This is a genomic window from Yeguia hominis (genome assembly GCF_014384705.1).
Classification (GTDB): Bacteria; Bacillota; Clostridia; order Oscillospirales; family Acutalibacteraceae; genus Yeguia; species Yeguia hominis.
Window position 1 is genome coordinate 115,344 of sequence record NZ_JACRSN010000002.1, and the last position, 115,343, is coordinate 230,686.

Annotated in this window: 101 protein-coding genes, 2 pseudogenes and 1 other annotated feature (2 of these 104 cut by a window edge); of the genes and pseudogenes, 64 read left to right on the forward strand and 39 right to left on the reverse strand. The window is 55.1% G+C overall.

Annotated features, from left to right (window positions below; all coding sequences use genetic code 11):
* Positions 1 to 597: the 5' portion of an ABC transporter substrate-binding protein gene (locus IAG03_RS01890; protein ID WP_249318000.1), read on the reverse strand. The gene continues 798 nt to the left of window position 1, outside the view; 597 of the gene's 1,395 nt are visible here — the first part of the coding sequence; it begins with the start codon at positions 595 to 597; its stop codon lies off the left edge, out of view.
* Positions 598 to 1,268: 671 nt separating this feature from the next.
* Here IAG03_RS01890 and tsaE point away from each other — a divergent pair.
* The 4 genes from tsaE to upp are packed head-to-tail and all read left to right on the forward strand — an operon-like array spanning position 1,269 to position 3,543.
* Complete coding sequence (gene tsaE / locus IAG03_RS01895) at positions 1,269 to 1,727, forward strand: tRNA (adenosine(37)-N6)-threonylcarbamoyltransferase complex ATPase subunit type 1 TsaE (protein ID WP_249318001.1); 459 nt, start codon at positions 1,269 to 1,271, stop codon at positions 1,725 to 1,727.
* Positions 1,724 to 2,416, forward strand: coding sequence for a tRNA (adenosine(37)-N6)-threonylcarbamoyltransferase complex dimerization subunit type 1 TsaB (gene tsaB, locus IAG03_RS01900; RefSeq protein ID WP_249318002.1), 693 nt, complete (start codon positions 1,724 to 1,726; stop codon positions 2,414 to 2,416). Before tsaE ends, tsaB begins: the two co-directional genes overlap by 4 nt.
* Before the next feature lie 15 nt (positions 2,417 to 2,431).
* Positions 2,432 to 2,875, forward strand: a complete 444-nt coding sequence (gene rpiB / locus IAG03_RS01905) for a ribose 5-phosphate isomerase B (RefSeq protein WP_283242930.1) — start codon at positions 2,432 to 2,434, stop codon at positions 2,873 to 2,875.
* A gap of 35 nt (positions 2,876 to 2,910) precedes the next feature.
* Positions 2,911 to 3,543: a uracil phosphoribosyltransferase gene (gene upp, locus IAG03_RS01910; RefSeq protein WP_249318003.1), complete on the forward strand. Its 633-nt coding sequence runs from the start codon at positions 2,911 to 2,913 to the stop codon at positions 3,541 to 3,543.
* A gap of 413 nt (positions 3,544 to 3,956) precedes the next feature.
* On the opposite strand, the gene IAG03_RS01915 is transcribed toward upp, so the two are convergent.
* Positions 3,957 to 4,976, reverse strand: a complete 1,020-nt coding sequence (locus IAG03_RS01915) for a zinc-dependent alcohol dehydrogenase (RefSeq protein WP_249318005.1) — start codon at positions 4,974 to 4,976, stop codon at positions 3,957 to 3,959.
* Between the two features lie 340 nt (positions 4,977 to 5,316).
* On the opposite strand from IAG03_RS01915, the gene IAG03_RS14335 reads away from it, so the two are divergent.
* The 13 genes and pseudogenes from IAG03_RS14335 to IAG03_RS01980 all read left to right on the forward strand — a co-directional run bounded on the left by IAG03_RS14335 (position 5,317) and on the right by IAG03_RS01980 (position 21,611).
* Positions 5,317 to 6,192, forward strand: a complete 876-nt coding sequence (locus IAG03_RS14335) for a 2-oxo acid dehydrogenase subunit E2 (protein WP_249318006.1) — start codon at positions 5,317 to 5,319, stop codon at positions 6,190 to 6,192.
* Positions 6,185 to 7,900: a class I adenylate-forming enzyme family protein gene (locus tag IAG03_RS01925; RefSeq protein WP_249318007.1), complete on the forward strand. Its 1,716-nt coding sequence runs from the start codon at positions 6,185 to 6,187 to the stop codon at positions 7,898 to 7,900. The genes IAG03_RS14335 and IAG03_RS01925 overlap by 8 nt, the downstream gene beginning before the upstream one ends.
* A 317-nt stretch (positions 7,901 to 8,217) precedes the next feature.
* Complete coding sequence (locus tag IAG03_RS01930; protein ID WP_249318008.1) at positions 8,218 to 8,892, forward strand: response regulator transcription factor; 675 nt, start codon at positions 8,218 to 8,220, stop codon at positions 8,890 to 8,892.
* Positions 8,885 to 9,865 (forward strand): sensor histidine kinase, encoded by a 981-nt coding sequence (locus tag IAG03_RS01935; protein ID WP_249318010.1) that lies wholly within the window; start codon positions 8,885 to 8,887, stop codon positions 9,863 to 9,865. Before IAG03_RS01930 ends, IAG03_RS01935 begins: the two co-directional genes overlap by 8 nt.
* 116 nt (positions 9,866 to 9,981) lie before the next feature.
* A complete protein-coding gene (locus IAG03_RS01940; protein WP_249318011.1) occupies positions 9,982 to 10,749 on the forward strand; it encodes an ABC transporter ATP-binding protein in 768 nt (255 codons plus the stop codon).
* A complete protein-coding gene (locus IAG03_RS01945) occupies positions 10,742 to 12,709 on the forward strand; it encodes an ABC transporter permease (RefSeq protein ID WP_249318012.1) in 1,968 nt (655 codons plus the stop codon). The genes IAG03_RS01940 and IAG03_RS01945 overlap by 8 nt, the downstream gene beginning before the upstream one ends.
* A gap of 81 nt (positions 12,710 to 12,790) precedes the next feature.
* On the forward strand, positions 12,791 to 14,002 hold the full coding sequence (locus IAG03_RS01950) for a DUF975 family protein (protein WP_249318014.1): 1,212 nt from the start codon (positions 12,791 to 12,793) through the stop codon (positions 14,000 to 14,002).
* Positions 14,003 to 14,237: 235 nt separating this feature from the next.
* Positions 14,238 to 14,336: pseudogene (locus tag IAG03_RS01955) on the forward strand (IS200/IS605 family transposase); the annotation flags it as partial.
* A 114-nt stretch (positions 14,337 to 14,450) separates the two neighbouring features.
* Positions 14,451 to 15,059: a TetR/AcrR family transcriptional regulator gene (locus tag IAG03_RS01960; RefSeq protein WP_249318015.1), complete on the forward strand. Its 609-nt coding sequence runs from the start codon at positions 14,451 to 14,453 to the stop codon at positions 15,057 to 15,059.
* Between the two features lie 82 nt (positions 15,060 to 15,141).
* Entirely contained in the window at positions 15,142 to 17,304 is a 2,163-nt protein-coding gene (locus IAG03_RS01965) for an ATP-binding cassette domain-containing protein (protein WP_249318016.1), read from the forward strand.
* A gap of 216 nt (positions 17,305 to 17,520) precedes the next feature.
* Positions 17,521 to 18,096, forward strand: coding sequence for an MptD family putative ECF transporter S component (locus IAG03_RS01970; protein ID WP_249318017.1), 576 nt, complete (start codon positions 17,521 to 17,523; stop codon positions 18,094 to 18,096).
* Between the two features lie 21 nt (positions 18,097 to 18,117).
* The gene (locus IAG03_RS01975) at positions 18,118 to 19,878 is read left to right on the forward strand and encodes an ABC transporter ATP-binding protein (protein WP_249318019.1); all 1,761 of its coding nucleotides are present in this window, start codon (positions 18,118 to 18,120) and stop codon (positions 19,876 to 19,878) included.
* Positions 19,878 to 21,611 carry an ABC transporter ATP-binding protein gene (locus tag IAG03_RS01980; RefSeq protein WP_249318020.1) on the forward strand — a complete coding sequence of 578 codons (1,734 nt, stop codon included), beginning with the start codon at positions 19,878 to 19,880 and terminating at the stop codon, positions 21,609 to 21,611. The genes IAG03_RS01975 and IAG03_RS01980 overlap by 1 nt, the downstream gene beginning before the upstream one ends.
* A 177-nt stretch (positions 21,612 to 21,788) precedes the next feature.
* Here the strand turns inward: IAG03_RS01980 and IAG03_RS01985 are convergent, their stop codons facing one another.
* Complete coding sequence (locus IAG03_RS01985) at positions 21,789 to 21,977, reverse strand: hypothetical protein (protein WP_249318022.1); 189 nt, start codon at positions 21,975 to 21,977, stop codon at positions 21,789 to 21,791.
* Positions 21,978 to 22,049: 72 nt separating this feature from the next.
* On the opposite strand from IAG03_RS01985, the gene IAG03_RS01990 reads away from it, so the two are divergent.
* Entirely contained in the window at positions 22,050 to 22,862 is an 813-nt protein-coding gene (locus tag IAG03_RS01990; RefSeq protein WP_249318023.1) for an AraC family transcriptional regulator, read from the forward strand.
* A 193-nt stretch (positions 22,863 to 23,055) separates the two neighbouring features.
* Here the strand turns inward: IAG03_RS01990 and IAG03_RS01995 are convergent, their stop codons facing one another.
* The 21 genes and pseudogenes from IAG03_RS01995 to IAG03_RS02090 all read right to left on the reverse strand — a co-directional run bounded on the left by IAG03_RS01995 (position 23,056) and on the right by IAG03_RS02090 (position 39,191).
* The gene (locus IAG03_RS01995; RefSeq protein WP_249318025.1) at positions 23,056 to 23,355 is read right to left on the reverse strand and encodes a hypothetical protein; all 300 of its coding nucleotides are present in this window, start codon (positions 23,353 to 23,355) and stop codon (positions 23,056 to 23,058) included.
* Positions 23,352 to 24,014 (reverse strand): L-2-amino-thiazoline-4-carboxylic acid hydrolase, encoded by a 663-nt coding sequence (locus IAG03_RS02000; protein ID WP_249318026.1) that lies wholly within the window; start codon positions 24,012 to 24,014, stop codon positions 23,352 to 23,354. The genes IAG03_RS01995 and IAG03_RS02000 overlap by 4 nt, the downstream gene beginning before the upstream one ends.
* Positions 24,011 to 24,943 carry an acyl-CoA thioester hydrolase/BAAT C-terminal domain-containing protein gene (locus tag IAG03_RS02005; RefSeq protein WP_249318027.1) on the reverse strand — a complete coding sequence of 311 codons (933 nt, stop codon included), beginning with the start codon at positions 24,941 to 24,943 and terminating at the stop codon, positions 24,011 to 24,013. The genes IAG03_RS02000 and IAG03_RS02005 overlap by 4 nt, the downstream gene beginning before the upstream one ends.
* A gap of 14 nt (positions 24,944 to 24,957) precedes the next feature.
* Positions 24,958 to 25,788: a class I SAM-dependent methyltransferase gene (locus IAG03_RS02010; RefSeq protein ID WP_249318028.1), complete on the reverse strand. Its 831-nt coding sequence runs from the start codon at positions 25,786 to 25,788 to the stop codon at positions 24,958 to 24,960.
* A gap of 9 nt (positions 25,789 to 25,797) precedes the next feature.
* A complete protein-coding gene (locus IAG03_RS02015) occupies positions 25,798 to 26,571 on the reverse strand; it encodes an alpha/beta hydrolase (RefSeq protein ID WP_249318029.1) in 774 nt (257 codons plus the stop codon).
* Between the two features lie 10 nt (positions 26,572 to 26,581).
* A complete protein-coding gene (locus IAG03_RS02020) occupies positions 26,582 to 27,079 on the reverse strand; it encodes a hypothetical protein (protein WP_249318031.1) in 498 nt (165 codons plus the stop codon).
* 8 nt (positions 27,080 to 27,087) lie between these two features.
* A complete protein-coding gene (locus IAG03_RS02025; protein WP_249318032.1) occupies positions 27,088 to 27,864 on the reverse strand; it encodes a ZIP family metal transporter in 777 nt (258 codons plus the stop codon).
* Between the two features lie 27 nt (positions 27,865 to 27,891).
* Entirely contained in the window at positions 27,892 to 28,593 is a 702-nt protein-coding gene (locus tag IAG03_RS02030; protein WP_249318034.1) for an L-2-amino-thiazoline-4-carboxylic acid hydrolase, read from the reverse strand.
* A 51-nt stretch (positions 28,594 to 28,644) separates the two neighbouring features.
* Positions 28,645 to 29,328: a class I SAM-dependent methyltransferase gene (locus IAG03_RS02035; RefSeq protein WP_249318036.1), complete on the reverse strand. Its 684-nt coding sequence runs from the start codon at positions 29,326 to 29,328 to the stop codon at positions 28,645 to 28,647.
* A 44-nt stretch (positions 29,329 to 29,372) separates the two neighbouring features.
* Positions 29,373 to 30,278, reverse strand: coding sequence for an alpha/beta hydrolase (locus IAG03_RS02040; RefSeq protein WP_249318037.1), 906 nt, complete (start codon positions 30,276 to 30,278; stop codon positions 29,373 to 29,375).
* Positions 30,279 to 30,290: 12 nt separating this feature from the next.
* On the reverse strand, positions 30,291 to 30,896 hold the full coding sequence (locus IAG03_RS02045) for a class I SAM-dependent methyltransferase (RefSeq protein ID WP_249318038.1): 606 nt from the start codon (positions 30,894 to 30,896) through the stop codon (positions 30,291 to 30,293).
* A 4-nt stretch (positions 30,897 to 30,900) separates the two neighbouring features.
* The gene (locus IAG03_RS02050) at positions 30,901 to 31,515 is read right to left on the reverse strand and encodes a class I SAM-dependent methyltransferase (protein WP_249318039.1); all 615 of its coding nucleotides are present in this window, start codon (positions 31,513 to 31,515) and stop codon (positions 30,901 to 30,903) included.
* Between the two features lie 111 nt (positions 31,516 to 31,626).
* Complete coding sequence (locus IAG03_RS02055) at positions 31,627 to 32,205, reverse strand: TetR/AcrR family transcriptional regulator (protein WP_249318041.1); 579 nt, start codon at positions 32,203 to 32,205, stop codon at positions 31,627 to 31,629.
* 323 nt (positions 32,206 to 32,528) lie between these two features.
* Positions 32,529 to 33,041, reverse strand: coding sequence for a hypothetical protein (locus tag IAG03_RS14480; RefSeq protein ID WP_430472426.1), 513 nt, complete (start codon positions 33,039 to 33,041; stop codon positions 32,529 to 32,531).
* Between the two features lie 105 nt (positions 33,042 to 33,146).
* Positions 33,147 to 34,232 (reverse strand): MobQ family relaxase, encoded by a 1,086-nt coding sequence (mobQ, locus tag IAG03_RS14485; protein WP_430472427.1) that lies wholly within the window; start codon positions 34,230 to 34,232, stop codon positions 33,147 to 33,149.
* Positions 34,233 to 34,818: 586 nt separating this feature from the next.
* Positions 34,819 to 35,559, reverse strand: coding sequence for a DUF6017 domain-containing protein (locus tag IAG03_RS02065; RefSeq protein WP_346726090.1), 741 nt, complete (start codon positions 35,557 to 35,559; stop codon positions 34,819 to 34,821).
* A 175-nt stretch (positions 35,560 to 35,734) separates the two neighbouring features.
* Positions 35,735 to 36,046 (reverse strand): annotated as a pseudogene (locus IAG03_RS14490) (DUF5720 family protein); the annotation flags it as partial.
* 485 nt (positions 36,047 to 36,531) lie between these two features.
* The gene (locus IAG03_RS02075; RefSeq protein ID WP_249318042.1) at positions 36,532 to 36,690 is read right to left on the reverse strand and encodes a hypothetical protein; all 159 of its coding nucleotides are present in this window, start codon (positions 36,688 to 36,690) and stop codon (positions 36,532 to 36,534) included.
* A 17-nt stretch (positions 36,691 to 36,707) separates the two neighbouring features.
* Positions 36,708 to 37,769: an NAD(P)-dependent alcohol dehydrogenase gene (locus tag IAG03_RS02080; RefSeq protein WP_249318043.1), complete on the reverse strand. Its 1,062-nt coding sequence runs from the start codon at positions 37,767 to 37,769 to the stop codon at positions 36,708 to 36,710.
* A gap of 236 nt (positions 37,770 to 38,005) precedes the next feature.
* Positions 38,006 to 38,164: a hypothetical protein gene (locus IAG03_RS02085; RefSeq protein WP_249318045.1), complete on the reverse strand. Its 159-nt coding sequence runs from the start codon at positions 38,162 to 38,164 to the stop codon at positions 38,006 to 38,008.
* Between the two features lie 328 nt (positions 38,165 to 38,492).
* The gene (locus tag IAG03_RS02090; RefSeq protein ID WP_249318046.1) at positions 38,493 to 39,191 is read right to left on the reverse strand and encodes an SGNH/GDSL hydrolase family protein; all 699 of its coding nucleotides are present in this window, start codon (positions 39,189 to 39,191) and stop codon (positions 38,493 to 38,495) included.
* 195 nt (positions 39,192 to 39,386) lie between these two features.
* On the opposite strand from IAG03_RS02090, the gene IAG03_RS02095 reads away from it, so the two are divergent.
* The 7 genes from IAG03_RS02095 to IAG03_RS02125 all read left to right on the forward strand — a co-directional run bounded on the left by IAG03_RS02095 (position 39,387) and on the right by IAG03_RS02125 (position 47,889).
* A complete protein-coding gene (locus IAG03_RS02095) occupies positions 39,387 to 39,926 on the forward strand; it encodes a DUF1836 domain-containing protein (protein ID WP_249318047.1) in 540 nt (179 codons plus the stop codon).
* Between the two features lie 111 nt (positions 39,927 to 40,037).
* Entirely contained in the window at positions 40,038 to 40,580 is a 543-nt protein-coding gene (locus IAG03_RS02100) for a chromate transporter (protein ID WP_249318151.1), read from the forward strand.
* Positions 40,577 to 41,155, forward strand: coding sequence for a chromate transporter (locus IAG03_RS02105; RefSeq protein WP_249318049.1), 579 nt, complete (start codon positions 40,577 to 40,579; stop codon positions 41,153 to 41,155). The genes IAG03_RS02100 and IAG03_RS02105 overlap by 4 nt, the downstream gene beginning before the upstream one ends.
* A gap of 155 nt (positions 41,156 to 41,310) precedes the next feature.
* Positions 41,311 to 42,318 carry an aldose 1-epimerase family protein gene (locus IAG03_RS02110; protein ID WP_249318050.1) on the forward strand — a complete coding sequence of 336 codons (1,008 nt, stop codon included), beginning with the start codon at positions 41,311 to 41,313 and terminating at the stop codon, positions 42,316 to 42,318.
* Positions 42,319 to 43,093: 775 nt separating this feature from the next.
* Positions 43,094 to 45,346, forward strand: coding sequence for a hydratase (locus IAG03_RS02115; RefSeq protein ID WP_430472428.1), 2,253 nt, complete (start codon positions 43,094 to 43,096; stop codon positions 45,344 to 45,346).
* Positions 45,347 to 45,368: 22 nt separating this feature from the next.
* Positions 45,369 to 46,580 (forward strand): NADP-dependent isocitrate dehydrogenase, encoded by a 1,212-nt coding sequence (locus IAG03_RS02120; protein WP_249318053.1) that lies wholly within the window; start codon positions 45,369 to 45,371, stop codon positions 46,578 to 46,580.
* A gap of 289 nt (positions 46,581 to 46,869) precedes the next feature.
* The gene (locus tag IAG03_RS02125) at positions 46,870 to 47,889 is read left to right on the forward strand and encodes an energy-coupling factor ABC transporter permease (RefSeq protein WP_249318055.1); all 1,020 of its coding nucleotides are present in this window, start codon (positions 46,870 to 46,872) and stop codon (positions 47,887 to 47,889) included.
* Positions 47,890 to 48,468: 579 nt separating this feature from the next.
* On the opposite strand, the gene IAG03_RS02130 is transcribed toward IAG03_RS02125, so the two are convergent.
* On the reverse strand, positions 48,469 to 49,095 hold the full coding sequence (locus IAG03_RS02130) for a TetR/AcrR family transcriptional regulator (RefSeq protein ID WP_249318056.1): 627 nt from the start codon (positions 49,093 to 49,095) through the stop codon (positions 48,469 to 48,471).
* Between the two features lie 159 nt (positions 49,096 to 49,254).
* Here IAG03_RS02130 and cbiQ point away from each other — a divergent pair, with 159 nt between their 5' ends.
* From cbiQ to xylB, 9 genes are all read left to right on the forward strand, one after another.
* Positions 49,255 to 50,058 (forward strand): cobalt ECF transporter T component CbiQ, encoded by an 804-nt coding sequence (gene cbiQ, locus IAG03_RS02135; protein WP_249318058.1) that lies wholly within the window; start codon positions 49,255 to 49,257, stop codon positions 50,056 to 50,058.
* Between the two features lie 11 nt (positions 50,059 to 50,069).
* Positions 50,070 to 50,801 (forward strand): energy-coupling factor ABC transporter ATP-binding protein, encoded by a 732-nt coding sequence (locus tag IAG03_RS02140; protein WP_249318059.1) that lies wholly within the window; start codon positions 50,070 to 50,072, stop codon positions 50,799 to 50,801.
* Entirely contained in the window at positions 50,798 to 51,556 is a 759-nt protein-coding gene (gene larE / locus IAG03_RS02145) for an ATP-dependent sacrificial sulfur transferase LarE (RefSeq protein ID WP_249318060.1), read from the forward strand. Before IAG03_RS02140 ends, larE begins: the two co-directional genes overlap by 4 nt.
* Positions 51,549 to 52,313: a nickel pincer cofactor biosynthesis protein LarB gene (gene larB / locus IAG03_RS02150; protein WP_249318061.1), complete on the forward strand. Its 765-nt coding sequence runs from the start codon at positions 51,549 to 51,551 to the stop codon at positions 52,311 to 52,313. Before larE ends, larB begins: the two co-directional genes overlap by 8 nt.
* 10 nt (positions 52,314 to 52,323) lie before the next feature.
* Complete coding sequence (gene larC / locus IAG03_RS02155; RefSeq protein WP_249318063.1) at positions 52,324 to 53,661, forward strand: nickel pincer cofactor biosynthesis protein LarC; 1,338 nt, start codon at positions 52,324 to 52,326, stop codon at positions 53,659 to 53,661.
* Positions 53,662 to 53,879: 218 nt separating this feature from the next.
* Positions 53,880 to 56,303 (forward strand): glycoside hydrolase family 3 C-terminal domain-containing protein, encoded by a 2,424-nt coding sequence (locus IAG03_RS02160; RefSeq protein WP_249318065.1) that lies wholly within the window; start codon positions 53,880 to 53,882, stop codon positions 56,301 to 56,303.
* Complete coding sequence (locus tag IAG03_RS02165; protein WP_249318067.1) at positions 56,281 to 56,934, forward strand: HAD hydrolase-like protein; 654 nt, start codon at positions 56,281 to 56,283, stop codon at positions 56,932 to 56,934. The genes IAG03_RS02160 and IAG03_RS02165 overlap by 23 nt, the downstream gene beginning before the upstream one ends.
* Before the next feature lie 78 nt (positions 56,935 to 57,012).
* Positions 57,013 to 57,627, forward strand: a complete 615-nt coding sequence (locus IAG03_RS02170; RefSeq protein WP_249318069.1) for a hypothetical protein — start codon at positions 57,013 to 57,015, stop codon at positions 57,625 to 57,627.
* 127 nt (positions 57,628 to 57,754) lie between these two features.
* Complete coding sequence (gene xylB, locus IAG03_RS02175) at positions 57,755 to 59,278, forward strand: xylulokinase (protein WP_249318070.1); 1,524 nt, start codon at positions 57,755 to 57,757, stop codon at positions 59,276 to 59,278.
* Positions 59,279 to 59,643: 365 nt separating this feature from the next.
* On the opposite strand, the gene IAG03_RS02180 is transcribed toward xylB, so the two are convergent.
* The 3 genes from IAG03_RS02180 to IAG03_RS02190 all read right to left on the reverse strand — a co-directional run bounded on the left by IAG03_RS02180 (position 59,644) and on the right by IAG03_RS02190 (position 62,173).
* Entirely contained in the window at positions 59,644 to 60,549 is a 906-nt protein-coding gene (locus tag IAG03_RS02180; protein WP_249318071.1) for an EamA family transporter, read from the reverse strand.
* Positions 60,546 to 61,217, reverse strand: a complete 672-nt coding sequence (locus tag IAG03_RS02185) for a 4'-phosphopantetheinyl transferase family protein (RefSeq protein ID WP_249318073.1) — start codon at positions 61,215 to 61,217, stop codon at positions 60,546 to 60,548. Before IAG03_RS02185 ends, IAG03_RS02180 begins: the two co-directional genes overlap by 4 nt.
* A gap of 371 nt (positions 61,218 to 61,588) precedes the next feature.
* The gene (locus IAG03_RS02190; protein ID WP_249318074.1) at positions 61,589 to 62,173 is read right to left on the reverse strand and encodes a manganese efflux pump MntP; all 585 of its coding nucleotides are present in this window, start codon (positions 62,171 to 62,173) and stop codon (positions 61,589 to 61,591) included.
* A gap of 163 nt (positions 62,174 to 62,336) precedes the next feature.
* Between IAG03_RS02190 and glpK the strand changes: the two genes are divergently transcribed.
* The 5 genes from glpK (at position 62,337) to IAG03_RS02215 (ending at position 67,025) form a co-directional block, all read left to right on the forward strand.
* Positions 62,337 to 63,836: a glycerol kinase GlpK gene (glpK, locus tag IAG03_RS02195; RefSeq protein ID WP_249318075.1), complete on the forward strand. Its 1,500-nt coding sequence runs from the start codon at positions 62,337 to 62,339 to the stop codon at positions 63,834 to 63,836.
* A 283-nt stretch (positions 63,837 to 64,119) separates the two neighbouring features.
* Positions 64,120 to 64,734: an imidazole glycerol phosphate synthase subunit HisH gene (gene hisH, locus IAG03_RS02200; RefSeq protein ID WP_249318076.1), complete on the forward strand. Its 615-nt coding sequence runs from the start codon at positions 64,120 to 64,122 to the stop codon at positions 64,732 to 64,734.
* A 12-nt stretch (positions 64,735 to 64,746) separates the two neighbouring features.
* Positions 64,747 to 65,553 (forward strand): imidazole glycerol phosphate synthase subunit HisF, encoded by an 807-nt coding sequence (gene hisF, locus IAG03_RS02205; protein ID WP_249318077.1) that lies wholly within the window; start codon positions 64,747 to 64,749, stop codon positions 65,551 to 65,553.
* 426 nt (positions 65,554 to 65,979) lie between these two features.
* Entirely contained in the window at positions 65,980 to 66,279 is a 300-nt protein-coding gene (locus tag IAG03_RS14340) for a hypothetical protein (RefSeq protein ID WP_249318154.1), read from the forward strand.
* Positions 66,201 to 67,025, forward strand: coding sequence for a lactonase family protein (locus IAG03_RS02215; RefSeq protein WP_249318152.1), 825 nt, complete (start codon positions 66,201 to 66,203; stop codon positions 67,023 to 67,025). The genes IAG03_RS14340 and IAG03_RS02215 overlap by 79 nt, the downstream gene beginning before the upstream one ends.
* 535 nt (positions 67,026 to 67,560) lie before the next feature.
* Here the strand turns inward: IAG03_RS02215 and IAG03_RS02220 are convergent.
* From IAG03_RS02220 to IAG03_RS02235, 4 genes are all read right to left on the reverse strand, one after another.
* Complete coding sequence (locus IAG03_RS02220) at positions 67,561 to 68,304, reverse strand: amino acid ABC transporter ATP-binding protein (RefSeq protein WP_346726092.1); 744 nt, start codon at positions 68,302 to 68,304, stop codon at positions 67,561 to 67,563.
* The gene (locus IAG03_RS02225) at positions 68,294 to 69,016 is read right to left on the reverse strand and encodes an amino acid ABC transporter permease (protein WP_249318079.1); all 723 of its coding nucleotides are present in this window, start codon (positions 69,014 to 69,016) and stop codon (positions 68,294 to 68,296) included. The genes IAG03_RS02220 and IAG03_RS02225 overlap by 11 nt, the downstream gene beginning before the upstream one ends.
* 97 nt (positions 69,017 to 69,113) lie before the next feature.
* Positions 69,114 to 69,866, reverse strand: a complete 753-nt coding sequence (locus tag IAG03_RS02230; protein WP_249318080.1) for a basic amino acid ABC transporter substrate-binding protein — start codon at positions 69,864 to 69,866, stop codon at positions 69,114 to 69,116.
* 357 nt (positions 69,867 to 70,223) lie between these two features.
* Positions 70,224 to 70,751 (reverse strand): DUF2179 domain-containing protein, encoded by a 528-nt coding sequence (locus tag IAG03_RS02235; RefSeq protein ID WP_249318081.1) that lies wholly within the window; start codon positions 70,749 to 70,751, stop codon positions 70,224 to 70,226.
* A 222-nt stretch (positions 70,752 to 70,973) separates the two neighbouring features.
* Between IAG03_RS02235 and IAG03_RS02240 the strand changes: the two genes are divergently transcribed.
* The gene (locus IAG03_RS02240; protein ID WP_249318082.1) at positions 70,974 to 71,447 is read left to right on the forward strand and encodes an ureidoglycolate lyase; all 474 of its coding nucleotides are present in this window, start codon (positions 70,974 to 70,976) and stop codon (positions 71,445 to 71,447) included.
* 442 nt (positions 71,448 to 71,889) lie between these two features.
* Here the strand turns inward: IAG03_RS02240 and IAG03_RS02245 are convergent, their stop codons facing one another.
* From IAG03_RS02245 to IAG03_RS02255, 3 genes are all read right to left on the reverse strand, one after another.
* On the reverse strand, positions 71,890 to 72,732 hold the full coding sequence (locus tag IAG03_RS02245) for an AraC family transcriptional regulator (RefSeq protein WP_249318084.1): 843 nt from the start codon (positions 72,730 to 72,732) through the stop codon (positions 71,890 to 71,892).
* Positions 72,733 to 73,225: 493 nt separating this feature from the next.
* Positions 73,226 to 74,953, reverse strand: a complete 1,728-nt coding sequence (locus IAG03_RS02250; protein ID WP_249318085.1) for an ammonium transporter — start codon at positions 74,951 to 74,953, stop codon at positions 73,226 to 73,228.
* A gap of 115 nt (positions 74,954 to 75,068) precedes the next feature.
* Positions 75,069 to 77,162 (reverse strand): glutamine synthetase III family protein, encoded by a 2,094-nt coding sequence (locus IAG03_RS02255; protein ID WP_249318086.1) that lies wholly within the window; start codon positions 77,160 to 77,162, stop codon positions 75,069 to 75,071.
* Between the two features lie 391 nt (positions 77,163 to 77,553).
* On the opposite strand from IAG03_RS02255, the gene IAG03_RS02260 reads away from it, so the two are divergent.
* The 18 genes from IAG03_RS02260 (at position 77,554) to IAG03_RS02350 (ending at position 101,593) form a co-directional block, all read left to right on the forward strand.
* Entirely contained in the window at positions 77,554 to 78,651 is a 1,098-nt protein-coding gene (locus IAG03_RS02260) for a class II glutamine amidotransferase (RefSeq protein ID WP_249318088.1), read from the forward strand.
* The gene (locus IAG03_RS02265) at positions 78,651 to 80,156 is read left to right on the forward strand and encodes a glutamate synthase-related protein (RefSeq protein WP_249318089.1); all 1,506 of its coding nucleotides are present in this window, start codon (positions 78,651 to 78,653) and stop codon (positions 80,154 to 80,156) included. The genes IAG03_RS02260 and IAG03_RS02265 overlap by 1 nt, the downstream gene beginning before the upstream one ends.
* A 50-nt stretch (positions 80,157 to 80,206) precedes the next feature.
* Complete coding sequence (locus IAG03_RS02270; protein ID WP_249318090.1) at positions 80,207 to 81,478, forward strand: adenylosuccinate synthase; 1,272 nt, start codon at positions 80,207 to 80,209, stop codon at positions 81,476 to 81,478.
* Positions 81,479 to 81,586: 108 nt separating this feature from the next.
* Positions 81,587 to 82,024, forward strand: coding sequence for a 4Fe-4S dicluster domain-containing protein (locus IAG03_RS02275; RefSeq protein WP_249318091.1), 438 nt, complete (start codon positions 81,587 to 81,589; stop codon positions 82,022 to 82,024).
* A complete protein-coding gene (locus IAG03_RS02280) occupies positions 82,021 to 83,244 on the forward strand; it encodes an NAD(P)/FAD-dependent oxidoreductase (RefSeq protein ID WP_249318093.1) in 1,224 nt (407 codons plus the stop codon). The genes IAG03_RS02275 and IAG03_RS02280 overlap by 4 nt, the downstream gene beginning before the upstream one ends.
* Before the next feature lie 23 nt (positions 83,245 to 83,267).
* Positions 83,268 to 83,918: a GltB/FmdC/FwdC-like GXGXG domain-containing protein gene (locus tag IAG03_RS02285; RefSeq protein ID WP_249318094.1), complete on the forward strand. Its 651-nt coding sequence runs from the start codon at positions 83,268 to 83,270 to the stop codon at positions 83,916 to 83,918.
* A gap of 1,128 nt (positions 83,919 to 85,046) precedes the next feature.
* Positions 85,047 to 86,276: a glutamine synthetase family protein gene (locus tag IAG03_RS02290; protein ID WP_249318095.1), complete on the forward strand. Its 1,230-nt coding sequence runs from the start codon at positions 85,047 to 85,049 to the stop codon at positions 86,274 to 86,276.
* A 14-nt stretch (positions 86,277 to 86,290) separates the two neighbouring features.
* Positions 86,291 to 86,878 (forward strand): ANTAR domain-containing response regulator, encoded by a 588-nt coding sequence (locus tag IAG03_RS02295; RefSeq protein WP_249318097.1) that lies wholly within the window; start codon positions 86,291 to 86,293, stop codon positions 86,876 to 86,878.
* 10 nt (positions 86,879 to 86,888) lie between these two features.
* Positions 86,889 to 88,307 (forward strand): amidophosphoribosyltransferase, encoded by a 1,419-nt coding sequence (purF, locus tag IAG03_RS02300; RefSeq protein WP_249318099.1) that lies wholly within the window; start codon positions 86,889 to 86,891, stop codon positions 88,305 to 88,307.
* A gap of 43 nt (positions 88,308 to 88,350) precedes the next feature.
* Positions 88,351 to 89,430, forward strand: coding sequence for a carbamoyl phosphate synthase small subunit (locus tag IAG03_RS02305; protein ID WP_249318101.1), 1,080 nt, complete (start codon positions 88,351 to 88,353; stop codon positions 89,428 to 89,430).
* Positions 89,421 to 93,470 carry a carbamoyl-phosphate synthase large subunit gene (gene carB / locus IAG03_RS02310; protein ID WP_249318102.1) on the forward strand — a complete coding sequence of 1,350 codons (4,050 nt, stop codon included), beginning with the start codon at positions 89,421 to 89,423 and terminating at the stop codon, positions 93,468 to 93,470. The genes IAG03_RS02305 and carB overlap by 10 nt, the downstream gene beginning before the upstream one ends.
* Entirely contained in the window at positions 93,467 to 94,993 is a 1,527-nt protein-coding gene (guaA, locus tag IAG03_RS02315) for a glutamine-hydrolyzing GMP synthase (protein ID WP_249318103.1), read from the forward strand. Before carB ends, guaA begins: the two co-directional genes overlap by 4 nt.
* A 176-nt stretch (positions 94,994 to 95,169) precedes the next feature.
* Entirely contained in the window at positions 95,170 to 96,060 is an 891-nt protein-coding gene (locus IAG03_RS14200; protein WP_283242948.1) for a DapH/DapD/GlmU-related protein, read from the forward strand.
* A gap of 234 nt (positions 96,061 to 96,294) precedes the next feature.
* Entirely contained in the window at positions 96,295 to 97,071 is a 777-nt protein-coding gene (locus tag IAG03_RS02330; RefSeq protein WP_249318105.1) for a YoaK family protein, read from the forward strand.
* A gap of 184 nt (positions 97,072 to 97,255) precedes the next feature.
* Positions 97,256 to 98,890 (forward strand): CTP synthase, encoded by a 1,635-nt coding sequence (gene pyrG / locus IAG03_RS02335; RefSeq protein WP_249318106.1) that lies wholly within the window; start codon positions 97,256 to 97,258, stop codon positions 98,888 to 98,890.
* 23 nt (positions 98,891 to 98,913) lie between these two features.
* Entirely contained in the window at positions 98,914 to 100,095 is a 1,182-nt protein-coding gene (locus IAG03_RS02340; RefSeq protein ID WP_249318107.1) for an LL-diaminopimelate aminotransferase, read from the forward strand.
* A gap of 161 nt (positions 100,096 to 100,256) precedes the next feature.
* A complete protein-coding gene (locus IAG03_RS02345; RefSeq protein WP_249318108.1) occupies positions 100,257 to 100,496 on the forward strand; it encodes a hypothetical protein in 240 nt (79 codons plus the stop codon).
* Positions 100,497 to 100,666: 170 nt separating this feature from the next.
* The gene (locus IAG03_RS02350; protein WP_249318109.1) at positions 100,667 to 101,593 is read left to right on the forward strand and encodes an AEC family transporter; all 927 of its coding nucleotides are present in this window, start codon (positions 100,667 to 100,669) and stop codon (positions 101,591 to 101,593) included.
* Between the two features lie 136 nt (positions 101,594 to 101,729).
* Here IAG03_RS02350 and IAG03_RS02355 read toward each other — a convergent pair whose 3' ends face one another.
* Positions 101,730 to 102,530: an IclR family transcriptional regulator gene (locus tag IAG03_RS02355; RefSeq protein ID WP_249318110.1), complete on the reverse strand. Its 801-nt coding sequence runs from the start codon at positions 102,528 to 102,530 to the stop codon at positions 101,730 to 101,732.
* A gap of 240 nt (positions 102,531 to 102,770) precedes the next feature.
* Between IAG03_RS02355 and IAG03_RS02360 the strand changes: the two genes are divergently transcribed.
* From IAG03_RS02360 to IAG03_RS02370, 3 genes are all read left to right on the forward strand, one after another.
* A complete protein-coding gene (locus IAG03_RS02360) occupies positions 102,771 to 103,799 on the forward strand; it encodes a zinc-dependent alcohol dehydrogenase (protein ID WP_249318112.1) in 1,029 nt (342 codons plus the stop codon).
* 42 nt (positions 103,800 to 103,841) lie between these two features.
* A complete protein-coding gene (locus IAG03_RS02365) occupies positions 103,842 to 104,828 on the forward strand; it encodes an SMP-30/gluconolactonase/LRE family protein (RefSeq protein ID WP_249318114.1) in 987 nt (328 codons plus the stop codon).
* 275 nt (positions 104,829 to 105,103) lie between these two features.
* A complete protein-coding gene (locus tag IAG03_RS02370) occupies positions 105,104 to 106,063 on the forward strand; it encodes a glycoside hydrolase family 88 protein (RefSeq protein ID WP_249318115.1) in 960 nt (319 codons plus the stop codon).
* Positions 106,064 to 106,621: 558 nt separating this feature from the next.
* On the opposite strand, the gene galT is transcribed toward IAG03_RS02370, so the two are convergent.
* A complete protein-coding gene (gene galT / locus IAG03_RS02375; RefSeq protein WP_249318117.1) occupies positions 106,622 to 107,599 on the reverse strand; it encodes a galactose-1-phosphate uridylyltransferase in 978 nt (325 codons plus the stop codon).
* Positions 107,600 to 107,733: 134 nt separating this feature from the next.
* On the opposite strand from galT, the gene IAG03_RS02380 reads away from it, so the two are divergent.
* Positions 107,734 to 108,606, forward strand: coding sequence for an AraC family transcriptional regulator (locus tag IAG03_RS02380; protein ID WP_249318118.1), 873 nt, complete (start codon positions 107,734 to 107,736; stop codon positions 108,604 to 108,606).
* 623 nt (positions 108,607 to 109,229) lie between these two features.
* Positions 109,230 to 109,482, forward strand: a binding site (T-box leader).
* A gap of 102 nt (positions 109,483 to 109,584) precedes the next feature.
* The gene (locus IAG03_RS02385; protein ID WP_249318120.1) at positions 109,585 to 110,964 is read left to right on the forward strand and encodes a TrpB-like pyridoxal phosphate-dependent enzyme; all 1,380 of its coding nucleotides are present in this window, start codon (positions 109,585 to 109,587) and stop codon (positions 110,962 to 110,964) included.
* Between the two features lie 537 nt (positions 110,965 to 111,501).
* Here IAG03_RS02385 and IAG03_RS02390 read toward each other — a convergent pair.
* Together IAG03_RS02390 and IAG03_RS02395 are read right to left on the reverse strand one after the other, a co-directional pair.
* Positions 111,502 to 112,581 carry a glycoside hydrolase family 88/105 protein gene (locus IAG03_RS02390; protein WP_249318122.1) on the reverse strand — a complete coding sequence of 360 codons (1,080 nt, stop codon included), beginning with the start codon at positions 112,579 to 112,581 and terminating at the stop codon, positions 111,502 to 111,504.
* Between the two features lie 59 nt (positions 112,582 to 112,640).
* Entirely contained in the window at positions 112,641 to 113,624 is a 984-nt protein-coding gene (locus IAG03_RS02395) for a Gfo/Idh/MocA family protein (protein ID WP_249318123.1), read from the reverse strand.
* 789 nt (positions 113,625 to 114,413) lie between these two features.
* Here IAG03_RS02395 and IAG03_RS02400 point away from each other — a divergent pair.
* Positions 114,414 to 115,343, forward strand: the 5' portion of a protein-coding gene (locus IAG03_RS02400) for an ABC transporter substrate-binding protein (RefSeq protein ID WP_249318125.1). 480 nt of this gene lie beyond the right edge of the window; only the first 930 of its 1,410 coding nucleotides appear in the window; its start codon is at positions 114,414 to 114,416; its stop codon lies off the right edge, out of view.

Here is a 115,343-nt window from a genome sequence, read left to right on the forward strand (position 1 = left end):
CGTAATTCCGGCCTCTTCAAAATAATCTGTCCGGTAGTTGATCGTTTTGGGATCCAGGCCGAAGGCGATTCCGTACTGTTTGCCTTCATACTGGAAAAATTCCCAGAGATCGTCCGAAATTTCCGTCAGAACAGAACTGCCTTCGGCCTTCCACTGCTCCATGATCGGGTCGAGATCGAGACTTTCGCCCATCACGGCGTACTGGATCGGCTGCGGTGTTGCGCCGGTTGCGACGTCAGGCGCGGCGCCGCTCGTGACGGCGGTCAGGAACGTCTGGTAGTAGCCTTCCCAGGGGATCATTTGCACGTCGACCGTGATGCCGTACTCGTTTTCGGCATTGAATTGATCGACAACCTTTTTTGTCGCGGCTTCGTGCGATTCCGCGGGTCCCCAGAGCATTTCCCAGTAGGTGATGGTGCAGGGATCGATGCTCGGCGTCTCAGCTGCAGAAGAATCCTCTGCGGGAGTGCTGCTTTGTGCTTCTGAAGATGCGCTCTCTGAAACGGATGCGTCTGTGCCGGTTCCGCCGGAGCAGCCCGCGAGAGCGGTCATCAGGAGCAGCAGGGCGAGTAGGAGAGAAAGGGTTTGTTTTTTCATGAATGAATACCTCCTTTTTATTGAAAAGCAGCTTCTCTCGTGCTGCTTTTTATGCTTGTTTCCTATTTATATTAAAAAAGTATAGGTAAAAGAACACGCAAAAAAGGCACTTACACCGGGTGTAAGTGCCCAAAAAAGGCTGTTCCAAAAGGTATACCTTTTGGAACAGCGCAAAGAAAGCAGAGCCTTATAAAATTTTGGAGGGAAAATCGAAAATTGTAAAAGAAAAATCGTTTTGTGACATACAGGCTTACTTTTATAGAACGCCTTTCGAAATTTATAACAACAATAAAAGCAAATGCATCTAAATTTTGCAAAAATCAAAAATGATTTTTTGTTGTTTATGTTGTCACGCGAGTGCTTTTTGACTACGAGGCCTAATATAGCATAATTTGGATCTAGTGTCAAGCAAATGCGATGAATTTTTTAAAAAGATTGTTTTTGAATTAACAGAGTTCATAAATTGAGTGCTTGGCGTGTATTGCTCTAAACTGCACAGCATGGAGGTTAATCCCTTGTGTAGCAATTTTTCTGTCACATGTGAGTTCGGTTTTCAGAATCTGTATAGGGTTCTGTAAAAAATCATTCTTTTTATGAAAAGGCTCTTTTCGCTGGCGCCGGTTTGTGGTAAAATAAAATATTAGACAGGAAGGAACAGGAGGCGCCGATGCGTGGCACAATGGATAACACATTCTCCGCAGGAAACAGAACAGCTTGGGAAACGAGTTGCCGCCCTGCTTTCAGGCGGAGAGGTTCTCGCGTTTTCCGGCGGAATGGGAATGGGAAAGACCGTTTTTACCCGCGGACTTGCGCGCGGACTGGGCGCTTCTTCAGCAGTGTCGAGCCCCACGTTTACGATTGTCCGGGAATATGCCGGACGGGTCCCGATCTATCATTTTGATATGTATCGGATCACGGGCTGGGACGATCTGTATTCCTGCGGCTTTTTTGATTATCTGGACGGGGACGGCGTTCTCGTGGTGGAATGGAGCGAAAACGTCGAAGACGCCTTGCCGGCGGAGACGATCCGAATCGCGGTTTCCCGCGGAGAAGCAGAAAACGACCGGGTTTTTGAAATCAGCGGGCTGCCGGGGCTTGACTCGCAAACAAAGGAGGAATCGGCACAATGAAAATTCTTGCGGTGGATTCTTCCGCAGTAACAGCGTCGGTTTGTCTTTCGGAAGACCGAAAAATTTGCGGGGAATTCTTTGTGAACACCCGGCAAAAACACAGCCGGACGCTGATGCCGATGCTTGAAAACCTCTTGCAGTGCACAGGCGTTTCGCTCGCAGAGATCGATTTGTTCGCAGTATCCGAAGGGCCGGGATCCTTTACCGGCGTGCGGATTGGCGTTTCCTGTGTCAAGGGACTTGCGATGCCGTTTGACAAGCCTTGCGTCGGGATTTCCTCACTAGAAGCCATGGCGCGGAATTTGACGGCGACGGAGGGGATCCTCTGCGCGGTAATGGATGCGCGCTGCGGACAGGTTTATAACGCGCTGTTTTCCTGTGAGGGCGGTGTGCTCCGGCGATTGACACCCGATCGCGCGATTGCCATGGAGGATCTTGCAGCGGAATGCAGTACCTATCAAAAACCGATTTATCTTGTCGGAGACGGAGCCGAACTATGCGCTGCCAAGGAACAGCGCTTTTCAGAGATCAAAGCCGCTTTGGTGCCGGAAGCAATTCGGTATCAGCGGGCGTCCGGTGTTGCAGCCGCAGCTTACGACGCGTTCTTGCGCGGGGAGGTCATCTCCGCGGACCGGCTTGCACCGGTTTATTTGCGTCCGCCGCAGGCACAACGTGCACGAAAATCATAACTCGGAGGGAATATCATGCTTGCATTGGGAGCTGACCACGGAGGGTTTCGTTTAAAAGAAGCGGTTAAGGCCTATCTCGATTCGGCCGGAATTGCCTATGAGGATTTCGGTACGGACAGTGAGGCGTCTGTTGACTATGCACCGTTTGCGGTTGCAGTCGCACGGGCGGTAACCTCCGGAAAAGCAGAAAAGGGGATCCTTTGCTGCGGAACCGGAATCGGGATTTCCATCGCGGCCAATAAAGTCAAGGGAATCCGGGCGGCAGTCTGTACAAATGCGTTTTGTGCAGAAATGACCAGACGCCACAATGATTCGAATATTCTCTGCATGGGCGGCCGGGTTATTTCAGAAGAGACCGCAGTGGAGCTTGCAAAAATATTTCTGGAAACACCGTTTGAGGGCGGACGCCATGCCCGCCGGATTGCGCAGATTGCAGAGATTGAAAACGGAGAACGATAACATTTAGAAATCAAAATAAAAGGAGAAGAACACACATGGACAGCAATGTATTTGTCATGGATCATCCGCTGATTCAGCACAAGCTGACGCATCTGCGGGACAAAAAAACCGGCTCGAAGGAGTTCCGGGAACTGGTCAGCGAGATCGCGACGCTGATGTGCTATGAGGCAACGCGCGACCTGCCGCTGGAGGATATTGAAATTGAGACACCGATGGGCAAGGCGGTTACCAAAGTGATTGCCGGACGGAAGCTTGCGTTTGTTCCGATCCTGCGCGCCGGCCTGGGTATGGTGGACGGCGTTTTGAATCTGGTGCCGGCTGCAAAAGTCGGTCATATCGGCCTTTACCGTGACGAGACGACCTTAAAGCCGGTCGAGTATTACAACAAACTGCCGAGCGATATTCCGGAACGCGACGTGATCGTCCTCGATCCGATGCTGGCAACCGGCGGTTCCGCAATTGATGCAATTACCATCATCAAGCGCAGCTGCCCGAAGAGCATCAAATTCATGTGCATCATCGCTGCGCCGGAAGGCATCGAGGCGCTGACTGCAGCACATCCGGATGTCCATGTGTACTGCGCTTCTGTGGACAGCCATCTCAATGATATTGGCTATATTGTTCCGGGCCTTGGCGATGCCGGCGACCGGATTTTTGGAACCAAATAATTGGGATATCGTTCCCGTACAGGTAAAGAACGCCCGGTCTGTGCGCGGTGCGCACGGACTTCTGGCTTTTAGCCTGCGATCATGCAGTGCAAAGAGCGTCTGTGGTACGAGTGAATCACAGACGCTCTTTTTTGCAGCCGTATTTTCCTAATGTTGCTGGCGAAAACGCCGCGCAACCGCAAAAAAACAAATGACCGGGGGAATCGCGCGCTGAATTGGCGTTTACAACGCGCACCGATGCGGATGTCGGAACACAGAGCAGGATGTCCGCCGTTTTGCGGAATTTGGCAAAACAAAACCGGCATGCTGCGCGAAAACAACCCTCCATCCCACAAATTCGTGCAGATGGAGGGGAACTGCTTCTCAGGCGCGCCATGCCGGTTTGAATAGAAATTTTTAAATAGGCGATGCGCTTAGACGGTCAGAATGACTTTCTGCGCTTCGTCTTTATTGTTCTCGATGTAATGATAGGCGTCGGAAATCTGATCGAGAGGGAACTCTCTCGTGATGAGCGCTTTGAGGTCTACTTTTTTGTTTGCAAGCAGCTCAATTGCAGTCACGTAATCCTCGTGCAGATACATGAGCGTGCCGATCAGGTTGTATTCGCGATCCTGAACGTTTGCCATGTTGATGTTGGCCAGGCCGCCGTATACGCCGACGATGACCATCGTGATCCCCTTGCGGCCGATGTCGAGCAGCTGATTGAGCGCGTTCGGGTTGGCGCTGCACTCAAAGACGACGTCTACGCCGTCTTCTCCGTAGGTGTTGCGGATGACTTCGGCAAGATCCTCTTTTGCGACATTGACGATATGATCCACGCCGCACGCCTTTGCCATGTTGAGCTTGAACTCAGAAACGTCAGAGACCATGACGCTGCCTGCGCCAAGCGCCTTCGCACTCTGGGCAACCACATTGCCGATGGTTCCGGCGCCGATGACCAGAACGTTCATGCCGGTGATATCGCCTACGCGGCGGACCGCGTGAACGCCGACGGCAAGCGGCTCAATGACGGTGCCGACGTCGTAATCGGCATCGTCCGGAATCTGATAGAGCAGGTCTGCATCGACGGCATAAAAATCAGAGCAGGCGCCCGCACACTGGCATCCGAGAACCTCAAGGCTCTTACAGATGTTGTAGCGGCCGGATTTGCACAGCGAGCAGGTTTTGCAGATTTTCTGCGGACGCATGACCACACGGTCGCCGATTTTGACGTTTTTAACGTCTGCGCCGATTTCTACAACATCGCCGCTGGCCTCGTGGCCGAGCGTGATGGGGCAGCTCATGAAGGGATGTTTTCCATAATATGCATGAATGTCGGAGCCGCAAATTCCAACGGCACGAACCTTAATCAGGGCCTGATTCGGGGCAATCTGCGGAACAGGAACTTCGCTGATTTCAAATGTTTTGGGCGCAACAAGTGTTGCCTGCTTCATAAGTAAGGCTCCTTTCCTCTTCCATAAGAGAGAAAAAATATGATAGGATTTTGGTGGAAAAGTCCCACCTTTTTGTATTATAGCATCCCAAAGTTTTGTGTCAATGCATTTTTTCGAAAACTTTCTGAATTTTTCGTTGAAAATCCCAGAAACTTCAGACTAGTTCCTTGACACATTTTGTCGGAACCGATATAATGAAAATCAACAGTTTTTGGCCTGAGTGACCGAAAATAAACAAAAACAGCTTCCTTTGACCGTGCGGAAAGTTTGCGGGCCTTTTTGCGCGGAGAATTTGTGTGCGCCGATGCGGAATCGGTGCAGAAAGTGAGGGGAACACAGGGTGGAGGAACCAAAACGCCGCTTCGGCGACCGGCGGGATGGCCGGCGGATTCGCGGGCTTGACCCGATGCATATTTTTATGCCGTATCTGCTGCCAAACCGGGCGGACTGCGAGGCGTTTATCAGCGAACAGATTGATCTGACAGAAATGATGCGGTATCTGGAGGAAAAGAACGCGGCGAATCCGGATGAGAAATATACATTTTTCCATGTGATTGCGGCAGCCATGGTGCGTACGCTTGCGCTGCGGCCCCGGATGAACCGGTTTATTGCAGGTCGCCGGATCTATGAGCGCGACCGGATCAGCGTCGCCTTTGTTGCCAAAAAGAAATTCAGCGACGACGGACACGAATCGCTGATTTTCCTGGATTTTGGAAAGGATGCCACGCTCGAAACGGTTCATAACCGAATCCTGGAAGAGGTTGGAGGCGCCCGGCGTGGAAAAGTCGACAATTCCACCAATTTTATGGGCATCCTCGGCAAGCTGCCGCGTTTTCTGCTGCGGTTTGTCATGTGGCTGTTGCGGACTCTGGACTTTTACGGCAAGGCGCCGTACTTCCTGATTAAGGAAGATCCGGATTTTGCCAGTGTGTTCATTTCCAATCTTGGCAGCATTAAGCTCAATGCTGCGTATCATCATCTGAACAACTGGGGCACCAATTCTGTGTTCGTGGTGATTGGAGAGCGGCACAAAGCGCCGGTCTATGATGAAACCGGACATGCGCAGATCCGGGATGTGCTGGATATCGGCATTACGCTTGACGAGCGGATTGCGGACGGATATTATTATGCGAAAACGATCAAATTATTAAAGCGCCTGCTGCAGGACCCAAGCCTGCTGGAAAGGCCGGTAGAGGAGTTGTCAGCAGATGAATAAGCAAGCGCCATGGCTAAAGTATTATCACGGTGTCCCCCATACCATTGATTACCCGGATGTTTCCATGTCGGCGCTGGTTGCGCGCGCAGCGGAGCAGTATCCCGACAATGCGGCGTATACCTTTATGGGGAGAACGACCAATTATACGCAGATGATGCAGGAAATTCATGCGTGCGCCAAAGCGTTCCAGGCGATCGGTATCCGCCGCGGGGATCGCGTCACGATCTGCATGCCGAACCTTCCGCAGACCGTCGTGAGTTTTTACGCGCTCAATCAGATCGGCGCGATTGCCAATATGATCCATCCGCTTTCCAGCGAAGGGGAAATTGCATTTTTCCTGCGGGAATCCGACAGTGTTGCCGCGGTGATCCTCGATCAATTCTACGATAAATTTGCGCCGCTTCTCGGAACAGGCCGGTTCCGGCAGATGGTGGTCGCGAACGTCGGCGATGCGCTTGGAACCATCAAAAAGATCGGCTATCGGATCCTGCAGCGGAAGAATTCCGGTTCGGTTGTCTACAGCGACCGCGTCCTATCCTGGAAAAAATTTCTTTCCGGAGGCGGAAATGCATCCGGTGGCTGCGAAGAGCCGCTTCGCGGAAAAGATCCGGCCGCAATTCTCTACAGCGGCGGGACAACCGGGACGACCAAGGGAATTCTCCTCTCGAACCTCAATTTTAACGCACTTGCGCTGCAGACCGGCGCAATGGCGCACTGCCTGATTCCGGGCAATTCCATGCTGGCTGTCATGCCAATGTTCCACGGTTTTGGACTGGGCGTCTGCATCCATCTGATGCTGACCGGCGGATGCCGCTGTATTCTGGTTCCGCGCTTCAACGCGAAAAGCTACGCGGAGCTGCTGCGTACCCAGAAACCGAACTACATTGCCGGTGTTCCGACGCTTTACGAGGCCATCCTGCATAATCCCGACATGGAAGGCGTCGATTTGAGCTGCCTGTTCGGCGTTTTTTCCGGCGGAGATTCGCTTTCCATTGAGCTGAAAAAGAATTTTGACCGTTTTCTGAAAGAGCACAATGCTTCTGTGCAGATCCGCGAAGGCTACGGCACGACAGAGTGCGTAACGGCAAGCTGTCTGACGCCGTACGATACGTCGCGGGTTGGCAGCATCGGACTGCCGTTCCCGGATACCTTCTATCAGATTGTAGAACCCGGTACAACCGAAGAGGTCCCGTTCGGTGAGGAAGGCGAAATTTGCATCAGCGGTCCATCGGTGATGATGGAATATATCAATCAGCCGAAAGAAACGGCAGATACGCTGCGGATTCATGCGGACGGCAAACGCTGGCTGCACACCGGAGACCTCGGCGTCATCGATGAGGACGGATTTGTCTACTATAAGCAGCGGATCAAACGGATGATTATATCTTCCGGATATTCGATTTATCCTTCCCAGCTGGAGAGCATTATCGACGGATGCCCGCTTGTACAGGCGAGCTGTGTGATCGGGGTTCCGGATCCGTACAAGATGCAGAAGGTCAAGGCGTTCGTGATTTTGGAAAAGGGCATTTTGCCGACGGATGCAATTCGAGAAGAAATTTTGGCCTATTGCCGGAAGAATATCGCAAAATATTCCATGCCGTATGAAATTGAGTTCCGGGAAGAATTTCCTAAAACGCGTGTCGGAAAAATTGCCTATACGGTTCTCGAGGCAGAAGAGGCAGACCGGCTGCGCCTGAAAGCAGAATAATCGCAACCTGCATCCCTTATGCGCTGTTTTCCGGGGCCCCGGCGGACAGCGTGTTTTGCTGTACTGAAATTTCAGCAAAGCCGCCGCATGCTGGCCGCCGGCACTTTTCACAGATCTGCTTTTGTGATAGAATGATGGTAAATTTCCGGCGGGGATTTTGTAAAAATGGCGTCTGCCGAATAGAGACCGCCGAATGAAACGGTTTGGCGGTTCACCCGAAAACGGAAGGAATTCGGTTGCCGGAAAATTCGCGTGAAATCCGCAAGCCGGCGCCATTTCAAAAATACCAATCCGCAAGCAAAGAGAGGAACAGCAGGATGTATCGGATTTTGATCGTGGAGGATGACCGCACCATTGCACAGCTGCTTGCCGAATATCTGCAGCGTTGGGGCTTTGACGCGGAATACGCAGAGGATTTTTCCGATGTGACCGGGACGTTTTTAACGTTCCAGCCGCACCTTGTGCTGCTCGATATTTCTTTGCCGTTTTACGACGGATATTATTGGTGTGCTGAAATTCGGAAACGCTCCAAAGTTCCGGTTTTGTTCCTTTCTTCCCGTACGGAAAATATGGATATCGTGATGGCGATGAACATGGGCGGAGACGACTATATTGTCAAGCCGTTTTCCATGGAGGTCGTCGTGGCAAAAATTCATGCCCTGCTCCGGCGTGCATACAGCTACCAGGGGGAAACGACCGTCCTGACGGCGCAGGGTGCGGTGCTGGAGCTCGGCGCCGGTGTTTTGAACGTTGGCGGGGCGCAGATCGAACTGACGAAAAATGAGCTGAAAATTTTGCGGATACTGATGGAACATAAAAACAGTGTGGTGACACGGGAAGAGATTATGCAGAATCTCTGGGACAGTGAAAGTTTCGTTGACGACAACACGCTGACTGTCAACATCAACCGGCTGCGGAAGAAGCTCAGCAAAGCGGGCCTGCACGACTTTATCGCGACCAAAAAGGGAGTGGGGTATTGGATCCATGATTAAAGAATACATCCGATATCGGCGGGCTGTTTTTTGTTTTTATCTGTTTGCGGCCGCGGCGGTATCGCTCATTTGTTTTGCTTATGCTGCCAAGGCGGAGCTGACCCTCTATCTTCTGGGGGTGCTGACCTATGGAATGCTGGTATTTGCGTTTGTGGATGGTATGCGGTTTCGCCGGAAATGCAGGCGCCTTACGGAAATTTGCCGCAGCCTTACGGAATACAGGCCGGAACTGCCGCAAGCGTCTAATCAGATCGAACAGCTTTACGGCGCGATCGTCGAGCAGCTCTACCAGATGCTGCTCGAAAACACGAACGCACTCAAGCAGGTGCATTTTGAACAGCTGGAATATTATACCCGCTGGCTGCATCAGATCAAAACGCCGATTGCGGCGATCCGGCTGCGCCTGCAGGGGGAAACGCACCGTGACCCGGTGCTGGAACAGGAACTGTTTAAAATGGAACAGTATGTTGAAATGGCGCTGCAATATGCGAAAATGGGGGACTTTTCCAGCGATCTGGTGATCCGCGATTATCCGTTGCGGGACATCATCAACAGCTGTGTCAAAAAATATTCCGTGCTGTTTATTTACAAGAAGCTGGCGGTTTCCATCACGGATCCGGGTGTGGTGGTGTCGACCGACAGCAAATGGCTTGCCTTTATCATTGAGCAGCTGCTTTCCAATGCCGTTAAATATACCCCGCGCGGGACAATCCGGATTTTTGCAGCCGAAAACACCCTTACGGTTGCCGATGAGGGAATCGGCATCCGTGCAGAGGATACGGCGCGAATATTTGAAAAGGGCTTTACAGGATACAACGGCCGGCAGGACCGCCGGGCAAGCGGCATCGGTCTCTATATGGCAAAAAAAGCTGCGGATCGGCTTTCCATCCGGATTTCTGCAGATTCCCAGGTCGGCAAAGGCACGCGGGTCACGCTTCGGTTTCCGGAGCGCAAGCAGGAATCCGACCTGTAAACGGCAATCTTACAAAACTGTAAGACTAGGGCAGGAAAATGTAAGGAAAAGCGATGGCAGAGGTTCGGCGGATCCGGTACAATAAAGACATGCTCAGCAAAATGGAGGAATCTATCATGGAATTATTACAGGTGCAGCATGTCAGAAAGGTGTATAATACCCGCCTGGGCGGGCAGCAGTGCACCGCGCTTTCCGATATCAGCTTTTCTGTCTCGGACCGGGAATACGTTGCCATTATGGGCGCGTCCGGTTCGGGAAAGACCACGCTGCTCAATATGATCGCGTCGCTGGATAAACCGACTGCCGGAGAGATCTTTTTGGACGGCAGAAACTTTAAAACAATCAAAGACCGGGAATTCTCCGCGTTTCGGCGCGATAACCTCGGCTTTGTCTTTCAGGATTTCAACCTGTTGGATACCTTTACGCTCAAGGATAATATCCTGTTGCCGCTGGTGCTTTCGGGTACGAAGCTGGAGCAGATGGAAGCACGCCTGCGTCCCATTGCGGAACAGCTCGGCCTGACTGCGCTGCTGCAGAAATTCCCCTATGAGGTGTCCGGCGGAGAAAAGCAGCGCGCTGCAGTAGCGCGTGCGGTCATTACAAATCCGAAGCTTCTGCTTGCCGACGAACCGACCGGCGCGCTCGATTCCAAAAGCTCTACGAAGCTGCTTTCCATCTTTTCGGAGCTCAATCATTCCGGGCAGACGATCCTGATGGTGACCCACAGCGCGATGGCGGCAAGCTATGCGTCCCGCGTGCTGTTTATCAAGGACGGAGAATTGTTCAGCCAGGTGTACCGCGGAGACAGCACACGCCGGGAATTCTTTGATAAAATTGTCTCGATGCTTTCTGTGCTTTCAGACGGGGGTGCAGACATTGGCTAAGTGTTTTTATCTTCGTCTGGCGGCTTCCAATTTGAAACGCAACAGGCGGCTGTATGTTCCGTATCTGATTGCGTCTGTGATTATGTCGGCAATGTATTTTATCATTACCAATCTGGTTGCGTCGAAAAGTATTGCAAATTTGAGCAACGGCATGACCACACAGACCATTCTGGCAGTGGGACTTGCGGTTATGAGTCTGTTTACTGTGGGATATATGCTCTATATCAACAGCTTTCTGATCAAGCGCCGGAAAAAGGAATTCGGTCTTTATGGTGTGTTGGGGCTTGAAAAGCGCCATGTCGGAAGAGTGATTTTCTGGGAGAACCTGATGCTCAGCGCAACTTCGCTTGTGCTTGGAATCGCGAACGGATGCGTATTCGGTCGGCTGATTTTCAGACTTCTGATGCTGGTGCTCGATACCGCACAGGGCAGTGCCTATGCCCTTGCACCGCGGGCATTTTTTTCGACAGCCGGAATGTTTGCCATTCTGTTTTTATTGACCACGCTTTATAACCTGTTTCAAGTGCGTCTTTCCAGCCCGATCAATCTGCTGAAGGGCGAAAAACGCGGAGAGAAGAAACTGCGCGGGGTGTTGCCGCTGTCGATCCTGGGACTTCTGCTGCTTGGGTTGGCATATGGGGCGTCGATCGTCGTGGCCGATCCGGTGTTTGTGTTTTTGCTGTTTTGGCCGGCGGTTATCCTTGTCATTCTGGCAACCTGGCTTTTGTTTACAGCAGGCAGTGCAGTGGTTCTCCGCGGCCTGCAGAAAAAGAAGCGGTTTTACTATCAGCCACAGAATTTTATTGCGGTTTCCGGGCTTTTGCACCGGATGAGACAAAACGCCGCAGGGCTTGCCAACATCTGCATTCTGTCCACGATGGTGATGTTCACGGTTGCGGCGTGCACCTCGCTCTTTTTGGGACAGGAGGACATCCTGAAACGGCAGAATCCGGACGATTTTGTCCTGCGTTATGAGGCGGAACAAAGTGACGAGATGATGCAGCGGGTGGCGGACGCGCTTCCGGCGCTTGCAGAGCAGAATCATGTAAAAATTACCGAAGAAAAGCGCTATCATGCGATATCCTTCCATCGCCTTGTGAATTTCGACGGCGTGAATGAGGCGCTCGGTGTGCGGATTGTACCGCTTGCAGACCTGAACCGCCTGGAGGGCACGAACCGAACCTTAAACGATGGGGAAGTGCTGCTTGTCGCCGAATTTTCCGGGGAGAATCTTTCGTACCTTGAAACCCAGCTGCTGCAGGAGGTTTCGATCCAGGCCGTTTTGCCGGGCACCGCTTTGACGAACGGGAAAAACGGACAGGATTCAGACGCGGTTTATCTGATTGTAAAAGATGAGGCGGCCGGGATTGCGCTTGCACAGGATGTGTTTTCTGTGGAAGGAAACTACGTGTCGGTGATGTGCCTGAATACAGAAGCCGCGAACGAGGACGGCCTTGCGTTTAGCGACGCACTTGACCAGAAAATGATTCAGGAAGTCAAAAATGTGCAGACAGATGGTATTGTTACGAGTTTCAGCTCCATTTACTGCAGCCGGATCGAGGGCTATGCACTTTACGGCGGGCTGGTGTTCCTCGGGGCATTCTTTGCGATTCTCTTCTTGACCAATACCGTTTTGATTATTTACTTTAAACAGGTTTCAGAGGGAATGGAGGACTGCGAACGCTTTGCCATCCTCCAGAAGGTCGGTATGGACGACCGCGAGGTCCGCGCGACGATCAACCGTCAGATTCTCATCGTCTTTTTCCTGCCGCTCGGGATGGCGCTGCTGCACATGCTGGCGGTTACGCCGATGGTCATTCATATGCTGCAGGCGTTCATGCTGACGAATACCGGTGTGACGCTCGTCTGTTTGGGCATTACCTGCACAGTATTTGCCGCAGTATATGCGGTTGTATACCGAATTACAGCCAAAACGTATTACAATATTGTGAAAAAGTAAGGAAAAGCTTTTCAAACAGACACTGGTGTGGTATGATAAAACCAACATTTTTTTGCGATTTTATCATGCGGAGGTATTTTTATGCGATACTATGCGGCAGATTACCGAAAATACGCGCGGAATGCGCTTACGGGTAATTGGGGAACCGCGCTCGGTGTGGCGTTGGTTGCGGCGTTGCTGGGCGGCGGTGATGGAATTTCCCTGCCGTCGCCGTCGGTTCAGTTTAAGTTCTCGCCTTCGGATTTTGGATCCGGGCAGGGAAGTCCAGAATATAGCTTAGGATATGAGCTGGGGCGTTATTTCGGCGAGTTTTTCCGCAGTCCGGTCTTTTGGGTCTTTCTGTCCATCGCGGCGGTCATTTCCCTGGTGTACCTGCTGATCGGCGGTGCAGTTGAGCTTGGACTTTGTCTCTATAACACGAAGCTGATCCGCGGAGAACGCCCGCAGTTTTCGGTGCTGTTTTCCCGGTTCCAGATTTTTGGAAAAGCACTCGGTCTCTACCTGCTGACAGGCCTCTTCGTCTTTTTGTGGTCGCTGCTGTTTATCGTTCCGGGGATCATTGCATCATACCGGTATGCGATGGCGCCGTATCTTCTGGCGGAATATCCGGAGATGGGCGTGATGGAAGCCATTACGCGTTCCAAAGAGATGATGTCCGGTTATAAGGGCCGTCTGTTTTGCCTGAACCTGAGCTTTATCGGGTGGTCGCTGCTCTGCGCGTTTACTTTCGGCATCGGGTATTTGTGGCTGAACCCCTATATGCGCGCAGCTGAAGCCGCTTTCTATTACGAGCGGATGTATGGATTCCCGGCGCCGCCGGAGAGCGGTTATCCGGGGCAGCCGCAGTATTATCAGCCATATCCGCCGCAGTACGGCCAGCCGGGCGCATATCCGCCGCCGTATGGAACCGGTACGCCGCAGGCAGGCCAGCCGTATGGAACCGGTACGCCGCAGGCAGGCCAGCCGTATCAGGCGTATCCGCCGCAATACGGACAGCCGGGCGCATACCCACCGCCGTATGGAACGGGCGCACCGCAGGCAGGTCAGCCGTATCAGCCATATCCGCCGCAGTACGGACAGCCGGGCGCATATCCGTCGCCGTATGGAACCGGCACGCCGCCGCAGGCCGGCCAGTCAGATCAGACGGATCCGCAGTCCTGCCCGCCGCAGAACAACCAGACTGGTTCGCCGGCCGAACAGGCGCCGGATACGGAGCAGCCGGTGAATCCGGAAAAGACGACAGAGCCGGCGCAGCCAGAGGCGCAGGAGCTGCCGCACGAATCTGAAGAATAACCACAATTTTTCCGTCCTGGACCGTTTCGGTGCAGGACGAATTTTTTGTTGTCTTTAGACGTGGAAAAAAACCTCGGTACTACTGAGGGAAGAAAAAAGAGCGGAGCGACAAAAAACAAGGCGAGCTTGGTGCGAGCGGAAAGACTTTGAAAAAAGAAGAACCTCTTGTAAAAAAGTAGTGGTTTGGCGACCGCATTACTAAAAAACAGGAGGTTTTTCAAAAGTAAGAAATGAGATAAAAAGCACAGCCCACAGCAAATATAGGTGTCAGTACATATAGTTTTTGCTCCAAAGTATAGGAGAAAAGAAATATATGGTAAGCTGAGACGAGATTTGTCAAGGAGTGTTTTTGCGAAGCAATCGCAATACGCATTGACAAGTTGCAAGACTGACGCTATAATAATGTTGTTATCAATAATGCCGTTATTGCGAAATATGAGGTGAAGACATGGCAAATAGAGATCACTCCCTGGATGACGGAATCGTTCAGGCTGCATACTCGGAGTTTCTTACTCACGGCTTTCAGAAAGCCTCGCTTCACAAGATTGCGGAAAAAGCCGGTGTCACAACGGGGGCGATCTACACAAGATACAAAAACAAAGACACACTCTTTGTAAGCCTTTTACAGGATTTTTTTGCGGTGATGGATGAGGCGTTTTCCCCGGCGGTGGAGGAGTACGCCCAAGCGAAGGAAAGCGGTCGGGCGGAGGATATCATTTGTGCTATCCGCACCGAGGAGAAGGTCTATTTTCGTCTTCTGACCGAGCACTATGACGACTGCACTTTATTTTTCTGCCGCAGCGATGGCAGCTCTGTAGAAGAAATGCTCAAGGAACTTATGAATCGTAAAACAAATGAAACTGTTAAATTCTTCTCCGATGTCTACGCCAAAGTGCCCAACGAGGATGCGATTCGCCTGCTGATGGGTTCTCAATTTTGGTATTTCAGGCAGCTGCTCAATGAGCACCTGGACGAGAAGGAAATGTTCGCCTGCCTTCGGTCGATTTTGGACTTCTTCAATGCCGGCTGGCGGCAGTTATGTGACAGCCTGAATTAAATTGGCAAAGGAAATGGGCGGTGCGGACGCCCATTTCTTACGGACGTCAGTTAGAGATGGCTAACCAGGAGAAGAGTTTACGATGATAGATTTTGAATTTGAATTTCAATATGCAGAAGAAAAACATCCTGCTTTGCAAAAGCTCGGCGGCAGCATCCCGGCGGGACGCTGTGTAGTGCTTTGCGGAGGCAGCGGATGCGGAAAATCCACGCTGCTGCGGTGCATCAACGGACTGATACCGCAGTTTTACGAGGGAGAGCTGAAGGGCTTTTGCCGCCTGAACGGGCAGGACACCGCTGGGATGCGTATCGGCGAGATCGGCGAGCTGGCCGCCTCGGTTTTTCAGGATCCGCGAAGTCAGTTTTTTACCGTGAACAGCTCAAGCGAGGTTGCTTTTGGACTTGAAAACCATGGCTTGCCGCAAGAGAAAATACGGCAGAAAGTGGACGAGGCGTTCCGTGTGTTTCATCTGGAGCGGCTGAAGGACCGCAACGTCTACGAGCTGTCCAGCGGTGAGCGGCAGCTGATCTCCATCCTCTCGGCATGGGCGATGGATACGGATATTTTCCTGCTGGATGAGCCGACGGCCAACCTCGACTTTGCAGCCACGCAGCAGTTAAAAGAGATTCTGCTGGCGCTGAAAAGGCAGGGCAAAACGCTGCTGCTCAGTGAGCACCGGCTCTATTATCTTACGGATATTGCCGATGAATATTGGGTCATGGTAGACGGCGAGATCAAAGGAAAATACACTGCCGCAGAGGCAAAGGCGTTCTCGGCGGAGCAGAGACAAACACTTTCTCTGCGCACGCTCGACCTTACGGAGATCGCTGTGCCGAAGAAAGAGCCGCTGCCGAAAACCGCGCCGACGGCACTTGCCGTCTCAGATGTCCGCTATACATACGGCTGGAAGGCCGGAGATACCCTCTCCAGTGTCAGTTTTTCCGTCCGTGAGCATGAGATCATCGGCCTTGTGGGCGCAAACGGCTGCGGTAAAACGACCATCGGCAAGCTGATTGCAGGGCTTTACCGCCCCTCCGGCGGCAGGATAATGCTTTTCGGAAAGCCGCAAAATCCAAAGCAGCTGCAAAAGCAAGTGCTGTTCATCCTTCAGGAGGCGGAGTTCCAGTTCTTCACAGGCTCCGTCCTGCACGAACTGCAATACGGCCATGCGGTGACACCGGAGTTTGAAGCAAAAACGGAAGCGCTGCTGAAAAGTATGGATCTATGGGACTGCCGCGACCGGCATCCCTTTTCCCTCTCCGGCGGGCAGATGCAGCGTCTGACGCTGATGATGGCGTATTTATCCGACAAGCCAATCGTCATACTGGATGAGCCAACGGCAGGGCAGGATGCGGAAAGTCTGGAGCGGTGCGCGGAACTGATCCGGGAGATGCGGAAGGAAAAGACTGTTCTCATCATCACCCACGACCCTGAGCTAATTGCAGGTGCGTGTGACCGCTGCATTGGGCTGTCGGATGGGCATGCAGAAATAGAATTACCCGTTCATTCGGAACGAGATTTGCAAGCAGCCCAGCGATATATGGAGGGCTTTCATCCTTCCGATGCTCCGGCGAAAAAACAGCATAAAGAACGATTCCACCCGGCAACGAAGTTGCTTTACTGGCTGGCCCTGCTGGTCGTGATCTCCACATCCAACAACCACTTGGTTTATGCCGTATATACGGCACTGATCCTGCTGACCGCAGCGGACGGCTGGTTCGGAACGGCGCTGGCAGGCGGGATGAGCTTTGGGGTCCTGTGGACGGCAAACGTCCTGCTGCCGGGCACGGTGTTTTCCTTTATGTTCGTGCTGTTCCCGCGCATCATCGCCGTCGGTATTTCCATGCGGACGCTGATTGGACGAAATGAGGCCAGCCGCACCTTGGCGGCGCTGCGTAATCTGCACCTGCCGGAGCGGCTGATCATGATTGTCGCGGTGATCTTCCGCTTTTTCCCGGTGCTGTCCGGGGATATGAAGCTGCTGCGGCAATCCATCCGCACCCGGAGCGCGTTCACAGCGCCGCTTCAGAAGCTGCGGGCGCTGCCGTCCTATATCGAAATACTGACCGTGCCGATGGCTTTGCGCGTTATCCGCATCGCCGAGACGCTGTCCGCCTCCGCCGAAACACGGGGCATTGACTTAACCCGCCGCAAGAGCAACTATCTGTTGCTCCGGTTCTCTGCGTGGGATGCTGTGTTCTGCGTCCTGCTGGCAGCATCGGTCGCCGCCGGCCTTATCCTGTGATCGCCGTCCTTTGGGTAACCGCTGGTCCAGTCGTCTGCGGTTATCAACGGATTTTTTGTCCCAACTGTGCAGTTTGAAAAACTTGAAATACAAAGAGTATTCCTACGTTTTCAAACTTTCATTTGTGCCAAAATCTCTCGCCGATAACTTTTGCCGATTGAACCATCGGTTACCCGCGACGTTCAACCATATTTCATTCAAAAAGGAGTCTTTACCATGAGTACTGCAAACCCCAATAAACTGAAAGTCAAGGACATCATCACCGTTGTCCTGCTGGCCCTTATCAATGTGGTCATTTTCTTCGCCAGCTCCGTCCTGTACGCAACGCCCATTACCATCATTCTGATGCCGGTATTTTTCGCCCTGCTGGAGGGCATCGTCTACTTCATCATCGGCACGAAGGTGAAAAAGCCCGGTGCGATCCTGATTTACAGTATCGTCCGTGCCATTATGGGCGGATATCTGCCGTACATCATCCTCTTTGTTCTCTCCGGTGTCATTGCCGAGCTGCTGCTACGGAAGATGGGCTACGGCAATGCGAAGGCTCTGACCGTCAGCTATGTCATCAATCAGGTGCTGGCCGCATTCGGCAGCACTATCATTCCCTACGCGATTGCTGCGAAAGCGATGGCAGATCATATGGTCACCGATGGCCGTCAGGACGCCATCCTTGCCGCGTCCCAGATGCTGCAGTCCTGGGTATCCGTGGCGCTGGTGGCCGGTGTGATCGTGGCGGCCTTTATCGGCGCAATGATCGGCAAGCGGATCGTGAAAAAGCATCTTGCTGCGTAATGCAGTCGAAAGGAGTTCACCATGAAAAAAATTGAGCCAAAGCGCTCCGCCGCCTCGTGGCTGGCAGAGCTGGCAAAAGGGCGGTACGGCGAGTACGCTTTGAGCGTCCTTACGGCGCTGCTGGGCGTCGCCTGCTCGCTTATTCCGTATTTCATCATCATCCGGCTCATCACCGCACTGGTAAACGGCACGGCGGAGCTGACGTACTGCCTGACGCTCTGCGCGTGGATGGCGGGCTGCTGGGTGCTGCGCTATGTGCTGCACAGCGTGTCCACGTCCCTCTCCCATCACGCCACCTTCCATGTGCTGGCGAGTATCCGCACACGGCTGCTGGATAAGCTGGCGACGCTGCCCCTGGGTGCGGTGCTGGACCGTTCCTCCGGATCGTATAAAAACATTATCGTGGAGCGGGTGGACTCCATTGAAACCACGCTGGCCCATCTTCTGCCGGAGATGACCGCCAACATTGTGGGTGCTTTGGCGGTGCTGGTGCTGCTGTTCCTCGAGGACTGGCGCATGGGCCTTTCCATGCTGATCGTCGTTCCGCTGGGAACTCTCTGCTTCGCGTCCATGTTCAGCGGCTATCACGAGAAGTTTCAGCGCACGGTCACCGCGACAAAGGCACTGAACGACACGGCTGTGGAATACATCAGCGGCATTGAGGTCATCAAGGTCTTCGGTCAGTCCAAAACCAGCTACGCAAAGTTTGTCTCCGCCGCAAAGGAAGGCGCGGACTGCTTCATTGACTGGATGCGCGGAAGTCTCTTCGGGCAGGTAGCCGGAATGGTGATATTCCCCTCAACACTTCTCGGCATTTTGCCGGTGGGCTGCCTTCTTTATATGCACGGCACACTGTCGGCAGAAACATTTCTGGCTGTCATCGTGCTTTCGTTCGGTGTTATGCAGCCGCTGATCACCGCCTTCTCCTACACCGACGACATTGTACAGGTCAAGACCATCGTCGGCGAGGTAGCAGAGGTGCTGTCCGGCGAGGATATGCAGCGCCCGGAACGTCCGGAAAAGCTGCCTGCGGACAACTCCATCGAGCTGAAAAATGTCCGCTTCGCCTACCATGACAAGGAGGTGCTGCACGGAATCAACCTGCACATTGTCCCGGGGACAGTCAATGCCCTTGTAGGCCCCTCCGGCAGCGGAAAGTCCACCATTGCCCGGCGGCTTATCGCCTCCCTGTGGGATGTAAAGGACGGTGCCATTGAACTGGGCGGCGTGGACATCCGTACACTTCCGCTGGCGGAGTGCACGAAGCGCATCGCCTATGTGTCGCAGGATAATTACCTTTTTGAACTTTCGGTTATAGACAACATCCGCATGGGCAGAAAGGGTGCGACCGATGCGGAGATCATTGACGCCGCGAAGAAATGCGGCTGCCACGCGTTCATCATGGGGCTGGAGAACGGCTATCAGACCGTATGCGGTGCATCCGGCGGACACCTCTCCGGCGGCGAACGGCAGCGCATCTCCATTGCCCGGGCCATGCTGAAGGACGCGCCAATCGTCATTCTGGACGAGGCTACTTCCTACACCGACCCAGAGAACGAGGCGGTCATCCAGTCGGCACTGGCAAGGCTGGTGCGGGGCAAGACGCTGCTGGTCATTGCCCACCGCCTGTCTACCATCGCCGATGCAGACCAGATCATTGTCGTGAATCACGGCAGGATCGAAGCTGCCGGCACACAGGCGGAGCTGCTTGCTTCCTGCCCGCTTTATCAAACCATGTGGGAAGCCCACATCAGCGTCAAAGACGACGGGGAGGTGGCGTAATGCTCAAGACACTGAAAAAATTTTTTGCCTTCTGCGGGGTGGACAACCGCAGGCTGTTTATGGCATCCATCTGGCTGGGCGTGGTCAGCGCCATCTGCTCCGCCATGCGTATTCCTGCCGCTGCCATTGTCATTCAGGCGCTGCTGCAAAAGAATGTCACCATGGCGACACTCTGGACGAGCCTTGGAATCATCGTCGCTTCTCTGATTGTGACCATCGCCATCAATAGGAAGGCCACCATGCTCCAGACCCGTGCAGGCTACCGCGCCTGCGCCAACAAGCGGATTGAGATTGCGGAGCATCTGCGGTATCTGCCTATGGGCTGGTTCAACGACAACAGTCTCGGCGAGGTCACCTCTGTCACCACCAACACCATGGAAAATATGGCGAATGTCGCCACACGCGTGGTTATGGTCACGACCCGGGGTTTCCTGACCTCCGGCATTATTGCGGTGATGATGTTCCTCTTTGACTGGCGCATGGGGCTTATCACGCTGGCGGGACTGGTGCTGTTCTTCGCCGTCAACGCCGCCATGCAGCGGGCGGAGCAGACCCTTTCCCAGCGGAAGTTCAACGCCGACGAACGGCTTGTGTCCAAGGTGCTGGAATATGTGCAGGGCATTGCCGAGGTCAAGAATTTTGACCTGACTCACGATTCCGCAACGCAGGTACACGGCGCTGTGGAGGAAGCCCGCAGGGCGTCCTTTGCTATGGAGATCCCGTCGGTGCTTTATATGCTGGCGCAGTTTGTTGTCAACAAGCTCACCGGCGTTGCCGTCTGCGCTGCCGCCATCGTCTTTTACTTCGGCGGAACGATGGAGCTGACAAACTGCCTTTTGATGCTGATCTGCTCCTTTATCCTTTTTGAACAGCTGGATTCTGCCGGGAGCTTTTCGGCTCTGTTCCGCTCCATCGACATCGGCGTGGACAAGGCAAACGCGATTCTGCGTGTAGAGCCCATGGATATTGACGGCGAAGAGCTGTCGCCGGAGCGGGAGGACATTGCTCTCTCCCATGTGGATTTCTCCTACGACAGCAAGCCCATTCTGCACGACGTGTCCCTGACCATCCCGGAAAAAGCCACGGTCGCTATCGTCGGTCCCTCCGGCTCCGGCAAGACCACTCTCTGCAATCTTATGGCGCGGTTCTGGGACGTGCAGTCCGGCAGTGTGCGCCTTGGCGGACGGGATGTGCGGGAATACAGCTACGACAGCCTCATCCGCAATTTCTCCTTCGTGTTCCAGCGGGTCTATCTGTTCTCCGACACCATCGCCAATAACATCCGCTTCGGAAAGCCCGATGCCTCCATGGAGGAGGTGCAGGCCGCTGCAAAGAAGGCGCGGTGCTACGACTTTATCATGGCACTGCCGGACGGCTTTGACTCCGTCATCGGCGAGGCAGGCAGCTCGCTTTCCGGCGGCGAGCGCCAGCGCATCTCTATCGCCCGGGCGATTATGAAGGAAGCACCCATCATCATTCTGGACGAGGCAACCGCCAATGTTGACCCCGAAAATGAAAAGGAGCTCATGGAGGCCATTGCAGAATTGACCCACGATAAGACGGTCATCATGATCGCCCACCGGCTGAAAACCGTGCGCAACGCCGACAGAATATTCGTGGTCGATCACGGCGAGATCGTCCAGCAGGGCACCCACGAGGATCTGGTGGCCGTGGACGGGCTTTACCGCCGCTTTGTGGTGGAGCGCAAGCAAGCCGCCGGGTGGAAGGTCTGAAGCGGCGCAATCTGAAAAAAACTATGAGAAGCTCATATCAGCCATTGGCCGATACGAGCTTCTCCGTTTTCTGTTTCACGTAATGTAGTAGTCGCAGTATTCGCCGTCGATTGCTGGCGTCATGGTCCTCTGCCAAACAAGTCTTAGGTGCAGACCGGCAAACGAATGCCACACCGATTACTTTTTTCCCGCCAGCAATGTTGAGCCGCAAAGCATCAGGCGTCTGACCTCCTTCGGTGTCATAAAGCGGCCGTCAGTCGTGTCTATCAGCTCCACACGCTCATAGCCCATGTCCTTGAGCATCTGGACAAACGCCTGCATATCACCGTAAACGGAACGCGGTCTGCTAAAACTTTGTCCATTCATTGGAACTTCACAAGAACGGAAAAGCAAATGAGGCAAGTATGTGATAAAATACAGACCAAGGTGGTGAAACGAATGGGTTACAGAGAGAACATGGCTCGATGCCGGAACTATATTGCAGAGCATCTGCAGGAGGAATTGACGCCTGCAGAGCTGGCGGAGCGGTTCGGATACTCCTTCTACCAATTCTTTCACGTGTTTCGAAGTGTTAACGGCATGGCAGTAGCGGAATATCTGCGGGATCGGCGTCTGTGTGCGGCGACAAGCCAGTTGCTGCTCGGAAGCAGCATTACGGAGACTGCGATGGATTCCGGCTTTGATACCGTGTCAGGATTCACCCGCGCCTTCACCCGAAAATTCGGACTTGCACCATTGGTGTATAAAAAGCTGAAAGGAGCGAAATTTGTTATGAAACCAGAAATAAAAGTTTTTCCGGCTTTTATAGCGGTCGGATACGTCCTGAAACCCGAAAGCGAAATTGATATCCGTGAGAATGGTGCCTACTGGTTGGGAAAAGATTTCTCCGGCATCAGCAAGGAGGACTACGCAAAACTCAGTGCTGCCGGCCGCGGTGAGGTCGGATTGTGGATGCACCCCGAGGGAACGGGTGATGAACTTTATTATTTCTTTGGACCGGTGGTCGAGAGCAAAAGCTTTGCCCCAGCCGGTATGGAAACCTTGGATATCCCAAAAGCAGAGTACGCCGTATTCCGGGTTTCCAAAGGGGCGGATGTTTTTGCGCTGCACGAGAATATAAAAAAGACATGGCACTTTATTTTCAACGACTGGTTTGACAACAGCGGATACGTTTTTGATCATACCAAGTTTGATTTTGAGTATTACCTGGGGGAAGAAACCTATATCTATGTTCCTATCAGAAAACGCTGATCTCAAAGAATAAAGCAAAAGTATCGGAACCAGGCTTGCCCACAAAAAGGCTGTTGACAGTACGAGCGACTATCAGCAGCCTTTTTTCGCATGGTTTGCAAAACGCAAGATATGTTGTCTTGACATTGGCATTAACCACGATATTCAGTACGCTTATCATACCATACTATCCGCATCCAGGAGGGGTGTATCGTCATGCATATTGGCGGAATGCTGAAGATGCTTCTTCATGATGGCATTCTTGACTATCCGTATTCAGTGCCTTTCCCATGAAGGAGTAGAGAAAGCACCCAATTGCTCCCAACCCGATGACCAGTACGGTTTCCCACAAATCGTAAGCGCCGGACAAATAATAGGCTCTGTTGAACATTCCCGTGTTCGTTTCCTGCAGCGGAACGCACCCCAGCAGCCAATCACCGGCAGCCATCAATATCCCGCCGATCGCACCAAGAATGCAGCAACGGATAAATTTTCTTTGTTCTTCTGTTTTCACCGTCCTGCCTCCTTTTCGGGTTTTATGAAGCCCTTCTTCTTATATCCGCAGTCGCAGTACGGTCCGCCGGAGGCGAGAGTGTACTGCCGCACAAAGTCGGTCACGCCGCCCGCCTCACTCATGGTGTAGTCCAGACGGCACAGCGCGGGAGTGAGGTCATATAGCCCCAGCTTTTTCATCAGCACACAGATGCCGCATTGGGTAAATCGACCCTCGTAGCCGCTGCCGTCGGGGTATTTGTAAAACTCCATGTTCCACGAGTAGGGATTGCGGTCGGCGGCCTTCAGCGCGGCAGTGGCTTTCATGCCGGCAATGTCCTTTTCGGTAAATTTGCTTTTTCCGCTCTTGCGGCAGAACCATTTCATGGGCTTTGTCATCATGGCGTTGGCGTAGTAGACCGTCAACCGTTCCACGTCCGGGCGCTCCGGCATGGAAAGAATGAACGCGCCGATCATGGCACAGTTGACCAGATTCATTTTGAAGCGGTCGGCTTTTTCAAACTCCGGCAGTCTGCGGATGATCTGCCGGTATTTCGGCTTTGCTTTTTCTGTGATCGCTTTTGCGGTGTCTGCATCATAGCCCAGCACAGTGGTCAGCTGTCTTCGGAAGGACGGCGCAAACAATGTCCACATGCCGAAAGGCATTCCAAAATAGGTCAATTTTTGTCCCTCCAATCACATATAACGCGAGTCATGCGGCGGTCAATATCAATGCGAGCCGTTTTACACTCCTTTGGATATTTCTTCGCAGTGCTGAACGCCAGCTTGACAAACAGCGCTGAGCCGACGGGAAGCATGGTCTTGAGCATACCGTCGGGGAAAACAAAATGCGTACAGTGTTCATATATGACCGCCTCGACTTCGCAGGAGTGCGGTTTCTCCGCAAGGCGTTTTTCCATGCGGCGGATGTATTTTGCGGCGTCCCAAAGTGCGTCGTCCTCTGCGCCGACAAGAAACAGCTTTCCGCGGATATTCTCGACCTTTATAAATTCTTCCTCGGTTATCGGGTGCGCCGCTTCAGAGTCGTCAAACAGCTTGCGCAAGGCGATCATATTGCCGGTGCGTTTGGACTCCTCCGAGATTATGCGCCAATAGTCGGGGTGCTGATAGCAAAACGGCATGTATGGCAAGGGCTTTCCCTTGTAAGAAAAGAGTGATTCTCCCTCGATTGGCCATTCCTTGCAGCCGTCCTTTTTGCCCTGCATGAACCCCTGCCACACAAAGTCGCTGGGTGTCATTGCAATGGTTAGAGAAATGTCGCTGAATATCGATGCTGCCGTCAGGGCGAGGGTACCTGTCGTTGAGGCTCCCGCAATGCCTATTTTTTCGTTTCCGTGTAATTTGAGCCATGCCATTGCTTTTTCGATGCGTTCAAGGGGATAGTTGTGATGACCGTAGTCCTTTTTTGCAGGCGACATGGTCAAAATGTTCACGCCGAGACGAAGCAGCCACTTCACCGCAGAGCGCGCCATATAATCCTCGGGGTCGTCGCCGAGCATAGCGATGATGGCGCAGCTTGAACCGTCCTTGCACACCCAATATGCGCCGTAAAAGCCGCCGCTTTCAACGTCAAAGTGAATGTGTTTCATTTAAAATACCTCTCTCAAAATCCAATTTTCACGATTTGCATTTTCATCCCGTTGTCGCCGACCTTGGCGAGAAAGCGGAAAAAGCCGCTGACGGACGCGTCCTTCAAATCGTTGTAGCCCAGCATATAGCCGCGGCTCGAGACCTGCAAATGGCTGTCCCACGCGCCGATCTCTTTGGGAGCGTCGGAAACCGCGAAATACGCGCCCACATCCCTGATCTTCGCACTCTTGAGCCATGTCTTGGCGATCATCTTCACCGCCGCCCGATTCGCAGCGTCAAACACCAGCACACCGCCGGGGAAGGCGTCTGCCATGGCCCGCACCAGCGTCTTGACCTGCTCGGTTAGAAAGTAATAGAACACGCCGGAGGCAAAGAATATCGCCCCGCCGGATGCGTCGATTTTAGAAAACCACGCCGTTTCGTTCAGATTGCAGGGGATGTTTTGCTCCCGCTCCTCGGCGGGCAGCAGCTCGTTACGCACGGCTATGACATCGGGAAAGTCCAGATTGTAAATGTTACAGCTGCCGTTGTCGCAGCTTCTTCCGGTGCCGTCCAGCCCGCAGCCCAGATTGACCACCGCCGCATTGGGGTGAGATTTCAGATAATCCCGCACCTCAAAAGCAAGGTCATTCTGCCGCATGGCCACCTCCAGTGAACCGAAACGCTGCATCAGGCTGTGGGATTTCTTTTCCGTCTCCGAAAAATCGTAGTCGATCTCGTCAATCAGGCGAACCGCTGTTTCGTCCCGGTAGAGATTCGGGTATAGTTCTGAGCAGACCTTCCGCGCATACAGCGGAATGATCAGCGTCTCCTGTACGGTGTTTTTCTCGATTTTGTATTTCATGGGTATCACTCACTTTCTGATAAATGGCAGTTCCGGCATACAGTCACGCTCGGCGATGTGCGCCAGCATTTCGGCGAACCCTTTTGGATCGCGAATCTGATATTGCATGTGATCGTATCCCTCAAACACGGGATAATGGCCGCAGGGGTAGGCTTCCATCACTGCTTGACGGTATTTGAAATGCTCCTCTTTGCTGCCGAACTCGAAATAAGTATGCTCTTGCAGCTTCTCGGGAAGCGGCGGAAAGGGTTTATCCTCCAGACTGTCCGAAATCTGCCGCCGCAAATTTGTATAGGTCAGATTTTTCCCTGCGTCTATAAAATACGACTTTATGGAATCGTCGTCACACCACAGTATCTTTTTCAGCGTACCGCCCTTCGACCAATATAGGCTCTTGATGGCAAAATACAGAAACGGTGTCATGATACGGCGCGTGCCCTTTCCGATTTGGGCGAACTGCCCGCCGTCAAAGAAAGCGTGCTTCACGGGCAGCTTCGTCTGCGTCAGAAACACCATGGCAAGGTCTGCACCGATGGAAGAAGCGACCACCATCGCCAGCCGCTCCACGCCCTGTCGATGCAGAAAGTCCTCCACCTGCCGTATTTCGTCCAGCTTGCTGACATATTTCTGCCCCTCGCAGTAAACGGTGGAGGTGGGCAAGATGCAGAAATATCGATCCTGCAAATACCTCGCAATCGGTTCACTGCTCGCTCCTGTCACACCCATTGCATGAAAGAACAGCACGGCAGGATTCCTCCTGTCGCCATATGTTTGAAACAGCATTTCTATCACCTCATATTTTCATAAAAAGCATCATAATCGCCGCCAGTGCTGCCGAAATGACTGCCATGCCCACCGTGCCGAACAGCCACTTTTTGCCCTTATCCTTGGCTGTAATGTAGGGTTTCAGGTCTTCCGTTCCCGGGATTCCCCATGCGTTCGTATGTCCTACCCAATAGCCGTCAACCCAAAATCGGTCTATGAGATTCATAACGGACAGTATGACCAGCAGCTGCCAGAAGCCCGCAAGAAACCCCCGCGCACCGTTCACCGCATAGACGCAGACCAGCACATAGGCGATGTAACCGGGAACACATACCGCTTTGAAAATCAAAGCATTTCGCTTGATTTTCGCGTGTGTTGTAAGTCCCAGCGTTACGCACCGCTCCTGCACCACCGGGCTGTAAAGATGCACCATGCCCACCGCGCCCTTGCGGATACCGATGGCGCAAACCAGAATGAGCAGAACGCCAAGTCCTATGCCTTCCAAAATCACCTGTAAAATCATCATTTACTTCCTTATCCCAGCGCCACATCCAGCACCATCATCACGCTGAAGCCTACCGCAAAGAACACCGTTCCAAGATTCGAGTGCCGCCCCTGCGACATTTCCGGAATCAACTCCTCTACCACCACATAGAGCATGGCGCCCGCTGCAAAGCTCAGCAGATACGGCAGCACCGGGATCACAAGCTGCGCCGCGAGAAGCGTCAGCACCGCGCCGATAGGCTCGACAACGCCGGAAAGCACGCCGCCGAGAAACGCTCGACCCTTGCGTTCCCCCTCCGCCCGGAGCGGCATGGAGATGATCGCGCCCTCGGGAAAATTCTGAATGGCAATGCCGAGGGACAGCGCCAGTGCGCTTGCCGCCGTGATCTGCGTATTTCCCGCGAGGAAGCCTGCATACACCACGCCGACTGCCATTCCCTCCGGGATATTATGTAAGGTAACAGCCAGCACCATCATGGTGGTGCGCCCGAGCTTGCTTTTCGGACCCTCGGCCTGTTCACTTCCCACATGAAGATGGGGGATCAAACGATCAAGCAGGAGCAAAAACAGCACGCCGACCCAAAAGCCGATAAAGGCGGGGAGAAAGGACAGCTTCCCCATATCCTCCGACTGCTCAATGGCGGGGATCAGCAGGCTCCAGATGGACGCCGCCACCATCACACCGGCGGCAAAGCCGGCAAGGGCGCGCCGCACCAGATCGCCAAGGGATCTTTTCATAAAAAACACGCAGGCCGCGCCCAGTGCTGTGCCCAAGAAAGGGATCATGATCCCAAGAAAGGTTTCCATTTGTCTCACCGCCTTTGCGTTGCAGTATTATTTGTTTCTTCGATAGCCCGCCTCATCCCGGTATTCGGGATGCGACTTTACGTACGGATCCTTATCGCCGCAGATGGTATAGTCGCACCGGCAGCCGTTCACGCAGGTGTTCGTCCGTATAAGCCTTGCATGGAGCAGCTCCATAGACGCAAAGTCCACATTACACAGGGCGGGCATAATATCCGTAAGACCGTGCCTGACGGCAAACTCCGCTGCCGGGCACGCCGTAAATTCATAATAAATAGGCTTGTCGGTTTCATAAGGCGCAATCGACATCTCATAATCGTGCCATTTGTCGCAGCCGCTTTTCGCACGAACAAATGCCTTGTACATCAGCTTCCGCCAGAACGGCTTGTTGCAGTCCACAAATTTCAGCTTGCGGAAAGTCGGAAGAATCAGATTTTCCTCCATCTCTTCGATTTCACGGAACGATGTGACGGCTTTGCAGACCACATAATAGCTCATGATGGCGATGCAGTCGTAGGTGCCGCCTACGCCGTTGTGGAAGTTCTTTTTGCCGCCCAAGTCGGTGCGCCAGTCGGAGAGAAAGACCGCGTACTGCCGCTGCACCTGTTCCCAAACCGTCTCCCGCTCCGCTTCCGGGTAGTGCAGGGCGATTTTTGCCCGTATCTCCTTCTTGCAGGGCTTTGAATACAGCACATGGCTTTTGTGGTCGAATAGAAGCTCGTTGTCCTTCATCTGATTGCCTCCCTCCTTGTTCTTTCTTGCGTGCATGAGACCATCTCAGATTTAACCCGCTTTTCGGCAGACAAACCATGCCATGCTTTTCAGGTTTCCCATGTCCGCATCCGTATACATTCCATCCAGCCGTGCTTTCAGACTGGAAACCGCCTCATAGGGCGGTGTGAAAAAACCTGTCTTTTCATAAACATGCCGGACAAACCAATCCGTCCGCTTGTGCTCGCCCATCACATAAAAGCAGCCGCAGAATGTCCCGCCGGGTCTCAAAACCCGGAAAACCTCCCGATAAGCGGCTTCCTTGTCCGGGAAAGCGTGAAAACCGTTCAGCGACAAAACGATGTCGAAAGTATCGTCTTCATAGGGAAGCGCCCCCACATCCCCTTGCCGGAAGGACACGTTTTTCAGGTGCAGGCGGTCGGCTTTTTCCTGCGCCTGCGACATCATGTCCGGCGAGTAATCCAGACAGGTGATGTCCGCCTGCGGCAGCGTCTGATAAACGGGCATGGTCAGAATGCCCGTTCCCACCGGTACCTCCAGCAGCTTGCCGGAGAAATGCTCCGGAATACCGGACATTGCCTTTTCCAGATAGGCGTCGTTTTCCGCCTTATTCATAGCCCATACCAAGCGGCACACCGCTTTCCCGCTCAGAGTAGAGCAGGTGATCATGCCGTCATAAAAACTGTTTCCGCCTGTCAGCCGATAGGCACTGCGAATGGCTTCTTTTCGTTCCATGGCCTTCCCTCCGTGTTTCAATCATCACACGACCGTTTCCGATCTCATTTTTTCAAAATGTCCACGATTTTCGCAAAGTCCTCCTTTGCCTCCTTGAAGATCGGCAGCATACAGTAGCAATGCACCATCTTCGGGCGGGCGGACACCGTATAGGGGACATTTGCCCGTTTACAGGCTTCCTCAAAGTCCGGCAATGCGCCGTAGAGCACCTCGTCGGCAGAATAGAAGAAGTGAATATCGCCTACGCCGGTAAAATCTCCCCGGGAGCCGGAGAGCATATAGTCCGGTACATTCTTGCAGCCATGCCGCATGAATTTCTCCACCGTTACCATGAAGGCATAGTCGATGGCGACGTCCCTTTCATTCAGTGCCTGCATCCGCGCCCTTTCCGCATCGTTCCACGGAACCTCGCCGGGAGATACGGCAACGATATGCCTCGGCTGCGGCAGCGGTTCAGGCTGCGCGTTGTTGTGCGCCGCGATCCCCAAAGCCAGCGCACCGCCGGAGGAAAAGCCACAGGTACTGATATTTCCGCCGCCATACAGCCCAATCATTTTCCGGTAACATTCGTAAACCATCGCATAGGTTTCGGTGATACAATACTCCATGCAGAGGGGATAAAACGGGAACCACACATCACAGCCGGTCTCGCGGCACAGCTTACGCATCACGGGCAGGTCACCCTTGTCCGGGCCGATCACCATACCGCCGCCGAAAAAATAAAGAATCGCGCGCTCGGACGGCTTCGGATGCTCTCGCACGATCAGGCAGGGAAAGCCGTTTACCGCGATCGTTTCATAATATGCCTTGCGGTCGGTGGGCGTAAAAACGCCACGATGCCGGTTCTGCTTTTCAATTTCCTTTCGCAGTGCATCCTCCGGCAAGGCGAACGCCTTTTTCGCGCCGGAGAGCTTGTATACGCTGCGTAAGATAGATGCAAAGATACTCATGATTTAGTCCCCTCATTTCCACGCCGTAATGCAGAGCCAGCTTTTCTTTTTGTGTATCTGCACCTCATGAAAGCCCGCCTGCTCCAGATACGTCTTCAGCTCGGCGTCCTTGTAGATGGTCATGCCGCCGATGATCTCCGTCCACTTCTTGTCCTTGTCCGTATCGCCGCTGCTCTCGTTGCAGATGAGTAATGTCCCGCTGGGCTTCAGCACCCGATAGACCTCCCGGAAGCACCGGGGCAGATCGGGCCAGAAATAGACGGTTTCAAAGGCCGTTACCGCATCGAACCAGTCGCCTGCAAAGATCATATTCGCCACGCTGCCTTGCAGAACGGTGCAGCGGCCCTCCGCGATGGCGGCGTTGTTGACCTTTTTCGACTTCTCCACACTGACGGGCGAATAGTCGATGCCCTTGACGACGCCCCGCGGGCATTTTTTCAGCAGTTTCTTGATGTTCGCCCCGCCGCCGCAGCCGCAGTCCAACACCTTGGCGTCCGGAGTAAGCTCCAAAAAGCGAAGTCCCCACCGTGCCACAGGACTGTGCCCCAGGTTCATCATAGCGACCATGATTTTTCCGCCAAGCCCCACAGGCTTTCTGGTGTTCTCAAAAAATGACATCTTATCACACCTCCGATTTCACACATTCCGCATAGGTCAGCGGGAAGGACGCCTTTAGAACAGCGCTTTTCCGCACCGCCCAGCCGTTTTGCCGTAGGAAGCGCAGGTATTCCTCGCTCGTCCACTTGCTGCGGAGAGGGAAGCCTGCCATCCTCATAAAAAATGCCCTGACCATGCCGGAAAAAGAGTTTCCGGCATGGGTGAAGGTCGGCGCGATGAGCACACCGTCCTCTTTCAGCACCCGGCGGATCTCGGCAAGGGCCTTCTCCGGCTGCGGCACGATGTGCAGTGCGTTGGACACAATCACCACGTCGAAGGATTTGTTCGCATAGGGCAGGCGGAACATATCCTGCACGGAGAAGTGCAGCTTTGCCGAGCGATTATCCCGCTTTGCTTCGGCGATCATCTCTGCGGAGGCGTCCGTCGCCTCGATGTGCGCCGCCGCGTTTACGATGTGTTTTGCGATCAATCCCGTGCCGGTCGCCAGCTCCAACACCGTCTTGGCTTTTACAACCGGCCGGATCAGTGCATACATCTCGTCATATGCCGCCCGATCCTTTCGCATAAAGCGGTCGTACCGACCGGCATTTTTGTCCCAGAAATTCTTGTGTTTTCGCATCGCTGTCATTCCCTTCGGTGTTAGATTCACCTAACTAATACGCGCAATTTTGCGGTTAGAGTTCGCTAACCGATGCATCTTGGAAAAGCCGCATTTCTGCGGCCTTTCGGCTTATTCAAATAGCTCCCTGCAAGCGCCGCACACCAGCGTTTCCAGCACCTGCGGGTACATTTCCCCGATCTGCCCCTTGTGGGAGACGGTCAAGATCAGTCCCCGTACCGTCGCGGCAGCCAAGGAAACGCCGCGATTCGGCACGAGATCATATTTCTCCAAAAGCTGGCGGATGTGTGTCTCGTCATCGTGGTAGTGGATATTTTTGATGTCCTCCGGCAATCTCTGCAAAAGCAGCTTCGCATCGTTTTCGATGAAAACCATGTCGCCGGTATCAGACAGCCGCCGGCAAACGGCAAGGACAGCCTTTGCCGCACGTTCCGACGGCGGTAAGCTGTCAGCTTCGCCCAGTACTCGGTCGGCTACTCCATAAAGCTCGGAGTGAATGTTCTCCAAAACCGCGAAAAATAGCATCTCCTTGGATTCGTAGAATTTATAGAACGAGCCTTTTGCAATGCCGACCGCCTTTGTCAGCTGATCCACGGAGGTTTTCTTCATCCCCAGCGTGACAGCACAATGTCTCGTTTCCTTCAGCAACGCCTTGCGGAGCTGCGCGGTCTCGTAATCGGTAAAAGCCAAGGCTGTGCCTCCTCAAATATGACCATTTTGGATCTTCTGGTCATATTGTACCGCGCTTCTTTCTGGTTTGCAAGAGGTGCGGAGAAAAACTTGCTAATCAAAAGGAGGCAGTGTTGCAGAAAGAGACGATAGAATTCCGGTAATCGTTGTCGCCGCGGTAAAAAACCGGAGCGTAAAAGGGCTCGGACCGAAGCATCCAAACGTTGCGTTCTGATGCCCATTTTGTTTCATATTGCACAGATGGGGTGATTGCAAGGAGAAGAACAGAAATTCACACAACATGAATGACGTATTCACATAATACTACTACTTTTGCACTATCATTAACGTTCGATCTTGCATCGATCCGTTTTAAGGTGAGACCTTTTAAGTTGCTCCGTACTCCTTCGCCGCATGATCATCTGCCGCGCCTGCCGTTCTTCTTCTGCATCCTCTCCAAGCAGACGAGACGCTTTCTGCTTGGCGCTGAGCAGCATAATAAGAGATGGCCTCTCATGTATGGCATCCTCCAACTGCTGTTCTGCTGCCTTTTCCTGCGTAGGACGGATGGCCTGCCGTGCTTTGTACAGCTCCATCGGGTCAAAATCCGCAGCCCGCTCTTTCAGCTCTGCGTATTCAGCCAATGCCTTATTCAGTTCGGAAGAAAATTTTTGCTCCCGTGCCTCCAGCTTTTTCAAGCCAGTTTCCATAGTGGCAATATCCTTGCGGAACGTCTCCGCGCCTGCATCCTCTGCATACTCAAATCTTTGCAAAAGAAGCGCCTTTTCGGAACGCAGCTTCTCCAATTCTTCCGTCAGCTCGGCAATGCGGACAGCCAGCGCCTTGTGTCGCTTCACGCGATATACTGGCAATTCCTTTTTCTCAGCAATCAGTGCTTTGCGCTCCTTGCTCTTTTCCTTGATCTGCTGTACCAGACCGGTGCAACGCTCCAGCTCCGGTTTTCATACGGCAAGAGATTTTTGAATATGCGCTTTGCCGCTGCGAATATGAGAGAGCTGATAACAGAAAATCAGCACACGGCTGCGCAGTTTCTCCAGTCCCTCCGCAATAGCGGGAACAGTACGGGCGACCAGTGCGGCCAGCTTCTTGATTTCTGCTTTTAGTTCCCGCAGCAGTGCATTGTCTGCCTTGATCTGCCGGTTTAGTTCGCAGCGGTCGGAGATGATTCCCTTGCGTTCCAACGTCTGTGCTGCCACACCCTCGTGGATGGTAGGAATCTCGTCAATACCCCGCGCGGCGTTGCTGCGGTGGTCAATGCGCTCCTCCCGCCCGGCGCGTTCCAGATAACGGTTGGACACGTCAGCCCATGTTGCCCGCCATGTCAAAAGCTGTTCTTCACTGTTCCAGCGTTCGGAGATGGGATTCTGTCTGCCGTACCGGGTGCTTTTGGGATGCTTGTCAGCCCGGACAAGCTCCTGCGCCTCGGCAGCAGACGGCGTCATATACACCTTCTTTTTGCCAACCTTGTAGGGATATTGCTTCTCCCAGCCATCGGCCTGCGCTGTCTTGAACTCGGCAGCGGTGAAGCCGCGTTCCTCGCCGTTTTTCATACAGAGGTATTCTTTCTCGGTCTTGTACTGCCACTTGCCTCGTTCATCCAGCGGGCGCACCGTCAGCAGAATGTGGGCATGAGGATTGTGACCATCGGTGTCATGGATGGCAGCATCAGCACACATCCCGTCTGATACGAACTGCTCCCGGATAAATTCTTGCAGCAACTCGATCTGTTCTTTACGGCTCAGCTCTATGGGCAGGGCAACGACAAATTCCCGTGCCAACCGGCTGTCCTTGGCTGTCTCAACTTCTTCCACGGCGTTCCATAGCTGCTCCCGGTTTTTCCATTCAGGCGGTGCCATTGCGGGGAGGAAAACTTCCTGCCAGACGAGTCCCTGTTTTTTCGTATAGTCGTGCTGTATCCCGTCGTAATCATTGTAGAGACGGGAACAGCTCAAATAAGCGGAGGCGACCACAGCGGAGCGCCCTGCACCCCGGCTGACCACCTTCGTTTCCAGATGGTAAATCGCCATGTCTTATTCACCTCGTTCTTTCTTTTTTCTGTTTCTTTTTCGTAAAAGAGAAAATGGACGGGCAGGATGCCCGTCCATTTCTGCGGCAAAGCTGCCGGTGGCAGGTTTGCGCAGGCGGTTGGAAAAATAGCGTCGGTTGAAGCGACGGTATTTGCCCAATCGCGTAGACGATGACAGCAGCACTCGCAGGTGCTGTGGCATTGTCTGTCGCTTTCCGCAGAAAGCGACATCCCCCTCGCAGAGCGCACGATGCCGCAAGGCATACCACCGCCGCAAAAGGGCTCCCACAAAGTCGTTGACTTTGTGGGAAAAGGAGGCACAACGGAATGGATGAGACCTGCCGCTTGCGGCGGGGCGAAGGATATGGAGTTTGCGCCGACGCGGTGGTGAATAAGTGTGCCCCTTAGTATAAGTACACTAAGGGATACGGACAGCTTCGCTGTCAAAGATCTCCGGGCAACAGGCTCCCATCGACAAAAACCGGTCATGGAATTACACTTAAAATCAATGCAGGATTATGGACGGGTGCGCCCTTGGGACAGCGGATTTTTTTAAGCTGCATACCTGTTGTTGAGTCAGTCCATCCTTACTGGACATGGGAACTGTCCAGCTTCATAAACCGGGACTTTACCACCTCCGCCGGATAATCGTCTCCGGCAATGCGGATGACTTTGCGGGCAGAACACACAATATCCACGATCAGATCAACGATCTCGTCAAGCTGCTCACGGTCGATATGGCGGTCTTGCACCAGATAGCTGTACTCGATGTTATCCAAAATCACTTCACGATAACATTCTCTGGCTCCCATCCGATCTGTTCCCATCCTTGCCCCTGTGGGGGTAGGGGGATTTGATTGGATAGGATTTGATAGTTCAGTATTTGATAAATCAATCGTTGTTTGATTAGTATTTAATTGTGCGGGTTTTTCCGTACACGGTTCCGCCGTATCCGGGATACCCATATCCGGGTTTTCCGTATATGGCTTTGTCGTACCCGGTAAAGGCGTACATGGGCTTGACGGCGGCTCACACGGAGGCATTTCGTAAATGACATACTCGGTATCCGTGATCTTGCCTTTTTCATCTCGAAGCTGGGTGCGTCGGATATATCCGTGGGTTTCCAGCTCCTTCAAGGCCGCACCGATGCTGTCCACACTTTCCCGGCAGATCGCTGCAAGGCCTCTGGTGGTGTAATTCCACTCGTCAGGGAGCGACAGCATCATGGACAGCAGCCCTTTGGATTTCAGGGTCAGCGTCCGTTCTTTCAAGTGATGGTTCGACATGACCGTATAATCACGGGTCTTTTCAATACGAAAAACAGCCATCTTCGCACCTCCTTCCTGTGAAAATAAAAAAAGTGTTGATTTTGAGCGTTTTATCCCTCTGTATGCCTCCATAGTCTCCCGTATGGAAAAACATCCACGCCCTGTTCACAACGCAAGCCACAGAGGAAGAAACAGAAGATATTCCGCTGATTTTGATACAGTTTTCAGTCGGATATCTCTCACGATCTTTATGGTCATAGTGGAGATCACCGGAAAGCACCTTCGCATGGTTGCGGATTTTGATGTGCCCCTTTTCCTGATTTTCCAAAGCCTTGCTGTATCCGGAATCCGTCAGGAACAGACGCATTTTCTCACCCTTCCAGCCAACAGGCGAGTCATGGGGAAGAACATCAAAGACGATCATGTGCCTGGTCGCCGGGTCGAACCGCTCCAAAGCCATAATGTCATGGCCGGATAACTTCTGTGCCCCGGATCGCTGCCGGGCTTCTGCCAGCATTTCCCCGATGGTGTGGGCTTTCTCCGGCAGATGGTATTCGGTCTGCACCTTGCGGATCAAATCCATGCACTCCTGCTCTGACAGGGGACGGAGCTTGTCCAGAAGGCTTTCCGCTGTTTCTTTCGTTGCCGAGTTCGGCGCATAGCGCCAAGTCATGTAAATCTTATTCAGGGCGGCGTTCTGATTGGTACTTTCAATCTGAAACACCATCCTCATTTCTGCTTCTGTCAGTTTCATTGCCAGCCTCCTTTACCAGCCTCCTTTATAGGTATAAAAAACGCCATAGGTTTTCAATGCCTATGGCGGTGTGGGTATAGGAAAAGGGCACTGATATTTGCATATCAACGCCCTTTGAGCCTGTCAGTATTTGATTGTTTCGACTTCGCACCGTGTTTGCACTATGAAAAACATTGATTTTACTGACTTCTACAATGTTTTCTTATCTGGTGCTACCATTCTGCCGCTGGCTTTTTTGCGGCTTCCAAAGCCAAAGGCTCTTTTCGGTCAGCAGAAAATTACGGCGCAGAGGGCTTTTCCAGCTGTGCGACGAAATCGCGCAGCTGCTGCTCTGTCGTGAGGGAAACACCGCTCTGGATAATGGACTCCTGCAGGAACTTCGGCAGGGTAGCGAAATACTCCTGCATTTTTTCCGAAAAATTGCTGGGATAGGCCATGGGATGCGTCTCCTTTCTCAGTTGTCAATCAGGACAACCGGCTTAATCAGGTCGGCGGGCTTTTCTTTCATCAGCATTAGCGCTTTCTCGATTTTCTCAAATCCGTGGAATACGTGTGTGATCAGCGGAGCGGTGTCCAATCGTCCGGTTTCCATCAGCGCGGCGAGTTTTTCCATGCGCAGGCGTCCGCCGGGCATCAGACCGCCCGCAAGGGTTTTGTGGCCCATGCCGCAGCCCCATTCCGCCCTGGGGATGGAGATGGATTCCCCTTCGCCGAGATAGTTGACGTTGCCGATGATCCCTCCGGGCCGAATGGCTTTTACCGCGGCGGCAAACGTTTCGTTGCCGCCGCCGGCGACGATAACCCGGTCGACGCCGCGGCCGCCGGTCAGCTGCAAAGTCTGCTCACAGATCGGGCCGTCCTTATAGTTGATGATGTCCGTTGCGCCGTACGCTTTGGCAGCGGAAACGCATGCCGGGCGCGATCCGACCGCCAGAATGCGGGCAGCGCCGCGCAGCGCGGCACCGGCAACGGCCATCAGGCCGACCGGCCCGATCCCGATAACGAGCACCGTGTCGCCAAACTGGATGTCGGCCAGTTCCGCGCCGTGGAATCCGGTGGGAACCATATCGCTGAGCATACACGCGGCGGCCGGGTCGAGCCGGTCCGGAAGACGGGCAAGATTGCCGTCGGCGTCATTTACGTGAAAGACTTCCCCGAAAACGCCGTCTTTAAAATTCGAAAATTTCCATCCGGCCAGCATGCCGCCGGAATGCATCGCGTAGCCGCCCTGCGATTCCAGCGCGTTCCAGTCCGGCGTAATGGCCGGCACAATCACGCGGTCGCCTTTTCGAAAATCCTTCACCAGCGCGCCGGTTTCGACGACTTCGCCGACCGCTTCGTGTCCCAAAATCATGTCATGGCGCTCTCCGAGCGCACCTTCCCATACGGTGTGGATGTCCGAGGTGCACGGCGCGATGGCAATCGGGCGAACCAGCGCGTCGAGCGGCCCGATGGCAGGCGGTGCTTTTTCAATCCATCCGGCCTTTCCGATTCCCAGCATTGCAAACCCTTTCATTTGTGGTTCCTCCTTTAAAATGGCAATGTTATGCTTGTTTTTTCCAAAAAGGAACCGGTTCATACATGGTGCGCCGGATAAAATGGGATGTCAGCCGAAAATCGGACAGCCTTATTGCCGGTTCAGCCGGTGCGAACGGCGCGTTCCCGGTACGACACGGTCATGCTTCGGTGTGCCGGAGCGGCGCATAAAAAGGCGGAAGGCAGCTGCCATGTCCTTCCGCGTGCGATTTGGGATTATGCATGCTGTTCCAGGAGAAGCGGATCCTCCTCGATGTAGAGCAGTTCCGCAGTTTGCTGGCACTGGATGAGCTGCTGCTTGACTGCTTCCAGCTCGCGGATTGCGTCCGTTACCGTGTTGAACAGATGAGAATATCCTTTTGTGATGGCTTCCATTTTTTAATTGCCTCCTTTTTTGTTGGGGTGCTGTTTGCTTCCCGTACTCCTACTATAGCGGATTCGGACGAAAAATTTTGTCGAAACGGGAGAGATTGCCCAGCGTTTTGGAGGAACCACGGAAAACGCAAGATATTGTCGGCCTTTTGGGCGTTTTTCGGTCAATTCGGGAATATCTTGGGGAGAACATCTTCTCAAAACCGCCCTATAAAGAGAAAAAAATTTAAAAATTTTTCCGCATCAAAAAGCCCGCCGAATTTTCGGCGGGCTTTTGTCCGGATTTCTGCCGTTCGCATCCGTCCGGGCGATTCAGGGGCGCATGGACGGGTTAGCGCTCCAGCAGCGGACGCAGCCGGGTGGCGTAGTCCGAATGGATGGTGTGATAGATGAGATCGTGCCCCTTCTGGTTCGGGTGAATGCCGTCCTCACACAGCAGCGCGCTGTAATTGCGGTCCAGCAGGAATGCACTGCGGATATCGACCATGGGCACCTGCTCTTTGAGCGCCAGACGGCAGACCGTCATATTGTAAAGCTCATGATAGCGGTAGATACGATGGACGTCGCCGAGCCAGCGCAGAATGTTGTCGGCATTCAGGCCTTGGGAAATCCAGTGAAAGTAGCGGACAGGCTCGATGGGGGGCAGCGAAAGCAGAACCGGCCGCCCGCCTTTCTTGCGAATTTCTTCAAATATATTGATATAGCGCTGCTCAAATTCTTTCAGCGGCGTTTTCGGAAGGTGCACGCCGTCCGGGTCGGCAGAAATTTCTGCCCAGTTAAAATCGCAGTCATTGCCGCCGAATTCCAGAATCACGCAGTCATAGCCGCAAAGTTCCTCCGCGTGCCGGCGGATCAGCTCCTGACCTTTGGAGATGGTGCATCCGAATTTGGAATAGTTGGTGACCGGGACGCTGGTTGTACTGCAAAACAGATTGGCAAAGCTGTCCTTCAGGGACTGATATTTCCTGCGGGCTGCGTCAAACACAACACCCTTGCTGACGGAATCTCCGAAAATACAGATCGAAGGCATGCTCCCACTTCCTTTGTTATTTATTATTAATGCATTAATGTAGTTTTAAATATTATATTACGTGGTTTTTACAATGTCAATATGTTGTTGACAATTTTTAGCGCTCTTTTTATAATGAAAATAGAAAAAGCCTACGGTGGTCCGGCTTTCGGATTGTCTGGCTGCTTTTTGATTGAATGTTGGAGGGACAATAGGATGCAGGAATTGGATCAGCTAAAGGAAGCGCTTTGCAAGCAGCGCCCGGTCGACTGGGAAGAGCTGCCGGATCTGGATCTCTATATGGATCAGGTGATTACGTATATGCCGCGTCAGCAAATTGTTCCCGGTGCAGACGATCAGCTGACATCATCCATGATTAACAATTATATCAAGGAAGGCCTGCTCAAAAGAACCAAGGGCAAGAAGTATTCCCGCGAGCACCTGGCGTATCTGACGGCGATTTGTATGCTCAAACGGGTGCTTTCCGTGAAGGATACGAATCTTTTGCTCAAGCGGGAAATCGGGGACGGCGCAATCGAGGCGTTTTATGAGAAATATCTCGATGTGCTCGATGCTTCCGTCAAAACAGCAGCCGGACAGCTGCCGGAAATGCCCGATGCAGAGGCGCTTTCCGACGCGGCGCTGCGGTTTGCCGTGGCGAGTTATGCCAACAAGCTGGCCTGTGAGCGGATTCTGGATTTGCTCCGGGCGGAAACGGAAGAGTCGGCGCCTGCCAAATCCGGAAAAGAAAAATGAGTGCGGCGCAGAGCCTTTGACGGCGGTCAGCTTTTACGCTTTTACACTTAAAAACAGGAGGGTGCGCCCGGCGCGTTTTGCGCTTGACGATTCAGAAACGAGGGGATCATGTTGCTGGAGTTATGGGATTTGTTTTGGACGTTTGCAAAAATCGGGGTGATGACCTTTGGCGGCGGCATTGCGATGCTGCCGATTTTGCAGCGGGAAATTGTGGAAAAACGAAATTGGGCAACCGAAGACGAGCTGATGGACTACTACGCGATCGGGCAGTGTACGCCCGGCATTATAGCCGTCAACACGGCAACCTTTATCGGGAATAAACAAAAAGGTGTGTTTGGCGGCATTTTTGCGACCTTTGGCGTGGTGTTTCCGTCCCTGGTGATTATTACGGCGATTGCGGCGTTTCTGCGGAATTTTGCGGATCTGGAGGTCGTGCAGAACGCATTTGCCGGAATTCGCGCCTGCGTGTGCGTGCTGGTGCTCAATGCGGTGATCAAATTGTGGAAAAAATCGGTGGTGGATAAGCCCACGCTGCTGATTTTCTGTGCGGTCTTTCTCGGTTCGCTGCTGACGGCCTGGACGCCGGTGATTTTTGTTGCGCTGGCGGCAGCCGCCGGAATTCTGGTGCATCTGATCGGAGGGAAGCGCGCATGATTTATCTTCGGCTTTTCTGGGAATTTTTCCAGGCAGGACTCTTTGCGATTGGCGGCGGCATGGCGACGCTGCCGTTCCTTTATGATATTTCCGACCGCACCGGCTGGTATACGCACGCGCAGCTTGCGGATATGATTGCCGTTTCAGAATCGACGCCCGGCCCGGTCGGCGTCAATATGGCGACCTATGTCGGGTTTACTTCGGGCGGCGTGCTCGGTGCAGGGATTGCAACGCTGGGGCTGGTGGCGCCTTCGATCATTGTCATTTTGATGATTGCCGGCTTTTTAAAGGCGTTTCGGGAAAACCGCTTTGTCAACAGCGCGTTTTACGGGCTGCGTCCGGCGTCCGTGGGACTCATCGCCGCCGCTGTCGTGCCGATTTTCCAGATTTCTATTTTGAATTTGGAGACGTTTTCGATCACGCACGAGATTTTGCAGCTTTTCCAGTGGCCTTATTTGCTGCTTGCCGTTCTGGTGTTTTTCCTGATGCGGAAATTTTCCAAAATTCACCCGATTGTGTTTATCGGGGCTTCTGCTGTGGCGGGAATTGTTTTCGGCTTGACCGGCCTTTCCTGAGCGTTTCCGACAGAAAAGAATTGACGCGCGCGGGTTGGCGTGTTAGGATAGGATTATCACCAGGAAAACGATTTTCTTGCAAAAAAAAACAGGCGCTGTCATGCGCGGATTTTGCAAGGAGAATTTCCAAAAATCAGGAAAAGAGGAGCTTTAGAATGCAGGCGTTTGAATTTCAGAAATACCGTCCGTATATCGGACACACAGACCAGCTGTTTTTCCTGCGGGAGGTGATCGGAACGCAGGGCCGGGCAAACGGCATGCGTATGATCGAAGCGGATAACGGAGCCGGACTGCAGTTTACCATCTTGCCGGACCGGTGCCTCGATCTCTATCAGGTGAAATTTATGGGCCGGAACCTCAACTATATTGCGCCGGTCGGCATGTCCGCACCGAGCCATTTTGACGAGGATCGGTTCCTCAAGAACTTTTTCGCAGGCTTTTTGAGCACCTGCGGGCTTTCGAACATCGGCCTGCCCAGCGAGGATGAAGGAGAAACGTTCGAGCAGCACGGCACGGTGGGCAATATTCCGGCCGAAGAGGTCAGCGCGCGCGTGGAATTTGAAAACGGCACGCCGGTTCTGAAGATTTCCGGCCTTGTGCGGCAGGCGTCGCTCTACAGCACCAAGCTGCTTTTGCGCCGGGAGTATACCTGCGTGTATGGCTCCAATGAGCTGCGCTTTACGGATACCATCGTCAATGAGGATTACAAGGCTGTGCCGTATATGCTGCTGTATCATATGAATATGGGATTCCCGCTGTTGAGCGAGCACGCCAAACTGCTGCTGCCCAGCCGCAAGCAGACGCCGCGCACCGCGCATGCGGCAACGGCGCTGGAGCGCTGGAGTGAAGTGCTTCCGCCGCAGGAAACCTTTGAAGAGATGTGCTATTATCACGAGATGGAAAAAGACGCGGACGGCAAGGTGACCTATGGGGTTGAAAATCCGGAAATCGGAACCCGCCTGGAAATCACCTATGACGGCAACCTGCTGGATCATTTTGTACAGTGGAAGATGTACGGACGCGGGGAGTATGTCACCGGGCTGGAGCCTGCGAACGCCTCCATCGAAGGGCGGCATGCAGCGCGGGAAGACGGCAGTCTGAAACTCCTTCCGGCGGGGGGAAACGTCGCCGTGCCGTTTGTGATCCGCCTGTCGACGCTGTAAGCGCGATTTTTGGGCGACGCGTTCGCGCGCATGCGTTGCGTCGGGTCCGCAAGACCTGGAGAGCGCAGCGCGCCGTCTTTGCACCGGAGATTCCGGTCGGTTCGTTTTCGAAATTTTTGCACGAAAACCCGCCGATTCCCACATGCGTAATCCGATTGGAGTTTGCCAACCGGAAACTGCCGGGCGCTGCGGATGCATCCGGGCGGACAGCCGCCATCGCGCCAGAAAAAAACACCCAAAGGCTGCCGGCTTCTTCGAGCCGGCGGCCTTTTTGCAGCTTTTTTGCGCCTCGTTTTCGGTCTGCTCCTTTAAAAAACGGTTGCGGAAAAGCCGGTTGCGCTGCGGCGCGGCGTTCTTTCTGCACGCGGATCGGGCTGCCGGTCTTACTGCCGGAGAGCCGGTACAGCGTCTGCTTAGCAAGGGGTTCCGCGCCGAGCACGCTTTCCGAATCCGCTGCGGCACCGTTTCCTGTAAAAGACGCAGGAGCCATTTGCCGCGGGGCAAAGACCATTGTCTCGAAAACGATCGGTGCAAATGACAGATCGTCCGGGTTTTGCAAGGACTTCTCCGCCGGATGTCGGTTCCGGCTTCGCCGTTTTTGCGGCGGTTCGGCAGAAAATGTGTTTGTTTTGCACAAAATCCATGGGAATCCGAAAAAAGGCTTTGCTTTTTCTGGATTTGCTTTTCGGCCTGATTTACGGTATACTATATGATATCAAAATGATATCAAAGAATGCAAAAAAACGGCGAAGCCGCTGAAGGAGGCTGCTTATTGATGGAACTGATACAGCAGGGAGTCTATTGGGTAGACGGCAAGCTGGTACCCGCGCAGGGAGCCGGCCTTTCCGCACCGGATGAGGCGCGGGAAAAGACGATTGCCTATTCTGTGCTGCGTGCCCATGACCGCTCGAAGGACAAAAAGAAAATGCGCATCAAATTCGACGCGCTGATCTCGCATGATATTACGTATGTCGGCATCATCCAGACCGCACGTGCAAGCGGGCTTCGGCAATTTCCGGTTCCGTATGCCATGACAAACTGCCACAACAGCCTCTGCGCAGTCGGCGGAACCATTAACGAAGATGACCACGCGTTCGGCCTTTCTGCAGCCAAAAAATACGGCGGAATCTATGTCCCGGCCAATCAGGCGGTGATTCACCAGTACGCACGCGAAGCGCTGGCTTTTTGCGGCGGTATGATCCTCGGCTCCGACAGCCACACGCGCTACGGCTGCTACGGCACGATGGGCGTCGGGGAGGGCGGACCGGAGCTTGTCAAGCAATTGCTCTCCAATACCTATGACGTGGACGCGCCGGAGGTGATCGCCGTCTATCTCGAGGGCGCACCGCGCCACGGCATCGGCCCGCACGACGTGGCGATTGCCCTGTGCGGCGCCGTGTTCCAAAATGGGTTTGTGAAAAACAAGGTGCTCGAATTTGTCGGACCGGGGGTTGCGAACCTCTCGATGGATTTCCGTATCGGCATCGACGTCATGACCACAGAAACCACCTGCCTGAGCTCCATTTGGGAGACAGACGAAACCGTGCGCGATTACTACCGCGAGGTGGGACGTCCGGACGCATACCGTGCGCTTTCGCCGGAAAACGGCGCATATTACGACGGCGCGGTGAAGATCGATCTCTCCAAAATCGAGAGCATGATTGCGCTGCCGTTCCATCCCTCCAATGCGTATACGATCCACGAGTTGCTGGAACACCCGCAGGAAATTCTGCACACGGTCGAAGAAGCGTGCGAAAAGAATTTCGGCGGCAAAGTCCATCTCAATCTGACCGAAAAAATCGTCGGCGGCAAGGTGATGGCGGATCAGGGCGTCATCGTCGGATGTTCCGGCGGCATGTATGAAAACCTCGTGGAGGCGGCCGCGATTCTGGACGGCGGCTCCATCGGAAACGGTTATTTCGACCTCTCGATCTATCCGTCCTCTTCGCCGATCGCGATGGCGATTACAAAGGACGGCACGGCAGCCAAGCTGATGGAAGCAGGCGCGGTAATAAAGCCGGCGTTCTGCGGCCCTTGCTTCGGCGCAGGCGACACGCCGGCGCACGGCGGGCTCTCCATCCGCCACGCAACGCGCAACTTCCCGAACCGCGAGGGCTCCAAGCCCGGACAGGGTCAGATCTCCGGCGTTGCCCTGATGGATGCACGCTCCATTGCGGCGACTGCGGCAAACGGCGGCGCGCTGACGGCGGCGACCGATCTCGACTATACGGTGCCAAAGATGCACTACCACTACGACGGCAGCATCTACGAAAAACGCTGCTACTACGGGTTCGGAAAGGCGGATCCTTCGGCAGAGCTGAAACTCGGGCCGAACATCACCGACTGGCCGAAAATGTACGCACTTGAGGACAATCTGCTGCTTAAGCTTGCGGCGGTCATTCAGGATGACGTCACGACGACGGACGAGTTGATTCCCTCCGGCGAGACGTCCTCTTACCGTTCGAATCCTTTAAAACTTTCGGAATTTGCGCTTTCGCGCCGGGTACCGGAGTATGTCGGACGCAGCAAGGCGGTGCGTGCGCTGGAGACAGAGCGCCGCGCGGGCAATATTCCGCAGGAAATGCTCGATGCGCTCGCTAAGGTAGGCGCGGCGGAGCTTGCCGGCAAAACGGCCTACGGTTCCTGCGTGTTCGCCAAAAAGCCCGGAGACGGTTCTGCAAGAGAGCAGGCGGCTTCCTGCCAGAAAGTTCTGGGCGGCTACGCCAACATCTGCTATGAATTTGCGACGAAGCGGTACCGTTCCAACTGTATCAACTGGGGCATCCTGCCCTTTACGATTGAGAAAGACACGCCGTTCCCCTATGCACCCGGCGACTTTGTCTTTGTACCCGGCATCCGCGAAGCAATCCGCGACGGCAGGGAGACCATTCCGGCCAAGGTTATTGCTGCGGACGGTGTTCACGACATCACCCTCTATGTCAAGGGCCTGACCGAGGACGAAAAGACGATCATCCTCGAAGGCTGCCTGATGAACTACTACGCGGCGGGACACGGCGCGGAAAAATAAAGAAGCAGGAGGAAAACCGGTTATGAAACCCATTCAAATGACAACCCCGCTGGTGGAGATGGACGGAGACGAGATGACCCGGATTCTCTGGAAGATGATCAAAGAGGAACTCATCCTTCCGTTTGTCGACCTGAAGAGTGAATATTACGACCTGGGTCTTCCGGAGCGCGACCGCACCGACGACCAGGTTACGGTGGACGCGGCCAATGCCTGCAGAAAATACGGCGTCGGCGTTAAGTGCGCGACCATCACGCCGAATGTGCAGCGCATGAGCGAATACCACCTGAAAAAAATGTGGAAAAGCCCGAACGGCACCATCCGCAGCATGCTCGACGGAACCGTTTTCCGTGCGCCGATCATCATCGACAGCATCAAGCCGGTCGTCAAGACCTGGAAAAAACCGATTACCATCGCGCGTCACGCCTATGGCGACGTGTACAAGGCGGTGGATATCCGCACCGATGAGCCGGGAACGGCGGAACTGGTGTTCACCGGCAAGAGCGGCAAGGTGATCCGCGAGACGATCCAGGAAATGGACGGCCCGGGCGTTTTGCAGGGCATGCACAATCTGGACGGATCAATCCGTTCGTTTGCACACGCCTGCTTCCAGTATGCGATCGATACGAAGCAGGATGTCTGGTTCAGCACAAAAGATACCATTGCCAAAAAGTACGACGGGCTGTTTAAGGAAATTTTCGCCGAAGTCTTTACGGAATATCAGGCGCGGTTCGAGGAGCTCGGCATTACCTACTTCTACACGCTGATCGACGACGCCGTTGCGCGCGTGATCCGTTCGGAAGGCGGTTACATCTGGGCCTGCAAAAACTATGACGGCGACGTTATGAGCGACATGGTTTCGACGGCATTCGGCAGCCTGGCAATGATGACATCCGTGCTGGTCAGCCCGGACGGCATCTATGAGTACGAAGCGGCGCACGGCACGGTGACCCGCCACTACTACAAATATCTCGAAGGCGAAGAGACCTCGACAAACCCGATGGCGACGATTTTCGCGTGGAGCGGCGCGATGAAAAAGCGCGGAGAACTCGACGGACTTCCGGAACTCGTCAAATTCGGCGAGGAACTCGAGAACGCCAGCCTTGAAACGCTGCAGGACGGCATCATGACGAAGGATCTTGTTGGACTTGCAGAAGGCGTAAAGGCGCAGAGCGTCAATTCCGCACAGTTTATTGCGGCGATCCGCGAACGTCTTGCCAGACGGCTCGGCGCGTAAATTTTGCTTGACAGAATCCGGCGCAGACGGTATACTATGAGAAGAATTGCGTCATGAAGGCGCCGGTTATCTCCAGTTTTTGATTATTTTGTACAGAAATTGCCATGAAGGCATGCAGCACCGCAGAAGCGGGGCCATGTTTTTATGGCTTTTTTTATGCTTTAGCGCCTTTTCGGTGCGGAACGCCGCCAAACGGAACCTCCGGAAGCCGCTTGGCGGATGCAGGTTTTATCCGGATTTCCCGGAAAATTTCAACCCCCTCATAAAAAAACAAAAGGAGTGAACCCCTATGCATATGGCAGACGCCTTACTTTCGCCAGCAGTAGGCGGCGTAATGTGTGCAGTCAGCGCCGGCGCGGTTGCGGTTGCGGCGGCAAAAATCAAAAAAGACCATCTCGATGAAAAGAAAATCCCGATGATGGGCGTGATGGGCGCGTTCGTATTTGCGGCGCAGATGATCAATTTTACGATTCCGGGAACCGGATCGAGCGGCCACATCGGCGGCGGAATTCTCCTGGCGTCGATTTTGGGAGAATTTCCCGGCCTGCTTGCCATCACGGCGGTTTTGCTGATTCAGGCGCTCTTTTTTGCGGACGGCGGACTGTTGGCGCTTGGATGCAATGTGTTTAACATGGGCGTTGTGATGTGCTTGTTGGCGTATCCGCTGCTGTTTAAACCGATTGTCCGCAAGGGCTTTACGAAAAAACGGATTTTTGCAGCATCGATTGTATCGGTCGTTGTCGGGCTGCAGGCGGGTGCGTTCTGCGTGGTGTTGGAGACGCTTGCCTCCGGCGTTACGGAGCTGCCGTTCGGTGCATTTGTCGCGCTGATGCAGCCGATCCATTTGGCAATCGGCGCCGTTGAGGGCGTGATTACCGGCGCAGTGCTCTGCTTTGTCTATCAGATGCGTCCGGAAATTCTCGAGAGCGCTAACGACGGAACCGCGATTGGAAAGTCTGTTTCGATGAAGCGCGTGCTGCTCTCGTTTGCGGTTTTGGCCGTTTTGATCGGCGGCGGGCTTTCACTCGCAGCGTCTTCCAATCCGGATGGGCTGGAATGGTCCATTGCAGGCGTGACCGGCGGCACAGAATTGGAAGCCGAAGGCGGCGTGTACGACGCTGCGGCGGAGCTGCAGCAATCCGTTGCCATTTTGCCGGATTATGATTACCGGAATGCCGGAGAAGACGGCTCCGCAACGGGAACCACGGTTTCCGGACTGGTGGGCGGCGCGATGGTTTTGGCGGTTTCAGGCATTGCCGGCGCGGCGATCTATTGGGTCAAACGGCGCAAAAAGCAGGGCGTTTCCTGAGCCGGCGCGCGGAATCATTTTGAAGCCATCCGGATGCTTTCGGACAGTGACGGATAAGAAAATCCTGAAAAATCCAAGCGGTTGTCCGTTTGCGCGAATTGCGATTCGAACGGGCCTGCAGCGTCAAATGCTGGCCGAAAGGCCGCCGGAGACGGCTGTTTAACCCCCAAATTTTCACAGAAAAAAAGGGACGCGGGGCAAAAGCCCGCGTCCTTCCCGCGTTTTTTTAAAGCTGTTTCTGCACGAAAAGCCGGCTGTTTCGAATAGCGAAAAGGCCGGGAAGCAGCCTGCGCGAGGTGTTGCGAAAGCGCAAGGCTCTGTATGTGCGGGAACGTGCATGCGCTTTTATCACCCGCGCGGTGACCGCCGGACAAACAGGACGGATTGCTGCTTCATGGAGATTTTCTGAACAGTCCAGCCGTACGGTTCGAGATTCTTTTTTTCGGTTAAAAAAGAATGGTTCAGCGCGACACCTGCAAGTTCGGCGATTTCTTCAAAGAAAAGCTGCAGCTGATCCGCGTCCTGCGCGGCAAGATAGGTCCATAGATGCTGATAGTTTGCCGCTTGAAAGGCTCCTTCCTAAGCGGTTTCTTCCGGAATGAGTGCGCGGAATACGGCGTCGCGATCAAAAGCGTCCGCTGCAAAGCCGGGAATTTCTTTCAGCGCCTTGCAAAGGCTGGCGCTGAATCCGGTGAGGATTTTGGCGCAGGCCGCTTCGGAATACGGACAGCTGTTCGTGACGATCAGCGTTGCCAGACTGTGGACGACGAGCCACATATCCCGGAAGTATCGGTCTGCGGCAGCGTCGTCCAGATGATAGGTTTTTTTGAGCGAGCCGCGCACCAGCGCCTGCGTGCGGTGCATTTCGTCGATGGCGCCGTTCTGTGTGCCGCCGTCAAAAAACAGCAGCCGGTAGAGCGCCGGCTCTTCGCGCGCGAATCGGAGGTACTGCATGCCGACGCCCTGAAAGGGAATCCGTTCCTGCAGGCCTTTTTCAAGATATTGTTCATAACGCGCTTCTGCGGCAAGCCGAATTTCGGCCCAGACCTCCTCCATTGTGTGAAAATAGGTGAAAATCGGGCGGGTCGAAACCTGGAGCTTTGCGGCGATTTCCCGCGTGGTGACGGCTTCCGGGCCTTTTTCCCGGACGATTTCCAGCGCGGCGCCGACAATTTCTTCTTTTGTGAATTTGGCTTTTGGCGGCATGGTTTTAAGATCCTTTCTCCAAGATCAGGCTGTATCTTGATTAGAACAATTTTTGGGTTATACAACAAACGATGCATAACATAAATTGAGTTTACCGGTCCTTTCGGCGTTTGTCAAGCGCAGAAAGCCGGCAATCCGTGAGAATGTCAGGGGGACACCATGAAACCGATCGGCGCAATCCAGTTTTCACAGATTCATACGCTCGAGCAGCTTGCGGACGGCAATACAGCGGTGCATTCGCTGCATCCGGCAGTCAAGCTGCTGTCGACGCTTGTTTATATCGGCGCGGTGGTTTCCTTCGGGCGGTATGATCTGGGCGGGCTTTTGCCGATGCTCATGTATCCGTTTTTGTTCATGGCGCTTTCAGAAACGCCCTACCGGCTTCTGCTGAAACGATTTTTGATCGCGCTGCCGTTTGCGGTGTTTGCAGGTGTTTCCAATGTGTTTCTCGACCGCACGCCGGTGCTTTCCCTGGGCGGAATCGCGGTCAGCGGCGGGGCCCTTTCGTTTTTGGTGCTGCTCCTCAAAACGTATCTGACCGTGATGGCAGTGCTTTTACTGGTTTCGACGACAACGCTCGCTTCGCTTTCGGCGCTGCTTTCCAGAATACGGGTTCCCGTCGTCTTTTTGATGCAGCTTTCGATGACCTACCGGTATCTGAGCGTGTTGCTGGAGGAGGCCGGCGCGATGATGACAGCGTATGCGCTGCGGCGCCGCAGCGGCAAGGGAATTTTGCTGCGCAATATGGGCAGTTTTGTCGGGCAGCTTCTGCTTCGGAGCTTTCAGCGCGCGGAACGGGTCTACTGTGCAATGAAGCTGCGCGGGTTTTCCGGCGCAGTAGTTTATACAAAACCGCAGAAATTTCGTCTGCGGGACGGCGTCGCGCTTTGTGCGGTGTGCGGCGGCGCTTTGCTGCTGCGGCTCTTTCCGGTTTCCGAGTGGTTCGGACAAATTGTGATATAGGAGGACGAACGATGATCCAGGCAGACCGGGTTTCTATGTCCTATCCCGATGGGACAAAAGCCCTGCGCAGGCTGTCCTTTTCGGTTCAAAAAGGGGAATCTGTCGCGCTGATCGGCGCAAACGGCGCGGGCAAGTCCTCGCTGCTGCTCGCAATGGTGGGCGTGCTTCCCATTACAGAGGGCTCGCTTGTGCTGGGGGGAATCCGTGTAGAAAAAAAGCAGCTCAAGGCCCTGCGGGAACGGGTATCCCTGCTCTTTCAGAATCCGGACGATCAGCTGTTTATGCCGACCGTTTTCGAGGATGTCGCCTTCGGCCCGCGGCAAATGGGCCTTCCGGAAGCGGAAGTACAGCGCCGGGTCGGGGAGACCCTGTCGCTTCTCGGTGCGGAAAAATTTGCAGATAAGGCGCCGTATCGGCTTTCCGGCGGAGAAAAGCGGACGGCGGCGCTGTGCAGCGTGCTTTCCATGCGGCCGGAGATCCTTTTGATGGATGAGCCGACCTCTTTCCTGGATCCGGGCGCGCGAAGGCGAATGATCCGGATGCTCGGCGCGCTTCCGGAAACCAAACTGATTGCAACGCACGATCTGGATTTTGCACTCGACCTCTGTACGAGGGTGCTTGTGCTGAAAGACGGCGAACTGGCCGCGGACGGTCCGGCGCCGGAAATTTTGCGGAATGAGCCGCTTCTTACCGCCTGCGGGCTGGAATTGCCGTTCCGTTTTCAGAAAGGAGAATTCGAATGAATCTCACGGAATATCTCAAAGGCTTTCCCAAGGCGGCGCTTGCGTTTTCCGGCGGCGTCGACTCCTCGTATCTGCTCTATGCCGCCAAACAGGCGGGGTGTGCGGTAACGCCGTATTATGTAAAAACGGCCTTCCAGCCGGAATTTGAATTTGAGGACGCCAAACGGATGGCGGGATTTCTGAAAATTCCGATGCGGGTCTTAACGCTGGATGTCCTTGCCTGTGCGCCGGTGGTTGCAAATCCGCCGGATCGCTGCTATTATTGTAAACAGGTAATCTTCGGGGAGATCCTCCGAGCGGCGCACGCCGATGGGCACACGGTGCTTTTTGACGGCAACAACGCCTCCGACGATGCGGGCGACCGTCCCGGCATGCGTGCGGCGAAGGAACTTCATGTACGCTCTCCGCTGCGGGAATGCGGACTCGGAAAGCCGGAAATCCGCCGTCTTTCCCGCGAGGCAGGACTCTTTACCGCCGAAAAGCCGGCCTATGCCTGTCTTGCGACCCGGATTCCGGCCGGAACGCCGATTGACGGCGAGACGCTCCAAAAGGTCGAGCGCGCGGAAGCCTTTTTGACGGACAAGGGCTTTTCGGATTTCCGGGTGCGGGTACTCGGAAACGCCGCCAAGCTTCAGCTCACAGAAAACGAGTTTGCAAAGCTGTTTGCAGACCGCGGGCAGATTTTAGATACCCTGCGCGCGTCATTTGCCGACGTACTGCTGGATCTCACACCAAGGGGGGAACACCATGGATAAACGGGAATTGCTGCAGCTGCTCCGCGCGGTGCAGAGCGGCGAAAAAACACCGGAAGACGCGCTGCTGCACCTCAAGCGCAGTCCGTTTGACGACCTCGGCTATGCGAAGGTCGACAACCACCGCGAGATCCGCCAAGGTGTGCCCGAGGTGATCTACGGACAGAACAAGACGCCGGAACAGATTTGCGGAATTGTCGCCAAAATGCGCGAAAACGGCATGCAGGATATCCTCATTACCCGGATGTCCCAGACCGCGGCGGAGATTCTCGGAAGCGAAGAGCCGACGCTTGAGTATCATCCGATTCCCAAAATCGGCGTCGTCCGGCGCAGTCCGGACCGGGTGCTGGTTGGGTCGATTGTGGTGGCTTCCGGCGGGACAAGCGACATGGCGGTCTGTGAGGAAGCGGCTTTAACGGCGGAGACCATGGGCAACCGGGTGTGCCGGCTTTATGATGTCGGTGTTGCGGGCTTGCACCGGCTGCTGGCCAATCTCGATAAGCTGATGCAGGCGCGGGTGGTCATTGCCGTGGCCGGCATGGAGGGCGCGCTGGCAAGCGTGCTCGGCGGACTGGTGGATTGCCCGGTCATTGCGGTGCCGACAAGTGTCGGCTACGGCGCGAACTTCGGCGGGCTTTCTGCGCTGCTTTCCATGCTCAATTCGTGCGCTTCCGGCGTAAGCGTCGTGAATATTGACAATGGCTTCGGCGCGGGATATCTTGCCAGCATGATCAACAAAATGGAAAGCATCAAAGAATAAGGAGAATCCTATGAAAACACTGTATCTCGAATGCAATATGGGCGCTGCGGGCGATATGCTCAATGCAGCGCTGCTCGGCGTCTGCCCGACACCGGAGCAGTATTTTGAAACAATGAATCACCTCGGCATCGAAGGCCTTCACATTTCCGCGGTTCCGTGCGAAAAATGCGGCATTGCGGGGCTGCAGATGGCGGTGGAAATCCACGGAGAGGAAGAAGAGCCGGACGATGTCCCGCTCGGCTGCGCCGCAGAGCACCGCCACGCGCCGGAACATCTCGAGGCACACGCGCATCCGCACAGCCACCACGATCACGACCATGATCATGACCACAGCCACGAGGCGCATGCCCACGATCACGGCCATCCGGAACACGCGGCGCATGCGCATACCCATGCGCATTTTACCGTGAAAGATATTGTTTCCCGGATTGAGGCGCTGCCTGTGCCGGAAGAAGTCCGGCGGGACGCCTGCGCGGTCTATGGAATCATCGCCAAGGCGGAGTCGGAGGCGCACGGCAAAGAGCTTGAAAGCGTCCACTTCCATGAAGTCGGCGCGATCGATGCCATTGCCGATGTGGTCGGTGCGTGTTTGCTGATGCATATGATCCGGCCGGACCGTGTTGTGGTGTCGCCGATTCATGTCGGAAGCGGGCAGGTCAAAACCGATCACGGCATTCTGCCGGTTCCTGTGCCTGCGGTTGTGAATATCTTAAAAGGTGTTCCGACCTATTGCGGAGAGATCCGCAAGGAACTATGTACGCCGACCGGCGCGGCGCTGCTCAAATATTTTGCGGATGAATTTGCCTATATGCCGCTGATGCAGACCGAAAAAATCGGGTACGGCATGGGGAAACGGGAGTTTGCGGTAGCCAACTGTCTGCGTGCCGTTTTGGGAACGGATGCTGCGCCGCAGGGCGGCCCAAACGGGACGGCAGTTGAGCTTTCGTGCAATCTGGACGATATGACGCCGGAGGCGATCGGCGCGGCGGAAGAACGCCTGTTTGCAGCCGGTGCGCTCGATGTGTTCACGACGCCGATTTCCATGAAGAAAAACCGGCCGGCCGTTTTGCTGACATGCCTTTGCAAAACGGCGGACGCCGACCGGTTTGCGGCGCTGCTTTTCAGAGAAACCGCGACGATCGGCGTTCGCCGGCGCGATTGCAGCCGCTATACGCTTGACCGCCGCCTGGAGCCGGTCACGACGCCGTACGGCGATGTGACGGTCAAATACGCAGAAGGCTATGGCGTCAAAAAGGCAAAGCCGGAGTACGAGGACGTTGTGCGCTGTGCAGAAGCTGCAGGCGTGCCGTTTGAAACCGTCTACCGGGAGACGCTTAAAAACCTGTAACCATGTTGCATTGCCAAGATACAGGGCGGATGCGCCGGGATTCCGGTGTGTCCGCTTCCTTTTGCAGAAATCTGAAAAATCCGCTATAATATAATGCATAATGCGATTGTGTGAATGAAATCCGAAAGAAATCGGCCGGGTGTTTTGCAATCGGCGGCGCAGTGTTTGCGTTTCGATTCAACGCCGGGCAGATCCAAACAGAAAGCAGGTGTGCAAAGATGCAAGCGCTGGAAAAGCTCTCGCTCAAAGAAAAAATCGCGCTGTGCTCCGGTGCGGACAACTGGAATACGAAAGCGTTCCCGAAAGCCGGGATTCCTTCGGTGTTCCTTTGCGACGGCCCGCATGGGCTGCGGATCGAGAATGTCCGCGCAGGCAGCGTGAACCTCAAGGACAGCGCGGAGGCGGTCTGCTTTCCGGCGGCGTGCCTGACGGCGTCGTCGTGGGATCCGGCGCTGCTGCGGACACTCGGGGCGGCCATTGCCGAAGAGATGGAAGCAGAGGGCGTCTCGGTGATTCTCGGGCCGGGGGTCAATATCAAACGCAATCCGCTCTGCGGCCGGAATTTTGAATATTTCAGCGAGGATCCGTACCTTGCCGGAACATTGGCGGCGGCGTGGATTCGCGGGGCGCAGTCCAAGGGCAAGGCCGCCTGCGTCAAGCATTTTGCGGCCAACAACCAGGAAGCGCTGCGCATGGCCAGCGACAGTATTGTCGATCTGCGCACCCTGCGGGAAATTTATCTTGCCGCCTTTGAGCTTGCGGTCAAAGCGGGAAAGCCCAAAACGGTGATGTGCTCCTACAACCGGATCAACGGGGTCTATTCAAGTGACAGCCGGTGGCTGCTGACGGAAATTCTGCGGGAAGAATGGGGCTTTTCGGGACTTGTGATGACCGATTGGGGCGCCATGAACGACCGCGCGGCGGCGTTTGACGCGGGGCTGGATCTGGAAATGCCCGGAAGCTGCGGGACCTTCGACCGCACGATGGAAGAGGCGGTTTGTGCGGGGGCGCTGCCGGAATCAGCAGTCGACCGGTGCGCCGGGCGGGTATTGGAACTGGCAGCCCGGTGTGCGTATCCGGAAAGCTGGCGTCCAAAGCCCTATGACCGCAAGGCGCACCATGCGCTTGCCGTGCGGGCGGCGCAGGAAAGCGCTGTGCTGCTCAAAAACGAGGGCGTACTGCCGCTGTCCAGAGAGAAAACCGTTGCGGTGATCGGCGCCTTTGCGGAAACGCCGCGCTATCAGGGCGCGGGATCTTCCTACATCAACACCACCGGCGTGGTGAGCGTGCTGGACGCGCTGCATACCCGCGGAATTTCCTACGCCTATTTTGCCGGTTATGCACCGGACGGCAGATTTGATCCCGATCTGTGTGCGGAGGCGGCACAGGGCGCTGCACAGTGCGACGCGGTCCTGCTTGCAGTGGGACTGCCGGAAGCGATGGAGGGCGAAGGCTTTGACCGGAAATCCATGGAAATGCCGCAGGGACACGTGCGCCTGATCGAAACAGTTGTAGAGAAAAACCCGAATACCGTCGTACTGCTGATGGGCGGCGCACCGGTGGAGATGCCCTGGGAACCGGAGGTTCGGAGCATCCTCAACCTGTATTTGGCCGGAGAAGGCGTGGGAGAGGCGGCGGTTTCACTGGTGTTCGGCGAGCAAACGCCTTCGGGTAAGCTTGCGGAAACCTATCCGATCCGCTACGCGGACGTTCCCTGCGGTGCGGACTACGGCAAAGACGTACACCAGGCAGTCTATGCCGAAGGGCTGTATGTCGGATACCGCTACTATGACACCGCACACCTTGCGGTGCGCTTTCCGTTTGGCCACGGACTTTCCTACACGCAGTTTGCTTACCGGGATCTGCATGTGTCGTTTACAGAGGGGCCAAACGGCCAGGTGTCGTTCTTTTTGAAAAATACCGGGACCTGGGACGGTGCGGAAATCGTGCAGCTTTATGTTGCGCCGGATTGCGGCGGCGCCTACCGTCCGGAAAAAGAGCTCCGCGGCTTTCGGAAGGTTTTTTTGAAGGCCGGAGAGGAGCAGGAGGTGTCCTTGCCGCTGACATTCCGTTCCTTTGCGTGCTTTGACGCGCAGGAAAACCGCTGGATTCTGGAGTCCGGAACCTACCGGATTCTCATCGGCGCTTCGAGCCGGGATATCCGTCTCCGGACAGCAGTTGTTCTGGAGGGAGAGACGCCGAAGCGGGAGACGCTGTCCGATTGGTACCGGCATCCGTCCGGCAGTCCGAGCCGAAAGGACTTTGAAACGCTCTACGGCAAGCCGGTTCCTGCGGATCCGCCGGCTCAAAAGGGGACGTATACGCTCCAGAATTCGTTTGCAGAACTGCAAAAGACGAGCCGATTGTGCCGGATAATCTACCGGCTTCTGGAGACGCTGGTGTCGAAGGCAAGCGGCCTTCGTGCCGACCGCAGAGATCCGAACTTCAGTATGATGATCGAGATGGCCGAGAACAGTCCGCTGCGCGTGATTTCGCTCATGCAGGCGCGCAGACTGCCGATGCACCTGACGGAAGGACTCATCTGCTTTGCGAACGGCCAGGTGTGGCGGGGAATCCGAAAAATGCTGGAAAGACGGCCGAAATCAGGAGGAGAAAACCATGTATCAGACCATTCTGTTTGATTTGGACGGTACGCTGACCGATCCGAAAGAGGGTATTACCAAATGTGTGCAGTGCGGCCTTCGCGCTGCAGAAATCGTGGTGGACGACCTTGATCAGCTGACTTGGTTTATCGGGCCGCCGCTGCTGTCATCTTTTCGAAAATATCCCGGTATGGACGAGACGCGGCTGCCGCTTGCCATGCAGGCTTTTGCGGAGCGGTTTCAGACAAAGGGGCTCTATGAAAACAGCCTCTATCCCGATACCGTGACGCTTTTGCGGGCGCTGCATGCTGCCGGAAAGCGCCTTGCGCTGGCAACCGCCAAGCCGGAACGGTACGGCGTGCGCATTTTGGAACATTTCGGAATTCGGCAGTATTTTGACGTTGTTTCCGGCTGCACCACCGACGACAAAGCTGTCGAGAAGGATGTCATCCTGCAGGAAGCGCTGCGCCGGCTCGGAATTTCCGAATCGGAAAAAGCAACCGCAGTGATGGTCGGCGACCGCGATAACGATATTCTGGCGGCAAAGGTGTGCGGAATTCCAAGCATCGGCGTGCGGTTCGGCTATGCGCAGCCCGGAGAGCTGGAGCGCGCCGGTGCAGATCACATTTTCGATACCATGGAAGCGCTGCAGGCGTTTCTTCTGCAATAAAATCATGCGCTTGACATACGGCGTCCGGATTCCCATATAGATAAAAAGGGGACTCCGGTTCCCGAAAGGGGGATGCCGATGCAGGCAGTTTATGATTTTTTCCGGGTGCTGGACGCTGCCGCTGCCCGCAGTGCGGATGCCGCCGCCGCGGCGTATCGGGGCGTTTTATCCGGTCGAACGGAAGAACGGGAGGCGGCGCTGCGGCTGCTTGCCGGGTACGAAACAGCTTGCCGGAACGCAGAACCGGCCTTTTTGGAGCATTTGCGCAAGCAGTTTTTGACGCCGGTAGACCGGATGGACCTTTGGGTTCTCTTCCGGTGCACGTCTGTGCTGACAGAAGCTGCCGGTGCGGCGCTTCGGACGCTCTGTATTTGCCGGGCGTTTCCGGTGCGGCACGAGGCAACGGCGCTGCTGGAAGCAATGCAGACGGCCTGTGCGTCGGCGCGGGACGCTGCGCAGTGTTTTGGAAGGCGCAGGCGGGAAGCGGAGTTCTGGAGATTCCGCGAAAAGAGCATGGCGGCGCTTGCTGCCGGCGAACGGTATGGCGCACAGTATTTGCAGGCGCTCTGTGCGTTTGGAGACCGGGAAGCGGCGCGCAATTATCCGGTTTATGGCGCGCTGCGCTGTGATCTGGAAGCGTGCGGGCAGTTTTTGGACCGGCTGACAGAGGCGGTTCTGCGAAATGCTTCCTGATAGAGGCTGTGAAAAAAATACACAAAAATTGATAAAAAAGTCCCTTTACAGACCCAAAAAGATTGGTTATAATGATGTCATGACAATAGTTTGGCGAAAAATACGGACCGCGAGTGGAGGAACCAAAATGGGAAAATATATTCTTGCGCATGACCTGGGTACGAGTGGAAATAAGGCGTCTCTTTACGATACGACCGGCGCGCTGGGCGCCAGCGTGCTTTATGAATATCCGACCTACTACCCGGATGTCAACTGCGTGGAGCAGGATGCGGAGGATTGGTGGAAAGCAGTCTGCGATTCAACCAGACAGCTGATGGAAAAGGCGAATGTCTCACCGAAAGAAATCATTGCGGTTTCCTTCAGTGCGCAGATGATGGGATGCCTTTTAGTGGACAAAAACGGCGATCCGCTTTCCAATATGATTATCTGGGCGGACATGCGCGCCAAGGCCCAGGAGCAGGCGCTCATCGACCGCGTGGGCATGGAGCGGGTTTACCGCATCACCGGACACCGGGCGAGCGCTTCCTATTCTGCGGCAAAGCTGCTCTGGATGCGTGACAACCGTCCGGAGGTTTACGGCCGTGCCTATAAAATGCTGCATGCAAAGGACTATATCATCCACAAACTGACCGGCAAGTTTGTGACGGACTACAGCGATGCCTCCGGCACCAATTTGCTGGATTTGGAAAAAAAGACCTGGTCGCGGGAAATTCTCGACGCCATGGAAATTCCGGAGGGATTGCTTCCGGAACTGCACGCCTCGACAGATATTGCGGGCGGCATTACGGCAGCGGCTGCCGCTGCGACCGGACTTTTAGAGGGCACCCCGGTGGTCATCGGCGGCGGAGACGGCTCCTGTGCCTGTGTGGGCGCCGGTGTCGTGCGTGAGGGCAAAACGTATAACGTCATCGGATCTTCCTCCTGGATTTCCTGCGCGACCCGCAAACCGGTTTTTGACGATCAGATGCGCACCTTTAACTGGGTGCATCTGGATCCGCAGTATATTACCCCCTGCGGCACCATGCAGGCGGCCGGGTACTCGTTTAGCTGGCTGAAAAACACGCTCTGCGACAGCGAAGCGGCGCTTGCCAAAGAGACCGGTGAGCGTACCTACAGCATCATTGACCGCGAAATTCAGTCTGCGCCGGCTGGCAGCAATAAGCTGTTATACCTGCCGTATCTGCTCGGCGAGCGTTCTCCGCGCTGGAACAAGGATGCGCGCGGCGCATTTGTCGGTCTGAGCGTCACCAGCACGAAGGCGGAGATCCTCCGCTCGGTTCTGGAGGGCGTTGGCTACAATCTGAAAATTATTCTCGATATTCTCGACAAATCGATCCCGATCGAGGAAGTCACGGTGATCGGCGGCGGTGCGCGCAGCGCCGTCTGGATGCAGATTCTTGCAGACATCTGGCAGAAGCCGGTCGCTGTTCCGCGTTACCTCGAGGAGGCCACCAGCATTGGTGCGGCGGTTTGCGCCGGTGTCGGCGTCGGTGCGTTCGAGAGCTTTGATGTGATCGACCAGATCAACGCGACGCAGACAATTCTGCAGCCGAACCCCGAAAATGCTGCGATTTACGAAAAGCTTTTCGCAGCGTTCGACACCGCCTATACCGGTCTGCTCAGCACCTACGACGAGCTGGCGAAAATCTAAAAGAAAGGCCATGCGCTTTGGGCGCGCGGAACAGCCTCAGGTTGTGCGGACAGCCGGCAGATTGCCGCGTTCCGCAGCTTTCGTCCGGTACGGCCAAAACCGCCGAAATGAAAAAAATTGACGGCGATATGCTGGGCTGGAGAGACACACCGCGCTTGGGACGCCTCAAATGTGCACATTGTATGATTTAAAAAGCCAAAACAGGAGCGGCACCGATTGGATGCCGCCCCTGTTTTTTGTTTGCCCACACCGGGCAGAAATTCCGGCGGATATTCGAAAATTAAATCGCCGCATGCACGGGAAAACCGGCATCCGGCGCTATTTTTGTATGTGCTGTTTTGGATATGCTAAAAACACGAAAGCTTTTACGGCGTTTGGATTTTGCGGGAAACGCGGAGGTTGAGAATCACAATGGCGGCCAGGACGAGCAGGATGCCGATCCCGCCGGAGAGCGTCAGCGGCTCCTGGAAGGCCAGAACGCCGACGAGCGTTGCGATAACCGGCTCCACGGAGGCCATGATGGAGGCCCGGCTGGACTCGACGGCAGTCAATCCGAAGGTGTAGAGCGAATAGGGCAGCGCCGCGGTGACGATTCCCATGGCAATGGACAACAGCAAAACGCGCGGCGAAGCGGTGAAGGCATCGGCAAGGCCTTTCCAATTGAGGAAGGGCAGCACGCCGAGCGTCGCGATGAGAAAAGTATAGAACGTGATCGTCAGGGAGTGGTATCCGCGCTGGAGCGCATAGCGGCTGAAGATGCTGTACAGCGCATAGCCGAAGCCGGAGAGCAGCCCGGTGAGAATCGCAGCCGCCGGAACCGGATCGGTATTTCCGAAAATGCCGGCGACAAAGACGCAGCCCGCAAACGCCATGGCGCAGGCGATGAGCTTCGGTGCGGTAAGGGCTTCCCGGAACAAAAGCGCGGAAAGCAGGGTGACCATAACCGGTGCGGTATAGAGCAGAATCGCCGCGACGGAGAGAGAGGTCAGCTGCATGGTGCGGAAATAGAAATAAGTGAACATAAGAATGCTCACAAGTCCGGTCCCGAGAAAGCACCAGAGGTCGCGCAGCCGGATCCGGAGCAGCTTTTTGCTGTAGAAGAACAGAACAGCGGCCATAAGGACTGTTGTGACAGCGGAGCGGATCAGCACGATCTGCATGGAATCAAGCCCGGCGGCGTTGAGACTGCGGACAAAAATTCCCATCAGTCCCCAAAGCGCGCCGGATAGAATGATGCAGGCTGTGCCTGCCTTTTTCAGTTTGGAATTCACAGGGATCCTCCTTCATAGGGCGAGAGTTGCATCGCTTTTTTAAGCAGCGCCGGAAGCGGGATCTGCTCAAAAAGGCAGGCGGTTCCCTTTTCGGCGCAGACCGTCATCCGATATGCGTCGTGGCAGTAACGGTGCAGGTCGTAGGGGAAATCTGCGCGCATGGTGTCGGCCTGCGAAAAGACGCGGGGCAGGCCGGTTCCCAAAAGTTTGGCATACGCTTCCTTGGCGGTCCAGATTTCCAACATGCGATCCGGCAGAAGCACACCGTCCGGCGCGGCATAGGCCTGTTCGGAAGCGGAAAAATACCGCCGGACGACTGCCGGGTGGACTTTTCGGAGCGCCTCGAGATCGGCACCGACCGGATGGCTGTCAAAGGCGGCAAGCGCGGCGCCTTTTGTGTGGGAGACGCTGTACTGGAACGCCGGATGACCCAAAAGGAACGGCTTTCCGGCGGGCGCAGCTGCAATTTCAATCTCCCGATTTTCAAGGCCGAGCGTTTCTGCGGCAAAGACGCGGACGAGCAGATCGGCGAGCAGCCGGATTTGACGCTCCGATTCTGCCTGGAAGCGGGAAATTCGATCCTGCTTTTCTTTTGGAATACGCTGCAGCAATGCGTCATATAGATGTTGTGGAAGAGGGTTGTCCAGAAAAACATAACGGGCATTCAAAGGCGGTCACCGGCTTTCGGGCGAAATGCGTTCAGCACTCCGCATAAATTTCTGGCGCGAAATCGGTCGAAAAGGGTATTTTCTCGCAGGGGGATTTATGTTATAATAACCTAAAGGCGCGATGCTGCGCATCGCAGGCGGTTTCACCGCCAACGCAAAGCTTACGCTTTGCCCTTTAGAACATTGTGCTTCGCGGTAATAACCTCAGCGATACCACGCTTTGCGTGGCGGCAGCGTTGCTGCCCACCCGGAGCGGCTCGCTCCGGATGCTGAGAACATTGTGCCAAAGGCATCATAACCGAAAGGCGCGACGGACAGTTTGCCGTTGTGGAGCTTTGCGCTTTTCTTCGGGGCTTTTTAAGACGGAAGGGTCAGGAAAGCCACATATGTTCGACAAAAATTTTGACGCCGATGGCGATCAGGACGATGCCCCCGACAATTTCCGCTTTGGAGGAAATCAGATCTCCAAACTTTTTTCCGATATAGACGCCGGCAAGACATAGTACGAACGTCGTCAGCCCGATGAGACATACCGCCAGCGCAATCAGGGACAGCGTCGAAGCGCCGACAGCACCCGGCAGAATGATTCCGGTTGCGAGCGCATCAATGCTGGTAGCAATGGCGAGCACCAGCAGCGTCTTGAAAGAAAGTTTGCCGTCCTTCGGCGTTTCGCTTTCTTCATCCGGCTTCCGGCTTTCCCAGATCATTTTAATGCCGAGATACAAAAGCAGGATGAGCGCAATCCAGTGATCTACCTTACTGATCAGCGCCGCTCCGGCTTTTCCGATCACCCAGCCGAGAAATGGCATCAACGCCTGGAACAGGCCGAATGCACCGGCCAGCTTACAGGCAAAGGAAAATGAGACCTTTTTGGCGGTTGCGCCGTTTGCGGCACTGACTGCAAAGGCGTCCATGGAAAGGCCGACGGCAATTCCGAACAGTGAGATGTAATCCAAAGAAATGCCCCCTGAAAATTCGTTTTTTGCAAAAACGTGAATAGTACTATTTTATCAGACACAGGATTCAAAGTCAATTCAGCTAGATACTTTCTATGCGGCTTCCGCAGGAAGGTTTACGATGTATAAAAGGAAATCTTACAGAGAAAGAGGGATTAGTTTCATGAAGCAGGGAAGGTATATTTTATCATTGGATCAGGGAACAACGAGTTCCCGTGCGATTTTGTTCAGCGGACGCGGGGAAATCGTCGGTATGGGGCAAAAGACATTTCAGCAGCATTATCCGCAGCCGGGCTATGTAGAGCATGACGCGGAGGAGATTCTCTCCACGCAGATTTATGCGATGCATGCCGCTTTGGAAAATGCAGGCGTTTCCGCCGATCAGATCGATGCAATCGGCATCACGAACCAGCGCGAAACGACCGTAGCCTGGGACGCACAGACCGGCAAGCCGATCTATCACGCAATTGTCTGGCAGTGCCGTCGTACGGCACCGGAATGCGAAAAGCTCAAGGCCGAAGGATGGGAAGACTATATCCACGAGACAACGGGTCTGATTTTGGACGCGTATTTCTCCGGCACCAAAATGAAATGGTACCTCGATAACGTTCCGGAGGCCAAGGCGCTTGCTGCAGAAGGCCGTCTGCGCTTCGGCACCATCGACACCTGGCTGATCTACTGCCTGACCAAGGGCAAATCCTATGTGACGGATGTCTCCAATGCGTGCCGGACGATGCTGTTTGATATCAACAAGCTTGCGTGGGATGAAAAAATCATGCAGCGCCTGGGAATTCCGGCGAGCGCACTGCCGCAGGTTGTGCAGTCGAGCGGAATCGTCGGCTATTGCAGCAGCGAGATTCTCGGCTGTGAAATTCCGATCGCGGGTATCGCGGGCGATCAGCCGTCGGCGTTGTTCGGACAGTGCTGCTTTGACGCCGGTATGGCCAAGAATACATACGGCACGGGCTGCTTCGTGCTGATGAACGCCGGTGACAAGCCGGTCATGTCGAAGTCCGGCCTGCTCACGACGATCGGCTGGCAGCTTGACGGCAAAGTCGCATATGCGCTCGAAGGCAGCGCCTTTAACGCCGGATCGGCAATCGACTGGCTGCGCGACGGACTGGAGTTGATCGAAAAGCCCTCAGAGGCCGATATGCTTGCAGAGAGCGTTGAAGATTGCGGCGGCGTCTATTTTGTTCCGGCCTTTACCGGACTCGGTGCGCCGTACTGGGATATGTATGCGCGCGGCGGCGTGATGGGCATGACGCGCGGCACCACGCGTGCGCATTTTGCCCGTGCGGTTCTGGAGAGCCTGGCGCTGGAAAGCTATGATCTCTTCCACGCAATGGAAAACGATATCGGGATGAAAATCAAAGAGCTCCGCGTGGACGGCGGCGCCAGCAAGAGCCGCTTCCTGATGCAGTTCCAGTGCGATCTGCTCGAATGCAGCGTTCTGCGTCCGGAGTGCCTCGAGACAACGGCGCTCGGTGCGGCCATGCTTGCCGGTCTTGCGGTCGGCATGTGGGACGGCCTCGACGAATTGCGCACAATCTGGAAGAGCCGCACGACCTTCCAGCCGGAAATGAGCAAAGAGTGGGTCGAACAGAAGGTCGCAAAATGGCACAAGGCGGTCGAGCGCTGCCTTGCCTGGGAAAAAGATTGAGAAAATTTGTGCAAGGGGGCACGGCGATCTGCCGTGCCTTCCGATTTGAGCCGGGTGTTTCTCTAAAAAGGCTCCGTCCGAATAGATTGCGGGCCGAAAACGGTATAGACAGGCACAGAAGGTGTGAAACTAAATGGGATTCCGGTTTGCAAATCGGTGACAGAAATGGATGTGGGAATGGTTTGTCTGTGAGCGGGCGCCTGTTTTCGGCAGCTTTTCCGGGTGACATTTTGAAAATATGCCCATATTCTTTAAAAAGTATGTACAGTCAGGGGTTTTGATGATGATTTCGGTGATTGACTATGGAGCAGGAAATCTGGAGAGCGTGCGCAAGGCGTTTCACCATATCGGGTGCGAGGTCTGCCTGACTAAAGACCGGGCGCAGATTTTTCAGGCGGATGCCGTGGTATTGCCCGGTGTCGGCGCGTTTGGAGACGCGATGGGCGCGCTGCGGGATTCCGGCCTGATTCCGGCGATTCTTCGGGTTTTGTATACAGGTAAGCCGTTCCTCGGCATTTGCCTGGGACTGCAGCTGCTCTTCGACGAGAGCGAGGAAGCGCCCGGCATTCCGGGCCTCGGCATTTTGCCGGGAAAAATTGCCCGGATTCCGGCGGGGGAGGGCCTCAAGATTCCGCATATCGGCTGGAATTCCCTCCGGCTTTCGCAGCAAAAAGGCGATCTTTTCCAGGGGCTTGAGCCGGAGCCGTACGTCTATTTTGTGCACTCCTATTACTTGCAGGCCGAAAACCGCGCGGATGTGACCGCGACGGCAGGATACGGCGTTTCGATTGACGCCGCCGTGCAGCGGGACAATCTCTGCGCCGTGCAGTTCCACCCGGAAAAAAGCGGGGAAACCGGTCTTGCAATGCTGCGGAATTTTGCAAAAATGGGAAAATAGGAGGGACACACGATGTATGCAAAACGGATTATTCCCTGTCTGGATGTCAAAAACGGCAGGGTTGTCAAGGGGACGAGCTTTGTCAATCTGCGGGATGCCGGAGATCCGGTTGCGGCGGCCGTTGCCTATAACGCACAGGGCGCAGATGAGCTGGTGCTCCTCGATATCACCGCCTCGTCCGATGCGCGTGCGATCATTCTGGACGTGGTCAGCGAAGTCGCTTCCCGGATTTTTATTCCGTTTACGGTCGGCGGCGGCATTCGCAGCGTCGAAGATTTTACCATGCTGCTCCGGGCGGGCGCGGACAAGGTGTCCGTCAATTCGGCGGCGCTGCACAATCCGGAGCTGATTTGCCAGGCAGCGGAGAAATTCGGCAGCCAGTGCGTGGTGTGCGCAATTGACGCCAAACGGCGCGCGCCGCAGCAGGGAGACTGGCAGCCCTCTGACGGCTGGACCGTGTATCTGAACGGCGGACGGGTCGATACGGGAAAAGACGCAATTCTCTGGGCGAAAGAGGCCGAACGCCTCGGCGCGGGAGAAATCCTTCTGACGAGCATGGATTGTGACGGCGGGAAGCAGGGGTATGACCTCGAATTGACGCGCACGGTTTCGGAAGCGGTCGGAATTCCGGTCATCGCTTCGGGCGGCGCCGGCAAGATGGAGCATTTTTACGACGCCTTTACACAGGGCAAGGCCGACGCGGTTTTGGCGGCGTCGCTGTTCCATTTCGGAGAAATTGCCATTCCGGATCTAAAGGCTTACCTTACCGGACGCGGGATTCCGGTTCGGCTGTGCGGCGAATCCGCCTCTGCGGATTGATTTTTAGGATTAATTTTTAGAAAAAGCGGACGCAGGGCGAAACAGCGATTGCGCAGCAGGAATTCTGTTTTGCAGACCGATTGGAAAAGCCGGTTTGCGCGCCTGTGCGGACGCCCGGACCGCGCAGCAAAAGCCGGTTTACACGGCGGATTTTTTGCAGAGAAACGCCCCAAGAGAGGAGTTTGCAAGGCGATCTGGCAGCCCCTGCGGGGTACCCGCTTTGTTGCAGATGCGCGTGCAAATGCCGCAGGTACGGCTTTGGCTTAAGGCGGTATCTGGCGAGAGACGCGCCGGATCCGATTCTCTGCGCGAGAACGGTCCGCAGCCGGCAGGACAGGTTTTTGTATTCATAGCATGCTTTTCGGAGCGGTTTCGTCCGGTACATCTCATGGGTGCTGCCGCTTCATATGGAAAGGAGCAAATTTGATGAAATCTTACGGATTGTTGGTCGGCGTGAATGACACTGCCGGCGGAATTGAAAGCTGGGTGTTCTGCCCGGAAGAAAATCGACTTTCGCGCTTGCGGCAGGAAGATGCATTTCCGAAAATCTCCTATTTGACCCGCAATGCAGAAAAGACGCTGGCCTGTGTGCGGTGGATGGAGACGGGCCGGCGATCCGAACGTATCGGATCTGTACCGGCAGCCTTGTGCCGTGCAGCGTCGCTGCGCCTGTCGAAAACGGGCTTTGCCACGTCAGCATCACGCCGGCACAGGATCGGATTTTGACGTCCAGTTATACAGAAGGTCATGTCTGTGTGTATGCACTGGGAGAAGACGGAACGATCGGCGCACGCATCGGACATGTCCAGCAGGTCGGCAGCAGTATCAATCCGGATCGGCAGGAGGCTTCCCATGCACATTCGCTGTTTCCTGCGCCGGATGGAAACAGGATCGTGGTCTGCGATCTCGGCGCGGATACGCTGACGGTTTATGCGCTGCAGCCGGACGGCAGCCTCTGCAAAAAGCAGGTCTGGAACGCGCGTCCCGGAACCGGCCCGCGGCACTTTGAATTCCACCCGAACGGAAAATGGGGCTACCTGCTGACAGAGCTGAGCGCCGAGGTGATCCTGTTTGCGCAGAATGCAGACGGCACGCTGACCGAGTGCCGGACCGTTTCGACGCTTCCGGCAGAATTTTCGGGCGATAATTTGGCGGCGGAGCTTCGCCTTTCTGCGGACCGCCGGTTTTTGTATGTCTCCAACCGCGGGTACAATCATGTCGCCTGGTTTGCGGTTTCGCCGGAGGATGGAACACTTTCTTACTGCGGAGAGGTCGAAACAGCGGGCTGGCCCAGAGAGTTGGAGGTTTCCACGGACGGCGCGTTTGTATTTGTGCTGGAGGAACCGTCAGCGTCGTATGCAGGCGGTCTGGAAGTGTTTTCCGCGGACGCCCGGACCGGCGCGCTCCGCAATATCGGGGTTTCTGCGGATATCCCGCACGCCCAGACGTTTGTCTATTGTGAAATGGAATAAGAGCAAGCGGCCCTTTTTCAGGTGCGGCTTGATCGGCATTCGGATATCAGTGCACGGCCCGGAGTGCCGTTTTGACGCAACCTGTTTGCCGGGCGCAAAACCAAACCGGTTTCCGGTCCTGTCTTTTCATACATAGAAAAAATCGCTTTTTTTCATGAAAAAGCCCATGGGAAGGGAAAGAACGGATCAGCCGCAAAATGAAACGGAAATTGGAATCTGTACAAAAATCCTGAAAAAATGAAACCCGGTGTTCTTCTGTACCGAAATCGGCCCAGAAAGGACGCCGGGTTTTGCGCACAATTTTCTGTGGTTCTTGCGGTGTGAGCAAGGTGCATTGCGCCCATTTTTGCAGAGAAAATGAGGCGCATTTCCTCTGCAAAAACAAATGAATAGCAGACGGATGACGCGCAGCAAGCGGACAGCATGCAAAACAGGCGACGCGCAGCAGACAGCGCGCAGCAAACATAAAAAACCAGGATCTGAAAAGCCGAAACGGGCAATTCGATCCTGGTTTTTGTGTGTTGAATGTTGTGCGTTAAATAATTTTGGAAAGGAAGCTCTGGAGACGGTCGCTCTTCGGATGATTGAAAATCTCATCCGGTGTGCCGTCCTCTATGATTTTTCCGCCGTCCATGAAGATGACACGAGTCGCAACCTCGCGGGCAAAGCCCATCTCGTGCGTGACGACGGCCATGGTCATGCCGCCGTGGGCCAGATCCTTCATAACGTCCAGCACTTCGCCGACCATTTCCGGGTCGAGTGCGCTGGTCGGTTCGTCAAACAGCATCACGTCAGGGCTCATGCACAGCGCACGTACAATGGCGATTCGCTGTTTTTGTCCGCCGGAAAGCTGCGAGGGATAGGCAGAGGCGCGGTCGGCAAGGCCGACGCGTTCGAGTAATTCCATCGCTTTGGCTTCCGCCTCTGCTTTGGGCATTTTGAGCAGCTTCACCGGGCCGATGGTCATGTTTTTCAAAATGGTCATATGCGGGAAGAGGTTGAACTGCTGGAAAACCATGCCCATTTTTCTGCGGTGAATGTTGATGTCCACCTTCGGATCGGTGATATCGACGCCCTCAAAACGGATGGTTCCGCCGGTGGGAACCTCCAGAAGGTTCAGACAGCGCAGAAAGGTGGATTTTCCGGAACCGGAAGGCCCGATAATGACCGTGACGTCGCCTTTGTTGATGGTGGTGGAAACACCGTCGAGCGCGGCAAGATCGCCGAATTTCTTTTCGAGTCCCTCAACGGTAATGAGGGGAGCAGTATTAGTGGTCACTGTTGCGCAGCCTCCTTTCCAGACAGTTGACGCCGTAGGAGAGAACCAGAACGACGACAAGATAGATCAGCGCGACGGCCAGCAGCGGGAGAAAAGCATTGTAGGTGATGCTGCGGATGATGTTGCCGCCTTTGGTCAGGTCGTCCATCGCGATGTAACCAGCAATCGAGGTCTCTTTGAGCAATACGACAAGCTCGTTGCCGAGTGCGGGCAGAACCGTTTTGATGGTCTGCGGCATGACGATATAGTACATGGTCTGGATGTAGTTGAATCCAAGGCTCCGGCCGGCTTCGGACTGTCCGGCGTCGATGCTCATAATGCCGCCGCGGATGATTTCAGCCGTATACGCGCCGGAGTTCAGGCCGAACGCCAGAACGGCAACCAGCAGCTTCGGCACATTGACCGAGGCGAAAATGCCGAAATAGATGAGGAGAACCTGCACCATGACCGGCGTTCCGCGGATGACGGTGAGATACAGCCGGCAGATGGCGTTGCCGATTTTCAGCTTGCCGGTTTTGTCGTGCGTTGCGCGGATGATGGCCACCAGGAAGCCGATGACAAATCCGAGCAGAACCGCCAAAACGGTGATTTGCAGGGTGACCAGAAGGCCGTCCCAGAGGTAGCGCCAGCGATCTTCTTTGATAAAACATTTATAAAAAAGATCGGAGAGATACTGCCAGGTGTTCGAAAACCAGGCGAAAATTGCATTCATGTCCACAACATCCTACCTTTTCCATTACGGCGAAAGCGCACCGGGGGATGCCCGGCACGCTTTCTGGGAAATATCAAAACGAGCGTACGAATTCGTGTTATTCTGCGATGTATTTGTCGATGATCTGCTGCAGTTCGCCGGAATCTTTGAGCTCCTGGATTGCCTTGTTGATATCGGCAAGCAGCGCGTCGTTGTTCTTTGAAAGCGCCAGTGCGTATTCTTCCGAGATGCTGCCGCTTTCGAGAATCTTCAGGCCTTCGTTTTCTTCTACGAACACTTTTGCCGGCTCGTTGTCGATGACAACCGCGTCGATTTTTCCCTGTGCAAGTGCCTGAACCGCTTCAAAGCCCTTGGAATACCGTTCGAGGCTTGCGACCTCACCAAAGTTGCCCCAATCGACAAAGGTGTCGCCGGTGGTGCCCTGCTGGACGCCGACCTTAAGGCCCGTCAAGTCGCCGTTATTGGTGGAATCTTCGCGTACGATGATGACCTGAATGGCGTTTGCATACGGATCAGAGAAGTTGACTTCTTCTTTCCGTTCGTCGGTGACGGTGATGCCGGCAGCGCCGACATCCGCTTTGCCGGAAGTGATGGCCGGAATGATGGAGTCAAATTCCATATCTTCTACAACCAGCTCTTTGCCGAGTTTCTTGGCAACGGCGTTCATGATATCGATGTCGATGCCCACAAAGCCGTCGCCGGATTTGGACTCAAACGGCGGGAATTCCGCGTTGGTCGCCATGATGAGTTTGTCGCTTTCTGCGCTGCCGCTGCTGGAGCAAGCCGGGAAGCAGCAAAGAAGCAGGCAAACGGCCAATACCGCAAGAACAATTTTTTTCAGTGCCTTCATGATGGTTCATCCTCCTGGAAAATCATTTGAGTTGTATTTCTCATGTAACGAGACTTATTATAATACAGCTTTTGTGCATAATCAAGAGAATTGTTGCAAGAATATCCAGGCGAATTTTCGATGGTTTTTGTAATAATATACAGAAGGATGTATTTTATAGCCGACAAAACGACGGATGGCATTTGCAGGGAATGCAGTTCAAAAAAAGAATAAAACCTAGGAAAATTCAGCGTTTTTTCAAAAAGTCGCAAGAAAAAAGCGCGGGAAAACACCGCGCCGAACGTCAAAATGCAAAAATCTTGTGAATATTCATATTGTTTAGAATAATTATACAGTATATTATTTAGAATATACAAATCATTTTTTGAAAAAGCCGCCCCAGACCAGTTTTGTCTCATCCACGACGAGAAAGGCTGCGGGGTCATACTGCTGCACAAGCGCCTTGAGCGCGCCGGTTTGCCGTTTGGCAATCTGAATGATGAGCATGTATTTTTCGTCGGTCAGCTCGGATCCGGCGGCGCTGACGACCGACATGCCGTATCCCGCCTCCCGGATTGCCCGGATCAGTTCCCGGTCTTTTCCCGTTGTAATGACGCGCACCTCGACGTATCCGCTGATCAGCTTGTCGGCAAGCAGTCCGCCGAGATAGGTGCCGGCCGCAAAGCCGCCCGCATATGCCGTCACGATGAGCAGGCTGCTTCCGGCGGCGTCGAGCGCCTCGCGGACGATCAGAAACCAGATGCCGACCTCCAAAAATCCGCAGAGCGCTGCGAAAAGGTGTTTTTCCTTTACGGTCAGCACCATCCGCACGGTTCCGAGAGAGACGTCTAAGATCCGGCTGAAGAATATTTTGACGCACATGAGCAGCAGCGCGCTGTCCGGCATGAAAATCCCGTCCTTTTTTGAAATCTCTGGGCCTGCAAATGCCGGTCCGTGTATCCTTTGGTATGGCCGGATGCGGCAAAAATATACCTTCTGCGCGCGCGCGATTGTATCCAAAATCGTTGGATTCGCGCATGGTAAAATCTGCTGAAAAGTGTTAAAATCAGAACAGAAATTTGATTGTTCCGGCGCTTGCTGCCGGAGCGGAAGATCGGAGGAACGAACATGCAGAAAATCAAGGTGCAGGTCTTGACCGAAGAAGCGTTTGTACCTTACGGAACCGTTCTGGCGACAGAGGTTTCCAAAGCGGAACGGAATCCCGGCGTTTCCGACTGGTACGGCAATGTCGCCGTGATGGAAGGAATCGACAGCGCGGCGTTTAACCTGATGACCGTTTATCCGCGCGAGGCGGTCTGCCGGAAGTTTGAATGCCATCTGAAAACCAAAGAGGCGGTGATTCCGATGGACGGCAAGGGGATCATCATTCCCCTGGCGCCTCCGGGCGAATTCGACGCCAGCCGGGTCACGGCGTTTTATGTCCCGGGAAACAAGGCGGTTGTCTTTCATCCGGGTACCTGGCACTTTGCGCCCTATACCTATGAGGATGCCGCGACTTTCATCACGGCCTACCGCAGCAGGACGCCGGAAGATGATGTATATTTTGCGCAGCTGCCGGAGGATGCCGGTCTGGAGCTGTAAGCAGCTTTTAAAAGATTCTGCACAGGCGGAATCGAAACGAAACCAGAAACGAAAAGCGGAACCCGCCACGCCGGACAGGCGCAGCGGGTTCCTTTTTTTCGTTTTTATTCTATCCGTTGCTGCGGCTTTCGGCTTTACGGGTTCGCGCGTCCCGAAACCGGAATCCAATGTTTTGCCGAAGAGTGCGGATATCTCTATTTCGGCTTCGCACGTCCCGAAACGCGCCGGGGCAATTGTGCCGGCGGAAGCCCGCACATGGCGGCCCGCAGAGCAGCTTTCGCGTCCCTGTGCCGCGCCGCAGAAGCTGCTTCCAAACGGGCGCCGGCTGTGCGAAAAACACGCCGATCGTTGCGGAAACTTCCGCCGAAAGCGGTTTGCGGGAAATGCCGATTGCGGTTCGGATCGTTTATGCGCCCTTATGCATCGACGCCCGCGGCGCCGGTTAATTTGAACCCGGCAAATGCCTTGCCTGCCGCTCCAAAAGCTGCTTGCGGTAAGCGCCGGGCGTCTGTCCGTAAAACCGCTTGAAAACGGCGTCCATCTGCGTCAGCTCCGTATACCCGGAGGAACACGCGATTTCCCGCAGAGAAAGCCGGGCGTCCAGCATCAGCGCTTCCGCGCGCCGGAGCCGCGCCCGCTGGATCCATTCCTGCGGGGAACAGTTTGCGACTTCGCGGAAAATCCGGAACAGCTGCGACCGGCACAGGCCGACAAAGTCGGCAACCTCCGAGACGCGCACCGGAGAAAAGAGGTTGCCCTCAATATACCAGACTGCCTTTTGAAAATAGACCGAGGAGGCAGGCGGCGCTTCGGCTTTTCCGGAAGGATGCAGGGATTCGCCGGTCAGCGCCAGCAGACGCAGCAGTCCGCCGGAAGCGTTGAGTTCGCCCATCCGCAGCCGGGAAAGCTCCGGGATGAGCTCCTCTAAAATCCGGCGTGCCTTTTGCGGTTCCGAAAGCGTAAAGACAGGAGCCTCCCGCGAAAATCCGGTTTCGCTCGTCAGCGCGGCCGCGGCGTCTCCGGTATAGCCGATCCAGCCATAATGCCAGGGCGTTTCTTCGGACGCGCGATAGGTGGTGACCTCATCCGGAAAGATGAGAAATCCTTGTCCTGCATGGAGCGGATAGGCCTTTCCGTGATAGAAATATGTGCCGCAGCCGGAAAAGATATAGTGAATCAGATAACAATCCCGCACAAACGGGCCGAATTGGTGTCCGGACGCGCACTTTTCTGTGCCGCACTGCGTCACCCGGAGCGGAAGCACGCCTGCTAGGGCGGTTTCCATAGAATCACCTCACAATCGTTATAGCATCACGTCTCTTTTATCATTATCAGAATTGCAGAAAAAAGTCAACCGGCAAAAACGTCTTAAATTGAACCCCCATTCGACGGAGCGGGTCGGCCCGAATGCGTGCCTGCCGTTCGCACATGCACCGGAGCGGCATGCATCAGGTTGGCGGCCGCCGGGTTGGCCGGTATGGTGCGGCGCAGAATCCGGAATGCCCAGCAGAAGCGGTACGCCGAACCTGCAAAGGGAACCCCTGCGCGCCGCGGCCGCCGGACAGTGGATATCGGGGCCGGCGGACATCGAATTAGCGGCCAATGGATCGGCAGCCGCCGAGTCGCCAGCCGCCGGAGCATGCAGCCCGGGCAGTTGAAACCCAATCGGCAGCCGCAAACCAAACCGAAACAGACGCCGTCGGAAAAGCGGCCGCAGGAATAGTCCCGCAGCCGCTTTCCGGTTTTATGAAAAAATGGGGTAGAGAGGGAAACGCAGATTATTCGACATCCTGCAAGGCGTCATAGCCTTCTTCGCCGGTACGAACTTTGATGACATTTTCCACGTCATAGACGAAGATCTTGCCATCGCCGATGTGGCCGGTATAGAGAACCTTTTTCGCGGTTTCGATGACCGTGCGGACCGGAACCTTGCAGACGACCATTTCGACCTGGATCTTCGGCAGGAGGTTGAAGTCGACCTCAACGCCGCGGTAATATTCGGTTTTGCCCTTCTGTACGCCGCAACCGAGGACGTTCGTGACCGTCATGCCGGTGATGCCGATGTCGTTCATGGCATTCTTGAGGGAATCAAACATTCTCTGGTTGCAGATGATTTCGACCTTTGTCATCTTGACGTCGGATGCCGGAGCCTTTGTTTCGTCGGTTACCAGCTGTACCGGAACGGCTGCGTCGACCGGAACGGCCGTTTCTACCGCAGCGTGCGCCGTGATGGCCGCTGCTTCCGGATTGCCGTCATAGAGGTGTTCTACCGTCGGGGTAAAGTCCGCATATGCGCTGACCAAGCCGTGTTCTGTTACATCGAGGCCCAGGATCTCTTCTTCTCTCGAAGCGCGCAGGCCGACAAACTTCTTCAAAAGCAGAAATACAACGGTCATTGTAATTGCGACCCAAGCGATGACCGAAGCAACGCCGAGAATCTGTACGCCGAGGAAGTGGAAGCCGCCGCCGTTTACCAGACCGATATCATTTGCAAAGACGCCGGTGAGGATCGTACCGGTTGCGCCGCATACGCCGTGCACGCTGATTGCGCCGACCGGGTCGTCGATTTTTGCGACCTTATCAAAGAATTCCACTGCAAAGACGATCAGGACGCCGGCGATGAGGCCGATAACAGCTGCTGCCCAGGGTTCGACCATATCGCAGCCCGCCGTGATGGCGACCAGACCGGCCAGAGAGCCGTTGAGCGTCATGGAGACATCCGGCTTCTTGTAGCGGATCCAGGTTGTGATGAGGGTTGCGCAGGTTGCGACTGCTGCCGCGAGGTTCGTGGTGACAAATACCTTGCTGGCGAGGATATCGTTTCCGTTTGTCATGGAGACTGTGGAACCGCCGTTAAATCCGAACCAGCAGAACCAGAGGATAAATACGCCGAGTGCGCCGAGGGTCAGGCTGTGACCGGGAATTGCGCGGGGCTTGCCGTCTTTGCCGTACTTGCCGATGCGCGGTCCGAGGATCTTTGCGCCGACGAGCGAAGCGACGCCGCCGACCATGTGAACAGCCGTAGAACCTGCGAAATCATGGAATCCGAGCGAAGCGAGCCAGCCGCCGCCCCAGATCCAGTGTCCGGAGACCGGATAGATAAACGCGCTGATGACAGCAGAATAAATGAGGTAAGATTTAAACTTCGTCCGCTCTGCCATTGCGCCGGAGACGATCGTCGCTGCAGTTGCGCAGAAGACCGTCTGGAAAATCAACGTGGTGTAATCGCCGCCGTTGCTGGTGAAGAAATCCCAGCCGCCGACGAGTGCGCCGGAACCGGCAAACATGATGCCGAACCCGATAAACCAGAAGATCGGGGTGCCGATAGAAAAATCCATCAGGTTTTTCATGATGATGTTACCGGCGTTTTTCGCTCTCGTGAAGCCGGTTTCCACCATGGCAAAGCCTGCCTGCATGAAGAAAACCAGCGCCGCGCCGACGAGTGTCCACATGATGTCCACGTTATCGACGGTTGCAAAGACTTCTCGTAATGCATCCATATCCATTGTTGTTTCCTCCTTTTAAATCCTTTATGCTGTAAAAAAGGCGCGTTGGGAGCCCGGCACTTGTTTTGCCGGGCTGCCCAACACGCCTTTGTGTTGGAAAACTGGGAATAAACGGTTAGATTCGGAAGAGCAGGTCGCCGTAGGTCGGGAACGGCCAGGCTTCCTCTGCTGTGTTGACTTCGAGTTCGTCGACCACCGCGCGCAGCTCCTGCATGGCAGTAAAGACGGAATCGTGATAATACCGCGCGGTTGCGAGCGCGCCGCCGCCGCAGTTCTTAACGCCGAGCAGAATATCGTCGAGCGCACAGAGCTTTTTGTACATGGAACTCGAAAGCGAAGAGAGCTTTTCAATGAGCGACGTTTCCATATCGCACGGCACGCTGCCGCAGGCCGCCCGTTTGGCGTTGACCTCTTCTGCAAGAGACGCGATGTACTTCGAGACCGCCGGGATGATATCCTTCTTGACCATATCGACCATGGTCAGCGCCTCGATGTTGAGCACCTTGCCGTAGGTTTCGAGCAGGATCTCATAACGGGAACGCACTTCCGTTTCGGTAAAGATCTTATGATCGGTAAAGACCTTGATGTTTTTCTCGCTGATGAAGGCCGGCAGCGCGTCAACCGTGGATTTAAGGTTGAGCAAGCCGCGTTTTTCGGCCTCTTTCGGCCATTCGGCGGAATACCCGTCGCCGTTGAAGATGATGCGCTTGTGTTCTTTGATGGTCTTTTTGATGAGCGTATTCAGTGCCGACTTAAAGTCGTCCGCTTTTTCAAGAACATCGGCGAACTGCTTGAGTTCTTCGGCGACGATCGTGTTGAGCACGATGTTCGGGCCGGCGATGGAAAGCGTGGAACCGAGCATCCGGAATTCGAATTTGTTGCCTGTAAAGGCGAAGGGGGAAGTCCGGTTGCGGTCGGTGGTGTCTTTCGGAAAATGCGGGAGGACATGGACGCCAATCTCCATTTCAGAACGTCCGCATCCGTTGTAGGCTGTTCCGTTCTCGATGGAATCGAGGATCGCAGTCAGCTCGTCGCCAAGGAACATCGAAACGATGGCCGGGGGTGCCTCGTTTGCGCCGAGACGATGGTCATTGCCTGCGCTTGCGACGGATACGCGGAGAAGATCCTGGTATTCGTCGACCGCCTTGATGACCGCAGAGAGGAACAGAAGGAATTGCGCGTTCTCATACGGGGATTTGCCGGGTTCCAGAAGGTTGACGCCCGTGTCCGTGGAAATGGACCAGTTGTTGTGTTTCCCGCTTCCGTTAACGCCTGCAAAAGGTTTCTCATGAAGCAGACACACGAGACCGTGTTTTAAGGCCACATTTTTCATGGTTTCCATGGTCAGCTGGTTGTGGTCGGTTGCGATGTTGGTCGTCGTGAATATCGGGGCAAGCTCATGCTGAGCAGGCGCTACTTCGTTATGCTTGGTTTTGGCGAGGATGCCAAGCTTCCAGAGCTCTTCGTCGAGATCCTTCATATAGGCCGCAATGCGTGGCTTGATGGCGCCGAAATAGTGGTCCTCAAGCTCCTGGCCTTTCGGGGGACGTGCGCCGAACAGGGTGCGTCCGCAGAAGAGCAGGTCTTTTCGTTCATCGTAAAGCTTTTTATCTACAAGGAAGTATTCCTGCTCCGGGCCGACGGTTGTGACCACGCGCTTGGCGGTGGTGTTGCCGAAGAGTCGCAGAATCCGCAGCGCCTCGTCGCTGATGGCTTCCATGGAACGGAGAAGCGGCGTCTTTTTGTCGAGCGCCTCTCCGCTGTAGGAGCAGAATACGGTCGGAATGCAAAGGGTGCCGTCTTTGAGGAATGCATAGGAGGTCGGATCCCAGGCGGTGTAGCCTCTTGCTTCAAAGGTTGCACGCAGGCCGCCGGAGGGGAAGCTCGAAGCATCCGGTTCTCCTTTAATCAGTTCCTTGCCGGAGAAATCCATGATGACCTTTCCGTCTTTTTGCGGAGAAATGAAGCTGTCGTGCTTTTCTGCCGTGATGCCGGTCATCGGTTGGAACCAGTGGGTGAAATGGGTGGCGCCTTTTTCAATGGCCCAGTCCTTCATGGCGTTTGCAACAACATTGGCGACCGTGATATCCAGGTCCCTGCCGTCTGCAATGGTTTTGCGCAGGGATTTGTAGACGTCTTTCGGTAGTTTGTCGCGCATAACATCGTCGTTGAAAACCATGCTGCCGAATAACTCAGGGACTTTACTCATAAGAAACGCTTCCTTTCATTTGGTGTGCTTTTTTTAAATCAAATTCAAACAAAAAAAGCGCCGTGAGCGGTTCTTCGCTCACAGCGCCTTTGCTGTACTGTCGCTATTATAGGCCGATCTGTTTTCGCTGTCAATACTTTTTTGGAAAAAATTTTAAAATGCAGGAAATTCTGGAGTTTCGTGCAAAACTGCAATTTGAATTCCTAAAATAAACTGTTTAAAACGCCAAAAGTGAAGGTTTTTGTATTTTTGCTTGCAAAACATATTGACTTTTGTGCGGGTTCTTTCTATACTAAAGACAGACAAAGACGTCTGATGATGGATCCCGGAATTGGTGCCGGAGACCGGGTCAGACGCCTTTTTGTTTTGTGAAATAGAAAGGATGGGCACGATGTTAAAAGAAGGCTTTGGAGGGAACAGGATACCGGCGGGCTGTGCGATATCAGGCATATTTTCAAGAAGCGGAAAACGGATCGGCGGAGAGAAGATCGTCGATTCCATTGCGCTGATGCATGAGCGCTCCAACGGCCTTGGCGGCGGATTTGCAGGCTACGGAATCTATCCCGAATATAAAGATCTCTATGCGTTTCATGTATTTTATGATCACCCGAAAGCCAAAGAAGAATGCGAACAGTTTTTGGAGCGGCATTTCGACGTGGTAAACCTTTCCAAGATTCCCACGCGAAAGACGCCGAAGATTACCGACGAGCCGCTGATCTGGCGGTACTTTGTCAATCCCTTGCCGACGAAACTCGCCGAAAGCCAGCTCGATCCCGACGAATTTGTCGCGCGCAGCGTCATTAAGGTCAATACGCACATTGACGGCGCGTACATTTTCTCCAGCGGAAAAAACATGGGCGTCTTTAAGGCGGTCGGCTATCCGGAGGATGTCGGCGAATTTTACCGGCTGGAAGAATATGCGGGATACTGCTGGACGGCGCACGGGCGCTATCCGACAAACACGCCCGGCTGGTGGGGCGGCGCGCATCCGTTTGCGCTCCTCGATTTTTCGATCGTCCACAACGGCGAGATCTCTTCTTACGATGCAAACCGCCGGGTGATTGAGATGTACGGCTATCAGTGTACGCTTCTGACGGATACCGAAGTCATTACCTATATGATGGACTACCTGATCCGCCGCAAGGGCCTTTCCTTAAAAGAAGCGTCGAATGTCATTGCGGCGCCGTTCTGGTCCACGATCGGCAAAAAGGATCCGGAGGAACGCGAACGCCTGACGTATCTGCGCAATGCGTTTTCCGGCATGCTGATTACCGGGCCGTTTTCGATCCTTTTCGGATTTACCGGCGGCATTATGGCGCTCAACGACCGCCTCAAGCTGCGCAGCATGGTGGTCGGGGAAAAGGACGATATGGTCTATATCGCGAGTGAGGAATCCGCCATCCGAATCATTGAGCCGGATCTCGATAAGATCTGGGCGCCCGGCGGCGGAGAGCCGGTCATTTATACGTTAGATAGGGGGCAAGCATAATGCCGATCAACTTTTTATATCCGGAATACGAGGTCGTCCGCAATCCGGACCGCTGTATTGCCTGCCGCGCCTGTGAGCGGCAATGTGCGAACGAAGTCCATCACTATGATTCCGAACTGGGACGCATGCTTTCGGACGAATCGAAATGCGTCTGCTGTCACCGCTGCGTCTCGCTCTGTCCGACGCGCGCGCTGAAAATCGTCAAGAGCGACCATACATTTAAAGAAAATGCAAACTGGACGAGCCAGACCATCACCGATGTCTACCGTCAAGCCGGAAGCGGCGGCGTGCTGCTTTCTTCCATGGGAAATCCGAATCCGCTGCCGGTTTACTGGGACAAGATTCTCATCAATGCCTCTCAGGTGACAAACCCCTCGATCGACCCGCTGCGGGAACCGATGGAGACGAAAACCTTCCTCGGCGCAAAGCCGGAAGACATCGAGCGCGACGCGGACGGCAAGATTGTCAACAACTTAAAACCGCAGCTTGCGCTTTCGGTGCCGATCATGTTCTCGGCGATGTCCTACGGCTCCATCAGCTACAATGCGCACGAGAGTCTGGCGCGTGCGGCACAGGCTCTCGGCACCTATTACAACACCGGCGAGGGCGGCCTGCACGAAGATTTTTATCAATATGGAAAGAATACCATTGTCCAGGTTGCGTCCGGCCGTTTCGGCGTACATGAAGGATACCTCAACGCCGGGGCCGCCATCGAAATCAAGATGGGACAAGGTGCAAAACCGGGCATCGGCGGACATTTGCCGGGCGCCAAGATCGTCGGGGATGTCTCCAAAACGCGGATGATTCCGGAAGGCTCCGACGCCATTTCTCCGGCGCCGCATCACGATATTTATTCGATTGAAGATCTTCGTCAGTTAGTTCTTTCGCTAAAAGAGGCGACAAATTACAAAAAACCTGTTATAGTAAAGATAGCGGCAGTCCATAACGTTGCGGCGATTGCCTCGGGCATCGCGAGAAGCGGGGCGGATATCATCGCCATCGACGGGTTCCGGGGCGGCACGGGGGCTGCTCCTGCCCGGATTCGGGATCATGTAGGGATTCCGATCGAGCTCGCGCTTGCAAGCGTGGACCAGCGTCTGCGCGATGAGGGCATCCGCAGTCGGGTGTCGCTGGTTGCGGGCGGATCCATCCGGAGCAGCTCCGATGTTGTGAAGGCCATCGCGCTGGGGGCAGACGCGGTGTATATCGCGACCGGCGCGCTGCTGGCGCTTGGGTGCCATCTTTGCAGAAGCTGCCACAGCGGCAAGTGCAACTGGGGCATTGCGACCCAGCGGCCGGAACTGGTCAAGCGTCTCAACCCGAACGTGGGCAGTGAGCGGCTGATCAATCTGATTACCGCCTGGAACCATGAGATCAAGGAAATGCTCGGCGGCATGGGGATCAACTCCATCGAAGCGCTCAAGGGCAACCGCCTGATGCTGCGCGGGGTCGGGCTGAACGAAACAGAATTGCGGATTCTCGGCATCAAACATGCCGGTGAATAATAAAACGGTCTAACAACCATTTCAAATTTATGAAACAGGGGGATTTTGAAATGCTAACAGCGGTTGTAGGAATCAATTGGGGCGACGAAGGCAAGGGCCGGATGGTCGACCTGCTTTCCGAGGAACAGGATATTGTCGTACGCTATCAGGGCGGCAATAACGCCGGGCATACGGTCATCAACGACCGGGGAGAGTTCATTTTGAACCTTCTGCCCTCCGGTATCCTGCGTCCGGAAATCACGAACGTCATGGGCTGCGGAATGGTCATCGACATCGAGCATTTGTGCAAGGAGATCGGCCGCCTTCGCGAAAAGGGAATTGTGATTTCTCCGGAAAACCTCAAAATCAGCGAACGCGCAGTGATTTGCATGCCCTATCATGTCATGCAGGACTGCCTCGAAGAAGAACGTCTCGGCGACGCCAAATTCGGTTCCACCCGCCGCGGCATTGCGCCGGTATACGGCGACAAATACCTCAAAAAAGCGCTGCGTATGGGCGATCTGTTCCAGCCGGAAGCCCTGCGCGAGCGGCTGCCCAGCATTCTCGATTGGAAAAACCTGACCCTCACAGAGGTCTACCACGCAGAAGGCTGCACGGTTGAGAAGATCATGGATTGGCTCAAGACCTATGGAGAACCGCTGATGCCCTACGTCTGCAACGCCGGCACCTTTCTGACGGAAGCGCTCAAAAACGGCAAGCGCGTGATGTTCGAAGCACAGCTCGGCGCACTGCGGGATATCGATTTCGGCATCTATCCGTATACCTCCTCGTCTTACACGATCGCGTCTTATGCGCCGATCGGCGCGGGAATTCCGGGCCGCCAGCTCGATAAGACGGTCGGCATCATGAAGGCATACTCCACCTGTGTCGGCGAAGGCCCGTTCACTGCGGAGATGTTCGGCGAAGAAGCGGAAGCGCTGCGGCAGGCCGGCGGAGAATACGGCGCTGCAACGGGACGTCCGCGCCGGGTCGGCGGCTTTGATGTCGTCGCATCCAAATACGGCGTGCGGGTACAGGGCGCAACAGAGCTTGCCGTTACAAAGCTCGACGTGCTCTCGTATCTCAAGGAAATTCCGGTTTGCGTGAGCTATGATGTGGACGGCAAGACCGTGACAGAGTTCCCCTACGGACGCGATCTGACGATTGCAAAACCGAATTATGTAACCTTAAAAGGCTGGAACTGCGATATTTCGGGCTGCAAGACTCTGGAAGAGCTGCCGAAAGAGGCGGTGGAGTATGTCCGCTTCCTCGAAAAGGCGGTAGAGTGCCCGGTGAAATATATCTCCGTTGGCGCAGAGCGCGACGCGATTATCGTCCTGTAACCTCTCAAGACAGCGGCCGGGGCAGCCGCCGTTTCCGGGTTCGGACGAAGAAATTTGAGAGCCGGCCGGAAAAAACGCCGGGCCGGAAAGGAAGGAAGCGTCTGAAACGTGAAAAAAATCTATGTAGATGAAAAATGGTGCCTCGGCTGCCATCTGTGCGAATATTACTGCGCCTTTGCCAATTCGCACAGCGATAACATGGCAAAAGTGCTCAAGGACGTGGTCATCAATCCCCGCATCCGCATCGAAGAGCACGACAACATCAGCTTTGCGGTTTCCTGTCGGCACTGCAAAGATCCGCTCTGTGTCAAAAGCTGCATTTCCGGCGCGCTGACCCGCAAGGACGGCATGATCCGGATTGACCGGCAAAAGTGCGTCGGGTGCTATACCTGCGTACTCGTCTGTCCGTTCGGGGCCATTATGCCCTCCAAGGACGGCGCGATGCAGAAATGCGAACTGTGTGTGGAAAATGCAAACGGCACCCCGGCCTGTGTGCAGGGATGTCCCAACAAAGCGATTGTGTTTGAGGAGCGGGATGAAGGATGAAATACGTGATGATTGGAAATTCCGCAGCCGCTGTCGGCTGCATCGAAGGCATCCGGAGCGTCGATCCGGACGGGGAAATCACCGTTGTTTCTTCGGAGCCGTACCATACCTATTCCAGGCCGCTGATTTCCTATTTGCTGCTGGGAAAAACCGATCTGCAGCGCATGAAATACCGGCCGGATAATTTCTACGAGACGAACGGCTGCAAGGTTCTGCTGGGCAAAACCGTACAGGCGATCGACGCGCAGGAAAAGCGCGTGGCGCTTGAAAGCGGGGAAGTGCTGCCCTATGATAAGCTGCTCGTCGCGACCGGTTCCAGGCCGTTTGTTCCGCCGATGGAAGGGCTTGACACGGTGCCGGAGAAGTTTACGTTTCTGTCGCTTGACGATGCTAAAAAGCTCGAGCAGGCGCTCGGCAAAGACAAGCGCGTCCTGATTGTCGGCGCGGGTCTGATCGGGCTTAAATGCGCGGAAGGAATCTTAAACCGGGTCGGTTCCATTACCGTTGTCGATCTTGCGAACCGGGTGCTGCCGAGTATTCTGAATGAAGAGGGCTCGGCGATGGTGCAGGCGCACCTGGAAAGCCTGGGGCTTTCCTTCCTGCTCAGCGACAGCGTGCAGCGCTTTGACGGCACGACTGCATATCTGAAAAGCGGGAAAACCGTGGAGTTTGATGTGCTTGTCGTTGCGGTCGGCGTCCGGCCGAACACGGAGCTTGTCAAAGAGGCCGGCGGCGAGGTTCGGCGCGGAATCGCAACAGATTTGCACTGTGCGACGACGCTTCCGGATGTTTATGCGGCTGGCGACTGCAGCGAATGCTACGATCTGACTACCGGGCAGAACCGGGTTCTCGCGCTGCTTCCGAACGCATACATGCAGGGCCGGTGTGCCGGCGTCAACATGGCCGGCACAGATTCGGCTTATGACACGGCCATTCCGATGAATGCCATCGGTTTCTTGGGACTGCACATGATTACGGCGGGCGCCTATGAAGGCGAAGCGCATATTGTCCGGGACAGCGGCAGCTACAAGGCGCTTTTCTGCAGGGATAACCGGCTGATGGGCTTTATTCTGATCGGAGACGTTGCGCGTGCGGGCATTTATACCTCGCTCATCCGCAACCAGACGCCGCTTGACACGATTGACTTTGAACTTGTGATGGAAAAGCCGCAGCTGATGGCCTTTACAAAGGCTGCGCGCACCGAGATGATGGCAAAATAACGGAAACGGGAAGGTGACTTGCAATGACAGAACAACGCTGCTTGGGAGAACGGTATCTTGGCTGCGGCGCAGAATCGGGTGTGCTTGCGCTGCGCGGAACACCCGGGAACGCGCTGGGGGCATATCTGAACGGCGCGGATCTGATCCTGTACGGAAACGCGCAGGATGCGACCGGCGACACGATGAACAGCGGCAGCATTACGATTTACGGAAATACCGGAGACGCTGCGGGCTATGCGATGCGTGGCGGCGCGATTTATGTGCGCGGAGATGCGGGTTACCGCGCCGGGATCCACATGAAGGAATACAAAGAAAAGGTTCCGGCGCTGGTTGTCGGCGGACGCTGCGGGAGTTTTCTCGGAGAGTATCAGGCCGGCGGTGTCATCATCGTGCTGGGTCTTGGCTATGAAGGGCAGCCGGTTGTCGGCAATTTCTGCGGCACCGGAATGCACGGCGGGAAAATCTATCTGCGCACGGAAACGCTTCCGGTGGATCTGCCCGCGCAGGTTTCGGCTGCACCAGCCACGCCGGAGGATTTAAAGGACATCGCAGCGCAGCTGGACGCCTTTTGCGAGAAATTTGATGTTGAGAAAAATCAGATTCTGAACAGCAAATTTTATGTATTAAGGCCAAATACAAAAAATCCGTACAAACAGCTTTATGTTTACAGCTAAACGTTGTATAATAGACGCGGACACGTAGTGTCTTTCATCGCGCCGGAGGTTTTCTCCGTTCTGTAGCGCGCTGGACGCGGGAGGGCGCTTGTTCCGTTCCGCGGACACGAAGTGTCTTTCATCGCGCACGCGAAGTGTGTTTCATCGCGCCGGAGATTTTCTCCGTTCCGTGGTGCAGTGGACGCACACACGGAGTGTGTCCCATCGCGCCGGAGGTTTTCTCCGTTCCGTGGTGCAGTGGACGCGAGAGGGCGCTTGTTCCGTTCCGCGGGCACGAAGTGTCTTTCATCGCGCACACGGAGTGTGTCCCATCGCGCCGGAGATTTTCTCTGTTCTGTAGTGCAGTGGACGCGCACGCGAAGCGTGTTTCATCGCGCCGGAGGTTTTCTCCGTTCTGTAGCGCGCTGGACGCGAGAGGGCGCTTGTTCCGTTCCGCGGGCACGAAGTGTCTTTCATCGCGCACGCGGAGTGTGTTTCACCGCGCCGGAGATTTTCTCTGTTCTGTAGTGCAGTGGACGCGCACGCGAAGCGTGTTTCATCGCGCCGGGAGTTTTCTCCGTTCCGTGGTGCAGTGGACGCGGGAGAGCGCTTGTTCCGTTCCGCAGACACGAAGTGTCTTTCATCACGCACACGGAGTGTGTTTCACCGCGGACACGTAGTGTCTCTCATCGCGCCGGAGATTTTCTCCGTTCCGTGGTGCAGTGGACGCGGAAGGGCGCTTGTTCCGTTCCGCGGACACGAAGTGTCTTTCATCGCGCACACGGAGTGTGTTTCACCGCGCCGGGAGTTTTCTCCGTTCCGTGGTGCAGTGGACGCGGGAGGGCGCATCTGCCATTCCGTGGCGCACTGGACTTGCGCGGACACGATGTGCCTGCCGTTCTGTTGGCGGCAGCGGCGCTTGCGTGAGCGGTGGCGCGGAAGGACCGATTGGGTTCCGCTGCTTTCAGATTGCAGATAGCACGCGGAAACGGCGTTCGGAGAATTTGCGGCAGGGTGCATGCGGGCAGCTTTGGCTTTTGCGGTGCACTGCGGCAATTTCAAGGGCGCGTTCCGGCAGTGCGCAAAGAAGCGCGCTGCAAAAGATTTAACCAAACGTAGTTTTACAGGAGACAAAAAAGGGGGAACGAAATGCTGTACACAGAGTCCGATGTGGTGGAATATATCACAGACAATGACGTGAAATTCATCCGTCTCTCCTTCTGCGACGTGTTCGGCGTCCAGAAAAATCTTTCGATTATGCCGGTAGAACTGGAGCACGCGTTTCGCACGGGCGTCCCGGTAGATGCCTCTGCGGTGCGTGGCTTCGGCGACGAGGAAAGCGGCGATGTGCTGCTGTTTCCGGATCCGTCGACCCTATCGCTTCTGCCCTGGAGGCCGTCTCACGGACGGGTCGTGCGTTTTTTCTGCGACGTCAAGTACCGGGACGGTTCGCCGCTTGAGTTGGACGGGCGCTATCTGCTGAAAAAAGCAATGCGCGCGATGCGGGAAGCCGGCGTCTCGTGCCGCTTCAGTGCGGGCTGCGAGTTTTACCTTTTCCAGGCGGATGACAGCGGCAATTCAACCGGGATTCCGTTCGATCGGGCGGGCTATATGGGAATTGCACCGGAGGACAAAGGTGAAAATGTCCGCCGGGATATCTGCCTGACGCTGGAGGAAATGGGCATTGTGCCGCTGCGTTCGCTGCACAAGCACGGTCCGGGTCAGAACGAAATTCAGTTCCAGGACAACAACGCGCTGCGCTCAGCGGATGATGTGACGACGCTGAAATTTGTCGTGCGGACAGCGGCGGCGCGCAGCGGGCTCTTTGCGACGTTCAGCCCCAAGCCGATCCGCGATCAGAACGGCAGCAGCTTTTTAATCCGATTATCCCCGACTGGCGGCACGGGCGGCTCTTGCGCCGACGCTTTTCTTGCGGGGATTTTGGAGCATATAGAGGAAATTACCGCGTTTTGCAATCCGTCGGTCGCGTCCTATGAGCGCTTGGGCGGGTTTAAAACGCTGCGGTATGTCACGTGGACGCACAACAGCCGTCAGCAGCTGATGCGCAAGACCATCGACGCGGACGGCACACAGTGGATTGAACTGCGTTCGCCGGATTCTACCGCGAATCCGTACCTTGTCTACACCTTGCTTCTTTATGCAGGGCTGGACGGCGTCAAGCGGGGGCTTTCGGCGCCGGAAGCCTTTGACCAGGGCCTTTTGAGCCTCGACCGGGAACAGCTCAAGGCATTGCGGCAGCTGCCGGAGCATTTTGAGGATGCCATTGCGCTTGCTTTGGACAGCCCGTTTATCCGGGAACATCTTCCGGAGCGGCTGCTCTGTGCATATGTGGAGCGCCAGACAGATTCGCAGCGGTAAGAGGAGGGGCGCAGATGCTTTGCGAAAAACCGCCCCAACATGTTTTGATTGTTTCGAGCGCGGAGAAAGGCGCCGCCTACATCTCAGAACTGCTGAACCCGCGCGCCTATGATGCCGTTGCAGTGGCAAAAAGCGGAACGGAAGCTAGGCGGATGCTGATTTCCGAGACGTATGAGCTTGTGGTGATCAACGCGCCGCTTTCCGACGAGTTTGGCCACGAGCTTGCAATCCGGGTGGCGGAGGACGGCGCGTCCGGCGTCATTTTGATTGTAAAAAACGAATTGTTCGATGAAATTTGCCATCGTGTGGGGGATGATGGCGTACTGACGGTAGCAAAACCGGTCTCCCGGCATCTGTTCTACCAGGCGGTAAAGCTTCTCGAAGCGGTGCAGGCCCGGTGGAGAAAGCTGGAAAAAGAGAACCGGAAACTGCAGGTCAAGCTGGAAGAAATCCGGATTGTCGCACGCGCCAAGTGTATTTTGATGGAATATCTCAATATGAGCGAAGGCGATGCGCACCGGTACATTGAAAAACAGGCAATGGATTTGCGGACAACGAAAAAAACGGTTGCGGAAAATGTTCTAAAAACATATGATCATTAGGGGCTAAGCTATGAATTTTGATAAGTTACACGAAGAATGCGCGGTTTTCGGCGCAAGCCTGCGAAACGATGAGGCTGCGGGCGTCACCTACAACGGACTTTTGGCGATGCAGCACAGAGGACAGGAAGGCGCCGGAATTGCAGTATCCAGAGGGCACAGCCTGCTGTATCACAAGGACGTCGGCCTGGTCAGCGAGGTCTTTACGCCGAAGGTGATGGAGCGCCTGCCCAAAAGCGGTACGGCGATCGGACATGTCCGGTATTCGACAACGGGTTCCAACACGCAGAATAACGTGCAGCCGATCATCACGGAATTTCTCACTGGGCGGATTGCGACCGCCCACAACGGCAATGTCGTCAACGCCAAGGCGCTCAAGGAACAGCTTGAGACCTGCGGCCTGGATTTTGCCGCGACCAGCGACAGCGAGGTTATTTCTTCGCTGATTGCCTACAAAACCCTCAAAACCGGGAATGTGTTCGACGGCATCGTCGCTGCGGCGAAGGAGCTGATCGGCGCGTTTTCCCTGATTATCCTCACCGGAGATCACCGGCTGATCGCCGTGCGGGATCCCAACGGATTCCGGCCGCTTTGCATCGGGCGAAATGCGCTCGGCGTTGCGGTTGCTTCGGAGAGCTGTGCGCTCGACAGCTGCGGATTTACCTTTGTCCGCGATGTCGAACCCGGTGAAGTCGTCATTATCGAAAACGGCGAGATTGTCAGCAGCACGATCTGCCTGACCTCCAAACGGCGCGGTCTGTGTATTTTTGAGTATGTCTATTTTGCGCGCACAGACTCTGTGATCGACGGCCTGAGCGTCTTTGAAGCGCGTCACCGGATGGGTGCGCAGCTTGCGAAGGAGCATCCGGTCGACGCGGATGTCGTGTGCGGCGTGCCGGACAGCGGCCTGGAAGCGGCCGCAGGCTACGCTGCGGAGAGCGGACTGCCGCTTGTGCCCGGATTCGTGAAAAACCGGTACATCGGCCGCAGCTTTATTTTCCCGACGCAGTCCCAGCGTGAAAATGCGGTCAAGCTCAAGCTCAACCCTTTGCGCTACAACATCGAGGGCAAGCGGATTGTGCTGATCGACGATTCGATTGTCCGCGGGACAACCTGTGCACTCATTATCAAGAGCCTCAAGAGCGCGGGCGCCAAAGAGGTGCATATGCGGATTTCCTCCCCGCCGTTCCGGCATACCTGCCACTTCGGGACGGACATCGACAGCGAGGAAAATCTGATTGCCAATCAGATTTCCATCGAGGAGATCCGGCAGAAGATCGGCGCGGATTCGCTCGGCTTTATCAGTATCGAAGGACTTGAAAAATCCTGCGAAAAGAGCCGGATGCCGTTCTGCACGGGTTGCTTTACCGGTGATTACGGAATTGACGACGCCGTGTTTTTCGACAAGGGACAGCTGGAAACAGAAGCGTAAAACAGGCTTTGCAGATGAATTTTATGGAAAAGGTGTGAGGGCAATGCCAGCGTATCTGGTTTTGGAAAACGGAAAAATTTTTGAAGGAACGCCGTTCGGCGTGCGCCGGGAGGTCGTTGCGGAGGTCGTATTCGCAACGGGCATGACCGGCTATCTCGAGACCTTGACGGACAAAAGTTATTACGGACAGATGGTGGCCCAAACGTTCCCGCTGATCGGGAACTACGGCGTGATTCCTGCTGATTTTGAAGGGAATCGGATTGGCCCTTGTGCCTACATTGTGAAAAATTGGTGTCGGACGCCCTCCAACTTCCGCAGCGAGGGTGATCTTGACACCTTTTTTAAAGATATCGGGGTGGTCGGGCTCTGCGGAATCGATACCCGCTCGCTCACAAAGACGATTCGCGAGAGCGGCGTCATGAACGGCATGATTACCTACAGCCTGACCGACGTCAACCTCGAAAAAATCCGGAATTACCGGGTGCGGGACGCGGTTCCGGCGGTTTCGGTTCCGGAGATGTACACCGAAGGCCCCGAAAACGCGCGGTATCATGTTGCGCTGATGGATTACGGCATGAAAGAAAACATCAAGCGGGAGCTGATCCGCCGCGGATGCCGGGTGACGGTTTGTCCGCACGACACGAAAGCGGACGCCATTGCGGCGCTTCAGGCGGACGGCGTGATGCTCTCGAACGGACCGGGAGATCCTGCGGACAACACGGAGATCATCGAAAACCTTCGGAGAATTTTGGATCTGAACTTGCCGACCTTCGGCATTTGCCTCGGGCATCAGCTTTTAGCGCTGGCAAACGGGTTTACGACCTGCAAGCTCAAATACGGACACCGCGGCGCCAACCAGCCGGTAAAAAATCTTGAGACCGGAAGAATTTACATTTCCAGCCAGAACCACGGCTATGCGGTCGTTTCGGGCAGCATCAACCCGGATCTTGCGCAGGAATGGTTTCGGAATGTCAACGACGGAACCTGCGAGGGCATCCGATACCGGAATCATCCGGCGTTTTCCGTGCAGTTCCATCCAGAGGCCTGCGGCGGACCGCAGGATACCGAACTGCTGTTTGAAGCATTTATTGAGAGAATGGAGGCGAACCGGACATGCCGCTGAATCAGGAAATCAAAAAAGTACTCGTAATCGGTTCCGGCCCGATTGTCATCGGCCAGGCCGCAGAATTTGACTATGCCGGCACACAGGCATGCCGCGCGCTGCGTGAAGACGGCATTGAGATCGTCCTTGTCAACTCCAACCCGGCGACGATCATGACCGACAGCGCCATGGCGGACAAGGTTTATATTGAGCCGTTAAATCTGGAAATCATCAAGCGCATCATCATCAAGGAGCAGCCGGACAGCATTTTGGCCGGCTTCGGCGGACAAACCGGCCTGACGCTCTCGATGCAGCTTGCCAAGGAGGGCTTCCTCAAAGAGCACGGCGTGCGTCTGCTCGGCGTTTCGCCGGAGACCATCGACAAGGCCGAGGACCGTCAGCTCTTTAAAGATACGATGGAAAGCATCGGACAGCCCTGCATTCCCTCGAAGGTGGTCAACACGGTCGAGGACGCGGAAGCGTTCGCGGAGGAAATCGGCTATCCGGTCATCATCCGACCGGCGTTTACCCTGGGCGGCAGCGGCGGCGGAATTGTCGATAACCGAGAACGGCTCGACGAAGTTGCAGCGAACGGCCTTGCGCTTTCTCCGATTACGCAGATTTTGGTGGAAAAGAGCATCGCCGGGTGGAAGGAAATTGAGTTTGAAGTAATCCGCGACGGTGCGGGCAACACCATCACCGTCTGCTCCATGGAGAACTTTGACCCGGTCGGCATCCATACGGGCGACAGCATCGTCATCGCGCCGGCGGTCACGCTCTCTGATAAGGAATATCAGATGCTCCGCACGGCGGCGCTCAAGATTATCAACACACTCGGCGTGGAGGGCGGCTGCAACTGCCAGTTTGCGCTGCATCCGACCTCGTTTGAATATGCGGTCATCGAAGTCAACCCCCGTGTGTCGCGCTCTTCGGCGCTGGCCTCCAAGGCGACGGGGTATCCGATTGCAAAGGTTGCGACGAAAATCGCGCTCGGCTATACGCTTGACGAGATCCGCAACGCGGTGACCGGTAAAACGTATGCGGCGTTTGAGCCGACACTCGACTATGTGGCGGTCAAGTTCCCCAAATGGCCGTTTGACAAGTTCGTTTATGCCAAGCGGGAACTCGGCACGCAGATGAAGGCAACCGGGGAAGTGATGTCGATTGCCGACAGCTTCGAGATGGCGCTGATGAAGGCGGTGCGCGGTGCGGAAATTTCCGCCGACACGCTCCGGGTGCCGAAATTCGAGAAGATCTCGGACGATGCGCTGTGGCAGATTGTGCGCGGCGCGACGGATGAGCGCCTGTTCGCCATTTATGCACTGTTCCTGCGCGGGGTTTCGGTTTCGGAAATCCACGAAGCGACGATGATCGACAACTGGTTTTTGGAAAAGCTGCAGAACCTGCTCGCCTATGAGCGCGAAATCGAAGGGCATCCGCTCTCAGAGGAAGCGTATATCCGCGGCAAGCAGCTCGGCTACACCGACGCGGCGCTTGCGCGCCTGTGCGGCACGGCGCCCGTGTTCTCGCTGGAGCCGACCTACAAAATGGTCGATACCTGCGGGGCGGAATTCAGCGCGGTGACGCCCTATTTCTACGCGACCTACGACACCGAGGCGATGGGCGGCGAAAACGAGGCGATGGATTTCATCGCGCAGAGCAAGAAGCCGCGCGTGGTGGTGCTCGGATCCGGCCCGATCCGGATCGGGCAGGGCATCGAATTTGACTATGCGAGCGTTCACTGTGTCAAATCGCTGCAGGAACTCGGCTATGAGGTCATTATCATCAACAACAACCCGGAAACGGTTTCCACGGACTTCGACACCGCCGACCGGCTCTATTTTGAGCCGCTTTGCGACGAGGACGTGATGCATATTATCGAAATTGAGCAGCCGGAGGGCGTGGTGTGCGCGTTTGGCGGACAGACCGCCATCAAGCTGACCAAGGTGCTCAGCAAAAATCAGATTCCGATCATCGGCACCTCCGCGGACAGCATCGACGCCGCAGAGGACCGCGAACGCTTCGACGAGCTGCTGGAGACGCTCGGCATCAAGCGCCCGAAGGGGTATACCATTATGACGGCGCAGGAAGCGCTCGAAGCGGCGCGCGCACTTGAATATCCGGTTCTGATGCGCCCGTCCTATGTCCTCGGCGGCCAGAATATGATTATTGCCTCCTGTGACGAGGATATCGAGGAATATATGGAGATTATCCTGCGCCACAAGCAGGACAATCCAGTGCTCATCGACAAGTATTTGAGCGGCATGGAAATTGAGGCGGACGCCATCTGCGACGGGGAAGATATTTTGATCCCCGGCATCATGAAGCATGTTGAGCGGACCGGCGTGCACTCCGGCGACAGCATCGCCGTCTATCCGGCGAACGACATCGACGACGATCTGGCGGCGGTAATCGTAGAGACGACCGAAAAACTCTGCAAGGGCCTGCACGCCGTCGGCCTGATCAATCTGCAGTATATCATCATGGACAAGACGCTTTATGTCATCGAGGTCAATCCCCGCGCTTCCCGTACGGTGCCGTATCTGAGCAAGGTGACGGGCGTGCCCATGTGCGACCTCGCGACCAAGGTGAGCCTCGGCTACCGGCTGCGCGATCTCGGATTCGGAACCGGGCTTTACCGCAATTCGCCGTATACGGCGGTCAAGGTGCCGGTGTTCTCCTTTGAGAAGCTGACGGACGTCGATACGCAGCTCGGACCGGAAATGAAGTCGACCGGCGAGGTACTCGGCATCGGCAATAACCTCGAGGAAGCGCTCTACAAGGGCCTTGTGGCTTCCGGATGCAAAATGCAGAAGGGCGGCGGCGTCATCATCACCGTGCGCGACAGCGATAAATTCGAGATTGCCGATATCGGCGTGAAATTCCACAAGATGGGCTTTACGCTCTACGCGACAGAGGGTACGGCCGCTGTGCTGCAAAAGCACGGGCTGCCGGTGGAGCTGGTTTCCAAAATCCACAAGAGCGATTTCAACACGATTACGCTGCTGGAGAGCGGCAAGATCAACTATATTATCTCGACCTCCGCAAAGGGACGCGATCCTGCGCGCGACAGCGTCAAGATCCGGCGCAAGGCCAGCCTGCTCGGCATTCCGTGCCTGACCTCGATCGACACGGCGAATGCGCTTGCGGACAGCCTGATGAGCCGCTATACAGTGGGAAATATTGAGCTGATCAACATCAACAGCCTCAAGAGCGAAAAGCAAAAGCTGCGCTTTACAAAAATGCACGGCTGCGCGAATGACTATATCTATATCAACTGCTTTGAGCAGGAGATCCAGACGCCGGAATTCCTCTCCATCTTCCTTTCCGACCGGCACACCGGCGTCGGCGGCGACGGCGTGGTGCTGATCTGCCCCTCGGAGGTTGCCGACGCCAAGATGCGGATGTTCAACCTCGACGGCAGCGAAGGAAAAATGTGCGGAAACGCGATCCGCTGCGTCTCAAAATATCTCTACGACAACAACATGGTGCGCAAAAAGGATCTTTCCATCGAAACGCTCAGCGGCATCAAGCACTGCCGCGTCACGACGACCTACGGTTTTGTCAGCCGGGTGACGGTCGATATGGGCAAGGCGGAGCTGACGCCGGCACTGATTCCGGTTCGGTCGGACAAGGAAATCGTCGTAGACGAGCCGGCGGTCATCGGCGGCAAAGACTATCGGATCACCTGTGTTTCGATGGGAAATCCGCACTGCGTGGTCTTTTGCGACAGCGTGGATGCGCTGAATTTGCCGGAGATCGGGCCGCTGTTTGAACACGATTCGCTCTTCCCGGAGCGCGTCAACACGGAATTTATCGAACGGATCGACGATCACACGCTGAAAATGCGCGTTTGGGAGCGCGGAAGCGGAGAGACGCTTGCCTGCGGAACCGGCGCGTGCGCTTCGGTGGTTGCGGCGGTGCTCAACGGATTCTGCCGGAAAGGCGAGGACGTCCGCGTGATGCTGCGCGGCGGCGATCTGACGATCAACTACCGCGATGAGGGCGTTGTCATGACCGGCAACGCGGAAAAGGTATTTGAAGGGGAAGTAGAAATATGAACAGCGAAGTCGTTTTAATTCTGGATTTTGGCGGACAGTATAAAGAGCTGATTGCCCGCCGGGTGCGCGAGTGCGGTGTCTATTCCGTCATCAAGCCCTACAAGACAAGCCTTGAGGAAATTCGGAAGATCAACCCGATCGGCATGATCTTGACCGGCGGGCCGAACAGCGTTTACGCGCCGGAGTCTCCGCTGTGCAGCAAAGAGCTCTTTTCGATGGGAATTCCGGTGCTCGGCATCTGCTACGGCATGCAGCTGATGAATTATCTGCTCGGCGGTACCGTCAATCCCTGTGAAAAAAGCGAATACGGCCGGATTCCGGTGACCATCGATCGGCCGTCCGTGCTCTTTGAGGGTCTTTCCCCGGAGCAGGTGGCGCTGATGAGCCACACCGATCAGGTCAGCGTGCTGCCGGAAGGCTTTGAGAGCCTGGCGCACACGGCGACCTGCCCGAATGCAGCGGTTGCCAATCCGGCAAAAGGCCTTTATGGATTCCAGTTCCATCCGGAGGTGGAAAACACTGTCCACGGCATGGAGATGCTCAAAAATTTCCTCTTCGGCGTTTGCCACGCGCGCGGAGATTACACCATGGACGACTATATCGACACGCAGGTTGCCGCTGTCCGCGAAAAGGTCGGGAAGGATAAGGTTCTCCTGGCGCTTTCGGGCGGGGTCGATTCCTCTGTCTGTGCGGCGCTGCTCTCAAAGGCGATTCCGAACCAGCTGGTGTGCATTTTTGTCGATCACGGGTTTATGCGGAAAAATGAGGGCGACGAGATCGAGCGGATTTTCACGAAAAAGGACGTCGAATTTGTGCGCGTGAATGCGGCGGATCGGTTCCTGGAAAAGCTGCGCGGCGTTTCGGAGCCGGAGCAGAAACGCAAGATCATCGGCAAGGAGTTTGTCGAGGTGTTCCAGGAGCAGGCCAAACGTTTTTCAGACGTCAAATATCTGGCGCAGGGCACGATTTACCCGGATGTAATTGAATCCGGAACCGACAGCTCCGCGACGATCAAGAGCCACCACAACGTCGGCGGACTGCCGAAAAACATGGATTTTAAAGGCCTGGTGGAACCGCTCAACGGCCTGTTTAAGGACGAAGTGCGCCGGGTCGGCAAGATGCTCGGCCTGCCGAATTATCTGATCAACCGTCAGCCGTTCCCCGGCCCGGGACTTGCCATCCGGATCATCGGAGAGCTGACGCGCGAAAAGCTCGATTTATTGCGCGAGGCCGATGCCATCGTGCGTGAGGAGATCGGGAAATCCCGTTCGAAGGTCAACCAGTATTTCGCGGTGCTCACGAATGTCCGCTCGGTCGGCGTGATGGGAGACGACCGCACCTACGACTACACGGTTGCACTGCGCGCGGTGACCACCAATGATTTTATGACCTGCGAATACGCAAAACTGCCGCATTCGCTGCTCTCGAAAATCGCCTCCCGCATCACCAATGAGGTCAAAGGCGTCAACCGCGTGGTGTACGACATCACCAGCAAGCCGCCGGCGACGATTGAATGGGAATAAGCCGGAGCTTGGCTTGTGCGGCCGGGGGCTGTATGACAGCGTGATTGGCTGTGCAGCAAAAAAGGAAGGCCTGTGAAAACGATGGACCGCATCGGGAGAAAGCAGCAGGGGCTGCCGTATTATTATGATGATCCGGCGATCCTCGGCGACCAGCACAGCACCAGTATCCGGAGAAATTGGCGCAGTATAACCGGATTTCGCCCATGGAGCCGGAGCGCCGCGCGGCCATGCTGCCGCAGCTGTTTGCAGAGATCGGCCCGGGCTGCACGGTGGAAACGCCGGTGCATGCCAATTGGGGCTGCAAGCACGTTTCGATGGGCGAAGGCACGTATGTCAGCTCCAATGTGACGTTTGTGGACGGCGGCTGGATCACCATCGGCTCGTTTTGTCTGATTGCGCCGAATGTCGTGTTTTCGACTTCCGGGCATCCGATTTTGCCGCAGCTGCGAAAAAATCATTACGTCTATAATCTGCCGGTCTGCATCGGGGACAATGTCTGGATCGGCTCGGGCGCACAGATCCTGCCCGGCGTAACGATTGTGGACGGCGGCTGGATCACCATCGGCTCGTTTTGTCTGATTGCGCCGAATGTCGTGTTTTCGACTTCCGGGCATCCGATTTTGCCGCAGCTGCGAAAAAATCATTATGTTTATAATCTGCCGGTCTGCATCGGGGACAATGTCTGGATCGGCTCGGGCGCACAGATCCTGCCCGGCGTGACGTTTGTGGACGACGGCTGGATCACCATCGGCTCGTTTTGTTTGATTGCGCCGAATGTCGTGTTTTCGACTTCCGGGCATCCGATTTTGCCGCAGCTGCGAAAAAATCATTACGTCTATAATCTGCCGGTCTGCATTGGGGACAATGTCTGGATCGGCTCGGGCGCACAGATCCTGCCCGGCGTAACGATTGGGGAAAACAGATTGATCGGCGCGGGAAGCGTCGTAACGCACGATATTCCGGCCAATGTGGCGGCATACGGCGTTCCGTGCAAAGTGATCCGGGAGATCGGAGAGCAGGACCGCAGATATTACGACAAGGATCGGAGACTGGATGTATGGGAATAACCGGTTTGCACCATCGGCATGCTGGCGCAAAGCCGGCGGAGAATTTCATTCCAGCGCGGCCTGACCGGCACAAGACTTGTGTTTTTGGGTTAGGATCAGCCGGCAAGACCAATGAATTGGGATTGTGTGAGCGGAACGCCGGATGCATCCGGTTTGAAAATGGGTTGGAAAGGCTGAAACAATATTGCGGATTCAAAATCAAAAAAGGACTCCCGCACGGAGGTGCAGAGAACCGTGAGCAGTGTCTGCGGGAAATCAACAGACAGCGCACAAGCGCAGAATACGCACGCGCTGCAAGCGGAAAAACAATATCTCGAGTGCGAGAAAAGCTGGGTTTATGACACGCTGATTACCGTTGCAGGTTTTTTCGGCGCGTATACCTATTTACTTCGCGGAAATGTCTTCTGCAACGCGCAGACGGGCAACGTCGTCTTGATGGGGATTGCGCTCGGCAGCGGAAAATGGGCAAAAGCGCTCTATTATCTGATCCCGATCTTCGCCTATTTTGCGGGGTCGTTTCTTTCGGAGCTGCTGCCCGGGCCGATGAAGCGCCGGCTGCTGCTGCGCTGGGACACGCTGCTGATTGCGGTGGAAATGCTCGTGGTGGCGGGGCTCGGATTTGTGCCGGACAGCGCGCCGGTGCAGATTTCGCAGATTGCGATTAACTTTATCGCGTCCATGCAGTACAACACCTTCCGGCAGTCGGAGGGCGTCCCGATGGCGACGACGTTTGCGACGAACCATATTCGGCAAATCGCCATTGCGCTTGCAAAGTCCGCTTTGCACCGGAACGCAGAGAACGCCTGGTATCGCAAGCGGCTTTTGCGGCACTTGCAGATGCTGCTGTTCTTTTTGGCGGGCGCGGCGCTCGGGACGGTGTTTTGCCATCTCTTTTCCGGCAGGGCAATCTGGGTGACGCTCCTGCCGTTCGGGGTGGTGTTCATCGCGCTGCTGCACGCGGACCGCACCAGCGAAAGAGAACTGCTTGCGCAGAAACCGGCCGGGCATTAACCAGCGCAGTCCAAAAACGGCGCCGGCAGTTCAGCTTGTAAGCGTGCAGTTACGCATTTTGATAGAAGAGAAAACGGAATCAAAAGCGGGAACGGGGGCCTGCTTTTTTCAAAATATGATTTATTAGTGGGGGAGCGCACGGCTGCGAAAACAGGCGGCGTACCGAAGGAAAGGACGAAAGAACATGACAAAATATATCTTTGTAACAGGCGGTGTGGTTTCGGGCCTCGGAAAAGGAATTACAGCGGCGTCGCTCGGACGGCTTTTAAAGGCGCGCGGCTTGAAGGTCGCCGCGCAGAAACTCGATCCGTACATCAATGTGGACCCCGGCACGATGAGCCCGTACCAGCACGGCGAGGTGTTCGTAACTGAGGACGGCGCAGAGACGGATCTGGACCTCGGCCACTATGAACGCTTCATTGACGAGGACTTGAACCAGTTTTCGAACCTCACGACCGGCAAGGTCTACTGGAATGTGCTCAACAAGGAGCGCCGCGGCGAATACCTCGGCGAGACGGTACAGGTCATTCCGCATATCACCAACGAGATTAAGGAATTTATCTACAGCGTCGGCAACAAGTCGAACGCCGATATTGTCATCACGGAAATCGGCGGTACGGCCGGCGACATCGAAAGCCAGCCGTTTATGGAGGCCATCCGCCAGGTTTCTCTGGAGGTCGGGCTGCAGAACTGTCTGTTTATCCACGTGACGCTGGTGCCGTACATCAAGAGCTCCGGCGAGCACAAGTCCAAGCCCACCCAGCACTCGGTCAAGGAAATGCAGTCGATGGGTATTTCGCCGAATATCATCGTCATGCGCTGCGACGAGCCGGTCGGGGAGAGCATCCGCAATAAAATCGCGCTCTTCTGCAACGTCAAGCCCGACTGCGTGATCGAGAATATTACGCTTCCGGTGCTGTATGAGGCGCCGATTATGCTCGAAAAGAACCATTTTTCGGATATCGTCTGCCGCGAACTCGGCATGTATGCGCCGGTGTGCAATCTGGAGGATTGGGGCAACATGCTCGACCGGATCCGCAACCGTACCAAAAAAGTGCGGATCGGACTGGTCGGAAAATACGTCCAGCTGCACGACGCCTATCTCTCTGTTGCAGAAGCCATGCGCCATGCGGGCTATGAGACCAGCGCGCGGGTGGAGATCAAATGGATCGACTCTGAAACGGTCACAAAAGACAACGCCGCGGACATCCTGCGCGGATGTGACGGTGTGATTATCCCCGGCGGCTTCGGCAACCGCGGCATCGAAGGTAAAATTGCGGCGGCGCAGTATGCCCGGGAGAACAATGTCCCGTATCTGGGGCTCTGCCTCGGCATGCAGATTGCCGTGATCGAATTTGCGCGCCATGTCTGCGGCATCGCGGACGCAAACTCCGGCGAATTTGACGAGGGCGGCGCGCATCTGGTCATCGACTTTATGCCCGACCAGAACAACTCGATGAACAAGGGCGGCACGATGCGTCTGGGCAGCTATCCGTGCAAAATTAAGCCCGGCACGATGATGGAGAAATGCTATCAGAAGGAACTGATCGGCGAACGCCACCGCCATCGTTACGAGTTCAACAACGATTACCGCGCCCTGATGGAGGAAAAAGGCCTTGTCGTCAGCGGAACCTCGCCGGACGGCCATATTGTCGAGACGGTGGAGCTGACGGACAAGCGTTTCTATGTCGGCGTACAGTTCCATCCGGAATTTAAGAGCCGTCCGAACCGCGCGCATCCGCTCTTCCTGGAATTCATCAAGGCGTCTCTCGCGTACAGCGCAGAAAAGCAGGCAAATGCCGCGCAGATCGCGGAGTAAAATGGGAAAGGGGCTGGCACAGTATGAAGATCAACCGGCATTATCTTGAATTGCAGGAAAGCTACCTGTTTTCGACGATCGCCAAAAAGGTTTCGGCGTATACGGCGGCGCATCCGGAAAAGGAAGTGATCCGGATGGGCATCGGCGACGTTACGCTGCCGCTTTGCCCGGCTGTGGTCTGCGCCATGCAGCGTGCGGTCGCGGAGATGGGCGAAAAGGCAACGTTCCGCGGGTACGGCCCGGAGCAGGGATACGCCTTTTTGCGCGAGGCAATTCAGTCGCATTATGCGGGATACGGCGTTGCGCTTTCCGCGGATGAAATTTTTATCAGCGACGGCGCAAAGAGCGATCTCGGCAATATTCTCGATATTTTTTCTCTGGAGAACCGGGTTCTGGTGCCGAATCCGGTCTATCCGGTTTATGTGGATACCAACCTGATGCTCGGCCGTCCGGTGACGTACTTGAACGCCGGAGAGGAAAACGCGTTCCTGCCGATGCCGGATGACACGGTGCAGGCAGATCTCATCTACCTCTGCTCGCCGAATAACCCGACCGGCGCTGCGTATACGCGGGAGCAGCTGGCACAGTGGGTGGATTATGCACAGAAGCAGCACGCGCTGATCCTTTTTGACGCGGCTTATGAGGCGTTTGTCAGCGATCCGGCGCTGCCGCACAGCATTTATGAAATCGAAGGCGCCAAAAGCTGCGCGATCGAGTTTTGCTCGTTTTCCAAAACAGCGGGCTTTACCGGCACGCGCTGCGGCTATACAGTGCTGCCGCAGGCGCTGCAGTTTGAAGGCGTACAGCTTTCGAAACTCTGGCTGCGCCGGCAGACCACGAAATTCAACGGTGTGCCGTATATTGTCCAGCGCGGCGCAGAGGCGGTCTTTACGCCGGAAGGCCAGCAGCAGGTGATGCAGGCGATTGCCTATTACCGGGAAAATGCCCGCGTGATGGCGCAGGCGCTCCGGGCGTGCGGCGTCTGGTTTACCGGCGGAGAAAATTCGCCGTATGTTTGGATGAAGTGCCCGGACGGCATGGATTCCTGGGCGTTCTTTGACCGGCTGCTTGAAGAAGCGAATGTAGTCGGTACGCCGGGAAGCGGGTTCGGCGAAAACGGAGAGGGCTTTTTCCGCCTGACGGCGTTCGGCGATGCGGAAAAGACGAAAGAGGCCATGGCGCGCCTGCAAAAATTGATCTCGTAAAAAGTACGGTTCAAAGCGGCGCGCAAAAGCTGCGCCGTTTCCACAATTTGCAAAAAACAGAGGCGCCGCAACGAGCGGTATCGGGCGAATCCGGCGGACCCCGGATTTGTGCGGGTTCGTGCGAATTTGCGTGCTGCGCGGTTTGGCTGCGTCCGGAGGATTTGCAGCACGGCAGAAGCGGCGCGACAGAAAAGCGGCGCGACCGGGCGACCGGAGAGCTGCTTCTGCTGTACAACGCGCAGAGCAGGAAACCGGGCGGTATGCAGCGCGATAGCGGACGCGCGGATCCCGGAACGCACGCGCGGTGTGCGTTTCCGTCAGTAAAGCGGCGTCGGAATGCTGCACATCACGGATGCAGAATGCGTATGGCGCAGCGTGGATCGGCGCGGACAGCAGGGTAACACAGGATATTCCGGCCAATGCGGCGGCACACGGCGTTCCGTAGGGATCCGCGAAATCGGAGAACAGGATCGGCTGTATTGCGACAAAGCTTAGAAAGAACAAATGAAATGGCGGCAGAAAAGGGCATAAAGCGTCCGGATCATCGAAAAAAGAGGGGGAATTGCACCGAATGCTGGAAAATATTTTGACGGTTGGTGAGCAGGTTTTGGTGCTGTTCCTGCTCATGGCGGTCGGGTTTGTCTGCGGAAAGCTGAAAATCCTGACCGGAAATGCGGTGGCCTCGATTACGGATCTGTTGCTCTATATTGTGACGCCGTGCATGATTCTCTACTCGTATCAGCGCGCGTTCGATCCGGACATGCTGCGGGGATTTCTGATTGCCTTTGCCGCGGCGGTGGGAATTCACCTGATCAATATTGTGCTGAGTCTGCTGCTGATTCGCGACCGCGACCAGGCGCGCAGGCGGGTGCTGCAGTTTGCGGCGATTTTCTCAAACTGCGGCTATATGTCCATTCCGCTGCAGCAGGCGGTTCTCGGAAGCGACGGCGTATTCTACGGGTCAGCGTACATTGCGATTTTCAACCTGATTTTCTGGAGTTTCGGCGTCTTTTTGATGAGCGGCGACCGCAAGGCGTTTTCCGGAAAGCGGATTCTGCTCAATCCGGGCATCTTGCCGGTACTTGCCGGAATTTTGATGTTTTTGCTCTCGATTCCGCTGCCGGAATTTCTGAATACGACGATGGCGTCGATCGCTTCGCTCAACACCCCGCTGCCGATGTTCATTATCGGCTATTACCTTTCAAACGTCCGCTTTCGGGAGTGCCCGATTTCGGGTGCGGTCTGTTGGAGTATGGCGCTGCGCCTGATTTTGCTGCCGTTTTTGGCGCTGGGCCTGATGGCGCTCTGCGGTGTGCGCGGGGTTGTCTTGGTGACCAGCACGATTGCGGCTTCTGCGCCGGCGGCTGCCGCTACGACGATGTTTGCGCTGAAATTCCATCAGGATACGGATCTTTCGGCGGAACTGGTATCGCTGACGACACTGTTTTCTATTTTGACAATGCCGCTGGCTGTCGGTGTCGCGCAGTTTTTAGCCTGAATTTTTTGCAATCGTTTTATTTTTATAATGAAAAAGAAAACGCCCGCTGCAAGCGCCTTTCCGGTTTGGAAGGCTGCCCCGCAGCGGGCTTTTTTTAATGCTTTTTGTCAAATCCGGGAGCCCGCATCATACCGTCTCAAAAATGCCCTTCGGTCGGATAGATCTCCCGGCCGCCGAGCAGCGTGGAGATCTGGTTGGCGGTTTCGCTGATCCGCCGGCCGTAAACAGAGACGAAGGTGTCGCGGTCGCAGGTGACAAGGGAGCCGGAACACCCGACCGAGCCGACAACTGCGCCGGTGTGGTCGAAAATCGGCGCGGCGTAGCAGACGATGCCGTATCCGAATTCCTCAATGTCGGTCGCATAGCCGTTTTCGCGGACACGCGCAAGATACGCTTTGAATTCATAGGGGTCGGTGATAGTGTGTTCGGTCATCTTCCGGAACGGCAGTTTGCAGTAACGGTCGATGGCCTCGTCGCCGGCATAGGCAAGCAGAACCTTTCCGGGTGCAGAGCAGTAGAGCGGGTAGCTGCCGCCGACCGCGCCGGAAACCTTGACGCTTTTGACGGAATCGAGGTGCTGAATATAGACGACCGCATTTTCGCGCAGGACGGCAAGATAGGTGCTCTCGCCGGTTTTTTGCCAGAGCGAATAGACAAACGGCAGCGCGGCGTTGTTGAGCGTCAGGCGCTGGAGGGACTTGCTGGTCGTTTGGAATGGCTGGAGCGTCAGCTGGTATTTTCCGTTTTGCTCGTCGAGATAGACCCAGTTTTCTTTCTGCAGGGTGTTTAAAATTCGGTAGACCATATTTTTGTTCAGGTCCAGTTTTCGGCTGATCTCGGAGATGCCGAGCGCCTGGGATTCACTTGCGAGCAGTTCAATCAGTTTGACCGCATTGGTAACGGCCGGAGCAAGCTGCTGTGTGCTGTTATTTTCCATTTGGATTCCTCGCTTCCAAGTCCCATGTTTTTATGAATCGTTGCAAAGAAGTATTCAAAGAAGAGGTTCTGTTATATTGACAATTTCATAATAATCTGGTATAAGTATAGTACGGTGTTATGTATTTATATTAGCACCGTGATCGTTTTTATCATATCACGCCGCTTCCGCGCTGTCAACAGCCGGAACCCTTCGAAAGTTCTGCGGAAGCAATAAAATATGGATAGGAGAGATTGCAAAATGAAAGGATACGTTGTTTATCCGGATGGAACCTGTGGCTTCGACGAGCTGCCGATGCCCAAATACGATGCGTACAGCGCGCTGGTCAAAATGGAGAGCTGCGGCATCTGCAACGGGACGGATATGAAAATTATCCATCACAAGTTTAAGGGGATTCCCTATGATAAACCCATTGTCCTCGGCCACGAAGGCGTCGGCCGCGTGATCGAAAAAGGGGAAAAGGTCAAAAACTTTGAAATCGGCGATCTGGTGATCCTGCCCTTTATCGGAGACGCGCCCGAAGGCTACACCAGCGCGTGGGGCTCCTATGCAGAATATAATGTGGTCAGCGACGCGGCCGCGATGGAAGCGGACGGCCTGATTCCGGACGACTTTATGTATGCGCAGCAGAAACTGCCCGCGGACATCGATCCGGTCAACGCGGCGATGATTATCACCTTCCGCGAGGTGCTCAGCACCATGAAAATCTTCGGCATGGAGCCGAATAAGAGCATCACGATCCTGGGACTCGGCCCGGTCGGCCTGAGCTTTGTCAAGTTTGCGCGTCTGATGGGCATGGGCCCGATCATCGCGCTCGATATCGTCGAGGAAAAACTCAAACTCGCCAAAGAATACGGCGCGGATTATGTCTTTAACAGCAAAGAGGTCGATGTCGAAAAGGAAGTGCGCGGCATTTGCCCGGACGGTGTGGACTTTGTCCTGGATGCCGTCGGCATTCCGGCCTTTATCAATACCGGCCTGTCCATCATCAAGCCCTCCGCAAAGATCTGTGTTTACGGCATTTCTCCGATCAACAAGGGCGAGATCGACTGGAGCCGCTGCGACTACAACTGGACGCTGCAGTTTAACCAGTTCCCGTCGAAGAAGCTGGAGGCCGAAGCGCACAGCCAGATTCTCAACTGGATGAAACTCGGTGTGCTGGATCCGGCGGATTATGTCTCGCATGTCTTTGATTTTAAGGACCTCAACGAGGCCTTTGCAAAGATCGAACGCCGCGAGCCGATGATGAAAATGGTTGTCAAGTTTTAAGCCCGAGGGCTTTTGATAAAAACAGAAGGAGATGTGTGACTGATGAAACAATCTACGCTTTTTACCATCCTGCCCGATTACATCAATACGCCTGACGGCATGACCATCGACTGGCACGGCAATCTGGTGCTTTCCTGCCCGAACTATGCGGATACCTCGACCTCCGGCGTCGTGGTACGGATCGACAAGGACCGCAAGGTCACGAAATGGTTCGACGTGCCGGTACATGAGGAAACCGGCGTTGCGCGCAACATGGGCATCGAATTTGACAGCGACTGGAATGTGTATCTCTGCGATAACCAGGGCTGGTCCGGCGCGCCGGAGCTCCAGTTTAAGGGACGCGTGCTCAAACTGAAGGTAGACGACGAGGGTAATATCCTCAAGACCACGGTGGTCGCATACAATATGGAGCATCCGAACGGCATCCGGATCCGCGACGGATACATGTATGTCACGCAGAGCTATCTGACGAAGGTGGAGGATCCCTCCGGCAAGCTCGTCAGCTGCGTGTATCGGTTTAAGCTCGACGATGAGAACATCGAAATCAAGAATACGCTGGAGGATCCGAACATCCTCACGACGTTTGTCACGCAGAACCCCGACTGCCAGTACGGCGCGGACGGCATCGTGTTCGATCCGGAGGGCAACCTCTATGTCGGCAACTTCGGTGACGGCGCGGTTTACAAAATCACCTTCAACGCGGACGGCAGCGTCAAGAGCAACGCGGTCTTTGCGCAGGATCCCGCACAGCTGCAGAGCACTGACGGAATGATCATGGACAAGGATCACAACATTTATGTTGCGGACTTCAGCGCCAACGCGATCGGCAAAATTTATCCGGACGGCCGCGTCGAACGGATTGCGCAGAGCCCGGACAGCGACGGCTTGCATGGGGAACTCGATCAGCCGGGCGAACCGATCATCTGGGACGGTGTGATTGTCGCTTCCTGCTTCGACCTGGTAACCGGACCGGACAAGGTCAACACCCAGCACGAGATGCCGGCGACCATGGCACAAATTGAACTGTAAGACGATTTGTTTTTGGGAGAGGAATTGGCTCCGCCGAGCCAATTCCTCTGCGTAAATCTGCACAAAAAATGCGTTCCGGCTAAAACGGGCAGAGACCGGTTTCTTCAGCAGCCCGACGCCAGACGTTTTGGCCAGAGATTCGGTGCGCTGTTGTTTTTCCGGCAGCAGGTTGCGGTTCTGCGAAAAGAAACGCTTTTGCGCAAATGCGCGGAATGGGCGTATTTGCGGCAGAAAAACGATGCTGTGTCAATCGAATTACCGAGGAGGAAGCACACATGGACAAAATGGCATGTCTCAAACAGGCAAAGCTTGCAACACTTGCAATGCAGCGGTATTCCTGGGAACAGGGAATCGTTGCGCAGGCTTTTTTGGAACAGGGCGACCGGGACGTTGTCATTGCGATGGCCAAAGAAGCACAGAACCGCCAGACGGCAGACGGACGCGCTGCCTCGATTGGCGAACAGCCGGCGGTAACGGATCCCTGTGCGGCAGGAGAGCCGCTCATCTATGCCTATGAGCAGACGAAGGATCCGGTCTTTAAAGAATCGTATGAAAAAATGCTGCATTGGGCGATGGTGACCGCGCCGCGCAATGCGGACGGCATTGTCTATCATCTCGATAATTCCCCGCAAATGTGGGTGGACTCCTTTGACATGCTTCCGCCGTTTTTGGCGCGTGCCGGAGAATACGACGAGGCGCTCAAGCAGGCGAACGGGTACTGGAAGCTGCTCTTCCAGCCGGAGAAAAATCTGCTCTCGCACATTTGGCATGACGGCGAACAGCGGTTTATCCGGGACGCGGTTTGGGGCGTCGGCAACGGCTGGGCAATGGCCGGTATGACGCGCGTGATTGCGCTGCTGCCGGAGCGCTATGCAGCGGAAAAGAAGCTGCTGGCTGAGCGGATTGACACGCTTTTGAAAGCGGCGCTGAAGCTGCAGCGTCCGGACGGTCTGTTCCACGATGTGCTGGACGATCCGAACAGTTTTGTGGAGACGAACTTTGCGCAGATGGCGGCCTATACGATTTACCGCGGCGTGAAGGGCGGATGGCTCGATGAGGCATACCTCGAGAAGGCCGACAAAATGCGGAATGCCGCTTGGGAAAAGCTCGACAGCTACGGCCTTGTGCAGGGCGTCTGCGGCGCGCCGACCTTTGACAAGCCCGGCGTTGCGCCGGAAGGGCAAGCGTTTTTCCTGCTGATGGAAGCAGCCGCCAGAGATTTTATGCAAAAATAACCGCAAGCGCCGGTTTTACCGGCAATCTGTAAGGGCGGTGCTTTTGCCGATCCTTCAGCAGAACCGACCAAAGGCGCGGTTTCGTGTTTTGGGCCGGTTTTCGGGCGGCTTGCAGTCCGGCAAGCAGAAAAAGCCGCTTTTGCGGCGGCCCTGCGCGGAGTTGCGTTTGCGGAGAATATTTCCGGCGCGCGGTTTTGTGCGCAGGATTGCATGGCACAGCGGATGCGTCGGTTTTACCTTTGAAAGCGCGGTTTCTCGGCGCTAATGGTGCAGCCTTTCTCGGCTCGTTGATGCGGCGGCGACGCCGTCTGCGACCGGAAGCGCGTCTGAAACGGACATTTTAATGGGCCTGAATCTCGGGCCGATACGCTCAAAAAAGAAAAACCAGACGAAGTGCGTTTCGTCTGGTTTTTTTGCGCCGAAAGGTGCGGGTTTTGACAAAAGCAGCCGCAAAAAAGCGGCTGCTTACGATGGGCACGCAGTGCACTCCTAGCGGGGACAAGATTTGGAGGATTCTTTATAAGAGCAGAGTAACAGCTGCGTTTGTCAAATGGACTTTTATTCCGTCCGGCCGGTGGCACGCCGGTAGGCTGCGCGCAGCTCTTCGGCGGCGGTTTCCGGACAGGTGGGGTTGCAGTGCGCCCAGGCGCCGGTTTCGCTCGAAGCGTTGTACTTCATCTTGGCTGCAGAACGCATCGGCGGGAAGAACTCGATGTGGAAATGGAAATCGCCGTTTGCTTCTTCGCAGTTGATGGGCGCGTTGTGCATGCACATCATATAGGGGAAGGTGTAATCAAAGAGGGAATCGAGCATGGTCACGGTCTGCTTGAGCGTGACGGCCAGAGAGAGGCGTTCCTCTTTGGTGAAATCGGTGAGATATTTGCAGTGCCGGTTAGAGATGATATAAACGCCGTAGGGGTACTCCGTGAAGAAGGGGAGAAAGACCGTAAAGTGTTCGTTTTGGAAGATGATCCGTCGGCCGTCGGCACGCTCGTGTTCCATCATCTCGCAGAACAGGCATTTTCCGTCGTGCTCCGCCGCATATTCGGCGGCAGAGGCCGTTTCAAGGCGCAGCTTTTTCGGGACGAACGGGTAGCCGTAAATCTGACCGTGCGGATGCGGCATGGTGACGCCGACCGCTTCGCCGCGGTTTTCAAAGATAAAGCAATATTTGATTTTGGGGTCGGACCGCATGGCTTCAAAGCGTTCGCACCAGAGATCCACGAGTTTTGCGACATGTTCGTCGCTGAGGTCCGGCAGCGTGGCGGTGTGTTTCGAGGAATAGAGAATGACCTCGCACTTTCCGTAGCTCGGCGCCGTCCGGAAAAAATCATCTGCAACATCGTCGGGGGTCGGGGGATCCTGCGAGAGCGCGGGGAAATCGTTATCGTATTTGTAGACGTCGAAGTGCTCCGGGACTTTTCCGGAGCCGGGGCAAAACGGACACCAGTCTTTCGGCATTTGCGGCCGGTTTTGCCGGTGGGAAGCAATCATAACCCAGTCTTGTGTCAGGGGGTGCCAGCGTAGTTCAGCCATCATCATCCGCTCCTTTCCTTTTCTTTTACTATACTGCGTTTTTGGGTTTTGCCGCAATTGAAAAAAGTTTTGATATATGGATTTATGTTGCTTTTTTGTGTGAAATCGGATAAGATGAAACGGGAGGTGTGCACATGCAGGGAGAGCAGTATAAGCATTCGTATAAATCCGAACACCGCGCGGTGCTGTCGCTTTGCGTCTATAATGCAGGGTTTGAGCAGTGCGGTGCGGGGTTTTGCTGGGGGCCGGGTGTGCGCGATCATTATCTGCTGCATTATGTGACCTCCGGATTTGGGACGTATACTATTTTCGGAGAGACCTATGCGATCGGCCCGGGAGATTTATTTTTAGCTTATCCGGACACGGAGATTTCATACCGCGCAGACGAAAAAACGCCATGGGAGTATTATTGGGCCGGATTTCAGGGCAGCGAGGCGCCGCTGCTGCTGAGCCAGACGGCGTTTTCTGTCGGGCAGCCGGTTTGGCATCCGGCAGACGGAGAGACGATCAAGGCGCTGCTGCTCGATATTTATGAGAGCCGGGGCAGTGGGATCGGCGGAGAATTGCGGATGGCCGGACGGCTGTATGCGCTTTTTGCCGCGCTGATTGAGGCAAACTCCGGCGGAGTAGAGGCCGGGCGCGAACAGGTGCGCCGGGCTTGCGAGTATATTGCAAATAATTTTTCCAGGCCGATTTCGGTCGCGCAGATCGCCGAACACACCGGATTGTGCAGAAGCTGGCTGTATCGGGAATTTCAGCGGTATATGGGAGTGTCGCCGGTGCGGTATCTGATTCAGTTCCGGCTGCTGCAGGCCTGTATGCTGCTGGAAACAACGGCGCTTTCGGTGAAGTCGGTTTCGTTTTCGGTGGGGTTTGAGGATCCGCTCTATTTTTCCCGCGCATTTAAAAAACAGTACGGCGTTTCTCCGAAGGAATACCGGACACGCCACGCAGGGCAATCCGGCGGAGCCTTTTCGGAACCAGGACGCTTTGCAGAAAACCAATGAATGACAGGGCGGGAAAGTCGAGGCTCAGACGCGCGGCAGGTGTGACGAAAGGCACTTCGTGTCCTCTCGCGTCCAGGGCGTCTATAGGGCGGGGGAAGCTTTTGGCATGGCGAGACACAACTGCGGAACGGGAAAAGTGTCCTCCCGCGTCCAGCGCGCTACGGAATAGGGCAAATCTCCGGCGTGGTGAAGCACGCTGCGCGTGCGCGATGAAAGACACTTCGTGTCCTTCCGCGTCCAGGGTGTTTATAGGGCGGGGGAAGCTTTTGACATGGCGAGACACAACTGCGGAACGGGAAAAGTGTCCTCCCGCGTCCAGCGCACCACGGAATGGGGCAAATTTCCGGCGCGATGAAACACGCTGCGCGTGCGCGATGGAAGACACTTCGTGTCCTCTCGCGTCCAGGGCGTTTATAGGGCGGGGGAAGCTTTTGGCATGGCGAGACACAACTGCGGAACGGGAAAAGTGTCCTCCCGCGTCCAGCGCGCTACGGAATAGGGCAAATCTCCGGCGCGATGAAACACGCTGCGCGTGCGCGGTTGAAAATACTTCCTGTGGAAAAATTTGAAAAAAGGACTTGACAAGACGATTTTGGACGCCTATAATAAGGACAAATTTAATTGCAAAACCGTTGAGAGGGAGATAAAACCGGTAACGGATTCTCAGAGAGCCTGTGGTGGTGGGATACAGGTAGTTAGCGGACCGGACAAATGGACCCTTGAGGTCTGCGCGGAAAGGCATTGCCGAGTATATGCAGACGCGTGCTCGCGTTATAGGGCAGGGCTGTGTTAGCAGTCTGATTGAGGTGGGCTTTCTTTTGATTGAGAGAAGGTCAAGCAAGGTGGTACCGCAGGAGTATAACTCCTGTCCCTGCAAAGTTGCGGGGACAGGAGTTTTTTTATTTCATCCGGCGCCATCCTCAGAAGGTTCCTTGCTGTCGCCAACGGGAAGCAAATCAAAGAAAGGGGCAAATAACCATGAAAAACATTCCTTACAAAATTTATCTTTCTGAAGAAGAGCTGCCGCGGCAATGGTATAATGTGCGGGCGGATATGAAGACCGACCACTCGCCGATCCTCAATCCTGCTACGCTGAAACCGGTGACGGTTTCGGATCTGGAACCGGTATTCTGCACGGAGCTTGCCAAGCAGGAACTCAACACCACCGACCGCTTTATCGACATTCCCGACGAGGTGCGGGACTTCTACAAAATGTACCGTCCGTCCCCGCTGGTGCGCGCGTATTGCCTGGAAAAAGCGCTGGGGACGCCTGCGAAAATTTACTATAAATTTGAAGGCCAGAACACGTCCGGCAGCCATAAGCTCAACTCCGCAATTGCGCAGGCCTATTATGCCAAACAGCAGGGGCTGACCTCTCTGACGACGGAGACCGGCGCCGGCCAGTGGGGAACCGCGCTCTCGATGGCTTGCGGCTATTTCGGCCTGAAGCTGCGGGTTTATATGGTCCGCGTTTCCTCTGAGCAGAAACCTTACCGCAAAGCGGTGATGGAAACCTACGGCGCGAAGGTGATTCCGTCTCCGTCCGATACGACGAATGTCGGACGCAAGATCCTCGCGGAATTCCCGGATAATACGGGCAGCCTCGGCACCGCGATTTCTGAGGCGGTCGAGGTTGCGGTCTCCACGGAGGGCACCCGCTATGTGCTCGGCAGCGTGCTCAATCAGGTGCTCCTGCACCAGACGATTATCGGACTGGAATCGAAAAAAGCGCTTGAAAAATGCGACGAATATCCGGATATCGTCATCGGCTGCGCCGGCGGCGGCTCCAACCTCGGCGGCCTGATGGCGCCCTTTATGCAAGATAAGCTCGCCGGACGGCATGCGCCGCACTTTATCGCGGTGGAACCGGCTTCCTGCCCCTCTTTGACCCGCGGCAAGTTTGCGTATGATTTCTGCGATACCGGCAAAGTTACGCCGCTTGCCAGGATGTATACGCTCGGCAGCGGATTTATTCCTTCGGCCAATCATGCGGGCGGGCTGCGGTATCACGGCATGAGCCCGATCCTCTCCCAGCTCTATCACGACGGCTATCTTGATGAGGCGCGGTCCGTGGAACAGACCAAGGTTTTTGAGGCGGCAGAGCTGTTTGCACGCGTAGAAGGAACGCTTCCGGCGCCGGAATCTTCGCATGCGATTGCGGTGGCAATTCAGGAAGCGCTCAAGTGCAAGGAAACCGGCGAGGAGAAGACCATCCTCTTCGGATTGACCGGTACCGGCTATTTCGATCTGGCGGCCTATATGGCCTACAATGCCGGCACGATGACCGACTATATCCCGACAGATGCAGACCTGGAACGCGGATTCTCCTGCATTCCGCATCTCGACGGCATTCAGTAAATCAGACCATTTATGAGAAAAAAAGCAGATGCTTCCCGGAAGGGTGCATCTGCTTTTTGTGCTTTTGGAGACCTTTTTGCGGGGGCGATCCGGCAGCGCGGCCGTATTGACCCCGTGCGCGGAAAATGCGCGGGAAAAGAGAAGATCACAGAACGGAGAAAGTCTTCGACGCGGGGAAAGAGACATAACCACGGAACGGAAAAAGTTACCTTTTGCGTCCAGCGCGTTTATAGGGCGGGGGAAGCTTTTGGCATGGCGAGACACAGCTGCGGAATGGGAAAAGTGTCCTCCCGTGTCCAGCGCGTTTACAGAACGGCGAAAACCTCCGGCGCGGTGAAACACGCTACGCGTGCGCGGGGGAAGGCACTTCGTGCCTGCGACGAAAGACACTTCGTGTCCGCGGAGAGCCACACTTCGGGCGCAATGCGATGAGATGAGAGGCAGCTGCGGAATGGGAAAAGTGTCCTCCCGCGTCCAGCGCGTTTACAGAACGGCGAAAACCTCCGGCGCGATGAAAGGCACTTCGTGTCCGTGGGGTTAAATTCCGTACTCCATGATGCCGGTTGCCCAGAGAACGGCGGCGACGGCTTCCTGGCAGTTGACGTTGCGCGCGTACTCGACATAGGTGTCGTAATCAACCTGTACGCACAGGCCGTTGCAGGCGTCGTAGATGTCGACGTTGCCTTCCGGATCGATGCGGTATTTGGTCTTGATTCCGGCAAAGCCCAGTTTGACCGCGCGGAGGATTTCGGGCTTCTGTTCGATCAGTCCGAGCAGGAGCGCTTTTTTGATGGTGTAAAGGAACATGGCGCTTCCGGAAGTATCGTGGAAATTGTGGCGGTGATGCGGTTTGTCCACGACCTGATACCACAAGCCGGAGGCAGGATCCTGCACCTTGATGAGCGAATCGACAAGCTTTGTCAGCTGCATCAGCAGACGGCCGCAGCCCGGATAATCCTTCGGCAGCAGCTCCAGTACCTCGACGAGGATCATGGCGTACCAGCCGAGACCTTCGCTCCAGATTTCCGGTGAGCAGCCGGTGATCGGATGTGCCCAGAGCACGTCCGGGTTGGCGCTGTAGGCATGATAGAGCAGGCCGGTGCCGTCTTTTTCACAGCGGTCAAAGACGATGGAGAGCTGTTTGACCGTCTCGCTGAAGCAAAATTCGCTGTCACCGATGTATTTTCCGTAGCGCGTGAGGAACATCAGCCCCATGAACAGGCCGTCCACCCACATTTCGCCGGAACGCGGACGGCTGTGCCAGAAGCCGCCGTCCGGATTGCGCGGATAATCGTCGTAGGCGCGGCGGATCCGGTCGCAGGCGAGGCGGTATTTTTCTTTCTTTGTCTGGGTGTACGCCCAAACGAGCACGGAACCCGCCATGATATCGTCGAGACTGATGCCGGTGAAGCCGAGGACCTCGCCGTCCTCTTTGACATGTTCTTCGCAGTATTGCAGAACATAGTCATAGTATTTCTGGTTTTGGGTGCGCTCATAGAGCCGGATGAATCCCCAGAGCATAAAGCCCTGCGCGTAGCACCAGGAACAGTACGGGTACTGATCCGGGTCCGGGTAACGGCGCTGGATGGTTTCGGCAAGTGTATCGGAATAATGCATGGAATGACCTCCTTTATCCTAATTGCCCGGTTGCCGGGCATCGTGGACGAAATTAGAATTTATAGAAATACGCGGGTTCCGCGGTCGGCGGAATCAATGGCGCGCATCGCAAGACGGTAAGAACGGAGATTGTTTTGAATGGCGTTTTCGGCGGTGCGTCCGGCGGCAAAGTCGGCAGCGATCTGGTCGAGCATGGAGAGAATGCTGTTGTCCGATTCGGGAAAATCTTCGGAGACGGCGCCCGCCGCAGTGGTCAGCGTCAGGGTGTTTCCGCGGATTTCGATCATGCCGGACTCGCCTTCGATGTGCCAGTCGCCCATCCAGGTTGTGGAGCTCTTGTAGCTGCAGAGCGACGCACAGTAAGACACATGGACGCCGGATTGCATCGTCAGTTCCGCGGTGGCGCAGGAGTTGCTCACATAGATGCTCCAGGCAGGATCCCAGGTTGTGATATCGACGGATTCGGCTTCCAGACCGGTCACAAAGCGGATGGTGTCGAAGTGGTGGACGCTGATATCGAGCAGCAACGGATGCCGCATTTTGGTGTGGTAGTTTTCAATCTCGTGGTGCATCCGGAAATCGAAACGCACCGAATCGAGACGGCCGATTTTGCCGGCGGAAACGAGCGCTTGGGCGCGCCGGAGAATCTGAAAATACCGGTAATTTTCCGCGATGGCAAGGGGGATGCCGGTCTTTTCCGAGACGGCGCGCATGGCTTCCGCGTCGGCTTCTGAGGCGGCAATCGGCTTTTCACAGAGGACGCGCACGCCGTGCTCCAGTGCGTAGACCGCGTATTCGCGGTGCGTTTCGGGCGGCGTGACGATTAAGCAAAGATCCGGCTGCAAAACGCGGATCGCTTCCCGGTAGTCGGCGAAGATCTGATCAGCGGAAAGGCCGGCAATTTTCTGTGCCCAGGCGCCTTTTTCGGCATTTGAGGTCACAACGCCGCAAACTTCCACTTCTTTGCTGTAAGGCAGGATATTTTGAAACCAGTTTTTTCCAAAAGATCCAAGTCCAATCTGCAAAAGTCTTTGTTTGTTCATGGAAAATACAACTCCTACTACATTAGTATACTGGAATGTTTTGCATCCGCAAGGGGGAAGCGCATGCCGGATGCCTCTCTCTTTCGGAACATAAAAAAGAAAGGAGAAAACCGGCTTTTTTTCGGCGGCGTTTGAAGAAATACACAAAAGCAGACCGAAAAAAAGAGAAAAAATTTGAATATTTTTTGAAATTAGTATTGACAATTCCAAAAAACAGTGATATAAATATAGCACAACGTTATGTATTTATTCTAATTCTTGAATATTTTAGCATAAATCCGATAGGGTGTCAAGAATGCTGTGTGATTTGTTAAGATGTTAGAACATAAAACAAGTTTCTTTGTTTGATTTGCGGGTTTCCTGTCCAGATGGGCAGGACAGGCTTCGACAAAAATATACATTTACGATGTAGAATTTGAGAAAAGCACATAGACAGGTTGACGAAAATTCAAAATTCGGATATGATAAGTACAGATTCCCGCGTTGGTGTTATGATACAAAAAATGGAAATATTACACGGCGGTTTCGGTTGTGATTTTTTCAAAAGCCGAATTCAGCTATTTCCATAAAGAAACCCTTTCAAGTTGCCGGGTATCATGTCACTGTTCTAAAATCCATACCTTTTGGAACAGGCGCGAAAATGCGCAAAAAAAGGAAGAATTCAGAAAAAACTCTGAATTCTTCCGTAAAATCGAGTGTTTGAAAAGGTATTCTTTTTCGAACACGCTTTTGCTCAAATAATAACAGGCGCAGGGCCTGTTGTTATAAAAATTTTTTGGAGGTATACACATGAACATGAAGAAAACGCTTGCCGTTGTTCTGGCGCTGCTGATGGTTCTGGCTTTCACGGCGTGCTCGGGCAACAGTACACCCAGCTCCGCTGACAGCAGCACGCCCTCGTCGGATGCCAGCGCGGATGCTTCTTCGGATGCAGCGGATAGCAGTAAAAAGCACGTCACGATTATCTACTGCTCCAGCTTCGGCGATCAGAGCCAGTGCGATGCAGAAGGTCTCTGGCCGGACTACGAGGTCGAATGGATCAGCAGCGCGGAGAATGATCAGGACTCCAAGATCCTCCTCGAAATGGTCAGCGGATCGAAGAGCTTTGATCTGACCTGCACGCAGGCCTCCGGCGCAAAGCAGTACGGCTCCATGGGCCTGCTCGAGCCGCTCGAGCCGCTGGATGACTGGGATGACATTTTTGAAGGAAACAAATCGCAGCACTCTGTCGGCGACACCATTTATGGTTATCCGATGGTCGGTGATGCGTATGTTCTGATGTACAACACCGAGCTCTTTGAGAAGGCCGGCCTGAAGGAACCGCCGAAGACCTTTGAAGAGTTCCGCAAATATGCCGAGCTCCTGACGATCGACGCGAACGGCAAAAACGCAACCGAAGACGGCTTTGATAAGACCAATGTCGTCCAGTGGGGCACGAGCTACCTCGGCGGCACCGGCAACGGCAACTGCTGGGAATTCTGCTGCCTCGCATATTCCAACGGCGGTCACTTCATCACGAAGGACTACGCCAACATGACCTATGAGGTCACCTGCGATGCTGAGCCGATGATCAAGTCCATGCAGTATCTGCTCGACCTCTACAACGACGGTCTGATGCCGACCGGCACGATCTCTTACGACTACGACGAGTACAAAGAGAGCTTCTACAATGAGTCTGTTGCGATGACGCTGCAGTGGCCGGGCCATTTCGGTCAGGCT

Bases quoted from the DNA above. Each gene is read 5' to 3' on its own strand.
- mobQ (WP_430472427.1), bottom strand. From the start codon at position 34,232: ATGGCGATTTACCATCTGGAAACGAAGGTGGTCAGCCGGGGTGCAGGG.
- galT (WP_249318117.1), bottom strand. From the start codon at position 107,599: ATGGCTGAACTACGCTGGCACCCCCTGACACAAGACTGGGTTATGATT.
- IAG03_RS01970 (WP_249318017.1), top strand. From the start codon at position 17,521: ATGAGTACTGCAAACCCCAATAAACTGAAAGTCAAGGACATCATCACC.
- pyrG (WP_249318106.1), top strand. From the start codon at position 97,256: ATGACAAAATATATCTTTGTAACAGGCGGTGTGGTTTCGGGCCTCGGA.
- guaA (WP_249318103.1), top strand. From the start codon at position 93,467: ATGAACAGCGAAGTCGTTTTAATTCTGGATTTTGGCGGACAGTATAAA.
- IAG03_RS02170 (WP_249318069.1), top strand. From the start codon at position 57,013: ATGCAGGCAGTTTATGATTTTTTCCGGGTGCTGGACGCTGCCGCTGCC.
- IAG03_RS02130 (WP_249318056.1), bottom strand. From the start codon at position 49,095: ATGCCGCCAAAAGCCAAATTCACAAAAGAAGAAATTGTCGGCGCCGCG.
- IAG03_RS02075 (WP_249318042.1), bottom strand. From the start codon at position 36,690: ATGGCCTATCCCAGCAATTTTTCGGAAAAAATGCAGGAGTATTTCGCT.
- IAG03_RS02290 (WP_249318095.1), top strand. From the start codon at position 85,047: ATGCTGTACACAGAGTCCGATGTGGTGGAATATATCACAGACAATGAC.
- IAG03_RS02265 (WP_249318089.1), top strand. From the start codon at position 78,651: ATGCCGATCAACTTTTTATATCCGGAATACGAGGTCGTCCGCAATCCG.
- IAG03_RS02395 (WP_249318123.1), bottom strand. From the start codon at position 113,624: ATGAACAAACAAAGACTTTTGCAGATTGGACTTGGATCTTTTGGAAAA.
- IAG03_RS01935 (WP_249318010.1), top strand. From the start codon at position 8,885: ATGATTAAAGAATACATCCGATATCGGCGGGCTGTTTTTTGTTTTTAT.
- larE (WP_249318060.1), top strand. From the start codon at position 50,798: ATGAATCTCACGGAATATCTCAAAGGCTTTCCCAAGGCGGCGCTTGCG.
- IAG03_RS02065 (WP_346726090.1), bottom strand. From the start codon at position 35,559: ATGGCTGTTTTTCGTATTGAAAAGACCCGTGATTATACGGTCATGTCG.
- IAG03_RS02250 (WP_249318085.1), bottom strand. From the start codon at position 74,953: ATGGATATGGATGCATTACGAGAAGTCTTTGCAACCGTCGATAACGTG.
- upp (WP_249318003.1), top strand. From the start codon at position 2,911: ATGGACAGCAATGTATTTGTCATGGATCATCCGCTGATTCAGCACAAG.
- IAG03_RS02260 (WP_249318088.1), top strand. From the start codon at position 77,554: ATGTTAAAAGAAGGCTTTGGAGGGAACAGGATACCGGCGGGCTGTGCG.
- IAG03_RS01925 (WP_249318007.1), top strand. From the start codon at position 6,185: ATGAATAAGCAAGCGCCATGGCTAAAGTATTATCACGGTGTCCCCCAT.
- hisF (WP_249318077.1), top strand. From the start codon at position 64,747: ATGTATGCAAAACGGATTATTCCCTGTCTGGATGTCAAAAACGGCAGG.
- hisH (WP_249318076.1), top strand. From the start codon at position 64,120: ATGATTTCGGTGATTGACTATGGAGCAGGAAATCTGGAGAGCGTGCGC.
- IAG03_RS02125 (WP_249318055.1), top strand. From the start codon at position 46,870: ATGCATATGGCAGACGCCTTACTTTCGCCAGCAGTAGGCGGCGTAATG.
- IAG03_RS01930 (WP_249318008.1), top strand. From the start codon at position 8,218: ATGTATCGGATTTTGATCGTGGAGGATGACCGCACCATTGCACAGCTG.
- IAG03_RS02360 (WP_249318112.1), top strand. From the start codon at position 102,771: ATGAAAGGATACGTTGTTTATCCGGATGGAACCTGTGGCTTCGACGAG.
- tsaB (WP_249318002.1), top strand. From the start codon at position 1,724: ATGAAAATTCTTGCGGTGGATTCTTCCGCAGTAACAGCGTCGGTTTGT.
- IAG03_RS01915 (WP_249318005.1), bottom strand. From the start codon at position 4,976: ATGAAGCAGGCAACACTTGTTGCGCCCAAAACATTTGAAATCAGCGAA.
- rpiB (WP_283242930.1), top strand. From the start codon at position 2,432: ATGCTTGCATTGGGAGCTGACCACGGAGGGTTTCGTTTAAAAGAAGCG.
- IAG03_RS01990 (WP_249318023.1), top strand. From the start codon at position 22,050: ATGGGTTACAGAGAGAACATGGCTCGATGCCGGAACTATATTGCAGAG.
- glpK (WP_249318075.1), top strand. From the start codon at position 62,337: ATGAAGCAGGGAAGGTATATTTTATCATTGGATCAGGGAACAACGAGT.
- IAG03_RS02235 (WP_249318081.1), bottom strand. From the start codon at position 70,751: ATGCCGGACAGCGCGCTGCTGCTCATGTGCGTCAAAATATTCTTCAGC.
- carB (WP_249318102.1), top strand. From the start codon at position 89,421: ATGCCGCTGAATCAGGAAATCAAAAAAGTACTCGTAATCGGTTCCGGC.
- IAG03_RS02025 (WP_249318032.1), bottom strand. From the start codon at position 27,864: ATGGAAACCTTTCTTGGGATCATGATCCCTTTCTTGGGCACAGCACTG.
- cbiQ (WP_249318058.1), top strand. From the start codon at position 49,255: ATGAAACCGATCGGCGCAATCCAGTTTTCACAGATTCATACGCTCGAG.
- purF (WP_249318099.1), top strand. From the start codon at position 86,889: ATGAATTTTGATAAGTTACACGAAGAATGCGCGGTTTTCGGCGCAAGC.
- IAG03_RS02165 (WP_249318067.1), top strand. From the start codon at position 56,281: ATGTATCAGACCATTCTGTTTGATTTGGACGGTACGCTGACCGATCCG.
- IAG03_RS02085 (WP_249318045.1), bottom strand. From the start codon at position 38,164: ATGGAAGCCATCACAAAAGGATATTCTCATCTGTTCAACACGGTAACG.
- IAG03_RS02160 (WP_249318065.1), top strand. From the start codon at position 53,880: ATGCAAGCGCTGGAAAAGCTCTCGCTCAAAGAAAAAATCGCGCTGTGC.
- IAG03_RS02090 (WP_249318046.1), bottom strand. From the start codon at position 39,191: ATGCCTTCGATCTGTATTTTCGGAGATTCCGTCAGCAAGGGTGTTGTG.
- IAG03_RS02015 (WP_249318029.1), bottom strand. From the start codon at position 26,571: ATGCTGTTTCAAACATATGGCGACAGGAGGAATCCTGCCGTGCTGTTC.
- IAG03_RS01940 (WP_249318011.1), top strand. From the start codon at position 9,982: ATGGAATTATTACAGGTGCAGCATGTCAGAAAGGTGTATAATACCCGC.
- IAG03_RS01965 (WP_249318016.1), top strand. From the start codon at position 15,142: ATGATAGATTTTGAATTTGAATTTCAATATGCAGAAGAAAAACATCCT.
- IAG03_RS02080 (WP_249318043.1), bottom strand. From the start codon at position 37,769: ATGAAAGGGTTTGCAATGCTGGGAATCGGAAAGGCCGGATGGATTGAA.
- larB (WP_249318061.1), top strand. From the start codon at position 51,549: ATGGATAAACGGGAATTGCTGCAGCTGCTCCGCGCGGTGCAGAGCGGC.
- IAG03_RS02390 (WP_249318122.1), bottom strand. From the start codon at position 112,581: ATGCATTATTCCGATACACTTGCCGAAACCATCCAGCGCCGTTACCCG.
- IAG03_RS02240 (WP_249318082.1), top strand. From the start codon at position 70,974: ATGCAGAAAATCAAGGTGCAGGTCTTGACCGAAGAAGCGTTTGTACCT.
- IAG03_RS02280 (WP_249318093.1), top strand. From the start codon at position 82,021: ATGAAATACGTGATGATTGGAAATTCCGCAGCCGCTGTCGGCTGCATC.
- IAG03_RS02370 (WP_249318115.1), top strand. From the start codon at position 105,104: ATGGACAAAATGGCATGTCTCAAACAGGCAAAGCTTGCAACACTTGCA.
- xylB (WP_249318070.1), top strand. From the start codon at position 57,755: ATGGGAAAATATATTCTTGCGCATGACCTGGGTACGAGTGGAAATAAG.
- IAG03_RS02110 (WP_249318050.1), top strand. From the start codon at position 41,311: ATGCAGGCGTTTGAATTTCAGAAATACCGTCCGTATATCGGACACACA.
- IAG03_RS02225 (WP_249318079.1), bottom strand. From the start codon at position 69,016: ATGAATGCAATTTTCGCCTGGTTTTCGAACACCTGGCAGTATCTCTCC.
- IAG03_RS02040 (WP_249318037.1), bottom strand. From the start codon at position 30,278: ATGAGTATCTTTGCATCTATCTTACGCAGCGTATACAAGCTCTCCGGC.
- IAG03_RS02010 (WP_249318028.1), bottom strand. From the start codon at position 25,788: ATGAAATACAAAATCGAGAAAAACACCGTACAGGAGACGCTGATCATT.
- IAG03_RS14340 (WP_249318154.1), top strand. From the start codon at position 65,980: ATGAAATCTTACGGATTGTTGGTCGGCGTGAATGACACTGCCGGCGGA.
- IAG03_RS02045 (WP_249318038.1), bottom strand. From the start codon at position 30,896: ATGTCATTTTTTGAGAACACCAGAAAGCCTGTGGGGCTTGGCGGAAAA.
- IAG03_RS02230 (WP_249318080.1), bottom strand. From the start codon at position 69,866: ATGAAGGCACTGAAAAAAATTGTTCTTGCGGTATTGGCCGTTTGCCTG.
- IAG03_RS02050 (WP_249318039.1), bottom strand. From the start codon at position 31,515: ATGCGAAAACACAAGAATTTCTGGGACAAAAATGCCGGTCGGTACGAC.
- IAG03_RS02020 (WP_249318031.1), bottom strand. From the start codon at position 27,079: ATGATGATTTTACAGGTGATTTTGGAAGGCATAGGACTTGGCGTTCTG.
- IAG03_RS02355 (WP_249318110.1), bottom strand. From the start codon at position 102,530: ATGGAAAATAACAGCACACAGCAGCTTGCTCCGGCCGTTACCAATGCG.
- IAG03_RS02385 (WP_249318120.1), top strand. From the start codon at position 109,585: ATGAAAAACATTCCTTACAAAATTTATCTTTCTGAAGAAGAGCTGCCG.
- IAG03_RS02295 (WP_249318097.1), top strand. From the start codon at position 86,291: ATGCTTTGCGAAAAACCGCCCCAACATGTTTTGATTGTTTCGAGCGCG.
- IAG03_RS02140 (WP_249318059.1), top strand. From the start codon at position 50,070: ATGATCCAGGCAGACCGGGTTTCTATGTCCTATCCCGATGGGACAAAA.
- IAG03_RS02120 (WP_249318053.1), top strand. From the start codon at position 45,369: ATGAAACCCATTCAAATGACAACCCCGCTGGTGGAGATGGACGGAGAC.
- IAG03_RS01985 (WP_249318022.1), bottom strand. From the start codon at position 21,977: ATGAATGGACAAAGTTTTAGCAGACCGCGTTCCGTTTACGGTGATATG.
- larC (WP_249318063.1), top strand. From the start codon at position 52,324: ATGAAAACACTGTATCTCGAATGCAATATGGGCGCTGCGGGCGATATG.
- IAG03_RS01975 (WP_249318019.1), top strand. From the start codon at position 18,118: ATGAAAAAAATTGAGCCAAAGCGCTCCGCCGCCTCGTGGCTGGCAGAG.
- IAG03_RS02340 (WP_249318107.1), top strand. From the start codon at position 98,914: ATGAAGATCAACCGGCATTATCTTGAATTGCAGGAAAGCTACCTGTTT.
- IAG03_RS02305 (WP_249318101.1), top strand. From the start codon at position 88,351: ATGCCAGCGTATCTGGTTTTGGAAAACGGAAAAATTTTTGAAGGAACG.
- IAG03_RS02095 (WP_249318047.1), top strand. From the start codon at position 39,387: ATGCAGGAATTGGATCAGCTAAAGGAAGCGCTTTGCAAGCAGCGCCCG.
- IAG03_RS01950 (WP_249318014.1), top strand. From the start codon at position 12,791: ATGCGATACTATGCGGCAGATTACCGAAAATACGCGCGGAATGCGCTT.
- IAG03_RS02270 (WP_249318090.1), top strand. From the start codon at position 80,207: ATGCTAACAGCGGTTGTAGGAATCAATTGGGGCGACGAAGGCAAGGGC.
- IAG03_RS02035 (WP_249318036.1), bottom strand. From the start codon at position 29,328: ATGGAACGAAAAGAAGCCATTCGCAGTGCCTATCGGCTGACAGGCGGA.
- IAG03_RS02350 (WP_249318109.1), top strand. From the start codon at position 100,667: ATGCTGGAAAATATTTTGACGGTTGGTGAGCAGGTTTTGGTGCTGTTC.
- IAG03_RS02105 (WP_249318049.1), top strand. From the start codon at position 40,577: ATGATTTATCTTCGGCTTTTCTGGGAATTTTTCCAGGCAGGACTCTTT.
- IAG03_RS02255 (WP_249318086.1), bottom strand. From the start codon at position 77,162: ATGAGTAAAGTCCCTGAGTTATTCGGCAGCATGGTTTTCAACGACGAT.
- IAG03_RS02380 (WP_249318118.1), top strand. From the start codon at position 107,734: ATGCAGGGAGAGCAGTATAAGCATTCGTATAAATCCGAACACCGCGCG.
- IAG03_RS01960 (WP_249318015.1), top strand. From the start codon at position 14,451: ATGGCAAATAGAGATCACTCCCTGGATGACGGAATCGTTCAGGCTGCA.
- IAG03_RS02285 (WP_249318094.1), top strand. From the start codon at position 83,268: ATGACAGAACAACGCTGCTTGGGAGAACGGTATCTTGGCTGCGGCGCA.
- IAG03_RS02115 (WP_430472428.1), top strand. From the start codon at position 43,094: ATGGAACTGATACAGCAGGGAGTCTATTGGGTAGACGGCAAGCTGGTA.
- IAG03_RS02365 (WP_249318114.1), top strand. From the start codon at position 103,842: ATGAAACAATCTACGCTTTTTACCATCCTGCCCGATTACATCAATACG.
- IAG03_RS02030 (WP_249318034.1), bottom strand. From the start codon at position 28,593: ATGAAGGACAACGAGCTTCTATTCGACCACAAAAGCCATGTGCTGTAT.
- IAG03_RS02245 (WP_249318084.1), bottom strand. From the start codon at position 72,732: ATGGAAACCGCCCTAGCAGGCGTGCTTCCGCTCCGGGTGACGCAGTGC.
- IAG03_RS02005 (WP_249318027.1), bottom strand. From the start codon at position 24,943: ATGAAACACATTCACTTTGACGTTGAAAGCGGCGGCTTTTACGGCGCA.
- IAG03_RS01980 (WP_249318020.1), top strand. From the start codon at position 19,878: ATGCTCAAGACACTGAAAAAATTTTTTGCCTTCTGCGGGGTGGACAAC.